This window comes from Ferribacterium limneticum, from assembly GCF_020510625.1.
In the GTDB taxonomy this organism is placed as follows: Bacteria; Pseudomonadota; Gammaproteobacteria; order Burkholderiales; family Rhodocyclaceae; genus Azonexus; species Azonexus limneticus_A.
The window spans coordinates 1863751-1974246 of the sequence record NZ_CP075191.1; the positions used below are offsets into that span (position 1 = coordinate 1863751).

Here is a 110496-nt window from a genome sequence, read left to right on the forward strand (position 1 = left end):
AAGTCTGTGGAGCAATTCTGAAGGCGTCCTGAACACTGAAATTACTCGGGGAGCGCTCAATGGGGTCGACCTTGGTGAGGCGGCACGGCGCAATGGGGTCTCTGACGTTCGTGCCGGGGCGACCAAATTTGATCGACTGCGCTCAACGATAACGATTAACCCAAGGCAGGTCATCGGCCGGGACGTTCGTATGGATGCCGGAATGGTGACAGCTTTGGGACAGTTCGTTTCCAGTCGTGATGGACAAGTCGAAGGCAGTATGGCCGTTACTCTGCAAACTTCGGTCTCCAGCGTGCATGCGCCGGTTCGCGTTTTCGGTACCTTGCCAGATCTGAGCGCAACTACCCGAAAATAAAAAAGGGCGGAACCTGAGTGCCGCCCTTTAGGCCAATCGATTTTGAGTCGATCAGGCCTTGGTTACAGCGGCAATCGCCTTCGCCACGTAATCCAGATTCTTGGTGTTCAGCGCAGCCAGGCAGATACGACCGGTTGATACGGCATAAATACCGAACTCTTCACGCATGCGTTCGACCTGTGCAGCCGTCAGGCCGGTGTAGGAGAACATGCCGCGCTGCTGGGCAACGAACGAGAAGTCCTGGGCCACACCTTGAGCCTTGATGGCATCGACCAGGCCAGTGCGCATGGCACGGATGCGGTCACGCATGCCGGACAACTCGGTTTCCCACATCTGACGCAATTCAGCAGAGGCCAGTACGCCAGCAACCAGAGCACCGCCATGGGTCGGCGGGTTGGAGTAGTTGGTGCGGATGACGCGCTTGACCTGTGACATGACGCGAGCGGACTCTTCCTTGCCTGCCGTGACGATGGACAGGGCGCCAACGCGCTCGCCATACAGCGAGAAGTTCTTGGAGAACGAGCTGGAAGCAAAGAATTGTAGGCCGGAAGCCGAGAAGGCACGAACTGCTACCGCGTCAGCATCGATGCCATCGGCAAAACCCTGGTAGGCCATGTCGAGGAAGGGGACGAGACCGCGTTCCTGACAGATGGCAACAACTTCGCCCCACTGTGCATCCGACAGGTCGGCGCCTGTCGGGTTGTGGCAGCAGGCGTGCAGAATGATGACCGAGCCAGCATCCAGTCCCTTCAGGCAGGCCTTCATGCCCTCGAAGTTGACGCCACGCGTGGCGGCATCGTAGTACGGATAGTTTTCGACCACGAAGCCGGCAGATTCAAACAGGGCGCGATGGTTTTCCCAGGATGGGTCGCTGATATAGACCTTGGCGTTCGGGTTCAGTCGCTTCAGGTAATCGGCACCAATTTTCAGGGCACCCGTGCCGCCAAGGGCCTGGGCGGTAATAACCTGGCCATTGGCGATCAGGGCGGAGTCTTTGCCGAGCAGCAGATTCTGGACGGCAGAGTTGTAGGCCGGGTTGCCTTCGATCGGCTGATAGCCGCGTGGCAGCGCTGCCTTGACGCGGACGTCCTCGGCAGCCTTGACGGCAGCCAGCAGCGGAATCTTGCCGTTGTCGTCGAAATACACGCCGACACCAAGATTCACCTTGGTAGTGCGCGCATCAGCATTGAAAGCTTCATTCAGACCCAGGATAGGATCGCGCGGGGCCATTTCCACCGCAGCGAAGATCGAAGAGGACATAGAGACTCCGTGGAATAATACGAATAATGTTCGCGCAGCCAACCGGCTACGCGACGAGAAACCGAAGAATTTTAACATGAGCGAAACCAACACCGGCACGCCCGTCGTCACCTTCGAGGGTAGCCCATACCGATTGCATCAACCCTTTCCGCCGGCTGGCGACCAGCCCGAGGCGATTCGACAACTCGTCGAGGGGCTAGGTGATGGTTTGTCATTTCAGACGCTGCTTGGCGTTACCGGCTCGGGCAAGACTTATACGATGGCCAACGTAATTGCCCGTACCGGTCGTCCGGCCTTGGTGCTGGCCCCGAACAAGACACTGGCGGCGCAGTTGTACTCAGAGTTCAAGGAATTCTTTCCAGAGAATTCCGTCGAGTACTTCGTGTCCTATTACGACTACTACCAGCCGGAAGCCTACGTCCCATCTCGCGACCTGTTCATTGAGAAAGATAGCTCGATCAATGATCACATCGAGCAGATGCGCTTGTCTGCGACGAAAAGCCTGATCGAGCGACGGGATGTGGTGATCGTCGCCACTGTTTCCTGTATCTACGGTATCGGCGATCGTGACGAATATCACAACATGATCCTGACCATGCGTGTCGGAGACAAACTGGATCAGCGCGCCATCGTCAAGCGCCTGACCGACATGCAGTACGAGCGCAACGAGATGGATTTTCACCGAGGAACCTTTCGGGTGCGTGGGGACGTCATCGACGTTTTTCCGGCCGAACATGCCGAGCACGCCATTCGGATTTCTTTGTTCGACGATGAGCTTGAAGGCCTGCAGTTCTTTGACCCGTTGACCGGTCACCTGCTGCATAAGGCGTTGCGCTTTACCGTTTTTCCGGCTTCGCACTACGTTACGCCACGCGCCACGGTACTTCGCGCCATTGATGCGATCAAGGATGAGTTGCGCGAACGGATTGATTTTTTCACGCGCAACAACAAATTGGTCGAAGCTCAGCGGATCGAGCAGCGCACCCGCTTTGACCTCGAAATGCTCGATCAGATCGGCTTCTGTAAAGGCATCGAAAATTACTCGCGGCATTTCTCGGGTCGCAAAGCAGGGGAGTCACCGCCCACACTGATCGATTATTTGCCGCCAGATGCGTTGATGTTCATCGATGAGTCGCACGTTTCCATCGGCCAGGTCGGTGGCATGTACAAAGGCGATCGCTCGCGTAAGGAAAACCTGGTCGACTACGGTTTTAGATTACCGTCGGCCTTGGATAATCGACCGCTGCAATTCAACGAGTTCGAGGCGCATATGCGCCAGACAATCTTCGTTTCGGCGACGCCTTCCGATTATGAACAACAGCACGCCGGCCAGGTTGTCGAGCAAGTGGCCAGGCCCACCGGGCTGATTGATCCGGAGGTCATCGTGCGTCCGGCCTCAACCCAGGTGGACGATTTGCTGGCCGAGATCGGCAAGCGGATCGCTGTTGGTGAGCGCGTTTTGGTTACGACGCTGACCAAGCGCATGTCCGAAGATTTGACCGATTTCCTGGCGGATAACGGCATCAAGGTGCGCTACCTGCATTCGGACATCGATACGGTTGAGCGTGTCGAAATCATCCGCGACCTTCGCCTCGGCGAGTTTGATGTGCTGGTTGGTATCAACCTGCTGCGCGAAGGATTGGATATCCCGGAGGTTTCGCTGGTGGCAATTCTTGACGCAGACAAAGAGGGGTTTCTGCGTTCCGAGCGTTCCCTGATCCAGACAATCGGCCGCGCGGCGCGCCATATCCATGGCACGGCTATCCTCTATGCTGATACAGTTACGCAATCCATGCAGCGTGCCATTGCCGAAACCGGCAGGCGCCGAGAGAAGCAAATTGCTTTCAATCTGGAGCACGGTATTACGCCGCGCGGGGTGTCCAAGAAGATCAAGGACATCATCGACGGTGTTTATGATGCCGAATCGGCCCATACGGAGCTGAAGGCGGCGCAGCAGCAAGCGGCTTACGAGGCCATGGATGAGAAGGCGGTGGCCAGGGAAATCAAGCGTCTCGAAAAATTGATGATGGAGTGCGCTAAAAACCTGGAATTCGAAAAAGCGGCGGCGGCCCGCGACGATCTGTTCCGGCTCAGGGAACGAGTATTCGGCGCGGCTCAGCACGACCTCGACGGAGATGGGACAAAATGAATTATCGCGTGCTACTCGTCTGCATGGGCAATATCTGTCGCTCCCCTACGGCGGAGGGGGTTCTTCGTTATTTCATTAAAATCAATAATCTCGGCGATAAAGTTGAAGTGGATTCTGCTGGAACGCATGGCTATCATGTGGGCGAGGCACCAGACTCTAGAACCCAACGAGCAGCTTCGGCTCGCGGCTACAATCTGTCGCAACTTCGGGCACGCAAGGTGGCACGCCAGGATCTGGATTACTTCGATTTGGTGCTGGCCATGGATAAAAGTAATCTCGATAACCTGCAACGCATGGCAACACCAGAGCAGCAGAAGCGTCTCGGATTGTTCATGGATTATGCGAAAAATTTTGACGATGACGAGGTGCCTGACCCTTACTACGGCCTAGGTCACGGATTCGATCTCGTGCTTGATATGGTCGAAGACGCATCGCGCGGCCTGATTGAAGAGATCAAGCAAAAACTGGGACGAAGTTGACCCATTCATGAAAACAAAAAGGGGCACCCTCGGGTGCCCCTTTTTGTTGGTTGCTCCAGCCTTTATTTGGCGGTTTCAACCATGACCAGCGATTCGCTTTCGGCCTGATCGACCGCAGGTTTTGCCTTGCGTGGGCGACCCAGCTTGGCCGGTGCTTCGGCTTGAGCCACAGCGACTGTGGCGGAAGTCGTCTGAACCATGACCAAGCCGCTTTCAGCCAGTGTTGCTTCAAGATTCACTGGTTCTGCTGCGACCGGGGTTGGTGCTTCAAGCTTCGGGCTTTCCTGAACCTCGACCGCAGGCGTTTCAGTGATTTCAACTGGAGCAGCTTCGATAACTTCTGCAGCCTGAACCGGTTCAGCAATGGCCGCTATGGCAACCTGCTCGATAGCCGGTGGTGCAACTTCTACGGCGACCACTGCAGGTTCGGCCGCGGGAATCACAACCACAACCGGTTCTTGGTTGGCTGGCTCAACAGCTAACTCGGTTGTCGCTGGTAGCGCCTCGGTAACCGGTGTGGCGTCAGCCTCGTTGCGACGCTCGCCACGACCACGGCCGCCACGACGACCGCGGCGACGATTGCCTTGCTCTTCGTTGCCCTGTGCATCAGGCGCATCGTTGCCAAGCAGCGGAGCAACAGCGGCATCTGTGATCGCTGATTGCTGGACCAACTTGTTTTCAACAGCTTCCGGTTGCTGGCGTTCGCCACGTTCCTTACGTTCGCCACGCGGACGGCGTTCCTTGCGTTCGCCATTCGGTGCCGGTGTTCCGTCCTGCGGAGCCTTGTCGGCTACATTGCGGTCCTTGCGCTCAGGACGTTCCTTGCGTTCGCCGCGCTCTTCGTCACGACGATTGCCGTTGCGGCCGCCACGACGGCCATCACGACGGCCATCACCGCGAGCTTCGCGCGGCTTCTTGGCCGGCTCCGGAGTTGCGACTGGCTCGACTGGCTTCGGAGAGGAACGGAACCACGAGAAAATCTTCGAGAACAAGCCACCTTCTGGCTGAACAGGGGCGGCAACGGGTGCTTCTGCCTTTTCCGGCATGATCGGTGCGGGCTGGTCAGGAGAAATGCCTTTGATCGCAGCTTCCTGGCGTGGCTTGGCGGCCTCGGCCTGGGTTGCCTGCTTGATGGCTTCCTCAATCGGCATGTCGACCATCTTGTAGGAGGGCTCACGAAGATCATCCTGGTTCAGATCGTCGTGGCGCAGGCGGGTGATGGTGTGTGCCGGCGTTTCGAGGTGAACGTTCGGGATCAGCAGGATGGTGACCTTGTGGCGCAGCTCAATAGCCTGGATATCCGGGCGCTTTTCGTTGAGCAGGAAGGTGGCAACATCAACCGGAACCTGAACATGCACGGCACCCGTGTTTTCCTTCATCGCTTCCTCTTCGAGAATGCGCAGGATGTGCAGTGCAGCTGATTCGGCAGAGCGGATGTGGCCAGTGCCAGTACAGCGCGGGCAGGGGATGTAGCTGGTTTCGGCAAGCGCCGGGCGCAGACGCTGACGGGATAGTTCCATCAGGCCAAAGCGGCTGATTTTGCCCATCTGAACACGGGCGCGGTCGAAACGGAGCGCATCGCGCAGACGGTTTTCGACTTCGCGCTGGTTCTTCTGATTTTCCATGTCGATAAAGTCGATCACGATCAGGCCGCCCAGGTCGCGCAAACGCAACTGACGGGCCAATTCTTCAGCGGCTTCCTGGTTCGTCTTGAACGCGGTTTCTTCGATATCGGAACCCTTGGTGGCGCGACCGGAGTTAACGTCGACGGCGACCAGCGCTTCAGTGTGATCGATAACGATAGCGCCACCGGACGGCAGATTGACCTGGCGAGCGAAGGCAGTTTCGATCTGATGTTCGATCTGGAAGCGCGAGAACAGCGGCACATCATCGCGGTAACGCTTGACGCGATTGATATTGCCCGGCATGACTGTGCCCATGAAGGCGCGGGCCTGCTCATAGACTTCGTCGGTGTCGATCAGGATTTCGCCGATATCCGGCTGGAAATAGTCACGGATGGCCCGGATAACCAGGCTGCCTTCCAGATAAATCAGGAAAGCACCACTCTGTTGCTGGGCGGCGCCGTCAATGGCGGTCCACAGCTGCAGCAGGTAATTCAAGTCCCACTGCAGTTCTTCGGCCTGACGGCCAATGGCTGCAGTGCGGGCAATCAGGCTCATGCCGTTGGGCACTTCCAGCTGATCCATGACATCGCGCAGCTCTGCACGTTCGTCACCGTCAACGCGACGGGATACACCACCACCACGCGGGTTGTTCGGCATCAAAACGAGATAGCGGCCTGCCAGAGAAACGTAGGTGGTCAGGGCTGCGCCCTTGTTGCCACGTTCATCCTTGTCGACCTGGACGATCAGTTCCTGACCTTCCTTCAGCGCATCCTGAATTCGGGCGCGACCAGCTTCTGTGCCCGGCTGGAAGAAGGCGCGGGAAACTTCCTTGAAGGGAAGGAAACCGTGGCGGTCAGCACCGTAATCGACGAAGCAGGCTTCGAGCGACGGTTCGATGCGGGTAATGACACCCTTGTAGATGTTACTTTTTCGTTGTTCCTTGGCGGCGGACTCAATGTCGAGATCAATCAGTTTCTGACCATCGACAATGGCGACACGGAGTTCTTCCGCCTGTGTCGCATTGAATAGCATGCGTTTCATTATTTTCGGGCTCCAGCGCACAGCAGCACGCTGCAACGAAACGCCCTTACAGGCAGCGACAGTTTCAGTTATCGGGTTGCGTCATAAATGGTGGGCAAAGGCGATGGTGAATGTGCTGATCAACAAACGGTTGCGTGCTTTTTATTGAAATGCGCAACCTGAAAATTCCTGCAACGGGCAATCCGTGCGTGCTTACAGTGGGCTTATCCATTAACATCACTACTTTTGGTGAGTGAACTTAACCAGTCGTTTCACGTTGGTCTGGCCTGTGCAATTGGCATAGGTGAGACTTCGGAACCTGCCGTATGGCGGTCGCGCATTGAGCGCGAGGGCAAACGGTCTGACGGTTCGGCATCTCTTGCAAACCGAGACGTAAAACGTGGGCAGTATATTAGAAAATGAATGGTGCAGGTAACAATTCAGTGACCCATGTCGAGGTCGGCGAAGAAGAGCTGGGCCAGCGCCTCGATAACTTCCTGATCCGGCGCTGCAAGGGTGTTCCGAAAAGCCATATTTACCGGATTTTGCGGAGCGGAGAAGTCCGCGTGAACAGCAAGCGGGTTGATGCAACGTATCGGCTTTGTGTTGGCGACAACATCCGCATTCCCCCGATCCGTATTGCCGAACGACCACAGAACGAAGTTGATGAGGCTGCCAAGAAGCGGGTTGATCTGCCGATCATCTACGAAGACGAAGCCATGCTGGTTATCAATAAGCCGGAAGGTGTTGCTGTGCACGGTGGTAGCGGAGTCAGCTTTGGGGTGATTGAGGCTTTGCGCCGGCAGCGCCCAATGGCCAAGTTTCTTGAGTTGGCGCACCGCCTCGATCGTGAGACCTCCGGTGTTCTTCTTGTCGGCAAGAAACGTCTGGCACTGACCGCGCTGCACGACATGTTCCGAGAGCATGGTGCCGGCGCAGATAAGCGCTATCTGGTGTTGGTTAAGGGGCGCTGGATGAACAGTACCCAGCATGTGAAATTACCTTTGCACAAATACCTTACTGAGGGTGGCGAACGGCGTGTTTCAGTTGATCCGCAAGGTAAGGCTTCGCACACGGTATTCCGACTTCTGGCGCGCTGGTCTGAGGTAAGCCTGCTGGAAGCGCAATTGAAGACGGGGCGTACTCATCAGATACGTGTTCATCTGGCACACCTTGGTTTTCCTATTCTTGGCGACGAGAAATACGGAGATTTTGCGCTGAACAAGGTGCTCAAGCGCGACGGACTAAAGCGCATGGCGCTGCACGCTTGGCGCATGGCTTTCCGACACCCTCTGACAGCGGCGGAACTGGAGTGTGTTGCGCCGTTGCCAGATGGGCTGGGAAGCTACATTGCTGGACTCGACGCACAAAAGCACCGGGAATTCACTGCTGAAAATCTTGAATCGATACTTGCTAGCCGATGAAATACGAACTGATTGTTTTTGACTGGGACGGAACCCTTCTTGATTCCGCCGGAGCCATTGTTCAGGCCATCCAGGCTGCCTGTCGCGACCTTGACCTGGCGGTGCCGGACGATAACCGGGCTCGACATGTCATCGGCCTCGGGCTTGTGGATGCGCTGCGTCATGCCGTGCCCGAATTGATGCCAGATCGCTATCAGGCGATGGTTGATCGTTACCGTTACCACTACCTTGCAGGCGACCACCGGTTGACTTTGTTCAGTGGTGTTCCGCAGATGCTGGAGCGCTTGCATGCGGCTGGACATATTTTGGCAGTTGCAACAGGCAAGAGCCGGGCAGGGCTGGAGCGCGCCCTGGATCATTCCGGCCTTAGGCCGTTGTTTCAGGCGTCTCGTTGTGCCGACGAATGTCATTCAAAACCGCATCCACAAATGCTGGCAGAGTTGACGGCGGAATTTGGCATTGCAAATGAATCAACTGTCATGATTGGTGATACTTCGCACGATCTGCTGATGGCCAGCAATGCCGGTGTTGATAGTTTGGCGGTGACTTACGGCGCACATGCTCATGACCATCTAACGGAATATAAACCGGTTGCCTGCCTGCACAGCGTAGGGGAGCTCGATCTGTGGCTCAGAGATTTCGCCTGATTTGTTCGGCGGAGGCCGTTGTCGAGGCGGGTAGGGGTTTTCGTTTTCTCGTGGTGCGCTACGGTCGTGAGGTTTCGGCCTTCGTGGTTCGCTTTCAAGGGCAGGTTTATGGCTATTTGAACGAATGCGCTCATGTTCCTGCCGAGCTCGACTGGCTGCCCGGCGAATTCTTTGATGATTCCAAGCTATACTTGATTTGCTCGATTCATGGCGCGCTTTATGCTCCAGAAACGGGCAGGTGTCTCGGCGGTCGCTGTTCGGGTAAGGGGCTAAAGCCAGTGATGATGCATGAGATTGATGGGCAGATTTTTTTAGAACAAGACGACAATTATGGATAACCCCCAACCGCCTAATAACGACTCCGCATGGGAGCGAAAAACTCTGGAGAAGCTTGTTTTTGCTGCGCTTGATGAGCAGCGAACTCGGCGCCGCTGGGGGATTGCTTTCAAGGCGCTTGGTTTTGTCTATCTACTTGTCGTGTTGATCGCTGTTGTTGACTGGGGAACTGGTGCTGAACATCAGGAGCGCCACACTGCCTTGGTAAATCTGAATGGTGTCATCGAGGCCAAGGGTGAAGCTAACGCCGAGAATTTGATCGCTGCCTTGAATGGCGCCTTTGAAGAAAAAAATGCCGTTGGCGTCATTTTGCGTATTAACAGCCCAGGGGGGAGCCCGGTTCAAGCCGGTATCATCAACGACGAAATTCGTCGTCTGCGCGGGAAATACCCTGACAAGCCGCTCTATGCCGTAGTCGAGGATATGTGTGCTTCAGGCGGCTATTACGTTGCTGCAGCGGCGGACAATATTTACGTGAATAAAGCCAGCATCGTTGGCTCAATTGGGGTGCTGATGGATGGTTTCGGGTTCACTGGTACGATGGATAAAGCCGGTGTCGAACGCCGCTTGCTGACGGCTGGTGAAAACAAGGGTTTTCTCGATCCTTTCTCGCCTCAGGCTCCCCAGCACAAGGCGCATGCCCAGCTTCTGCTCGATGATATTCACCGGCAATTTATTGATGTAGTGAAGGCTGGACGCGGCAAGCGCCTCAAGGAAACGCCAGAAATGTTTTCTGGGCTGATGTGGACAGGAGTTCAGAGCGTGCAGCTTGGGCTGGCCGATGACTACGGCAGTGTTGACTCGGTGGCGCGTGATGTCATCAAGGCAGAGAAGGTCCTTGATTACTCAGTCAAGGACAATATTGCCGAACGCTTTGCCAAGCGCCTTGGGGCGAGCACCTTCGCGGGTTTCTGGAAGGGTTTCTCGGAAAGTGCTCTTGGGGTGCGCTTGTACTGAAATCTAGGCCAGTAGTAAAAAAACTGTAGGACGCCGCTCGATTTCGGGCGGCGTTTGCTTTTTCCACTGCTGAATTGTGCGAGTCAGCACAAATTCTCCGGGTAGCGACAAGTCGGTTGCTACCGTCAGGCGCGTGCCAGGCTGGCAGGCTTGGAGGATGGTGTCGAACATGGTGCGATTTCGGTAAGGCGTCTCAATGAATATCTGTGTTTGAACGCGCTTTCGCGATTCGCTTTCCAAATCGCGCAACGTCTTTGAGCGCTCGATTTCCTTGGCAGGAAGGTAGCCCTGAAAGGCGAAGCGCTGACCATTGAGTCCTGATGCCATGAGTGCCAAAAGTAGCGAAGATGGGCCAATGAGTGGCACGACACGAATATTTTCTTTCTGTGCCAGCGCGACCAGGTCGGCTCCCGGGTCGGCAACTGCAGGGCAGCCGGCCTCAGAGAGCAGACCAATGTCGTGCCCGGCGCGTAATGGTGAAAGCAGGTGGTCAAGCGTATCGGCGCGTGTGTGCTCATTCAGCTCTGCCATTTGTAGTTCTTGCAGAGGCTTATCGGTACCGACTGCTTTAAGAAAGGCGCGCGCCGTCTTGGCTTGTTCGACAACAAAGTGGCTCAATGGTCGTACGGTTGCCAGTACGTTGGGGGGCAGGGAGTCCTGAGGTGCTGTCGGACCAAGCGGCACCGGAATCAAGTAAAGGGTGCCGGTCATCAAAGTACCACCACGCCTTGCTTGCGCAGCATGTCGCACAAGGCAATTAGTGGTAGGCCGACCAGTGCATTCGGGTCATCGCCTCGCATGCTGCTCATTAACGCGATGCCCAAACCCTCTGATTTGGCCGACCCGGCACAGTTATATGCAGGTTCCCGGCGCAGGTAGTTTTCGATTTCCTCGCTATTCAGCTCACGAAAAGTGACTAGTGTCGGAATTCCGCGGACCTCAAACTCTCCCGTTCTGGCATTTAACAGGCATAAACCAGTAAAAAAATTGACGGTTTTTCCTGATAAAGCATGAAGTTGCTCGACGGCACGCTCGTGACTTCCAGGTTTTCCATAAACTTTGCCGTCAACCGTGGCAACTTGATCGCTACCGATGATGATGGCTTCGGGGTGGGTTTGAGCAACAGCCCTGGCTTTTGCTTCTGAAAGCCGCAATGCCATAGCCTCGGGGGCTTCGTTGGTAAGAGGACTTTCGTTGGTTTGGGGGTTGGCAACTTCAAAGGCCAGGCCGAGTCGGCCCAGCAGTTCCCGGCGGTAAGGGGAGGTTGAGGCGAGGATCAGTTTTGGTGGCATGAAAGACTCGTTACAACAAAGCGTTGCGTTGACTACTTGAAGCGGCACTTTGTTTTTGACTTGGAAAGCCAAAAATAATATCATCCGTCGTTTAAGTCGCAACAGCTCAAGATTGAAAAGAATTTCGGACGCATTCGCATTTGCCAGAGATGGCCGTGTTCTCAAAGGAACGCTGGCTGTCGCTGACCTTGAACGCCTGCATGATCTGCTGACTGAGGTCTCGGGTGAGGTTGCTTTCCTTGTCAGGGGGTATCAAGGCGAACGTGGCGAGTTCATGCTGCATCTGGAGGTCTCGGGGGTTCTCCCGTTGGCTTGTCAGCGTTGCCTGAACGCCGTTTCTTTTGATCTTGATGTCGATAGTCTGCTGGAACTTGTTCCCGAAGGCGCCGAGTTATCGCAAGATGAACTGGAAGACGACACCCGAGATTTTCTGCCGTTGGTGAGCGAGCTGGATGTGGCTGAGTTTGTCGAGGACGAGATCCTCCTGGCTCTGCCGGTGGCGCCGCGGCATGAAGAATGTGGCTTGCCTGGTGCGGCAGATGCTGGCGATCGGATCAATCCGTTTGCGGCGCTGTCCGGACTTAAAGGCAAACCGAACTGATTTTTTTTGGAGTATCAACATGGCCGTTCAACAAAACAAAAAGTCCCCTTCCAAGCGTGGCATGCACCGCGCTCATGACTTCCTGACCAATCCGCCGCTGGCTGTCGAATCGACCACCGGTGAAGCTCATCTGCGTCACCATATCTCTCCGACCGGTTTCTATCGCGGCAAGAAGGTTCTCAAGAGCAAGGGCGAGTAATCGTTCATTAGAAGGCAGGCCGCTCGCCATGAGCTGCCTGCCTTTTCTTTTGCTATATGACAACCCGCATTGCCATTGATTGCATGGGGGGTGACCACGGTCCGTCAGTGACGGTCCCGGCGGCCATTCAATTTCTTGCGGAGCATCCGTCAGCTAATCTCGTCCTGGTCGGCCAGGAGGAGGTTTTGCGCCCGTTGCTCGGCAATCATGCGAACGATCCTCGCATCCGCCTTGTCCACGCCTCCGAAATTGTTGGCATGGATGAGTCGCCAGCACTCGCCTTGCGTAACAAGAAGGATTCGTCCATGCGGGTGGCCATCAACCAGGTCAAGACAGGTGACGCAGATGCTTGTGTCTCGGCCGGTAATACTGGTGCGTTGATGGCAATCTCCCGCTTTGTCCTGAAAATGCTTCCTGGCATCGACCGGCCGGCAATTTGTGCTCCGCTGCCCACTGTCAATGGCCATACGCACATGCTGGATCTTGGTGCTAATGTCGATTGCGGTCCGGGGCATCTGCTCCAGTTTGGAATCATGGGAGCCATGCTGGTTGCCGCCATGGAGCACAAGGATCAGCCGACTGTCGGTATCCTTAATATTGGTGAAGAAGAAATCAAGGGTAACGAGGTGGTCAAGGCTGCGGCCGAGTTGCTGCGTGCCTCCGATCTCAACTTCATCGGCAATGTCGAGGGTGACGGCATCTATAAAGGCGGCGCTGATGTCATCGTTTGTGATGGTTTTGTCGGAAATGTTGCCCTGAAGACTTCCGAAGGCTTGGCTCAGATGCTTGCCTCTTCGCTACGCAGCGAATTCAAGCGCAACTGGCTGACCAAGCTGGCGGCCTTGATTGCCATCTCGGTACTCAATAATTTCAAAAAGCGTTTTGACCACCGCCGTTACAATGGCGCGATTCTTCTCGGACTCAAGGGCATTTCGGTCAAGAGCCATGGCTCGGCCGATATTCTGGCTTTCGGGAATGCCATTTCGCGTGCCTATGACGCGGCGGAAAACCGGGTTGTCGAGCGCATTTCCAGTCGAATAGCAGCGATGATTCCTGTCGCCGTGGAGAACGTCTGAATGTATGCACGCCTGAGTGGCACCGGTAGTTACCTGCCGGGCAATCCTGTCAGTAACAGTGAGTTGGCGGCGCGTGGCATCGATACTAACGACGAGTGGATCGTCAGTCGTACCGGTATCCGCAGTCGCCATCTCGCGCAAGTTGGAACCACTTCAAGCGAACTTGGCTTGATAGCCGCGCAAAAGGCGCTGGAAATGGCTGGCGTGGCTGCTGTCGATCTTGATTTGATCATCGTCGCCACTTCGACACCCGATTTTATCTTCCCGAGCACCGCCTGTCTTATCCAAGGCAAACTCGGTAACAAGGGGGCGGCCGCCTTTGATGTGCAGGCAGTCTGCGCCGGTTTTACTTACGCTCTAGGCATTGCCGAAAAATTCATTTGCTCCGGCAGTCACAAAAAAGCCTTGGTCATCGGCGCCGAGGTGTTTTCGCGCATCCTCGACTGGAGCGATCGCGGAACGTGCGTCCTGTTTGGTGATGGGGCTGGAGCTGTGGTGCTTGAGGCTTCCGATAAACCTGGCATTCTCGCTACTGCCATGCATGCCGACGGTAGTCAGAACACTATTCTGAATGTGCCGGGGCAGATTTGTGGTGGTCAAGTGACTGGTGACCCATTCCTGCGTATGGATGGCCAGGCCGTTTTCAAGTTTGCCGTGCGTGTGCTGGCTGATATTGCTGAGGAGGTATGTCTGGCCGCCGACATTCAAACCAGTGATGTTGATTGGCTGATCCCCCATCAGGCAAATATTCGAATTATCGAAGCGACTGGTAAGAAGCTGGGCGTTGATCGCGACAAGGTGATCGTTACCGTTGACCGCCATGGCAATACTTCCGCAGCCTCGGTGCCACTGGCGCTTGATGAAGCGGTACGTGATGGGCGTATCCAGCGAGGCCAGAAAGTGCTGCTGGAAGGCGTTGGCGGCGGTTTTACTTGGGGCGCTGCCCTGCTTGAATTCTGAACGAGGGGGCAAAAATGTCTTTTGCATTCGTATTTCCCGGTCAAGGCTCCCAAAGCGTTGGCATGATGGCAGCTTACGGCGACGCTGCTGTAGTCCGTGCCACGTTTGATGAAGCCTCTGCTGCACTGGGTGATGATCTTTGGGCAATGGTAGCCAATGGCCCGGCGGAGTTGCTGACCCAAACGGTTAACACGCAGCCTGTAATGTTGACGGCAGGTATCGCTGTTTGGCGACTGTGGCAAGAGAAAGGCGGCAAGAAGCCGGCTGTTCTCGCTGGCCACAGTCTCGGCGAGTACTCGGCACTTGTCGCGGCCGGTGTGCTCGGCCTGAAGGACGCTGTTCCTCTGGTTCGCCTGCGTGCCGCCGCCATGCAGGAAGCTGTTCCGGTTGGAACCGGCGCCATGGCTGCTGTACTTGGACTGGATAATGCTGGAATTGCCGCTGCTTGTGCTGAAGCAGCGCAGGGCGAAGTGGTTGAGCCGGTTAATTTCAATGCCAACGGTCAAACTGTTATCGCCGGTCACAAGGGTGCTGTCGAGCGCGCCATGGAGGCTTGCAAAGCCCGTGGTGCCAAGATGGCCAAGGCCCTTCCAGTTTCCGCACCGTTCCATTCGTCTTTGATTCGGCCTGCAGCTGAAAAGCTGGCTGCTCGGCTGGCCGAGTTGTCGCTGAATGCTCCGCTAATTCCGGTTATCAACAATGTTGATGTTTCAATCGAAAATGATCCGGGGCGCATCAAGGATGCCTTGATTCGTCAGGCCTACAATCCTGTACGTTGGGTCGAGACCATTCAGGTAATGGCTTCGCTGGGTGTTTTCACGGTTCTTGAATGTGGCCCTGGCAAGGTGCTGGCCGGCCTGACCAAGCGTTGCGCTGACGGTGTCGTCGGTGTGGCGCTGGCTGATGCGGCCTCCATTGAAGCTAATCTGGGTCTGGAGTGATCATGCTGACCGATAAAATTGCGCTGGTGACCGGTGCGACCCGGGGTATTGGGCGGGCTATTGCACTGGAGCTTGGCAAGCAGGGCGCAACCGTAATTGGTACCGCAACCAGTGAAGAAGGTGCAGAAAAAATCTCCGCCTATCTTTTGGCGGCTGGCGTCAAGGGCAAGGGAATTGCACTGAATGTCTGCGACGTAGCGCAGACGGATGCTGCCTTAACCAATATTGCCAAGGAATTCGGTGCTGTAACCATTTTGGTTAATAACGCGGGTATCACTCGTGACAATCTCACCATGCGCATGGGTGACGATGAGTGGGACGCCGTTATTGATACCAACCTGAAGGCGGTGTTCCGACTTTCTCGTGGTGTTATGCGCGGCATGATGAAGGCGCGTTTTGGCCGTATCGTCAACATTTCGTCCGTAGTTGGCTATTCCGGTAATGCTGGCCAAGCTAACTACTGCGCGGCCAAGGCAGGTGTCGCCGGCCTCAGTCGTTCGTTGGCTCGTGAATTGGGGAGCCGCAATATCACCGTCAATTGTGTTGCGCCTGGTTTTATTGCCACGGACATGACGCATGCCTTGACCGAAGAGCAGAAGGCCGCCATGCTGGCGTCCATTCCGCTGGCTCGTGCCGGCACGCCGGAGGATATTGCCGGTGCCGTCGGGTTTCTGGTTTCTCCCGCCGCCTCGTATGTCACGGGTACTACCGTGCATGTGAATGGTGGCATGTTTATGGATTGATTCCGCTAAGGCTTGGCTTTTGGTAGAATCGTAACGTTTTTTTTCGTACCCCTGAGGGGAAGGAGTTTTTCTAATGGATAACATCGTAGAGCGCGTCAAGAAGATCGTCGCCGAACAACTGGGCGTGAACGAAGCGGACATCAAGAATGAGTCCTCCTTTGTGGATGATCTGGGCGCTGACTCCCTGGATACCGTCGAGCTGGTCATGGCTCTGGAAGAGGAATTCGAATGCGAGATTCCTGACGACCAGGCTGAGAAGATCACTACAGTCCAGCAGGCTGTCGATTACATCCTCGCCGGCAAGAAGTAAGCTAATTCCGGTTTGAACCAGGCAAGGCCGGCCTCAAGGGCCGGCCTTGCTACATTTGCTTTCGGAGCGCATCTTGGCACGTCGCAGAGTCGTAATTACTGGCTTGGGTCTGATTTCCCCGGTCGGCAACAGCGTAGAGGAAGGCTGGCAGAACATCATCGCCGGCCGTTCTGGCATCGCTCCCGTTACCCGATTCGATACTTCCACTTTCCCGGTTCAGTTTGCCGGCGAAGTAAAGAATTTTGATATTACTCAGTACATTTCCGCCAAGGATGCCCGCCGCATGGATAGATTTATCCATTACGGTCTGGCTGCAGGTATGCAGGCCGTGCGTGATGCCGGTCTGGATAAGGAAGGTGCTGCTGATCCAGAGCGCGTCGGTGTCGCCATTGGTTCTGGCATCGGCGGTCTGCCGCTGATTGAAGAAACCAAGGACGAGTACCTCGCTGGCGGTGTGCGCAAGGTTTCGCCGTTCTTTGTGCCTGGTTCGATCATCAACATGATCTCCGGCAACCTGTCGATTGAGTATGGTTTCAAGGGACCGAACCTGGCCATCGTCACAGCGTGTACGACGGGTACCCATTCGATCGGCGAAGCCGCACGCATCATTGAATACGGCGATGCCGACGTGATGGTGGCTGGTGGCGCTGAATCAACGGTCTCTCCGCTGGGCATGGGGGGCTTCAGTGCCGCTCGCGCGCTGTCCACTCGCAACGATGACCCGACGACGGCCAGTCGTCCATGGGACAAAGATCGTGATGGCTTCGTCCTGGGCGAAGGCGCCGGTGTTCTGGTTCTCGAAGAGTACGAGCATGCTAAGGCACGTGGTGCAAAGATTTATGCTGAAGTGGCTGGCTATGGCCGGAGCGCTGATGCCTACCACATCACTGCCCCGAACATGGATGGCCCGCGTCGCTCCATGGTCAATGCGCTGAAGAATGCTGGTATTGCGCCTTCTGACGTGCAATACGTCAATGCGCATGGTACCTCGACCCCGCTTGGCGACAAGAACGAGTCGGATGCCATCAAGGCTGCCTTCGGTGATGCTGCCTACAAGATCGTCGTCAATTCAACCAAGTCGATGACTGGTCACCTGCTGGGTGGTGCCGGTGGCGTTGAGTCCTTGTTTACGGTTCTGGCGATCCATCACCAGATATCCCCGCCGACTATCAACATCTTCAACCAGGATCCGGAATGTGACCTGGACTACTGTGCCAACAAGGCACGGCCGATGAAGATCGATGTGGCGCTGAAGAACAACTTCGGCTTCGGCGGCACTAACGGCTCGCTGGTATTCAAGCGCATTTAAGCAGCGCTTCCGTAAGGAATTGAACGGTGCAGTTTCCGATGATCATCGGACTGCACCGTTCTCGCTTTCTGGATGGCGCATTGATCGTTACGACTTTGCTCTTGATTGGAATGACGGTGCTGCTCCCGTATTCTGCGATCATCCGCTTGGCGACCACTTTGCTCATCGTGATTGCCAGCTACTATTCCTGGCGGAAATTGATGCCGACGCTTTCTGCTATTCGGCTTGAACGTTCCGGCCAGATCCTTGTTTCAGAAGCAGGAAACGCAGATTTTCTCGAGGTTGAATTGGCGCCTCATGCAACAGTACATCCGTGGCTGACTGTTGTTCGGCTCCGGGTACCGAACGGCAAAAGGCACACGCTTATTGTGGTGGTCGATAGCGTGGAGGCTGATGATTTCAGGCGCCTGCGAGTGTTTTTCCGTTGGCAGGCGAAATTCAGTTCGGCGGCCGCCGACGCTTGAGGATCGTATTCTTTGGTTTGTCAGCCATGTCAGGAAAATCTCGGGAAAAGTGCAGCCCCCGACTTTCTTTGCGCAACATGGCACAGCGAACGATCAAGTCTGCCGTGACAACAAGGTTCCGCAACTCGATAAGGTCGTGGCTAACCCGGAAATTGGCATAAAACTCGTCGATTTCTCGCATCAACAGTCCGATGCGATGCTTGGCACGTTTTAGTCGTTTGGTCGTCCGGACGATGCCGACGTAATCCCACATGAAGCGACGAAGCTCATCCCAATTGTGGGAAATGACCACTTCTTCATCGGCATCTGTGACCCGGCTTTCATCCCAGAGTGGCAGCTTGGGAGTTTCGTCGATTTTTCTGGTCAATATGTCGCTGACTGCAGCTTCGGCAAATACCAAGCATTCAAGCAACGAGTTGGAGGCGAGGCGATTCGCACCATGCAGCCCGGTACATGAGGCTTCTCCGGCAACGTAAAGTCCGGATACATCGGTGCGCCCATGCAGGTCGCTGACAATGCCGCCACAGGTGTAATGGGCGGCCGGAACGACCGGAATGGCTTCCTGGGTGATATCAATCCCAAGCTCCAGGCAGCGAGCGTAAATATTCGGGAAATGACCGCGAATGAAATCTTCATCCTTGTGCGAAATATCGAGGAAAACACAGTCAAGGCCGCGTTTCTTCATTTCGAAGTCGATGGCGCGAGCGACGATGTCACGCGGTGCGAGTTCTGCACGGTCATCATGCTCAGGCATGAAGCGGGTTCCGTCCGGCAAGCGGAGCAGGCCACCTTCGCCGCGTACCGCTTCGGATATCAGGAATGATTTCGCCTGGGGGTGATAGAGACAGGTCGGGTGAAACTGGATGAATTCCATATTCGACACCCGGCAACCGGCACGATAAGCCATGGCGATGCCATCACCGGTAGAGGTGTCAGGGTTGGTCGTGTAGAGATAGACCTTGCCGGCGCCGCCCGTGGCGATGAGGGTGTTTTGGGCGCCAATCGTGACGACTTCACCGTCACGATTGTTCAGGACATAGGCGCCATAGCAACGCTTATCGCTTTTGCCCAGTTTCTCGCTAGTGATCAGGTCGATCGCGATGTGATCTTCCAGAATGGTGATGTTGGGGTTGGCACGGACTTTCTTGGTTAAGGTGTCCTGAACGGCGAGGCCAGTTGCATCGGCCACATGGATGACACGGCGAGCGCTGTGACCACCTTCCCGGGTAAGGTGATAGCCGGAGGTGTCCTTAGTGAAGGGAACGCCTTGCTCGATCAGCCACTCGATGACCCTGCGCCCGTTTTCGACAACATGGCGGGTCGATTTTTCATCGTTCAGCCAGGCACCAGCAACCAGCGTGTCCTGAATATGCGCTTCAATGGAGTCCTGGCTGTCCAGTACGGCTGCAATGCCGCCCTGAGCCCACCCGGATGCAGAGTCTTCAAGACTGCGCTTGCTGACAAGCGCCACGCGACAATGGGGGGCAAGTCTCAATGCGGCAGACTGGCCGGCAAGACCGCTACCGATGATCAGGACATCAAATTTCTGCACGGCTGTTCTCTATTAGTAATAGTTTTCAGCGGAATATAGCATGCAGAAAACCATTCATCTCGTTACAGACAGTCACAAATTAAGGATAACTACCTATCTTCATCGCGAAAATGGCTGCGCTATACTCCGCTAAATAAAATACTAATCATTATCCTCAGGGAAAACGAGAGCAATGAGTGAGCGCGAAATCGATCAGGTGTTGGTCGAACGGGCCCAAGGCGGAGATCAGCACGCCTTCGACCTGTTGGTGAGCAAATACCAGCGTAAGCTGGGGCGCTTGCTGTCACGCTTCATCCGTGACCCTGCGGAAGTCGAAGATGTCTCACAGGAGGCCTTTATCAAGGCTTACCGCGCCCTGCCATCCTTTCGTGGTGAGAGTGCTTTTTATACTTGGCTTTATCGTATTGGCATCAATACGGCTAAAAATTATCTGGTTTCCCAAGGGCGACGTGCGCCAACCAGTACCGAGTTTGACTCTGAAGAAGCGGAAACCTTTGAAGATGCTACTCAACTACGGGATATCAACACCCCGGAAAGCCTTCTTCTGTCGAAGCAGATTGGTGAAACGGTAAATGCAGCCATGGACTCCTTGCCTGAAGAGCTACGTACGGCGATCGTGCTGCGCGAACTGGAAGGCCTCTCCTATGATGAAATCGCCGGCATCATGAACTGTCCGATCGGAACGGTGCGATCCCGTATTTTTCGCGCCAGAGAAGCGGTGGCGGCAAAGTTGCGACCGTTACTGGATATCGCTCCCGATAAGCGTTGGTAAGCATGGATAATGAACAGACCACGATCCAGGCAGTAGTCCGTGCGCAAGAAGGAACGAATGCACTCGTCGAAGTTGAGCATGGCGGCTGTGGGCGATGTCACGAACAGGGTGGTTGTGGTGGTCAGCAACTGACCCAGATGTTTTGTGCAGGGCCAAAAACCTATCAGGTAGATAACAAGATTGGCGCTGTTATTGGCGATCGCGTCACGATCGCTATCGCTGCTGGCAGTGTTCGCCATACGGCTAATCTTGCATATGGAATTCCGTTGATTGCCTGCATCGGTGGCGCGGTTGTCGGTTCTTCGTTCGCCGGTGATGGTGGCGCCGTGTTCGGCGCTGTTAGCGCCTTGATTTTGGCTTTTTTGTACGTCCGCTCTCACGCCCAACGCAAGTCTGGAAATTTCGCCGAGCGCCCTCATATAATTTCCCGTTCCTGATCAAATCCGGAGGTTGTATTGTCCATGAAACGCTTTGTGGCTTTGTGTTCCCTTTGGTTTTTGTGTTCTTTGTCGTTTGCCCAGACGCGCGGCTTGCCTGATTTCTCCGATTTGGCTGAAAAGCAAGGGCTGGCGGTCGTCAATATCAGTACGACGCAGGTTGTCCGTGGGCAGGCGCAAATGATGCCGTTTCCGTTTGATGAAAACGATCCTGCCTTCGAGTTTTTCAAGCGCTTCATCCCACGCAACCCGGGTGGCGCCATGCCGCGAGACTTCGAAAACAAGTCGCTCGGCTCCGGGTTCATTGTCAGTGGCGATGGCTATATTCTGACCAACGCCCATGTCGTCGACGGGGCTGATGAGGTTACGGTTCGTCTGACTGACAAGCGTGAATTCAAAGCCAGGATCATCGGGGCGGATAAACGAACCGATGTTGCCTTGATAAAGATCGATGCGTCAGGTCTACCTGTGGTCAAGTTGGGTGACCCGGCCCAACTTAGAGTGGGTGAATGGGTGGTGGCCATTGGCTCACCGTTCGGATTCGACAACTCTGTGACCGCCGGCATTGTCTCAGCCAAAGGGCGCTCCCTGCCGCAAGAGAATTATGTGCCCTTCATTCAGACGGATGTGGCGATCAACCCGGGTAATTCTGGCGGCCCGCTGTTCAATATGCGCGGCGAAGTGGTAGGTATCAATTCACAGATTTACAGTCGTAGTGGCGGGTATATGGGCGTTTCCTTCGCCATTCCGATTGATGTGGCAATGGATATCCAGAACCAGTTGCGTGCTTCCGGCAAGGTCAGTCGTGGTCGCCTTGGCGTGGTAATTCAGGAGGTCAGCAAGGAACTCGCAGACTCTCTGGGCCTTGCCAAGCCGATCGGTGCGGTGGTGAATGCTGTCGAAAAGGGTGGGCCTGCAGAAAAGGCTGGCATTGAGGCAGGTGATGTCATCCTGAAATTTGACGGCAAGACGATCAACAATTCGGCCGATTTGCCGCGCATGGTGGGTGCAACCAGGCCGGGAGGGCGTTCGGTGGTTCAGGTCTGGCGCAAAGGCGCAACCCGGGATATCAACGTTACCGTGGGTGAGGTTCCTGACGAAAAGCAGGCGAGCGCTAAAGTGCAGCGCGGGAAACCGACTGAACAGGCAGCCAACCGCCTTGGCCTAGTCGTCAGTGAGCTAACTGCGGAGCAAAAACGTGAGCTGAAAATGGGTTCTGGCCTGTTGATCGAAGACGTTCGGGGGCAGGGGCTTCGTTCGGATTTGCGTGCTGGCGACATCGTCATTGCGCTGATCGCCAAAGGTGCGACCACTGAGGTCAAGACAGTCGAGCAGTTCAATAAATTACTATCCCTGTTCGAAAAAGGCAGCAATGTCACCTTGCTCGTTCGCCGTGGGGAAATGCAGACTTTCATCACCATAAAAGGTTTGAATGGTGGTTGAACTGACCCTGATGAGCCGCGGCTACTGTCATCTCTGTCATGACATGGAGGTGGCCTTGGCGCCGCTGGCTGATGAGTTCGGTGCGACGGTGACCGTTCTTGATGTTGACGCTGATCCGGTGCTCGAAGCCAGGTATGACGAACTGGTGCCTGTTTTGTTGCATGGCGAGACAGAGTTGTGCCATTACTTTCTTGACGAAGCCAAAGTCCGTGAATATTTGGCTGGAATCCGCTAAAATTCAGGGTCTTCTGAAAAGGGAAGGGCGCCGGACAGCGCCCTTTTTTACTGGTACCAATGGATCACATTAGAAACTTCTCGATCATCGCGCACATCGACCACGGCAAATCGACGCTGGCCGATCGCATCATCCACCTCTGTGGCGGCTTGTCCGATCGCGAGATGGAGGCGCAGGTACTCGATTCGATGGATATCGAACGCGAGCGCGGCATCACGATCAAGGCACAGACCGCTGCGCTGAGTTACAAGGCGCGCGATGGCAAGGTCTACAACCTGAACCTGATCGATACGCCGGGACACGTCGACTTCTCTTATGAAGTCTCTCGTTCGCTATCGGCTTGCGAAGGCGCTCTGCTGGTGGTGGATGCCTCGCAGGGCGTTGAGGCACAGACGGTGGCCAATTGCTATACGGCGCTCGAACTGGATGTTGAAGTCGTTCCTGTTCTGAACAAGATCGACCTGCCGTCGGCCGATCCGGAAAATGCCCGCCAGGAAATCGAGGATGTGATCGGGATCGACGCTTCCGAGGCTGTATTGGCTTCAGCCAAGACAGGTCTCGGCGTCGAGGATATTCTCGAGGCAGTTGTCGCGCGCATTCCGCCCCCCAAGGGAAATCCGGACGCGCCACTCAAGGCGCTGATTATCGACTCCTGGTTCGACAACTACGTCGGTGTCGTCATGTTGGTGCGTGTCGTCGACGGGGTCATCAAGCCTAAAGATAAACTGCTTTTCATGGCGACCGAAGCAGAGCAGCTATGCGAGCAGGTTGGCGTCTTTGCGCCAAAGTCCGAGAAGCGCGACATGCTGCGTGCCGGTGAGGTCGGTTTCGTCATTTCCGGCATCAAGGAACTGAAGGCAGCCAAAGTCGGCGACACGATCACCACGATGGACCGCAAGGCGACCGAAGCTCTGCCTGGTTTCAAGGAAATCAAGCCGCAGGTGTTTGCCGGTTTGTATCCCGTTGAATCCAATCAGTACGATTCGTTGCGTGAGTCGCTGGAAAAACTCAAACTGAACGATGCCTCGCTGCAATACGAACCAGAGGTTTCTCAGGCGCTTGGCTTTGGCTTCCGCTGCGGCTTCCTTGGCCTGTTGCACATGGAAATTGTGCAGGAACGTCTGGAGCGTGAATTCGATCAGGATTTGATCACCACTGCACCCACCGTTGTGTATCAGGTCGTTATGCGTGATGGATCAATCGTTGAGGTGGAAAATCCGGCCAAATTGCCGGATGTCACCAAAATGGAAGAGGTGCGCGAGCCGATTATCACGGCCACTATCTTCGTGCCGCAGGATTATCTGGGTAATGTCATCACCCTTTGTAACCAGAAGCGTGGCAATCAGGTCGACATGCATTACCACGGCCGCCAGGTAAAGCTGGTCTATGAAATGCCGATGGCCGAAGTGGTGATGGATTTCTTCGACAAGCTGAAGTCCTGCTCCAAGGGTTACGCCTCTCTCGACTACGATTTCAAGGAATATCGTGCAGCGGATGTTGTGAAGCTGGATATCCTGATCAACAGCGAAAAGGTTGATGCCCTGTCATTGATCGTGCACCGAGCTAATGCGCAGTATCGCGGTCGCGAACTGGCGAGCAAGATGCGCGAACTGATTCCCCGCCAGATGTACGACGTGGCAATTCAGGCGGCGATCGGCTCGCACATCATCTCCCGTGAGAACGTCAAGGCGATGCGCAAGGACGTGCTGGCCAAGTGCTACGGTGGCGACATCTCCCGCAAGAAGAAACTGCTGGAAAAGCAGAAGGCCGGCAAGAAACGGATGAAACAGGTCGGCAGCGTCGAAATTCCGCAGGAGGCCTTTCTGGCAGTGCTGCGCGTCGATAATTGAGAATAGCGATGAACTTTGCCCTGATTCTTTTCGTGCTGCTGGTTCTTACCGGTGCCTTGTATGCAGTCGATGTCCTGAAATTCCGGAAATTTCGTGCCAAAGATGCCAAGGAGCCTTTGTGGGTGGAGTGGGGCGCCAGCTTCTTTCCGGTTATTTTGATCGTCTTTGTTCTACGCTCCTTTCTGTTTGAGCCATTCAAGATTCCATCCGGCTCGATGATACCGACGCTGCTGGTTGGCGATTTCATTCTGGTTAACAAGTTCACCTACGGCATCCGCTTGCCGGTAATCAACAAGAAGATTATTGAGATCAACTCGCCCCAGCGCGGCGATGTCATGGTTTTTCGTTATCCCGAAGATCCGTCGCTGGATTACATCAAGCGTGTCGTTGGTTTGCCCGGAGACACCGTCGCTTATCAGAACAAGAAACTGACCATCAATGGGCAGGCGGTTCCGACCCAGAAGATCGGCGACTACCTCCACCCGGAGCGCCTGTATTACTCCGAGCAGTTCATGGAGAAACTTGGCGAAGTTGAGCACCTGGCCCTGAACGACACCGATGCTCCGGCCTTCGTTCCCGATGCCGCACGCTTCCCGCACCGGGAAAATTGCACTTACAATGCCTCGGGTGTGATTTGCAAGGTGCCGCCCGGTCACTATTTCATGATGGGGGACAATCGGGATAACAGCCGGGATAGTCGGGCCTGGGGGTTTGTTCCCGAGCAGAATATCGTCGGCAAAGCATTCTTTGTCTGGTTGAATTTCAGTGATTTGAGCCGGATTGGCTCATTCCGGTAAGGGGAAACTGATGAAAAATCAACGTGGTGTTGCGCTATCCGGGCTCCTGTTCTGGAGCGTTGTACTGGTTCTGGTCTCTGTGCTTGGTATGAAAGTAGCACCGACCTACATTGAGTACACCAAAATCCTGAAGGATGCCAAAGCTACTGTTGCCAAAGTTGGTCCGGACTCAACGGTGGCGGATGTTCGATCAACTTTCGACAAGTTTGCTGATATTGACCAGCTGGATTTCAAGGCCAGTCAATTGGATATTTCCAAAGATGGCGGCAAGATCGTTATTGAATTTGCTTATGAAAAGCGTATCCCCCTCTTCTGGAACGTCAGCCTGCTGATCGACTATAAAGGGTCGACTGCTGGATCATAAGGCATGACTGCGCAGTCGATTGCCAGGAAACTCGGGCATCAATTTTCGGATCAATCGCTGTTTCGGACCGCATTGACCCATCGCAGCTTCGGCACGCCGAACAATGAGCGGCTGGAGTTTCTCGGCGATGGCGTCCTGGATTTTGTCATTGCCGCCTCTCTGTTTCACCGCTTTCCAGATTTGCCGGAAGGCGACCTTTCCCGTTTGCGGGCGAATCTGGTTCGCCAGGAAACACTGCACCGGCTGGCCTCTGATCTGAATATCGGCGAATTCCTGCGTCTTGGCGAAGGGGAACTAAAGAGCGGTGGCGCGCAACGCCCCTCTATCCTTGCCGATGCACTGGAAGCGATGTTTGGCGCCATTTATCTCGATGCCGGTTTTGCCGCCGTGCAGACCGTCATTGAAAAGCTCTATACGCCGCTGCTAGATGAACTTAAGCCCGGCCAGTTTCAGAAAGATGCCAAGACGCGCTTGCAGGAATGGCTGCAGGGACGAAAGAAAGCATTGCCCAGATATCAGTTGCTGGAAGCGACAGGGGCGGCCCATGAACAACGCTTCGAAGTGGCCTGTGAAATTGAACATCCCGCTGTGCGCACGGTAGGCCATGGCTCAAGCCGGCGTATCGCCGAACAGGTTGCGGCCGAAAAGGCCTTGAAAGAACTCCACGCATGAAAAAGATCCGTTCCGGTTATATCGCCATCGTCGGTCGTCCGAATGTTGGCAAGTCGACCCTGCTCAACCGTCTGGTCGGCGAAAAAATCAGTATTGTCTCGCGCAAGGCGCAGACGACCCGGCACCGGATTACTGGCATCCTGACCAAGGATGATGCCCAGTTTGTCTTTGTCGATACGCCTGGGTTCCAGACCAAGTTTTCCAATGCGCTGAACCGTGCAATGAATCGTGGCGTCACACAGACCCTGAATGACGTCGATGTTGTGCTGTTTCTGATCGAAGCAGGGCGTTATGACGCCAAGGACAAGGCTGTTGTCCGATTGTTGCCGAAGGACAGGCCGGTGATTCTGGTGGTCAACAAGACCGATCAGATCAAGGATCGCAGTTCCTTGTTCCCCTTCCTGGCAGAGGTTGCGGCTGACCATGATTACGCTGCTGTTGTGCCAATCAGCGCCGCCAAGGGTAAACAGACTGACGAATTGCTGGCCGAGGCAAGAAAGCATCTGCCCAACGAAGGCTTGATGTTCCCGGAAGACGAACTAACCGACAAAAGCGAGCGTTTCCTGGCTTCGGAATACATCCGCGAAAAGGTTTTTCGCCTGCTTGGTGACGAACTGCCCTACGCCACCGCCGTGGAGATCGAGAAGTTCGAGGTTGAAGGTGACCTGCGCCGGATTTTTGCCGCGATCGTGGTTGACCGCGAGGGCCATAAAGCTATCGTCATCGGCAAGGGCGGTGAATCATTGAAGCGCATTGCCAGCGAGGCACGCCAGGACATGGAGCGCCTGTTTGATGGCAAGGTCTATCTCGAAATCTGGGTCAAGGTGAAGTCTGGCTGGAACGATGACGAGCGCCTGCTGAAGAGTCTCGGTTACGAATGAACCTGCGCAGCAAAGTCGACGGCCAGCCGGCTTACGTTCTGCATAGTTATCCCTTTCGGGAAACCAGTCTCATCGTCGAAGTGTTTTCCCGCGATTTCGGGCGTATGGCCCTGCTGGCCCGCGGAGCCCGGCGGCCACGTTCGGCAATCCGCGGCCTGTTGATGGCGTTTCAGCCGCTCGAGATTGGCTGGGCCGGCAAAGGCGAAGTGCTGACCTTGATGAAAGCCGAGTGGCAGGGAGGCTTGCCCTTGCTGGCCGGCGAAGCCCTGTTTTGTGGTTACTACCTTAACGAACTGTTGATGCACCTGCTGCCGCGTGAAGACGCGCATGAGCAGCTGTTTGCCGGCTACGCCAAAATGTTGGCACTTCTGGCTGCCGATCCCAGCGGGAAGGTCCGTGAAGCAGACCTGCGCTGCTTCGAAAAAGCCCTGCTGCAGGAACTGGGCTATGGCCTGACGCTGGCTCACGATAGCGATGCCAGGGCCATCGATCCGGAAGCGTTTTACACCTACCGTATGGAGCATGGGCCTGTGCGGCTAGAGCACGCGGAAGCTGCGGCTCAGGTTTTTAGCGGCAAGACCTTGCTCGATCTGGCGGCGGAAGATTTCTCCGACGTGCGTAGCCGCCATGAGGCCAAGGCCTTGATGCGCACACTGATGGCCTATTATCTGGCGGGCAAGGAACTCGAAACACGCAAGATATTCAGGGATTTGCAGGAGTTGTAAGAAGCCCATTGTCCCTTTGTAAGCTGCTGAAGGTGTAACAGCCTCAGGTAGTTGCTTAAGGTATTTCTGAGCTCAGGCCCTTGATCCAATCACGTTGCGCCTCACGGCGGCGCTTGTCGCCCAGACGTTCGATGATCCGGGCACAAACCTCCTCAAACGGCAGCATGCCGCTGGGCAGGATTTCGTCGCAGCGCAGGATGTGCAAGCCGATTGGCGAGGCAAGCACGGCGCTGATCTCGCCCTCGTTCAGGGCGAAGGCAGCGGGTTCAAGTTCGGCGTAGAGCTGCTTGCGCTTGACGACGCCCAGCTGGCCGCCTTCCATGGCGGTCGGGCATTGCGAATAGCGGAGTGCCGCCTCGGCGAATTTGTCTGCATTTTTCAGCGTCGAGCGGAGCGATTCGAGCTTGGCCTCTGCTTTGGCTTTTTCCTGCGCATTGTTGAAGGTAATCAGAATGTGGCGCAGGTGACGGGCTTCGGGTCGATCGAAGGCTTCCGGGTGCAGGCGGTAGTAGATTTCGGCATCGACGGCGCTGACCGGCGGGCTGCTTGAAGCAACCTTTTCGAGCACTGCCTCGATGCGCAGGTCGCGTTCGACGGCCTGCTCCAGTCCTGCTTCGTCTAGATCGCTGCGTTCCATGTCCTGCATGAATTCATCGCTGGAGGCATAACGCGTGCGAATTTCATCGAGCCGGTTCTTCACGGTCGCGGGCGGAACGAAGACATTGGCGGCCATGGCGCTGGCGAGGATGCGCTGCTCGATGCTGTCCTGCTTGCGGGCGATGTCGTCGAGGCGGTCGCGCTCCGGTTCGCTCAGCGTCTCCGGGCCTTTCTTGAAGAGTTCCCAGGACAGTTTCAGTTCAAGATAACCGTGTTGCATGCTTTCATTCCCTGGTTGCAACCGGTTCCAGCAGGGCTTCAGGAATCTGCAGGACGCGGCCCGGCAGGCGGTCGAAATGGATGTGGTAGGCGACGCCAGCCGCGGCATCGCGAATCACCTTGATGACTTCGCCGACGGAGCCCGGTTCGACCAGCACATTTCCGCCAACCGACAGGCCCTTGGCCGCCACTACTTTTTCGCGGAATTCGAAACGTGACGGCGTCCACGGATCGTCGGCGCCGATCAGCTCTTCTTCGCGGCAGCCGACGATCTTGCCTTCTTCAAGGAAGTTCACCGAGTAGATGATCTGATCCTGCAGAAAGGTGCCGACATCGACGACGTAGCCGATACTGCCGCGGCGCACCAGAAAGTCGCCCGGATCGAGGCCGGGGTAGGTGCCGTCGTTGCGGACATTCCGGGTGAGACGCACGGCCTCACCGTACTCCCACTTGGCGTTCATCATTCGCGGAAAACCTTGTCGAGGGATACGAAGGAACTCATACCACCATCCGGCTTGGAAACCGTCTGGAAGACAGCAAAGACCTTTTCGGTCAGCGAGTTGGAGGTGACGAAATCCTGATAGGCGCGTTCCAGCCACAGGCGGTAGATGCCGCGCTGCTGTCCTTCTTCGGGCGGCAGGTTGGGCGCCTGCTTGGCCAGATAGTCATGGAAACGCTGCAGGATGTGCAGGCGGTTCACATGGACGACGGCGGGGTCGTAGGGGACTTCGAAATAGTCCAGAAAATCTTCGGCCGAGACCAGGTCTTCCATGGCTTCAGCAAGGCTCAGAGTGTCTTCCATGATTGCCTCCTCAGGCTGCGACAAGGTTAAATGATGCGTCTTCAGTCGTCGTTTCTTCGCTCTGGAATTCATCGACGACTTCGAGAAGTTTGGCTGCGCCGAGATGATCGCGGCTATCCAGTGCGGCCAGTTTGGTCAGGCGGTCACGCGATTCGGCGATGCGGCCGAGGCGGAGCAGGACAACGCTCTCGGCCTTGAGGGCCAGCAGATAGAAGCGAAGCAGGCCGAATGAAGTGGCGGCGGCCGAGCCGAGCTGGGCTTCGTCGATCTGGCGCCAATCGTTGGGAATGCCGAGATGGCGTGCCGAGATGCGTTTGGCGTGGTCGGCAACGATCAGCACATCGTCAAGCCGGTGCTGATAGAAGTAGTAGCGGTACAGGCTGACCAGCACGGTCAGGTGCTCCGGAGCCAGCAGGTTGGCACGCAGCAGCGACAGCTCTGCGGTCGGATCGCCGTAATCCTCGGCCGCCTGGGCGATCAGCCGCTCGGCCTCGGGGGGCAGTGCGTCCTCGAAGTAGAGCTTGCAGTCGGAGAAGTCGAGCAGATCCATGGTGTCGTTCAGTCCAGTGTTCAGTGCATCGCCTCGTGCTCGCAGCACAAGTCGCCGGCGGTGCAGGTACGGCACTCGCCACTGTGGTCGGGAGGAGGCGGTTCATGGCGGATTTCAGCCAGTTCCTTCTCCAGGGTTTCAATGCGTTCGATCAGGCAGGCGATGGACTTGGCCACCGGATCGGGCATCAGGTTATGGTCCAGGCTGATGCCATTTTCAGGGCGTGCCGTGCCGACCCGGGTGTCGACGATCCGGCCGGGTACGCCGACGACCGTCCGGTCGGCTGGCACGTCCTTGACGACCACGGAATTGGCGCCAACGCGGACGCGTTCGCCAATATGAATCGGGCCGAGAATCTTGGCGCCAGCGCCGACGACCACACCGTCGGCCAGCGTCGGGTGGCGCTTGCCCTTGTTCCACGAGGTGCCGCCGAGGGTGACACCGTGGTAGAGCGTCACATCGTCGCCGACTTCAGCCGTCTCGCCGATCACCACACAGGCGCCGTGATCGATGAAGAAGCGGTGGCCGATGGTGGCACCGGGGTGGATGTCCACGTTGGTCAGCGTCCGGCTGAGGAAAGACAGGAAGCGGGCCGGAAAGCGCCAGCCGTTCTGCCACAGGCGGTGGGACAATCGGTGGGCGAGGATGGCATGGACGCCGGGGTAGGTGGTCAGCACCTCCAGCGTCGAGCGGGCGGCCGGGTCGCGCTGGAAGACGCAGGCCAGGTCTTCCTTGAGGGTTGCCCAGAGGCCGGGTGCTGCCATCGTGCTTGCGGTCATGGTCATCGCTTCAGACATGGAGGTGGCTCCGGGCGGAAGCCAGAAGGTCGCGCAGGTCGGACACTTCCGGCGGGTGCTTGTGCTCGGCGACGAAATTGCGGACGCGCGGCAGCATGGCCTGGGCTTCGGCCTCGCCGAGTTCGAAACCGAGGCCGGCATAGACGACCTGCACGGCGCGCGAACCGGAATGCTTGCCGAGCACGATGCGGTGCGCCTGGCCGACTTCCTGTGGGTCGAAGCCCTGGTAGTTGTCGGGGTGCTTCAACAGGCCATCGACGTGGATGCCGGCTTCGTGGGTGAAGGCGCCGGCGCCGACGACGCTCTTCTGCCAGGGGATGGCGCGGCCCGAGGCGCTGGCCACGGTGGCCGACAGCGACGGGAAGCCCTTCAGGCTGACGCCGGTTTCGATGGCGTGCAGCTTGGTCAGGCCGAGCACGACTTCTTCGAGCGGGGCGTTGCCGGCTCGCTCGCCGAGGCCGTTGACCGTGGTGTTGACGTGTGTCGCGCCGGCCTTGCAGGCGGCCAGCGTGTTGGCGGTGGCCAGGCCCATGTCGTCATGGGCGTGCATCTCGATTTCGAGGCCGGTGTTGCGGCGCAGGGTCGAGATGCGGTCGAAGGTGCCAAACGGTTCGAGGATGCCCAGCGTGTCTGCGAAGCGCAGACGGCGGGCGCCGGCCCGTTCGGCTGTCTCGGCCAGGGCGCTGAGGAAATTCATGTCGGCGCGCGAGGCATCCTCGCAGCCGAGTCCGACTTCGAGGCCGAGACTCAACGCGGCGCCGATGAACTTGGGCAGCTCGCGCAGCAGCCAGGCGCGGTCCTGCTTCAGCTTGTAGGCGAGATGCTGGTCGGAGGCGGGCACCGAGATGTCGATCAGGTGGGCGCCGAGGCCGGCGCAGGCGGCGATGTCGGCCGGGTGCATGCGGCTCCACACCATCAGGCGTGGGGCGAGATTCAGACCGGCGACGGCACGGATCGAATCGCGTTCCTCGTCACCCATCGCCGGAATGCCGACTTCCAGCTCAGGCACGCCGATGGCGGCGAGCTGGCGGGCGATGTCCAGTTTTTCATCGAGCGAGAAAGCCACGCCAGCCGACTGCTCGCCATCGCGAAGCGTGGTGTCGTTGATCGTGACAAAGGCTGGGTTGGTCATGGCGTTCTCCTCGCAGTCTTCGTAGCAAGGGTGGTGCCAGTATTTAAGCTAATGAAAATAAAGGAGATTATTTTTCGCTGAGCGGGGCTTGTGGGCTCCTTGTCGCGATTGCGACAAGGAGCCGCCGCCGTTTATTCCGGGAGATCGGTGCTACTGTCGACGCATGATTCCAAATCCGCTTACGTCGCTTTCGGCTCTCCTGCCTGCTGCAGCCTCTCTGCATCGAATTACCGGAAGCGCCTTCGAGCCGGACTCTGGCCCAGCCATCAAACCGCCTGTTTGAATTGCCCCGGGTTTTAAGGAGGCTCCAACCTCTGAGAAGATGGAGCCATTAACAATTCAAACAAGTTTTCCCCTGAAGTTCGCGAGCGCGCTGTTCACATGGTGCAGGAACACCGCCATGAGTACCCATCGCACTGGGCAGCGATCGAGTCGATTTTCCGCCGGGTGTCTAGCCGCTTAACCCCTTGGACTCTGGCGCTTGCAATAAGCCTCAGAAGCGATAGGTGGCTCCCATAAAAATGCCGTGAATATCCAGATCGGCCTTGTGGACCAAGGTGCCGCCGGAGTTATTGGTGCTCGTGACTTCAGACTCTGTAGAAACGCTGCCAAACTTTGTGTAGAGATATTCGCCCCTGAGTGACCAATTTCTGTTCAGCGCGTATTCGCCACCAAAGCCGAGACTCGCGCCTGTCACCCAATCTGATTTCGATGCGTGGGAATAACCGCTAAAGGCATTGTCGGATAACGTGGAGTTCAACTGCAGCCGCGTGGCGGCAATACCTGCGGTGACATAGGTTAGCCAATTGTGCTGAGCCCATCCGAGCCGAAGACGCAATCCTGCCATCCAGTCAGCCGAGACCGCTTTTTTTCGGGTCATTTGCGCACTGGGCACTGTCTCGTAGGCCTCTGTCGTTACATATTCTTTGCTAAGGGAAAGGCTATTGGCGCTTCCCTCGATCCCGACGAGCACATTCCCGAACTGCTTGCCGTAGCCAACAAACAGACCGCCTGATACGCCCGATTGATCCAGTTGGTGCGTTCCGCTGCGGGCAATTTGCCTGGCATCGGTTGCGTCTAAGTACTTGGGTGTTCCGACCAACATACTCACATCCGAACGGCTATCTGTTGCGCCAATGAGGCCACCGGCATAGAAACCCGACCAGTCGACACCCGATGCCGTCTGAGCCTGGGCGCCGCTGCAAACTCCACCCGTCAGTGCAGCGAGTGCACAAAAAAGAATGCCCTTCACGTATAACTTCCCCCAATTAAAAGAATAGGAAACTCAGCAAACCAGCAAAGAGTATCCACGGACATTTCGTTTCATGTCAAACCGGAATTTGTCCCGGAAAATACTCACGCCCATGCAGAGTCATTGCCGGAAAGTTCCGGGCCGTGCGCTGGGATCAGGATTGGTTCCTGAGGTGACCGGTCCAGGTGGCCGAGGCCGCAATTGCCGTGCTCACGGCGGGGGGTATTCGGTGGAAACGCTACGCCCGACAGCAGGCAATGCCGAACCGTAACGCCCTTGTGCTGTGGCCGGACCTGCCTGTCACAAGGCATGGTCGAGGCGGCCAGGCTGGAGGGCTGACGGGAAATGGTGGCGCTGGCCGCCGGGACGTAGATTGTCGGGCTGGAACCGTCCTGCCTGCAGGCGTTGCGTGACGAGTTCTACAGTTTGCCGCTCGGCCCGGAAGTGGCGCAGGTGGGCAAGCAGGCTTTCCTGTTCGAGGAATTCCTGATGCGCGAGGCAAACAAGGGGTTGAAGCTGGATTTGAAACTGATTCCTGGCGGCAAGGTGGTGGTGCATGGCCATTGCCATCCCCACGGCTGGCTTTGCATAGCCAACTGCAGGAAGCCATCGGTGCTGTCGTCGGCCGAGGCAACGAGGTAATGCGTTCGGCCGACAAGGCGGGTGGCGAACAGCTTCTGATCGATGAAGTCGTTGATCATGACAAAGGCTGGGTTGGTCATGGCGTTCTCCTCGCTGTCTTATTAGCAAGGGTGGTGCCAGTGCATAAAGCCATGAAATCAAATGAAATTGTTTTGTTTTGAGGTGCTGTTGTTGGCTAAATGTAGCGATTCCGACAATTTCGTCGCCACTTTCAGCCACTTGCCTCCTGCTTCCGGATCGTGCTATCAGTGACCCATGATGATCCATCGAATATCCACCCCACTTTTCCCGTCAGCCCTTCAATGAACTCACGGGAATCCCGCCGTCTCCTGGCCAAGGAGCTTACCGCCGCGGCCGCTGCCTATCAGGCTGCAACCGTGATCCCTCACTGCACTGCGTGCTCAAACCCGTGTTGTCGACTCGATCCGCTCGTCCTCGAACTGGATTGGAAACAACTCAAGGGACTCTGGCGGCTCGAAGAGTCGCGCACTGCATTCGACAAGCGGCTTTCCTCGGGCAAAGGCCCGCAGGAAATCCGGGCGGGGAATGGGCTCTACTACGCCCATCGCAAAGTTTGCCCCGCCTACGATGCAGCGCAGGGCTCATGCCGGGTTTATGGTCAGGACCTCAAGCCCGAGGGATGCACCGATTTTCCGGTGTACGAAGATCAGGGTTGCATCATCGCTGATCTTCGCTGTGAAGCCGTTGATCTCGACGCGCTGGTGGCCTGGGTTGCACGTTCCGTCGGGCCGGAATATCGCGTCATTCCCTCTGCCGACGAAGAGTTTCCCTTCCTGGTTACGCTATCGGTGAAGCGGGTAGCCAGTGCTGCGACGGTTGGCAAGCGGCCACGATTTTCAAAGTAGTCTGTGAGCCGCCTGATCGTTTTTTCGTCATAGCCCTCAAACCGAATACGGCCGATGCAGCCAGCCGCGCACGATGTCTACGTCGCGCTGGGGCAGGTAGGCGAAGCCGGCCAGGGAGTCTTCGACGACGGTCTGGGCGACCCAGTGCGGTACGGCCTTGGTGGTCAGCATGTGGAAATACCAGGCCATGGGGTAGCCGGTTTCGCGGTCGAAATGGCTGAGTGCTTCGTTCAGTTTCAGGCCGCTGGTGCCGGCGCTGGCATCGAATTCAGGGGCTTCGCCGGCCAGCGTGGCGATCGGCTGGGCGCGGAAGACCGGTTGGTGGTAGCGGTCGAGGTGTTCGCGGGTGGCGATGACCCAGTGGTTGAAATAGGCGCTGGTGTTGCTGGCGCTGCTTTTCGTCCAGTCATCGATCATGCGGTGAATGGCGGCCGGCTCGGGCTTTTGCGCCAGCATGCGCTTGAGGAAGGCGCCGATGTGCTGGACGCGGCAGAATTTGTAGAAGGGCAGGCCGACAGGCACGGGCTGTTCAGCGCCGCCGCGCGGATCGACCAGTTCTTCGAGGGTGGTCGGGTCATTGGCGAAGAGCTGGTGGACGCGCATTTCCTGCAGGTCTTCGATTTCCAGCTGCAGGAAGCCATCGGTGCTGTCGTCGGCCGAGGCGACGAGGTAATGCGTCTGGCCGACCAGGCGGGTGGCGAAGAGCTTCTGGTCGATGAAGTCGTCGGTGAGCCGGCCAAAATCGCCATCGCGCTCATCGAGGGCGTTTTCGACCCAGCTTTCGAGGTTGTCGGAAACGCGCTGGCCGTTGCTGTCGAGAACGCCGCCGAGGCGATACCAGCCGCCCCGACTCATGGCATGGCGGAATTTCCAGTCGGGCAGGGCGGCACCGAGCGCCTTGACCAGGGCGCCGGGGCCACTGCTGACCGGAACCTTGGCACAGGTTTCGACGATGGCGGGGGCGAGCGATTTGCAGTATTCCGTCCAGGCCAGTGTTTCTTTCATCGTGCTTTCCTCGTTCTCAGGCGGTGTTTTTTTCGGACAGGCGGGCCAAAGCTGCGTCGCGGACTTCTACTTCGGGATCATTGGTCAGTGGCGGCAGAAATTCGAGTGGTGCATTGCCGACTGCCGCCAGACGCACCCACCATTCCTCATCCTGGAGCAGGGCGACGGCGAGGCCGGGCAGGGCGCGCTCGGCGACGATGGCGCGAACTTCCGGTTCCGGATCGTTAGCCAGCATGTGCAGGGCAAAGGCCGGCAGGCGGGAGGCGACCACCTTGCGGACCTCGCGTTCAGGATCCTTGTTCAGCTTGGCGAGCTGGCCGTGCGGCAGGCGACGGGCAACCGTGGCGCGAATCAGGTAGTCGGGGTCGTTGATCAGCTGGATCAACTGGGCTTCAGGCAGGCGCGCGGCTACGGAGAGGCGGACTTCGCGATCCTGGTCGTGGATCATCGAGATCAGTTGATCGACCGGCAGGCGCATGGCCACTACCCGGCGCACGACTTCGTCGGGATCGGATTTGAGCGGGAAGATGGTGTCGATTGCCGCATAGCGGGTGGCAATGGCCCGCCGCTCCCAGAAGATGTCGCCGAGATAGTTTTGCGCCAGCTCGGGATTTGCCCGCAGAAAGCGGTCGATCTGCCGGCCGCTGTGGGCGCGGATGCAGGCGTCACCTGGCGTGCAGCGGCGGCTGTTCAGGTAGTCCGGAAAGTAGCTGCAGCCGGAACACAATCCCAGTCGGCCAATGCCGGCATCGGCAAGGGTTTTTTCACTCGTCATCGACCTTGGCGGCAATGAGAATGCCGGTCGCTGTTTCTGCGTCGTTGGTCAGTGCCAGGCAATGGCCGGTGGCCCCGGAGATCAGGAAGAGATCGTAGCCCTCGACACTGAAAGCAGGGTTGTAAAGGGGAGAGACGTCGTCTTCGCTGCATTCGGTGAAGTGCAGGTCGGGAAAACGTTGGCGCAGCGAGGCGGCGCGGCCGTCAAGCAGGGTGGCTTCACCTACCCGGGCGAGGATGGTGGGGGTGATCATGCCGATTCCTCGGATTCCAGTTCTTCTTCGAAACGGGCCAGCGAGGCGGATGGCACACCCATGATCTGGGCCAGCCAGGGGGGCGGGCTGGCCAGACGGCCCTGCAGTTCCACCAGCACTTCGCGGGCCTTGCCGCCTTCGGGCTTCTTGACCGGATGGACGCCGGCACGGACCACCTTGGCGGCCGCGGGGCCACCGATGGACTGGACGTAGACAATCTGGCAATCGTTGATCAGTGCCGATCGGGCGGCGTTCTTGTCCTCGGCGGTATCGGCCTCGATGGTAGTGCGTACGGCGACCAGCTTGATGGCGCTGGTGCTGACCTGATAAACCAGGAAGCGCTCGCAGGAGCCAAAGTGGCCGTCGAGGGTCTCGCCGCGATTGGCGGCGAAAGCAACGCGCAGCGAGCCGGGCATGTCGCCTTCGGTGTAGGCATCTACCGCCGGGAAATCGTTGTTCTCCACACCCTGGCCCCAGAGCAGGCGAATCGCTTCCTTGAGGGCTTCGGCTTCGACGCCGACATGGCAGCCCTGTTCGGCGAAATCGCCGGCCAGGATGACGCGCAGGTCTTCAACCGTCAGCGTGCCGAGTTTGGCTTCGGTGAGCGGTGATTCGAGCTTTTCAACGAGTGCGCCAACCAGGGCTCTGACATCGAGACCATTCAGGGCGCGAGCGGCAAGGGCGATGCGCAACGCTGCTTCGCGAGAGGCGATGGGGGTGTCGGACATGATGGGCTCCTGGGAAAGTCTTCAGTGGAACGCCAGGTTTCCCGGGCGTTCGGCTCAAGACTCAATCAATTAATTTTGTTGCCGGTCGGCCGAGGCGAAGTCGACAAAGCCACGGCTGGCTGGCAACAAAATCAGGCCGGGCTGATACAGCCGGACGGGCAGACGTCGACACACAACGGAGAGTCGTTGTGGCCGTCGCATTCCGTGCAGGTGGCAGCGTCGATCTTGAAGAAGATCTTGCCGGAACTGATCGATTTGGTCGGGCAGACAGGTTTGCAATCGCCACAGGCGGTGCACATGTCGGGGTCGATTTTCATTGCCATGGTTTTAGCTCCTAGTAATTAGTAGTTAGTTGCTAGCCACCTGAGCTGGCGATGGGTTTCGCCTTTGCTCGTAGCTAGTGGCCAGCGACTAGCGACTGCTTCACTCAGTCTTCGGCAGCGCCGAGGCGCTTGGCACGTAGCGAAACGGGCAGGCGGGGCGGCTTGGCGATGGGGTCGATGTAGTAAGTCCCACCGTTGTCCAGCTTCAGTTCGCCACCCCATTTTTCTGCGGTGTCGAATTCGATGGACTCGATGGACGCTTCCAGATCGCGCTTCGGGAGGTAGAACACCAGCCCGCCCTTGTCGCCTTGCTGGATCATGATGTTGGCCATGTAACTGCTCCTTTGACTCCCTCCATTCAAGGGTAGGCCTAGGGTTCCCTTCCTCCCCCTTCAAGGGGGAGGCTAGGAGGGGGATGGGTTTCATGATGCATTCCGAAAACCCATCCCCACCCCGGCCCTCCCCTTGAAGGGGAGGGAGTTTTTTTACCGCACCAGGTCGAAGTTGTAGTCGGTGGTGCCCATGCCGATCGTTTCCTTGTCGAGTTGCTCAAGGACAGCGTTGGTCAGCTGGGTCACTACAGACATCATCCCTTCGTAGCCCATGGTCGTGGCGCGGTGCATGTGGTGGCGGTCGAAGATCGGGAAGCCGAGGCGGATCAGCGGTACTTCGAACTCTTCACCCAGGTGGCGGGTGTCGCGCTGGATGTACTTGCCGTAGGAGTTGCCGATCAGGAAGTCAGGCTTGTCCGTGAAGCACAGGCTGCGCATGTGCCACAGGTCGTTGCCGGCGTAGACCTTGCCCAGCGTACCGAACGGGCTGGAAGCGAGGAGCTTTTCCATGACCTTGGCCCAACGCTTGTTGCCGTTGTGAGCCAGGATGTGGGTCGGCTCGGCACCAACTTCCAGCAGGATCTTGACGACGCCCATCACGAAGTCCGGGTCACCATACACGGCGAACTTCTTACCGTGCAGCCAGGCGTGGCTGTCTGAGACCAGGTCCATGCAGCGGCCACGTTCCAGTTCAAGGGAGGCCGGAATCGGCTTGCCGGTCAGTTCGGAGACCTTCATCAGGAACTCGTCGGTCCATTCCACGCCCATCGGGATGTTCAGCTTGGGAACTTCATGGTTCCAGGTGTTCTCGATGAACTTCTTGGACTTCTCCAGCTGGGTCGGTTGGAGCAGGACGGTGGTGATGCCGTTCGGCGCATCCTTGACTTCATCCATCGTCGTGCCGCCGGAGTACATGCGGAATTCGCCGTCAGCCGGGGTGTCGAAAACTTCGGAAGGATCGGACAGGTAGGTGAAGTCGACATCCATCTCACCCAGCATGCGCTTGATGACACGGTAGTTGCCGAGGTAGGTCTCGAAGCCCGGCACGATGTTGATCTTGCCGTTCGAACCGATCTTCTTGCCGTCCATGAAGTTCAGCGTGAAGGAGCGGATGATGCCTTCGAGCATGTTGTCCCAGCCGGTGGTGTGCGAACCGACGAAGGACGGGGTGTGGGCGAAGGGGACCGGGTAATCCTGGGGGATGTGGCCGTCCTTCTTGGAGTTGTTGATGAAGGCATTCAAGTCGTCACCAATAACTTCCGCCATGCAGGTGGTCGAAACAGCGATTATGTCCGGCTTGTAGATCGCCTTGGCGTTGGCCAGGCCGTCGTGCATGTTCTTCTGCCCGCCGAACACGGCGGCATCTTCCGTCATCGAGTCGGAAACGCAGGAGCACGGTTCCTTGAAGTGACGGTTGAAGTAGGTGCGGAAGTAGGCGACGCAGCCTTGCGAACCATGCACGTAGGGCAGGGTCTTGTGGAAGCCGGAGGCGCAGAGGACGGCGCCGAGCGGCTGGCAGGCCTTGGCCGGATCGACGGTCAGGGCTTCGCGCTTGAAGTTGAGGTCCTGATATTCCTTGGTCGTCGTCCAGACGAAGGTTTCCCAGACCTTTTCCGGGCCGTGGCCTTCTTCGAAGAGTTCGCGTTTTTCAGCGAGGTTCTTCTTGTAGTCGTCGTCGCGGAACAGCGGGTAACAGGGCTTGATGTTGTCTGCGGTTTGCATTGCTATCTCCTTGCCGGTACCACTCATCTGTGGCGACCGGAGTAGGTTCAACAGAATTTCCTAGCCCCCCGTCATTCCCGCGGAGGCGGGAATCCAGATCGCCCTGGATTCCCGGTCAAGCCGGGAATGACGGGGGCGTGGTTCAGGCAGCCTTCTTGACTTCTTCAGCAGCAACCTTCTTCCACGGGGGCGTCAGGTTCTTGAAGGTCGGGTTGGACAGGGCGATATCCATGTCACGGGCGAAGATCGCGAAACCGTCGTAACCGTGGTACGGGCCCGAGTAATCCCAGGAGTGCATCTGGCGCAGCGGAATGCCCATCTTCTGGAAGATGTACTTTTCCTTGATGCCGGAGCCGACCATGTCGGGCTTCAGGCGCTTGACGAACTCTTCCAGTTCGAAACCGGTCACGTCGTCGTAGAGCAGGGTGGCATCACCCATTTCTTTGATCGTGCGATCGTAGTCGTCGTTGTGGCCGAATTCGTAGCCGGTGCCGATGACTTCCATGCCGAGGTCTTCGTAGGCGCCGATAACGTGACGCGGACGCAGGCCGCCGACGTAGAGCATGACCTTCTTGCCCTGCAGACGCGGTTTGTACTTGGCGATGATCTCGTCCATCATCGGCTGGTAGCGGGCGATGACGGCTTCGGTCTTGGCCTTGACGGTGTCGTCGAAGAAGGCAGCAATCTTGCGGCAGGATTCGATGATCTTGGTCGGGCCGAAGAAGTTGTATTCCAGGTAAGGAATGCCGTACTTCTCTTCCATGTGACGGGAGATGTAGTTCATCGAACGGTAGCAGTGCAGCAGGTTCAGCTTGACCTTCGGCGTGTTCATCATTTCAGCGATGGTGCCGTCGCCGGACCACTGAGCCACGACGCGCAGGCCCATCTCTTCAAGAAGAATACGGGTTGCCCAGGCATCGCCACCGATGTTGTAGTCACCGATGATGGCGACGTCGTAGGGGGTCGATTCGAAAGCAGCACCGTCGCGCTTGTCGAGAACCCAGTCACGGATCGCGTCATTGGCGATGTGGTGGCCGAGGGACTGGGAAACACCGCGGAAGCCTTCGCAGCGAACCGGAACAACCGGCTTGCCGATAGCTGCAGCGCCCTTCTTGGAAACGGACTCGATGTCGTCACCGATCAGGCCGATCGGGCACTCGGACTGGACCGAGATACCCTTGTGCAGCGGGAAGAGCAGTTCGACTTCGTCGATCAGCTTGGCGAGCTTCTTGTCGCCGCCGAAGACGATGTCCTTCTCCTGGAAATCGGAGGTGAAATTCATCGTGCCGAAGGTATCGACACCGGTGGTGCCGACGTAGTAGTTACGGCGACCGGCGCGGGAGTACTGACCGCAGCCGACAGGGCCGTGCGAGATGTGGATCATGTCCTTGATCGGACCCCAAACCACACCCTTGGAGCCAGCGTAGGCACAACCACGAATGGTCATGACGCCCGGCAGGGACTTGCGGTTGGAAGTGATGCACTTCTTGGATTGTTCAACAGTTTGATCGTTGACCGCCAGATGCTTGGCGCGGTCCTTCTGGGCTTTTTCCGGATAAACCTCAAGCACCTCGGCAATGAGGGCTTCGGTTTCTTCGCGAGACAGAGTCGTCATGTTTTCCTCCTGACGCCGCCACCAATCTGTGGCCGACGTGCTGGTTGAAAGTGGCGGGAGCCTGAGCCCCCGCCGGAGCTTGCGGGGTCTTGCTTAGGCAGCCAGATCGGCGGCGGTCTTGCCGACGATGGACTCGTCTTCGGCTTCCATGATGCCGAATTCCATCAGCAGGTCTTCCAGCTCTTCCATCTCGATCGGGGTCGGGATGACGAAGTTGGTGTTGTTGACGATCTTGTTGGCGAGCTGGCGATATTCGTCGGCCTGCTTGTGTTTCGGATCGTACTCAACCATGGTCATGCGGCGGATTTCGGCGTGCTGAACAGCGTTGTCACGCGGCACGAAGTGGATCATCGTGGTGCCGAGGCGACCAGCCAGGGCCATGATCAATTCGTCTTCGCGGTCGGTGTTGCGGCTGTTGCAGATCAGGCCGGCCAGACGGACACCGCCGGAATTCGCATATTTGACGATGCCCTTGGCAATGTTGTTGGCGGCGTACATGGCCATCATTTCGCCGGAACAGACGATGTAGATTTCCTGCGCCTTGTTCTCGCGGATCGGCATGGCGAAGCCACCGCAGACCACGTCACCCAGAACGTCGTAGAACACGAAGTCGAGGTCTTCATCGTAAGCGCCTTCTTCTTCAAGGAAGTTGATGGCGGTGATAACGCCGCGGCCGGCACAGCCAACACCGGGTTCCGGGCCACCGGATTCAACGCACTTGATGCCGCCGAAACCGACGGAAAGGACGTCTTCCAGTTCGAGATCTTCCACCGAGCCGGCTTCAGCAGCCAGGTGCATTACGGTGGTCTGAGCCTTGCTATGCAGGATCAGGCGGGTTGAGTCGGCTTTCGGGTCGCAGCCAACGATCATAACTTTCTTGCCGGATTCAGCGAGTGCCGCCACCAGATTCTGGGTGGTGGTGGACTTGCCGATACCGCCTTTGCCGTAGATGGCGCATTGACGGAGTTTTGCCATGGTGTAATCTCCTTAGTCTGTCAGTCGATTTGCGAAGGAATCTTTGAGAGTCGCGTCTCTCCTTCTGCATGTAGCGTGCCAGGTCGACTGGCAGGCCATAATCGATTGATTATTCAATGAAAATAGAAAACGAGCCGGTGGTTGTTGGAGCGAGTACATCCGACAATGTCCCTACGCTTTGTAGGGGTGACGACAAAGCGTCGAGTCCAGGCGAGACAAAACCCCATTCAGGAGACGACAGTCTCCTATCTGAATCATTGCGAGGCAGCCACGGGCTTCAGGCCGAGGCAACTCACAATGCGACGCTGCCACGCGAGGCCCGTCTGCCGATCAATCGCTGCAATCTGCCAGCCGTTGTGCTCGGCAGCCTGACCTTCCAGCACTACCCGGCGGAACTGCTGCTCGACGGTGTCGCCGAGCTGCACCGCAACCTGTTTCAGCGGCTGGAAGCGGCGGCGCCGGAAGCGCGGGGCGACGTCTTTCGCGACTACCTGACCGTGCATTTCCGGCTGGGGCGCCCGGAGGACATGGGCTTCAGCGGCGACAAGAAAGGCCGCGCCAAGGCCAATTACATCAAGATGATCCGCGGCTGGAGTTTCGATGCCGATAGCCGCGAAGGCGCCGTACTCAAGGGCTGGGTGGAGTCACGCTTTGGCCTGACGCCGCGCTACCATGGCCAGCCGCTACGCGACCCATCCGGTCATGCCTACCGGCGCTATCAGGAAATGCGGGCGCAGGGGCTGTACGGCACCAACGCCATCGAGGCCCAGCTTGATCTGGTCTACACCTTCTGTCAGTTCGAGCTGGCGCGCCGCCATCATGGCGCCCGACATGTCACGCTCTATCGCGGGGTCAATCGACTGGCCGATCACGAAGTGCTGGAAAGCCAGGGCAAGGGGCAACACGTGGTACTGCTCAACAATCTCAATTCTTTCACCTGCAGCCGCGAGCGCGCCTGCGAGTTCGGCGACTACATTCTCGCGGCCGAGATTCCCCTGACCAAGATTTTCTTTCATTGCGGCCTCCTGCCGGGCATCTTGCAGGGAGAGGATGAATTTCTGGTCATCGGCGGGGTCGTCGATGTGACTTTGTCGACAATCTGACGTATTGCTTGTTCTATGACTTAAGTCCTATCCATCGGATGGGCCGCAAGGTATGCTCTGCCGCTTCTTGTTTGCAGCCCCAAGCCCCGATGAAAATACTGCTGGTGGACGATTCGCGTGCAATTGCCATGGTGACTTGCGCGCGCCTGGAATCATTTGGGCACGAGGTCAAGCACGCGATCAATGGCCAATTGGCCATCGATCTCTTCCAGAGCGAGCCCTTTGACCTGATCCTGATGGATATCGAGATGCCGGGCATGAACGGTTTTGAGACGACCACCCGGATTCGCGCCCTGGAAGGCCAGGAGCCCTGGGCCTGGACGCCGATCATTTTCGTGACGGCGACCGATACCGATTCCAATCTGGTCACAGCCATCGAGGCCGGCGGTGACGATTTCATTGCCAAGACGGTGCCGGAAAACGTCTTGCAGGCCAAGATGAAGGCCATGGCACGGATCGCTGCGCTGCGCGCACGCCTCTCGCTGGCCAACAACAAACTGCAGGATCAGGCCAATCGTGATGGGCTGACCGGCTTGCTGAATCGACGTGCCATGGATATGCAGGTCGACCGTTTGTGGGAACAGGCCGTTGCGGCGGGCAAACCGTTCAGCCTGCTGATGGTGGATATCGATAATTTCAAGAAGTACAACGACCATTACGGTCATCTGGCTGGTGACGAGTGCCTGCGCGCGGTCGCCGTCTGTCTTGGCCAGTGCATCCAGCAGGTGAACGATGACCTGACGGCGCCGGGCGCTTTTGTCGCCCGTTACGGTGGTGAAGAGTTTTCGGTGATCATTCCCGATGCGCCGCCCGGCGTGCATGCCGGCGTGGCGGCGAGTCTCGTCGAGGCGGTTGCCGCCCTGGCCATTCCGCACGAAAAGAATGGTGACTATGGGGTGGTGACCATTTCGCTGGGTGCTGCCTGCCTTGATCCGGCGGTCGGCCAGATCAAGGTGCTTTTCCGTCAGGCTGACGAGTTGCTCTACAAGGCCAAAGGCGTCGGGCGCAACCGGGCCGAGGTGGCTTGAACCGCCACTTTTCCCTGTAGGAAAGCCGACAAAGACGGCTGGCCAGCGGCTGAAGAAGGCCGTGGCTGCGTGATTCGCTAACGGGCGTGGAATTTGCTGTGAGAGGGCGTACCCCTTTCAGAGCAAACAAAATGACCCCAGAACTGCGCGAAAAACTGCTGGCCGGCCTCAAGGACGGTAGCATCATTCCCTACCTTGGCCCCGGCGTACTGGCCGATGTGAAAAATGCGGCGACCGGTGCGCCGATTCCGGCCGACAGCGATTCGCTGATCTACGCGATGAACGACGGCAAGCCGATGGCGGCCAAGCTGATGTACGAATTCCCGCGCGCCGCGATGAATGTCGAACTCAAGCGCGGCCGCAGCGCCGTCACCAAGTTCCTCAACCGTACCTACGGCGAAACCGCCTGGACGCGCGGCGCCGTGCATGACTGGCTGAAGGCGATTGCGCCGCACTACGTCATCGACATCAACCGCGACACCCAGTTGCAGGATTCCTACGCTGACGTCCCGCACAACCTGATCGTCGGCATCGCCCGCCTCGGCGGCACCGATTTTCGCTACAAGCTCTATTTCCGGGATGGCGTCGCCTACCAGAAGACCGAGGTGATCAATCCGGCCCTGCCCATCCTCTACAAGCCGATGGGCACGCCGAAGCCGGAAGCCAATTACATTGCCTCCGATGCCGACTACGTCGATTTCATCACCGAGCTGATGGGCGGCTTTTCGATCCCGCCCGAGGTCAAGGAACTGCGCAAGGGCAAGCAATACCTGCTGATGGGCCTGCGCCTGAACCGCGACACCGAGCGCATGGTGATGTCCGACATCATCTACGCCGCCGCCGAGCCGGCCGGCTGGGTGCTGATCCAGAACCCGACCGACAAGGAACGCCGCTTCTGCAAGAAACAGAAGCTGGAACTGATCGAAGCAGATGTCTTCGATCTGATCGGCGCCGCGATTGCCGCCTGAGGAAACGCTGAAAAATTCGTCATCCCCTGCGTAGGCGGGGATCCAGTTCATCGACCTTTCTGGATTCCCGCCTACGCGGGAATGACATTTATTGAATAAATCAGTGCCTCCCTACTAATTCATTCAATCCACCAAGGAAGCACCATGTCGCTTGATCGTTACGAATCCCTTTTCTTCAATGCCAATTTCAAGGAAGCCGCCAGTGCTGGCGGGCTCGTCGCCTATCGCGGCGAGTTGATCCTGCAGGAAGGCGAAGTGGCCGACGCCAATGGCCGCCGCAAGCCGCCGACGGAGGTGCTCAAGCAGGCTGTCCTGCTCGGTGATGTGGCCGGGCTGAAGCTGATTTCCGGCTCGCTCGACGAATTGCAGCAGTTCCCGTTCGTCCTCGAAAAGTTCGGTGCGGAATTCAACGCCGGGACGATTGCCGTCTTCTTCACGGTCAATATTCCGACTGCCTTCTCGACCATTGCCAACGGTGCGACGGTCGCTTTCATTCCGCTGGTTCAGGGCATGGTCTGGAATGAACTGGCCGATCTGGTCGCGCTCGACAAGGGCGATTTCAAGGGCCTGAGCGCCGCCGACAAGGTGGCCACGGTCTATAACGCGCTTAAATCCTACAAGTTCAAGTCGGCCACCATGAGCCTCGACGATGCGATGAAGACGACCAACAACGCCAAGCGCGAAACGCACGGGGCGATTTGATGGTTTGGGATGAAACCCGTCATGCGCTGGGGGTGCCGGAAATGGATGGCACCCACCGGGAATTCGTCGAGTTGGTTTATGCCTTGCTCGTGGCGTCCGACGAGGAATTCCCGGCGCTTTTCGTCCGCCTGCACGAACACACCCGCCAGCATTTCGAGCATGAAGGCAAGCTGATGAAGGCCTGCCGTTTCCCGGCCATCGGCGAACACAACAGCGAGCACCTGCGGGTTCTGGGCGAACTGGCCCATTTTTCCCGCGGCGTGGCCGCCGGCCGGCTGGGCATGGCCCGCAATTACGTCAGGGCCTTGCCCGAGTGGTTTGCCACCCATCTCGCCACCATGGATTCGGCGCTGGCGGGGTGCCTGAAGAAGGGGTGAGGGCGGTGGTTCCGGATGCGCGGATGGGCGAAGGCGAACAACGGCGCGCCGTGGCTGTCTATGAGAGCGACGGGAAGGTCGGCATTGCCGATCTCCCGGTCACCGCCTGCCGTTGAACTCTCTGCCAGAAAGCCCCCGAATCGTGCCGGATACCCCGCAAGACATCGTTCGCGCCTACCACGCCCGAACCAAACACCGCTTTGACGCCTACGCCGAAGGCCCCGGCCAGCTGGACTGGGACGCCCAGCCAGCCCCCTTTCGCCACTACCCCGGGGCGCCGGCGCTTGAACTGCCGCTGACGGCTGACCGTTACGAGCGCCGCTACGCTCAACTGCCGACCCCGCCTGAAATTCCGATCACCCCCGACCTGAACAGCCTCGGTGCGCTGCTCGAACTTTCCTTCGGCATCTCTGCCTGGAAGAGCTGGGGGCCGAACCGCTGGGCGCTGCGCTGCAATCCGTCTTCCGGCAATCTGCATCCGGTTGAAGCCTATGTGCTGAGCGCCGGGCTGCCGGGCGTTGGCGACGGGCTGCATCACTACGACCCAGAAGGTCACGTCCTCGAAGGCCTTGCCCAGCCTGGCCCGGTGGCGGGGGAGGCCTGGCTGGCCGTTGGCCTGTCGAGCATCATGTGGCGCGAAGCGTGGAAATACGGCGAACGCGCCTTTCGCTACTGCCAGCTCGATGTTGGTCACGCCATCGGCGCACTGGCCTACGCCGCCGCGCTGCTCGGCTGGGAAGTCGTGCCCCTCGCCATGGCTAGCAAAACCTTGGGCCACAGCCTCGGGTTGGACAGGCCGGACGATTTTCCGCCGTCGCGCTACGCCTTTACCGAAACGGAAGAGCCGGAAATCCTGCTCGCCATCCGTGCCCCCGGCCTGGGCATGCCGCCTTCTGCGGAATCGCTGGCCGAATGGCTGAACGCCGCTGACTGGCAAGGCAAACCCAGCCGCATCGATCCATCGCCCGGCTACCGCTGGTCGGCCATCGATCAGGTTGCGGCTGCCAGTCGTGATGAGCGCAATGCCAACACGGACACCATTGGCTTTTCTCCATTGCCGCCACTACCCCCGCACCCGAATCCGCTCGGGGCTGCCCAAATCATTCGCCAGCGCCGCAGCGGCCAGCGTTTCGACCCGCGCTACAGCTTGTCCAAACCCGCCTTCTACCGGATGCTCGACGCTGTGCTGCCCCGGCCGCAAAGCCCGTGGCTGGCGCAGCAGGCGCCACCCCGCATTCACCTGCTGCTTTTCGTGCTGCGCGTCGAAGGTCTGGTCAGCGGCCTTTATCTGCTGCCGCGCTCGCCGGCGACGGCCACGGCCTTGCCGGCTGCGCTGGTCCCAGCCGACCAGCGCTTTGCCGCTCGTCGTCAAGTTGCTGATTTCGATCCCGAGTGCCCGGCCTACCTTGGCCTGATCCAGCTGGCCGAAATGGGCCTGCAGGAAATGCAACGCCTGGCCCGCTCGCTGTCCTGCCATCAGGATATCGCCTCGACCAGCGCCTTTTCGCTCGGCATGCTCGGCGAATTCCCGGCGGCCACCGCCGATGGCCACGGCTATCGCGAACTATTGCGCGAAGCCGGGCTGGTCGGGCAGGTGCTTTATCTCGAAGCCGAAGCAGCCGGCGTGCGCGGCACCGGTATTGGTTGCTTTTTCGACGACCCGGTGCATCAAATGGCCGGACTGAGCGGCCAGCACTACCAGAGCGTCTATCACTTCACGGTCGGCACGCCGATTACCGATGAACGCATCGAAACCGGCCCGCCTTACCCCCAACGCCAAAAGTAAAAGCCGTGAGCCCCCAACTCTGCCTTCAGCGCACTCGATCTCGCCGCCTCGCTCGACTGCCTGAAGCGGCTGCGACAGCCCAAACCCGAGCGCTAGTCGGAATTATGCCGAGCCGGTCGATCCGCTGTGGAGGCCTGGCCGTGCAGCCTTGCTGCATTAATCCTGGCTACGACGGGTAAAATGGCGCCTTTTTCCTTGGCACCGGCATCCGCATGAACACCGAAATCAATTACAAAAACAACCCGCTCCATGGTGTTAGTTTGAAAACCCTGGTCACTGAAATCGTTAACCACTACGGTTACGAGTTGCTGTTCGCCTATCTGAATATCCAGTGTTTCAAGAACAATCCGAGCATTGATGCCAGCGTGAAATTCCTCAAGAAGACGGATTGGGCGCGCGAGAAGGTTGAAGGCTTTTATTTGTACCGGTTCAAGAACCTGCCGCGCGCTTCGGACGAGCAGTTTGAACTGCCGCCGCGCGACCGCATCGTGCCGCCGGATCAGACGCCGGGAGAGCCCGCCGAATTAAGTCTGGAAGATGCAGAAAGATTGCGCGAAAAGCGCGCCAAAAAAGCGGCCCTGCATGACTCGGGAAAAATCCGTCCATCCAGTTCCGGCAGAAGGTCGTCGAATTTTTCGAATACCCCGGCGCCCAGCGATTCGGACCCTTGGGCAAAGTGGAAAAAGTAAATCGAATTTCCGGCTCATCTATTTTCCTGCCGTTGATTTGATCGACGACAGGGCAGTGGCGAGAACGCTGGCCTGATGAAATTGCGACGATTGCGTGGGCCACGCAGCCCCCTGGTTTGCCAACGGGATTAAAATCTTCGGTATGCCGTTTGCCCAAGAACAACGCCCGTTTCCAGGAAAGAGATAAGCATGGCTCACCCACTCGCCGGCCAGCCGGCCCCGCTTGACAGCCTGACCGACATTTCCGCGCTGCTTGCCGCCTACCAGCAGCAGCCTGACATCAACCAACCCGGCCAGCGTGTCGCCTTCGGCACCAGTGGCCACCGGGGATGCGCCTTCAACGGTAGTTTCAACGAAGCGCACATTCTCGCCATCGCCCAAGCGGTGGCCGAATACCGCCTGCAGGCCGGAATTCGCGGCCCGCTCTTCCTTGGCATGGACACCCATGCGCTGTCCGCCCCGGCCCAGCAAAACGTCATTGAAGTGCTGGCCGCCAATGGCGTGCTGATCCATCTGCAGGAAAACCAGGGCTATACCCCGACGCCGGTGATTTCGCGCGCCATCCTGGTCCATAACGCCCAGCCGGCAGTCGAACGCGCCGACGGCATCGTCATCACGCCCTCGCACAATCCGCCGCAGGATGGCGGCATCAAGTACAACCCGCCGCATGGCGGCCCGGCCGATACCGATGTCACCGGCTGGATCGAGCAACGCGCCAATGCGCTGATGGCCGATGGCAACCGGGGCGTCAAACGCCTGCCGTATGGGCAGGCCCTCGCTGCGGCAACGACCCGGGCGGTCGACCTGATGACGCCTTACATTGCCGAACTGGGCTGTGTCATCGACATGCAGGCCATTCGCCAGGCCAAGTTGAGGATAGGCGTCGATCCGATGGGCGGTGCTGCCGTGGCTTACTGGAAGCCGATTGCCGAGCATTACGGGCTGGATATCACGGTGGTTAATCCGGCGGTCGATCCGACTTTCGGATTCATGACCCTCGACCACGACGGCAAGATCCGCATGGATTGCTCCAGCCCCCATGCCATGGCCAGCCTGGTCGCCCTGAAGGATAAATTCGACATCGCCTGGGGCAACGACGCCGATGTGGACCGCCACGGCATCGTCACGCCCTCGCTTGGTCTGATGAACCCGAATCATTACCTGGCAGTGGCGATCGATTACCTGCTCGGTCATCGCCCGCAGTGGCCGCACAGTTCGGCCGTCGGCAAGACGCTGGTGTCGAGCGGCCTGATCGACCGTGTGGTCAAGGGGCTGGATCGCACGCTGCTCGAAGTGCCGGTCGGTTTCAAGTGGTTCTCGGCCGGCCTGCTCGATGGCAGCATCTGCTTTGGCGGCGAGGAGAGCGCCGGCGCCAGCTTCCTGCGCCGCGATGGGGCGGTATGGACGACGGACAAGGATGGCATCATCCTCGGCCTGCTCGCCGCCGAGATCACCGCGGTGACTGGCCGCGATCCCGGATCGCACTATCTGGATCTGGCCTCTCGCTATGGCACGCCGTACTACCTGCGCATCGACGCTGCAGCGACCCCGCCCCAGAAAGCCGCCTTCAAGCAACTGACCGGCGACCGCGTCAGCGCCGCAACGCTGGCCGGTGAGCCGATTACCGCCCGGCTGACCCGAGCGGCCGGCAACAATGCGGCCATCGGCGGCCTGAAGGTGACGACGGAAAACGGCTGGTTTGCCGCCCGCCCATCAGGCACCGAGGATATCTACAAAATCTACGCCGAAAGCTTCAAAAGTGAGGCGCACCTGCATCAACTGGTGGCCGAGGCAGGCGCCATCGTGACGGCTGCGCTGGCAGCCTGAAACGGGCAGGGGCTGACTGATCCGGGGTAATGCGGTTCAGTGAGTCGTCATTCGCGGCGGCCTCGACACACCCGGGACTCCGCTTCGCGGCGGGCGAGGCGGGAATCCAAGCATTGACTGAGTTCCCGTCTACGCGGGAACGACAAATCTTGGAATGTTTTTACTGACAGAACCGTACCGACTAACCCGGGGTGCTTTCAGGTGGAATAGATTGTTATTCTGCTATTTTGTGAAATCCAGCAATGGATTAAGTTTGACCAAGTTAGCCTGAACGATGGTAAGTAAGGCTGTCACAAAGGCAAGAACCGCGATCAGCCATTGAATTCGAATACCTTGTTTGTGTTTCCGTTCCTGCTCTGAGCGCTCTTCGACAAGACTCAATGCATAGCCTGTTAGGCGGTAATCACCATTTGTTTTTTCGAGCTCGCCTGTATCCACAAGCGAATCTAAATAGAGTTCTAGACGGCTACGGACTGACTCTCCGTTAGGATGGGTGATCCAGCGGATTGTATGCATATCAGTCATTAGATTGAGGGAGTCGAATGCGGACTTACCTTCAGCGGCTTGCTCAATCATGAACGTGAGAAGCTCAAGACGTTGCCCAAGAACAATGCGTCGACGGTTATAAAGGAACGTCCCGGCGTGTTCAAGACTGCGCTGCAAATGAATTAATACATAGGGGATTCGGAGATAGTAGCCACGCGCATAGTCGTTGAGACTATCGAAGTAGATGGTACTCGGGCCGTAGTAGTGCTTAATTTTGAACTGTTCATTCTCAAATTGGCTGATAGGGTGACGGGCCTCGCCAGTGTGTGAATCGCCATTCCAAGTTGAACATATAAGGTCATTTCCGTCACGCCGTTCCACAATAAGCCATGGCTCTTCATTACGCATGAACCGAATAATCTTTTCGTCTACAAATTCGACGCCTGCACCTATGCGAACGACTCCGTGCCTGGGGAATGGTTTTTTCAGTACTGAATCGATTAATCTAATTTTTAGGGCGAGAGAAAGTTCCATAAGGCATCAGAGTTCTTGGCCGGCCAGTTTGGGCAGCACAAAATAATAGTCATGCACCGATTATGCACATGTAATTCATTGATCAACACGCAGGTTGCTCCATTTGCATTCGCCCTGCAACTCCAAAATTCGGATGCGTGAGAATGGCCCAGAACGTCTGCTATTGAAAGAGATATTGAATGGCCGCTCCTGTCCGAATCCTGCCTGGATCGCAGCCAGCAGCTCACATCGAACCGCTCGCTTGGCTGGCAGCCGATTCGTTCAAGGCCAGCAGGGCGGCGGCCTGCTGGGTGCACTGGGCAGAAATGTTCTCGTCGAGGGCTTTCAGCCAGCGTCGCGGAATGCTCACCGTGCCGTAGCGGGCACCGGCCAGCATGCCGGCGATGGCGCCGGTGGTGTCGGCATCACCGCCACGATTGACGATGTCGAGCAGGCAATCCTCGAAAGTTTCGGTGGCGAAGAAGGATTGCAGCACGGCCTGCATGGTATCGACGACGAAACCGCTCGGGTTGTCACGGCGTTTCTTGTCGTAGGCAAAGACCGGGTAGTCGCTGACCAGCTTGAAGGCCCGCTCGTGTTCGACCTCGATGGGGTCGCGACCGGCCAGAAAGTCCTGCACCATGAAGGCCAGCGTTTCGCAGGCGGCATCGGACAGTGCGTTGTGATGGGTAACGTGGGCCTGGGCGCGGCAGGCACTGACGGTCAGTTCCGGTGGCTTGCCTTGGCAGGCCAGGGCGACTGGCAGGATGCGCATGGCGGCGCCGTTGCCGGCATCGTGTTCGGAGGCGGCTGCTTCCGGATTGCCGGTCTTGCGGAAGGAAATCAGGTTGCGGCGGACGGTGTTGCCGATGTCGACCGGCTTGGCGCGCATCCAGGCATCGAAGGCTTCGGCCGCTGCCTTGGCGATGACCCCGCCACTGGCCAGGATGGATTCGCCGAGGGCCAGCGACATGGTCGTGTCGTCGGTGACCTGGCCGGCCTTCAGGCGCAACCAGCCACCGCCGGTAATCTCGGTATGGATGCCGACCTGATGGTGGATTTCATTGGGCGTCAGGAATTCGACAGTGGCACCCAGCGCATCGCCAATCGCCAGGCCAAGATAGGCCGCTTCAGCTTTGTCCTGCAGCGGCGAAATCCATGGCGGGGGGGCGGCGCGCCGACGTACCGGCGCGGTCTTGGCGATCAGTTCTCCGGTCCAAAACATTTGGCGTATTCCTTGCAGACCCCACAGGATGGGGCGGGGCAGACGTAAATGCCTTCACGCGAGCAGAACTGACGGTAGAGGAATTTCTTCCACTTCATGTCGCCGGTGTTGGCACGGGCAAGTTCGGGAAAATTGACCCACATCAGCTTGCTGAGCTCTTCGCGACTGGCGAGGCCGAGGTCTTGCCAGAGATGGTCGCGGCCGACACAGGCGGTGGCAACGACGTTGGCCATCAGCAATTCGCTGGGCGATTTGCGGGCGCGGTGGTCGAGCAGCAGCTTTTGCAGATCGTCCCATTCGGGAATTGATTCGATTTCCCGGGCGGTCGGTGTTGCTTCGCTGCCCGGAAAGTAGGCCTCGCGCAGATAGCGGTAGGCCGCCGGGCCGAGGCCAAGGTGCGGCGGCAGGCAGCCGCTGCCACTGGCCTGGCCGGCAATCAGGCTGGCCAGCAGGGGACGGTTCGGATCGAGCGCCGCCGAGCCGACCGCTGGCGCAGCCAGCAGTTCGGCCAGCAGCAATGGCCGCAGGGGCAGACGATCCGGACCGTTCATGGCATGTGCCTTGTTTGCTCGGGCTTATTTGCTGGGATATTCGACCAGGATGTCTTCGTCACGGACGATCATCTGGCAGGCGAGGCGCCACTGGGTCGGCGGGATGTCGTCGACGTACATCTGGTCGATCTGGGCCTTGGTGATGTGGCCAAGTTCGAGCAGGGCAGCGACTTCACGGACATTCAGCGGGCCGCCCATCGGGGCGCGCTTGCCGTCGACGGAAGAGACCTTGACCAGACAGGTGCCGCAGTTGCCTTCCTGGCAGCCGAAGTCGATCGGGATGTGATGTTCCTTGGCCAGCGCCAGGATGGTCTGGGTGTGGCTGCCGGCGACGGCGTAGACCGTCTTGTCCTTGTGCAGCGGGCTGGTGAAAGTGATGAGGGCCATTTTTTAAGTTCTCCTGGAGAGCGGGTTGATTTAAGTTTCTCGATTGGGGTTGGGTGATTGCTTTTAATCTTGTTCGGTACATTTGCCGTCATTCCCGCGTAGGCGGGAATCCAGTCGTTTACCTCTGGATTCCCGGTCAAGCCGGGAATGACGGTGGTGGGGCGTTCAGGCGGGCTTCACCACAATCTCGCCGCCGATGATCTGGGCCTGGCAAGCCAGCCGGTGGCCGCGCGGGGCCATGTTGTCCTTGAGTACCTGGTCTTCCAGGATGCTCGGCGGGGCGAGGAATTCGCCGCCCGAGATGACCTTGGTCAGACAGGTGCAGCATTCGCCTTCGCGGCAGCCATAAGTGATGCCGGCGCCGACTTTTTCGGAAACTTCGATCAGCCGGGTGCCGGCCGGTACGGTGACCGAGACGCCGATATCCTGAAATGTGACTTTGGCTTTTGGCATTGTTTTTTCCCCCTGGTTATTGTGCGAGAGCCGCCATGTCGATCTCGCGGTGTTCGACCCGGCCGGTCAGGTGACGGGCCAGTTGTTCGCCGAGATCCCGGCAGGCTTCGAGTTCGCCAGCGTCCGGTACCAGCTTGATGCGCAAGCCTTCGACCGGAACGCGCAGCTTCAGGCCGCGCAGGCGGTCCTCGATCAGGCGTACCGCTTCGCCGCTCCAGCCATACGAGCCGAAGGCGGCACCCAGCTTGCCCTTGATGTTGACGGTGGTCAGCGACGACAGCAGATCCCAGATCGGCTTGACCGCATCGGCGTTGATGGTCGGGCTGCCGAAGGCGAGGCCGTCGGCCTCCTCGACCAGATCGGTAAAGATGTCGGCCTCGCCACCTTCGAGGTCGTACAGCGAGACGCGGACGCCACCCAGCGATTCGGCACCGGCCGCCAGCGCTTCGGCCATGCGCCGGGTGTTGCCGTAGGCGGAGAGGTAGAAGACGACCAGCGTCTTTTCGCTGCGCGCTTCGTTGAACAGGCGCGGCGTGGCCAGTTCGCGGTAGCGATGCACGTAATCGCGCGGCTTGTGGCGCAGCACCGGGCCGTGGGCCGGGGCGATCAGCTGGATGTCCAGCGGTTCGATCAGGGCGATGGCGTCGAGCACATACTCGCGGAAGGGCCGCATGATGTGGGCGTAGTAGTACTCGAACGAGAAGCGGAAATCGCCGACCGTGTCGTTGAACAGCCGGTTGTCGCAGAAGTGGCAGCCGAAGATATCGCCGGTGAACAGCAGGCCGTCTTCGACCAGATAGGTGCATTGCGTGTCCGGCCAGTGCAGGTAAGGCGTGTGGAGGAAACGCAGGGTGCGGCCGCCGAGATCGACGGTGTCGTCGGTGGTGACCGGGATGTATTCGGGCGGCTTCTCGCCGCTCGGCTTCAACAGCGCCTTGAGCATCATCTGGGCGCGGCTGGACAGGTAGACCTTGGCCTGCGGGGCGCGCTTGAGCAGCTCGGGCAGGGCGCCGCTGTGGTCCGGCTCGAGATGGTTGAGGACGATGGTGGTGATTTCGTCGTAACGGGCGACCGTTTCGAGTCGACGGAAGAAATCGTCGGCGAAGTTTTCCTTCACCGTGTCGATGATCGCCACGCCGTTCTCGCCGCGCACGACATACGAGTTGTAGCTCGTGCCGTTGGCGGTTTTCAGGATGATGTCGAAACTCCGCAGATGCGGGTCGAGGGCGCCCACCCAGTGGACGCCCGGAGCAATTTCTACGGCGCTGTCAGTGATTGCCGCAGCTGCCATGGCTGGCTTCTTTCTCCCCTCGCCCGCAAGCGGGAGAGGGGCTGGGGGAGAGGGCGTCACCATGCACGCAGGCTTCGATATTGTCTTCCGGCAGTTCGACGTTGTTCAGGCCAATCCAGGCGTCGACTGTCGGTATGTCGAAACCGACCACGCGCTCCTCGCCGATTTCCATCAGCGGACGACGGATCAGCAAGGGGTTGTCGAGCAGCAGGTGCAGGGCATCCTCGAAACCGAGATTTTCCGGCACGATTTCGCCCGACTTGATGTCCGGGGCGGCGCGGTTGAACCAGTCGGTGACTGGCAATTTGCCGAGGAAGGCGAGCAGCCGGTCGGCTGTCCACGGTTCGGTCTTCAGGCTCTTGGCCTGGACGGTGTGGCCGGCGGCAGCGAGCAGGGCCTTCTGGCGAAGGTTGCCTTTGCAGCCGGGTTTTTCGTAGAAGGTGATGGTGGCCATGGGGTCAGGTTTTGGTTGATTGCTGTGGGGTTGGTTTTCGCGGCTGGTGCGCGTGGGGATTTTTTCGAGCGTTGTTTTCCGCCTTGAGGGCGGGCGTACTTTCTTTTGCTTCGCCAAAAGAAAGTAGCCAAAGAAAAGGCGACCCCATGGTCGGCGCCCCTGCGGGGTTTCTTCCGCTACTCGGCAGGCCGGGCGGTTCGCATGAACTCGCCTGCGGCTCAAACAATGCGAACCGACTGCCCCCGGCCCGCCTGCGTTGCTCAGCGCCTCTCAAGGGGGGCCGAAAAGCGTCACGGGGGGAAGCGCTGTCCGAAAGACCAAACGCGACGAGTGGCCAAGAAGCAGTAGCACTGGTCGAATCCGGATGGTTTTCCTGGCCCCTTGAGAGGTGCCGAGCAACGCAGGCGTTGGCGGAAAAAGGGCGAGGACTGTTTGAGGGGCAAAGCCCCGAGTTCCGCAGCCCCCGCCAACGACGAGTAGCACAGGGAACCGGCTCAGCCGGCACCGAACCCGGGGTCGCCTTTTCTTTGCTTACTTTCTTTTGGCGAAGCAAAAGAAAGTGAGACGCCCTAAAGGCGGAAAACAACGGTTGAAGCCGCCACCCAGCGTGAGTAGAGAAAACCACCCTCACGCCGCCTCCCGCCACAATCCAAACTCCTTCAACTTCTCAATCGGAATCCCGGTCAGTGACCCCGGCGGGTTCAAGAACTCGCCCAGTTCATCAACGATGGCCATTTCGATCGGGCAGATCGCCGCACACTGCGGCACGCCGTGGTCGCCCAGGCATTCCGTGCATTTGCCGTCGTCGATCAGGAAGTGCGGCGTGTCTTGGTAGATCGCGTCGTTCGGGCAGACATCGACGCAGGCCCAGCAGTTCACACAGGATTGGGTAATCTGGAGGGCCATGATCAGGCTGCCTTTCTGCCGTCGGCTGAAGCGAGCAACTTGCCGGTTGCCGCGATTTCCTTGTACACCGCCATCACGGCTTCCTCGATCGGCTCCATGGCATGTTCGCCATTCGGCGCGATGCCGGCGGCTTCCAGCTTGCCCCACGGCTCGTAGCCGATCTTGGAGCAGAGCACCACTTCGCAGCCTTCGAGAATCCGGATATTGCGGTCGAGCAGGGATTCCGTCGCGCCTTCGCCGACCACATCGCCATCACCGCAGGAATCCATGCCGCCGCAGTACAGCTCGGTCTTGCGGTGGCTGATGAAGCGGACGCCTTCCGGCGAGGCTTCGTAGATCAGGAATTCCTTGGCGTGGCCGAAGTGCTCGGCGACGACACCGTTCTTGCCGGCCACCGCCATCAGCACCGGGCGCGAACCTTCCGGGATGCCCTCGTGCTTCGGCTTGACGATGCCGCGCTTGGCGTCGAGCTTCTCGAGAATCTCGTCATGCACCACCTTGCGGCGGACCATGGCGGCTTCGTAATCGACATCCATGACGTCGATCTTGTCGAGCGTGAACTCGTCGCCGCGATCCTCGCCCAGGAGGCCGACCGCATCGGCGCGGCACTGGCGGCAGTGGCGCATCATCGCCATGTCGCCGGCGCAGGCATCCTGCAGGTCCTGCAGCATTTCCGGGGTCGGTTCCGGCTGCTCCATGATGCCGTAGTAGGTGCCGTGCTCAGGCTCGGCGATCAGCGGCATGACGTTGTGCAGGAAGGCGCCCTTGGCCTTGACGATCTTCGAGACTTCCTTGAGATGCTCGTCATTGACGCCGGGGATCAGCACCGAGTTGACCTTCACCAGGATGCCCCGGTCGGTCAGCATCTGCAGACCCTTCTGCTGCTGCTCGATCAGGATCTTCGCGCCTTCGATGCCGAAGATGCGCTTGTTCTCCCAGTAGATCCACGGATAGATCTTGGCGCCCACTTCCGGATCGACACAGTTGATGGTGATCGTCACGTGGTCGATGTTGTGTTTGGCGATTTCGTCGACGTATTGCGGCAGGCTGAGGCCGTTGGTCGACACGCACAGCTTGATGTCCGGGGCGCGCGCGGAGAGCTGTTCGAAAGTTTCAAAGGTGCGGCCCGGGTTGGCCAGGGGGTCTCCGGGTCCGGCGATGCCGAGTACGGTCATCTGCGGGATTTCGGCGGCGACGGCGAGTACCTTCTTGATCGCCTGATCCGGCGTCAGCAGCTCGGAAACGACGCCCGGGCGGGATTCGTTGGAGCAGTCGTACTTGCGGTTGCAGTAGTTGCACTGAATGTTGCAGGCCGGGGCGACGGCCACATGCATGCGGGCGAAGTAGTGGTGCGCTTCTTCCGAATAGCAGGGGTGGTCCTGGACCTTGGCGCGGATGTGGTCAGGTAGATGGCCCAAAGCGTCCGGCGCAGTGCCGCAGCCGCTGGAGGAACAGCCGCCGCCTTCTGCTGCCGGCGCGGTGTTGCTGATGACTGGAAGTTCCACGATGAAGGCTCCTCGAATGCTGTGCGGAGCCTATTCAGCAATCGGTGTGCCAGTCATTGAAACCCATATAAAACAGGTGCTTATGAATCCGGTTTCAGCGGCCTGTCGGTTGTCTTGTCGGATATGTGACAGGGCTTGCGCCAATCGCTTTGTTGCAACGCCGGTTTGGCGCCTGGCCGTTGCCAAGCGGCCGTCGCGCTGCAAGCGGCACTGGTCGAGCCGGTGCGCTGAGGCGGGGCGTTCAGTATCGCGAAAAGAGATCGCGAATCCGGCACAGGCTGGTCGTGATGTCGAAGCGAGGGTCGAGCAGGGCTTCGCCGGCCAGCAGGCGGGTGATGGCGATGGCCGGGTCGGTTTCGCCGGTCAGCAGCACTTCGGTGCCGCGTTTCTTCATGTGGCGGATAAAACCGTCGCCAGCGCTGGCGGCGACGATGATATCAACGCCGTCGAGCGGATGTGGCGCGTCATCCGCAAACACGTGGAGCACCTGTTCCTTCTCCAGATCCACCCTGCGCGGCGCTGGAAGTAGCCGATTTGCGCGGTGACTGGAGAGATCGTAGAGCAGCCACTGCCGGGTTTGCCCGGCGTGACTGCTGACGGTGGCGAAATCCTTGGTGGCGATGGCGATTTTCATGGGGTGGAGCCGAAAGATTTGATCATGGGGTAGGTGGGTATTCAGTCGGCCATGCGGGTAAGCGCCGAGCCAGTCACGGCGAGAAGGCGGGTGGCAATTCAGGCATCAAAATGCAGCGCAAGGCTGGCCAGCAGCTTGGGTAGCGGCAGGTTTTCCTCGCTCTCCACAATGCCCGGCACCGGGTGCGGAAATTCATAGAAGATGCCGTAGGTGCCGGCCCGTTGGCCGTGCAGGTAGACGTGGGCCCGCAGCGAGGCAATTTCAGCGTGGCGCAGGGTGACGATGTGCGGGTCATCGCCCCGGTCAGGTTCGATGTCGCAGGCCTGGGCGATGTGTTCGTCGAGCGAGACCAGCACGCGGCGTATTTCGCGGGATTTGGGCGCGGCCCAAGGGTTGGCGTTCATGGCAGTAGCTCCGGTTTGATCTGGGCAAGCCAGGTATCGATGCGTTCCTCGGTCAGGACCGGCTGCAGATGCTGGTCGAGGGCCAGGCCGAAAAACTCGTCACCATCGAGCGCCTTCGAGGCCTTGAATTCGTAACCCACGCTTGGCCAGCGCCCAATCATGCGGGCGCCGGCGTCTTCGAAGGCATCGTGGAGCAGGCCGATGGCATCGACAAATTCGTCGGGATATTTCTTCTGGTCGCCGAGGCCGAAAATGGCAATGGTCTTGCCGCTCAGATCGGTATCGGCCAGTTGCGGCAGAAATTCCTCCCAGCTCGGCTGGTTGAGGCCGACCGACTGACCGGGCAGTTCGCCGTCGCCGAGTGTCGGGCTGCCGACGATCAGTGCATCGTAGGCGAGAAAGTCGGCCAGCGTGACCCGGCCGATATTGACCGGTGCGTCGGCAGCATCGCCCAGCTTCTTGGCGATCTGCTTGGCAATCAGCCGGGTGCGCCCTGTGTCGGTGCCGAAGAAAATGCCGATTCTGGCCATGACTGTTCCTTATGCGCTGACCGGTTCTTCCTGCGTCAATTCTTCCGGCAGGCAGCCGACCGGATTGCCGAGGTTGCCATCCGGGCCGTTCTCGAATTGCACCAGATAGATCTCCTGGGTTTCGTCCATTTCGGCCACGCCAAAATGAACCACCACGCCGCGCGTGCCGGCCGCGGCGATCAGGCCTTCTTCCTCGGTTATGCCGGGCATGCCGCCATCGTTCAGGATGTCTTCGGCGGCGAAGACCATGTCGCCCACTTCGTACTGGATTCTTTCCATGATTTCAGGCCCAGACATCGGCCGGCGCCAGCAGGCGCGCTACCGGTTGATCGAACATCAGGTGCTCGTCGATGATGGTGCCGACGTCTTCCGGCTTGACGTTGGTGTACATGACGCCTTCCGGATACACCAGAACGCTTGGCCCGAGATGGCAGGGGCCGAGGCAGCCGGTATTGGTCAGCGCGAAGCCGGACGCCCACAGGTTGCGGGCGGTGAATTCATCCGAAAACGCCTGCCAGGTCTGGCCGCAGCCTTTTTCCTGGCAGGAGCCGCGCGGGTGGCCATTGGGGCGCCCCTGGACGCAGACGAGAACGTGTTTCTTGGGTTTGGGCATGGGAATCTCCTGGGTGATGGTTTTGCTATTGCAAGTCGAGTGCCAGGTTTAAGTTGAATTAAGTTAAATCACCCCCGGCAAAGCCGGGGGCCTATCAGTTGAGCGCCTCAAAGGCGCTGAAAACCTGGAGCCGCCCGAGACGGCTACACGCCTAATTTCATTTGGTCATAACGTTCATCTTCGTCCTCCTGATTACGGATGTACGCCCTGACTATCTCTTCATCGAGCCCGACCGTTGAGACGAAGTAACCTCGTGCCCAAAACACCTCGCCCGTGAAATTCCTGCTTCGCCCACCGAAGTGCCGCGCTATCGCTATGGCACTCTTACCCTTGATGTAACCCACCACATGCGACACGGCAATCTTGGGCGGAATGCTGATGCACATATGCACGTGATCTCCCATCAGGTGTCCTTCTACTATTTGCGACTCTTTCTGCTTGGCTAATTCCCGGAAAATCTCTCCCAAGTGCTGCCGCAACGCCCCAAAAATTCGCTTCTTCCGTTTCTTCGGGATAAACACTACGTGGTACTTACAGTCCCACCGACTATGGCTCAGGCTCTGATAATCTTGCATCGTGTATCTCCTTCTCTTGGTCGAGATAGAAGACTCACAACGACCGACGTATAGGTCAAACCTTGGTGAGTCCCCCGGCAAAGCCGGGGGATTACCTCAATGATTCAGGGGGTTGTGTTTTTTGGCTTTGTTGGGTTTGCGACAAGTTTGGGGTTTGGGGCGGCTTTCAGCGTTGTTTTCCGCCGCTCAACGGCGGAAAACAGCGCTTGATACCTTCTGGTATCAGAACTGCTTAACCTCAATATTCAATGTCTGAATCCGGTAAGCAATCTGCCGCGGCGTCATCCCCAGAATGCGCGCCGCCTTGGCCTGCACCCAGCCAGCCTGTTCCAGCGCCGCAATAACGCGTTCCTTTTCTGAAAGGTTCGGATCATCGATGTCGATTTCCGGGCTCGAGACAGAAGCCGTACTCAAGGCTGCCGGGACGGTACGCAGCGGCCGTGGGCTGGTCCGCTCGCGGGCACTGGAGAAGCGGATCAGATCGACATCGATGTGGCCATCGTCGGACAGCACTGCGGCGCGTTCCAGGCAGTTTTCCAGCTCACGCACATTGCCTGGCCATTCATGGCTGGCCAGTCGGCGATTGGCCATGTCGGTCAGGGTCAGCTTGCGCTTCTGGTCGTTGCCGATCTTGCCGAGCAGGTGGCGGGCGATTTCCGGGATGTCCTCGATCCGTTCGCGCAACGGCGGCAGGAAGAGGGGCATGACGTTGAGGCGGTAGAACAAGTCCTCGCGGAAGTCGCCCATTTCGACGGCGGTTTCGAGATCGCGGTGCGTGGCGGCGATGATGCGGACATCGACCTTGATCGTCTTGCTGCCGCCGACCCGCTCGAATTCGCCTTCCTGCAGGATGCGCAGCATCTTGGCCTGGAAGGCTGGTGAGACTTCGCCGATTTCGTCGAGGAACAGCGTGCCGCCGTGGGCCTGCTCGAAGCGACCCTTGCGTGACTCGACGGCACCGGTGAAGGCGCCGCGCTCGTGGCCGAAGAGTTCCGATTCGAGCAGATTTTCCGGCAGCGCGGCGCAGTTGAGCTTGACCAGCGCATTGCGGGCGCGCGGCGAGTTGTAGTGGATGGCGTTGGCGATCAGTTCCTTGCCAGTGCCGGTTTCGCCGCGGATCAGCACCGTGGTGTTCCATTTGGCGACCATGCGGGCCTGATCGAAAACGCGGCGCATGACGGCCGAGCGGCCGACCATGCTGTCGAAGCCGAATTGATGGCGAACAGTGCGGCGGAGCAGGTCGCGCTCTTCAAGCAGCGAGGATTTTTCCTGGGCGACGCTCATCGACAAACTCAGGCTCTGGCCGATCAGGTTGGCGACCATCTCGACGAACTGGGCGCGCTCTTCCAGCAGGCCGTCTTCCGGCGCTTCCGGCTGGACGGCGAGGACGCCCTTGAGATCGCCGCCGACCTTGATCGGCACGGCGATGAAGGGCAGGTCGGGCTGATAGACGCCGTGGCGGTTGAGGAAATGCGGTTCGTCGGCGCCACGCGCCAGCTTGATGGTGCGCGGTTTTTCCAGCACCAGCCCGATGATGCCTTCGCCCGGGCCGTACTGGTTGTCGTCGAGGATGGGGCCTTCCGGCGTGTAGATGGTGCGGATGCTCAGCTTGCCGCTCTCCGGATCGACGACGCTGATCAGGCCGCGGGTCAGCCCGGCCTCGTCGTGCAGCACGCGCAGGACATCGCGCAGTGTTTCGTTGAAGTCTAGGGATCGGCTCAGCACCCGGCTGACCGCGTAGAGCGCTGCCAGCAACTGGATGTTGAGCTCGTGCGTTCGGCAGAAGCCGCCACCGGGCGGGCATTCGTCGCTAAGCGGGTGGAGGGTGTGTTCGTGCATGCTGTTCTCGTTGTTTTTCTTAGATCGGGTCGCCGTCGACGCGGAATTCGACGATGGCGGCACAACCGCCGCTTGGGCTTTCGTCGAGATCGATGATGCCGCCGTGGTCAGCCACCACCTGCTGGGCGCGCGACAGGCCGGTGCCAATGTGCTTGCCGCTGCCGCCCTTGGCCGTGAAGAAGGGCTCGAAGGCCTTGTAGCGCCAGTCCTGCGGGATGCCGGGGCCGCTGTCGAGCACGGAAACGACGATGCAGTCGCCGTTCAGTTCGCTGGTCAGCGACAGTTCGCGGCGCTTCCAGCCCTTGATGTTCATTGCCTCGATGGCATTGTCGACCAGCGCCTTGAACAGCATGCGCAGTTGCAAGGGGCGGCCAAGGATGGCGGGCAGGGTTGACGCAGGTTGCCAGTCCACGACGATGCCGGCGGCGAGCAGGCGGGGCGTGCTGACTTCGAGCACGTCACGCAGGATTTCATTCATGTTCACGCTGACGACGATCTCCTGCGGGCTTTGCGGGATGACCTGGCGCAGCGCCTCCATGTGCTCGCGGCTGCCCGACAGCGCCTGTTGCAGCATGGCGGCGCTGGCCGGGTCGCGGCGCTGGAGTACCGAAATGGCAGAAGACATCACGTTCATCGGCTCTTCCAGTCGGAAGATGGTGGCCGACAGGCCTTCACGGATGGCCGCCGTACGTTCTTCCTCGGCCAGCACGGCCTGCAGGGCCGAGGCACGGGCGCGTTCCTGCTCGTCGCGCAGGTTGGTGATGTCGGCGATGACCAGCAGCAGGCCGGGCTGGCCGGCGGCGCAGAAATAACTGTCGGCGCAGTCGCTGTGCATGCCGATCACCGATGATGTCATCGAAAGCCAGCGGGCCCGGCCGGCAGCCCGGTCGATGCGGGCTTCGCGGTTGCTGACCACCAGTTGCTGCGGGCTGATCGGAAGGATCTCCCGCCAGCCTGGGATCAGACCATCAAGGACGGTATGGGCCGGCTCCTTGACGCGCAGGTCGGTAACCAGCTTTTTGTACTCCTGGTTGTCGAGGATGACGCGGCCGTTCGGATCGAGCAGGGCGAAGGCAATCGGCGCGGCGTCGACCACCGATTCGATCAGGTGCTTTTGATTGGCAACGAGGCGCTCCAGCCGATGCAACTCGGTGATGTCGCGGTGCATGCCGAGAAAATGTGAGGTCTTCCCGGCAGCATCAACGACGGGGGAAATACTCAGTTCGGCCAGATAGAGCTCGCCATCCTTGCGCCGGTTGAGCAGTTTGCCCGACCACGGTTTCTGAGCCGCAAGATCGCTCCACAGCGCTTTGTACAGCTCGGGCGGCGTCGTGTGGTTGGAAAGCGTCGACTCGTTCAGGCCAACGATTTCCTCCTTGCTGTAGCCGGTGACACGGGTAAAGGCGTCGTTGGCAAACAGGATATTGGCCTTGGCATCGGTAATCGAGATGGCAAGATCGGCCTGATCGACGGCCTGACGATAGACCTCCGGCGGAAGCATCTGCTCGATAAAGGGTGTCTGGGCACGCGTGACAGCCGACATGACTATGCTCCTGAGTAATTCGTTAGGTGTAGCCAAACTAGTTCGATATAACTATGTCTAGCAGTTTCCGTGCCTTTACACGAATGGCGTGGCTTGCGGCTGTCGGTGTCGGGTTTTCGGCAGAAATCCGACGATTTCCTGTTGCATTTGCGACATTTGATTCTTTCGAAAATGCACTGTTTTTGGGCGTTCGCCATGGCAAGCCGCCTCGGCATGGAGTTTCGGGGTCTTTGGGCTAATTGGCACGGCTTGTGCAATGAAGACGGCGAAACAACCCGAGCCCGACTGCCATGAGTGAATTTCTCCTGCTGCTGCTTTCCACCGCGCTGGTCAACAACGTGGTGCTGATCAAGTTCCTTGGCCTGTGCCCTGTCATGGGCGTGTCGAAGAGCGTGGATAGCGCCCTGGGCATGGGCCTGGCAACGACCTTCGTCATTACCCTGGCGGCAGGCGCTTCGTGGATGCTCGATAACTGGCTGCTGCAGCCGCTCGGGCTGGGCTACCTGCGCATCCTGACCTTCATCCTGGTTATCGCGGCGGTGGTTCAATTCACCGAGATGTTCATCAAGAAATCCAGCCCCGGTCTCTACCAGTCGCTCGGCATCTACCTGCCGCTGATCACCACCAACTGCGCCGTGCTTGGTGTCGCGCTGCTCAACGTCGAGCAGAAGTTCAGCCTGTTCAAGAGTCTCCTCTACGGCTTCGGTTCGGCGCTCGGCTTCACCATCGTGCTGCTGATCTTTGCCGGCCTGCGTGAGCGGATTGCTCTGGCTCGGGTCCCCGGCGCCTTTTCGGGCGCGCCGATTTCGTTCATCACCATCAGCCTGCTGGCCCTGGCCTTCATGGGCTTTTCCGGCCTCAACGTCTAGGAAGCGTTTGCAAAATGACCCTGCCTGCGTTCTGCCTCCTTGCCGTACTACCTGTACTGTCTGCGTCGGCAGGCCTTGGCCGGGCCGCTGCGCTTCATTTTCCAAACGCTTCCCCGGAGGAATGAAATGATCGCCGCCATCCTCAGCCTGACCCTGCTCGGTGCCGCGCTCGGCATCATCCTTGGTGTCGCCAACAAATTCCTGCAGGTTGAAGGCAATCCGCTGGTTGATGAGCTGATCGCCATGATGCCCGGCTCGAATTGCGGGCAGTGTGGATTCCCCGGCTGTTCCGGTGCGGCGGGCGCGATTGCCGACGGTAGCGCGGCGCCGACCTGCTGCCCGCCGGGCGGCAAATCGCTGGCTGTCGCCATCGCTGCCAAGCTTGGCCTGACGGTTGATCTCTCGGCGATGTCCGACGATGGTCCGAAGATCGCCGTGGTTGCCGAAGAGCTGTGCATCGGCTGCTGCCGCTGCAGCAAGGTGTGCCCGACCGACGCCATCATCGGCGCCGCCAAGCAGGTACATAACGTCTTCCGCGAAGCCTGCACCGGCTGTTCGAGCTGCATCGAGAAATGTCCGACCGAGGCGCTGGTGATGAAGCCGGTGCCGGTCACCCTGCAACACTGGGTGATGCCCAAACCCCTCGCTGCGTGAGATAGACATGGGATTCATGAACCTCTTCAAGCACTTCCTCGGCAACGACTGGGGGGTGCATCCGGACGACCACAAGCGGCCGGCCGCCGACCAGGCGGTGCGCGTCATGCCGGTCCCGGCCCGGCTCTACCTGCCGCTGCAGCAGCACCTCGGCGGCCCGGCCCGGCCGGCCGTGCTGGTCGGACAGAAGGTCAAGAAGGGCGAGTTGATCGCCGAGGCGCAGGGCATGGTTTCGGCTCCCATCCACGCACCGACTTCCGGCACGATTGCCGCCGTCACCGAAATCACCGCGCCGCATCCTTCCGGCCTGAGCTTGCCGGCGATCATCCTTGACGCCGATGGCGCTGACGAGTGGATCGATCTGCACGGCTGCGATGATCCGTTTGCCCTCGACCCGGCCGAGATTGGCCAACGGGTGGCGGCTGCCGGCGTGGTCGGCTTGGGCGGCGCGGCTTTTCCTTCAGCGGTCAAACTGACCGGCGCCCTGCGTGCCGAGGTGACCACGCTGGTCATGAACGGTGGCGAGTGCGAACCCTATCTTTCCTGCGACGACCGCCTGATGCGCGACGCCGCCGCCGGCATCGTCGACGGCATCCGTATCATGCTTCACGCCACCGGCGCCAAGGTGGCGCTGGTCGGCATAGAGGACAACAAGCCGGAAGCCATCGCCGCCATGCAAGCCGCGGCAACCGGCTTCGACAGCGTGCAGATTCGCCCGGTGCCGGCGCGTTATCCGATGGGTTCGGAGAAACAGCTGATTCAGGTGCTGACCGGGCGCGAGGTGCCGGCTGACGGCCGCGCTTTCGATATCGGCGTCGTCGTCCATAACGTCGGCACGGCGCTTGCGGTACGTTCGGCAATTCGCGCAGGCAAGCCACTGATTTCGCGGCTGCTCACGGTCAACGGCAATTGCATGGCACATCCGGGAAACATCGAGGTTCGCGTCGGCACGCTGGCCGAAGAGGTCATTGCCTTTGCCGGTGGCCTGAAAGGTGACGGCATCGGTCTGGCTCGCCGCGTCATGGGCGGCCCGATGATGGGCATGCAGATTCCGCACTGGCGAGTGCCGGTGGTCAAGGGCACCAGCGGCATCCTGGCTTTCGACACGGTAGTGGTGGCGGAGCAGGAGCCGAATCCGTGCATCCGCTGTGGCTCCTGCGTCAAGGCCTGCCCGATGGGCCTGCTGCCGCTGGAAATGAGTTCGCGCATTCGTAACGAGGCTTACGGCGAAGCGATCGATCTCGGGTTGAAGGACTGCATCGCTTGCGGCTGCTGTGCCTACGTCTGCCCGTCGAAGATTCCGCTCGTCCAGTATTTTGTCCATGCCAAGGGCGAACTGGCTTCGCAGGATCGGGCCAAGCTGCGGGGGGATGCGACGAAGAAGCTCGCCTTGCAGCGGCAGGAAAGGCTGGAGCGCGAGGCGCGGGAGAAGGCGGAGGCCAATGCCAGGCGCAAGGCGGAGCGGGAGGCGGCTGCGGCGGCCAAGGCGGCTTCGGTCAATTCCTCTGCCTCGGCCGGGGAGGTAGTATGAGGGTAGGGGGCTTTCCTGATGCGTTGTTTTCCGCCTTGCGGGCGGGCGTACTTTCTTTTGCTTCGCCAAAAGAAAGTAGCCAAAGAAAAGGCGACCCCGAGGGCGGCGCCGGCGTTGCCGGTTCCTTGCGCTACTCGGCAGGCCGGGCGCCTTGCCTGAACTCGCCTGCGGCTCAGACAAGGCAAGCCGAAACCCCCCGGCCCGCCTGCGTTGCTCAGCGCCTTCCACGGGGACCCGAAAAGCGTCCGGGCTCGACCGTTTTTCCGCAAAAAGCCGGTTTCCACGACCATAGAAACAACGGCTGGCCGTACGGTCAACCGGGAAAAGCGGCCAAAAATCAAATTCTCCGGCGGCGCACGCACGCCCAATCCCCGTCACTCCCGCGCAGGCAGGAGTCCAGACGCCTGCTGGATTCCCGCCTGCGCGGGAATGGCGGCACCCAAGCTCAAACCTGGCTCGTTTCACCGGGCCCCTTGAGAGGTGCCGAGCAACGCAGGGGCTGGCGGAAAAAGGGCGAGGACTGTCTGAGGGCGCAGCCCGAGTTCCGCAGCCCCCGCCAGTCCCGAGTAGCGCAGGGAACCGGCGCAGCCGGCACCGACCCGGGGTCGCCTTCTTTTTGCTTACTTTTTCTTGGCGAAGCAAGAAAAAGTGAGACGCCCCGCAAGGGCGGAACCCCAAGCCAATCGAAGCCGCCAGCAAGGCTGAACACAACGGTTGATGTGAGCATGCTGCCGCGTCAGGCGGGAGTGAAACACCCAAAAGGAGCCCCCCTATGACCCCGGCCACCCTGACCGCCCAGCCGGTCGCCTCTCCCCATGCCCATGGCGGCAACTCCGTCACCCGCACCATGTTCCGCGTCCAGATGGCGCTGGTGCCCGCCACGCTCTACGGCTTCTGGCTGTTCGGCTGGCCGTCCTTCTTCCTCTGGCTGCTGACCATCCTCTCCTGTCTCGGCTTCGAAGCGCTGTCGCTCAAGATGATGGGCGTCACGCGCATCAAGCGCACGCTGCTCGACGGCTCGGCGCTGCTCACCGGCTGGCTGCTGGCGATGACCTTGCCGCCTTGGGCGCCGTGGTGGGTGGCGGTGGTCGGTGGCTTCATCGCCATCGTGATCGGCAAGCAGGTTTTCGGCGGGGTCGGGCAGAACGTCTTCAACCCGGCCATGGTCGCCCGCGTCGCGCTGCTCGTTTCTTTCCCGGTGCCGCTGACCATGTGGGTGTCGCCGCTGCCGCTGACTTCGCTGGCCGCGCCGGACTTCATCGACGGCCTGCGCATTTTCCTGACCAGCCTGCCGCAGCCCGATGCGATGGCCAGTGCCTCGCTGCTCGGCCATACCAAGACCGAGCTGTCGCGTGGCATCGACCTGTTCCATTCGCTGGCCGGCGAGCATGTGCCCGCGCTGTCGTGGATCGGCGCACGCTCCGGCAGTTTCGGTGAATCGGCTTCGCTGCTCATCCTGGCCGGCGGGCTGTACCTGATCGGCGTCGGCATCATCACCTGGCACGCCCCGCTGGCCGTGCTGGCCGGGCTGGCGATTCCTGCTGCCATTGGCCACAGCGTCGATCCGACCCATTACCTGAGCGTTTCGGCCCACCTGCTATCCGGTGCTGCAATGCTCGGCGCCTTCTTCATCGCCACCGACTATGTGACTTCGCCGAACACGGCGACGGGTCAGATCGTCTTCGGGCTCGGCATCGGTTTCATGACCTGGGTGATCCGGACCTGGGGCGGCTACCCCGAGGGAATGGCCTTCGCGGTGTTGCTCATGAACGCGCTGACGCCGGTTATCGATCGCTTCATCAAGCCGCGCATTCTGGGGCGCGATCGCAAGGGCAAGCCGCTCGATATTCCGGAAGGGAAGGAGGCCTGAGATGAATCTCGAAGCCATCCGCGAAAAAATCGCTTACCAGCCATTGCTGCTTGGCATCTTTGCCTTGCTCGCCAGTGGTGCGCTGGCCTGGGCATCAAGCGCCACCGGGGAAGCCATCGCTGCCGCCGAAGCCAAGGATCTGCGTGACTCGCTGTCGGAAGTGTTGCCCCAAGGCATGGCCGACAACGATTTCCTGACTGACACGGTCGACCTGAAAAAAGGCGAAAAAACGATAACGATCTACCGCGCCCGGCAGGGCGGGGTGGTCAAGGCGGCGCTGTTCAAGGTCGCCGAGCGCGGTTACGCCGGCGACATCCAGGTGCTCATGGCGGTCGATACCGACGGCAAGACGCTCGGTGTGCGGGTGTTGAAGCACGCCGAAACCCCCGGCCTCGGCGACAAGATCGAGGTCAAGAAGGACAAGTGGATCAAGGATTTCGACGGCAAGTCGCTGGGCGATCCGAACCCGGAAAAATGGGGCGTCAAGAAGGATAGCGGCGTCTTCGATCAGTTTGCCGGGGCGACTATCACGCCGCGCGCCGTGGTCAAGGCGGTCAAGGGTGGGCTGGAGTTCTTCGCCGCCCATAAGTCGGAAATTACAGGCTAGGAGCGGATCATGAGCGAGTTTTACGGCAAATTGATGAAAGATGGCCTGTGGGAAAACAATGTCGTTTTCTCGCAGATGCTGGCGCTGTGCCCGACCATGGCGGTCACAACTAGCGGTACCAATGGCCTCGGCATGGGGCTGGCGACGACGGCGGTGCTGGTCGTCTCCAACATTCTCGTGTCGATGATCCGGCACACGGTCAGTTCGCAGGTGCGGATTCCGGTTTTTGTCGTCCTGATTGCGACGCTGGTGACGGTGGTCGACATGGCGATGAACGCCTGGCTACATGAGTTGTACAAGGTGCTTGGCCTGTTCATTGCGCTGATCGTCGTTAATTGCGCCATTCTCGGCCGGGCTGAGGCCTTTGCCGTCAAGAACGGCGTCGTCGCCTCGGCGGTCGATGGCCTGGCCATGGGCCTGGGTTTCACCGGGGCGCTGACCTTCATCGGCCTGATCCGCGAGTTTCTCGGCTCTGGTACGCTGTTCGCGCAGGCCTCCAACCTGCTCGGGCCATCCTTCGCTTTTCTTGAAATGAAGCTGCCGGGTTACGGCGGCGCCTTGCTGATGATCCTGCCGCCGGGCGGCTTTGCAATCCTCGGCTTTTTGCTGGCCGGCAAACGGGTGATGGAACAACGGATGGCTGACAAGGCCGCGGCAGCGGGCGAGGGCGCTCCGGCGGCGGCCTAAGGGAACACAGGGAGAAAATCATGCAGATCGGCGTTGCCTATTCCGAACCGGGCCAGCAAATCTGGCTCAATATCGAGGTTCCCGACGAATCGACCGTAGCTGACGGCATCGAGCGTTCGGGCATTCTCAAGCAATTCCCGCATATCGACCTGACGGCCCAGAAAGTTGGTGTCTTCGGCCGCCTGGTCAAGCTCGACGCCGCCCTGAAGCCGGGCGACCGGGTGGAAATCTACCGGGGCATCATCGCCGATCCGGAAACCGTGCCGCGCAAGGACATGGCCGACGATTGACACCCTACGGGAAAGTCCGAACTTGAAAACCCGACCCTGGCGGTCGACAATGTCGTCGTTTGCCGGTCGGGGTGTAGCCTGAAGGACGTTTTTTCGGGTTGCCTTGCAGCACCAATAACCAGAATTTCAACATCCACGAGAACAGCCATGCACCGTTTATTACCCGCACTTCTGTTGCTACCCGCCTCCGTTTTTGCGGCCGATGCCCTGCCTAGCGTCGGTGGTATTCCCATTGATTTCATCCTGTTCGGCCTGACCCTGCTCGGCGTCGCGCTTTTCCACCATGCCACCCTTTACGTCGCACTGACCGGCCTGTTCACGATCAGCCTGTACAAGATCGTGTTCACGGGTTTCAAGACCGGTGCCGGCGTTGCCGGGTTCATGGGGCTCCTCGGTCATGAGTGGGTCACGGTGGCCAACCTGTTCTGCTTGCTCACTGGCTTTGCGCTGCTTGCCCGCCATTTCGAGAAGAGCCATGTGCCGGTGATCCTGCCCAAGTATCTGCCGGAGGACTGGAAGGGCGCCTTCGTCATGCTGGTCATGGTTTTCGTGATTTCCAGCTTCCTCGATAACATCGCCGCCGCCCTGATCGGTGGTGCCATGGCCCACCAGCTGTTCAAGGGCAAGGTTCATATCGGTTACCTGGCCGCCATCGTCGCTGCCTCCAATGCTGGCGGTTCGGGCTCGGTGGTTGGCGATACGACAACCACCATGATGTGGATCGACGGCATCAGCCCGGTTCAGGTTTTCGATGCCTACGTCGCGGCCGGTGTGGCGCTGCTCATCATCGGCTACTTTGGCGCCAAGCAGCAGCACGCTTACTCGCCGATCATCAAGCATGCCCACGCCCACACTAAGATTGATTGGGGCCGCATTTTCATCGTTGCCACCATGCTGGTTTTTGCCGTGGCGACCAATGTCACCATCAACATAAAATTCCCGGAGTTGGCCGAACACTTCCCGTTCATCGGCGTTGCCGTCTGGGTGGCGATCATCCTGACCATCCCGGTGCGTCGCCACGACTGGGAACTGATGCCGGAAACCATCAAGGGTTCGATCTTCCTGCTTTCGCTGGTACTTTGTGCTTCGATGATGCCGGTCGAGGCGCTGCCGCCGGCTTCGTGGCAATCGGCCTTCACGCTGGGCTTTGTTTCCGCCGTCTTCGACAATATTCCGCTCACCGCGCTGGCGCTGCGTCAGGGCGGCTTTGACTGGGGCTTCCTGGCCTACGCCGTCGGCTTCGGCGGTTCGATGCTGTGGTTCGGCTCGTCAGCCGGCGTCGCGCTGTCCAACATGTATCCGGAGGCCAAGTCGGCCGTCCAGTGGATCAAGCACGGCTGGCACGTTGCCGTCGCCTACGTCGTTGGCTTCATGGTCATGCTCGCCGTGCTCGGCTGGCATCCCGATACCGGCCACAAGAAAGTGGCAGCGCCGGTCGTCGTCGAAGCGCCTGCGCCAGCTCCGGCGCAGTAGTCCGATTCTTGAAAACGACTGAAAATGAATCAAGGCGGCTTCGGCCGCCTTTTTTCATGTCGGTTTTGCGACAAATCCGGCCCCGTTCTAGCGCACCATTCCAGTGCAAAAATACAATACTAACTATATGATAAAAAAAGAAATATTGGTCATATAATGCGCCTCCTCGATAGACTGAACAGGTATCAATTCATGACACAAGACATTTCCGGAAACGCCCTGGCCAGCATTGGCGCCACGCATGGCTACTGTTTTGACGGCGATTCCGTCCAGATCAATGCCGAACTGAACTTTGCCGACGCCGCGCTGGGCGCTGCTTCGCATTGGGCGCTGCAATTGTGGAGCAGTGCCTCGGCTTTCCCGGCCGGCCAGCTGGCTGGCGTCAAGGTTGCCGAGCTGACCGTTTATCCGGCAGCCGGTTATCAGAGCATCGCGGCAACCGTCGCCGCCATGCCGCCGGCTGGTTCCGATGAACAGAACATGGCGCTGGCCCTCGTTTTCTGGGGTGAGAACGGCCAGCCGACAGTGGCCGACCTGGCGATCTATCCGGTTGCCGAGAGCTTCGTCCAGCCGCGCCTGTCCGGCAGCGTGACCTGTGCCCTGGCCGATGGCTTTGCCACGATCAAGCTCGATGCCATTGAAAACCCGCGCGCCGATGACAACCTGAGCGGCACCCTGGCCCTCGAACTGTGGGCGCTCGACGCACCCTACGCCGGCGGCAGCTGGCAGGGCATCCCGGTGGCCAGCGTCATTCTCGGCGTGTTGGGTGGTGGCCAGCAGCTGGCCGATTGCGATTTCGTCGTGCCGGCTGCTGCCCCTGAAGGCCCGGGCGTGCTGACCCTGATGCTGCGCGAATGGGGCCCACTCGGCTACGTGACGCGCGATTACTGCAACCTGTCGCTGGAAGCGCCTGCGAAGGCCAAGCCCAAGGCAGCAGCCAAAAAGGCCGCTGCCAAGAAAGAGGCTCCAAAGGAAAAATCCAAGGCCAAAGCTGAAGCCAAAGCCGAGCCGAAGGCAGTCGCCAAGGAGAGCAAGGTGCCGGCCAAGGCTGCGGTCGCCAAGGGCATTTCCGTCAATACCGCCAACGAAACTGCATTGCTTGCCGTCAAAGGCCTGAGCGCCACGCTGGTTAAAGCCATCATCGCCGGTCGCCCCTATGCGTCGCTCGACGATCTGGGTAGCGTCAAGGGCATCGGCCCCAAGCTGCTGGCCAAGCTGCGCGACGAACTCGCGCTGTAAGCTGACTTGAATTGCTTGCCTCAGCCGGTGACGGTTGGGGCAAGCTCGTTTCAGTCGTTCTCGGCCTTGACGCAGATAACCGGCTTTGTCGCCAGATGCAGCACCTTGCGCGTCACCGAACCCAAGGCCAGCGCAGCCAGACCGCCCAAGCCGCGGGTACCCATGACGATGCTGTCGCAGCCCAGTTCTTCGGCCAGCGCGACGACGATTTCGGCAATGTCGCCCTGTCGGACGTAGGTCTTGTGGGCAATGCCAGCCTCGTTCAAGGCGTTGAGGACAGGCTTGAGAACGATGTGGGCGCGGGCCGTCAGATGCCCCCGGATCGCTTCTTCTTCCATGCCATGGGTTTGCCAGGCGACAGGTGCCGGTTCAACGTTGACGACATGCACGTCAAGCGGACCGTGCAGTTTGGCAAACTCGATCACGTAGAGCGCAGCGGCGAAGGCGTGTTTCGAGCCGTCGACAGGAAGTAGTACGGAACGCATTTGAATCTCCTTTTGCCGGGTTGTGGGTGATTCGATGTTCTCTCTCTTCAACTGTAGAGGGTGTTGGTGCATTTCGGTAGCGCCATCGCCAAAGCCGTCGTGTTTTTCCCGGCTTGTCGCAAAGGCGACAATTTTCCCGGCTTTTAATCCATACAAAACAACGAATTAAAGGTGGCACCCGTCTTGCTAAATGCTCTCCATACATCTGGAGAACAGCATGAAAGCCAGCGAAATTCAGGCCTTGCTCGACGAGCCGGCCTGTACCCATAACACCAAGGAAAAGTCCGGCTGCGCCAAGCCCAAGCCGGGCGCCACCGCGGGCGGCTGTTCCTTCGACGGTGCGCAGATTGCGCTGCTGCCGATTGCTGACGTCGCCCACATCGTGCATGGCCCGATTGCCTGTGCCGGTTCCTCCTGGGACAACCGCGGCACGCGCTCGTCCGGCGTGACCCTGTACAAGATCGGCATGACCACCGACCTGTCGGAAACCGACGTGGTCATGGGGCGCGGCGAGAAGCGCCTGTTTCATGCCATCAAGCAGGCCATCGACAGTTACTCGCCAAAAGCGGTTTTCATCTACAACACCTGCGTCACCGCGCTGATCGGCGATGACGTCGGCGCCGTCTGCAAGGCGGCCACCGAACGCTGGGGAACGCCGGTCGTGCCGGTTGATGCGGCCGGTTTCTACGGCACCAAGAACCTCGGCAACCGACTGGCCGGCGAAGCGATGTTCAAGCACGTCATCGGCACGGCCGAACCGGCTCCCGTTGCGCCGCGCGCCGACGGCCTGCCGACCTACGACGTCAATCTGATCGGCGAATACAACATTGCCGGCGAGTTCTGGCATGTCGCGCCGCTGTTCGACGAACTCGGCCTGCGCATTTTGTGCACGCTGTCCGGCGACTCGCGCTTCCATGAAGTGCAGACCATGCATCGCGCCAAGGTCAACATGGTGGTTTGTGCCAAGGCGCTGCTCAACGTCGCTCGCAAGATGGAAGGCAGCTTCGGCATTCCCTTCTTCGAGGGCAGCTTCTACGGCGTGGCGGACGTTTCCAACGCCCTGCGCGATTTTGCCCGGCTGATCGGCGACCCGGATCTGACGGCGCGCACCGAGGTGGTCATCGCCCGCGAGGAAGCCAAGGCCCACGCCGCGCTCGAACCCTGGCGCGCCCGCCTCAAGGACAAGCGCGTCCTGCTCTACACCGGCGGCGTCAAGTCGTGGTCCATCGTCTCGGCCCTGCAGGATCTGGGCATGAAGGTGGTGGCGACCGGTACCAAGAAATCGACTGAAGAAGACAAGGCGCGCATCCGCGAACTGATGGGCGAAGACACCAAAATGATCGACGACGGCAGCCCGAAGGCGCTGTTGTCGACCTATCACGAGTACAAGGCCGACATCCTGATCGCCGGCGGGCGCAATCTCTACACGGCGCTCAAGGCACGGATTCCCTTCCTCGACATCAACCAGGAACGCGAATTCGGTTACGCCGGTTACGCCGGCATGAGCGAACTGGCCCGCCAGTTGGCGCTGTCGATGGAAAGCCCGGTGTGGGCTGCCGTACGCAAGCCGGCACCGTGGGCCAAGCAGAACTGCCCGGGCACTGTTTTAGTGGCTTGATGTTCAGCCGCAAGGGCTGATCGTCGCGATCTGCAACCGGCCAGGGCAGGGCGGGTTGCTGTTCGCCTTTTGGGCGAAAGATCGCCATCAACCGGCATTGCATTCCCGAGATGAATCGCACGCCGTCCGTTCGGAATTCCGAACGGGCTTGCCTGGCAATATCCGGAAATCCGTTCGCCGGACTCCAGCGCACTCCATAAAAGCCCAAACAATCAATCCCATACGATAGCCAATGCGCTGGCACGCGCTGTGCAATAAGAAGCGGTAAGCGCACCGCAGCAAGCGCGGTGTTGCCGAGATCGTGCTCGAACGGCAACTGATGAGCCCGGAGGGGCTGATCAAGCCGCAAATGATTCCGGCCCACGCCGCATGAACGACAGATCTGCATTCAATGCACATAACAAGGAAAACATCATGAAAATGAACCGACTGACGACCATGATCGGGATTGCCCTGGTACTCGGCGTCATCGTTGGCTATGCGTGCAACACGCTGGCCGGCAGCCCGGCCGAAGCCAAGGAAATCGCCTCCTACTTCGGCATCCTGACCGACATCTTCCTGCGCCTGATCAAGATGATCATCGCGCCGCTCATCTTCGCGACGCTGGTCGCCGGCCTGGCCGGTATGGGCGACTCGAAGACGGTCGGCCGGATTGGTGCCAAGGCCCTCGGCTGGTTCATCTGCGCCTCGTTCTGCTCGCTGTTGATCGGCCTGCTTTTTTCCAACCTGCTGCATCCCGGTCAGGCGCTCAACGTGCCGCTGCCCGAGACCGCTAGCGGTCTCAATCTGAAGACCAGCGCACTTAACCTCAAGGATTTCATCACCCACGTCTTCCCGAAGAACATCTTCGAAGCCATGGCGACCAACGAAATCCTGCAGATCCTCGTTTTTGCGCTCTTCTTCGGGCTGGCGCTTGGGCATCTGCACAACCAGACCGCCCGTAGCCTGGTCAGCACCATGGATGAAATCGTCCATGTCATGCTCAAGGTCACCGACTACGTGATGCGCTTTGCCCCGTTCGGCGTCTTTGGTGCCGTCGCCTCCGCCATCACGCTGCAGGGCCTGGGCATGCTGCTCGTTTTCGGCAAGTTCATGTTCGCCTTCTACATCGCGCTGGCGGCACTGTGGGCACTGCTCATCGCGGCCGGCTACTTCGTGCTTGGCAAGGATGTCTTCCGCCTGCTCAAGCTGGTGCGCGGCCCGATGCTGGTCGGTTTCTCCACGGCCAGCAGCGAATCGGTCTATCCGAAACTGATGGAACAGCTGGAAAAATTCGGCATCAAGTCGCGGGTTACCGGCTTTGTCTTGCCGCTTGGCTATTCCTTCAACCTCGACGGTTCGATGATGTACACCACCTTCCTGGCGCTGTTTATCGCCCAGGCCTACGACATTCCGATGAGCATCGGCGCCCAGATCACCATGCTGCTGGTCCTGATGGTGTCGAGCAAGGGCATTGCCGGCGTGCCGCGCGCCTCGCTGGTTGTCGTCGCTGCCGTCCTGCCCATGTTCAACCTGCCGGAAGCCGGCCTGCTGCTGGTTCTTGGCATCGACCACTTCCTCGACATGGGCCGTACCGTGACCAATGTGCTCGGCAATGCCATCGCCACCGCTGTTGTCGCCAAGTGGGAAAACGCCATCGATCCGGTCGATGAAACCCTGGCCGACGCCGACGAAACGCTACCGGTCCCGGATGACGGAATCGTCGCGGTCTCCGCCGTCTAATCGCCTGCTTTCCTTGCAATTCGGCATACCCCTCTTGCCGAATTTTTTAAGACCCGGTACCTCTGGTGCCGGGTCATTTTTTCTCAGAACATGACTATCGACTGGTTCATCCTCGCGCCTGCCGCTTTTTTCGCCGGCATGGTTGACGCAGCGGTTGGCGGTGGCGGCCTGATCCAGATTCCGGCGCTGCTCTCAACTTTCCCGCAAACCGCCATCCCGACGCTGTTTGGCACCAACAAGCTGTCGAGCATTGCTGGCACCGGTGCTTCGCTGTGGCGCTACGCCCGCGCCGTGCGCATCCCCTGGCGCCTGGTACTGCCAGCGACTGCCGCCGCACTCGTTGGCGCCTGGCTGGGTGCCGCCCTTGTCGCCTGGATGCCGCGCGAGGCGATGCGGCCACTGGTCGTCATCATGATGCTGGCCGTCGCCATCTACACCTTTCTGCGCAAGAACCTCGGCCAGGAAGAGACGCACGAACCGCGTCCCGGCGACACCTGGCGCGGGGCCTTGTTTGGCCTGGTCATCGGCCTCTACGACGGCTTCTTCGGTCCCGGCACCGGCAGTTTCCTGATCTTCGGCTTCGTCCGCGTGTTCGGCATGGACTTTGTCCGCGCCTCGGCCAGTGCCAAGGTGATCAATTTCGCCACCAACCTTTCGGCCATCGCCTTCTTTGCCAGCCACGGCCCCATCCTGTGGACCATCGGCCTGATCATGGCCGTGTGTAATCTGGCTGGCGCCCAGCTCGGCACGCATCTCGCGCTGAAACACGGGGCCGGTTTCATCCGCCAGGCTTTCCTTGGCGTTGTCGCCATCCTGATCGTCAAACAACTGATCGAAATCCTCTAACATAGGCCACCGACAGCCACCTACCATGCCTAGCCACCGCAGCCTGCGCCACCTGCCGATATTGATGCTGCTCCTCACCTTGATGGTGTTGAGCGGCTTTGCCGCGCACCGCATCGCCCAGCAACTCGGTTTGGCCGACCTGCAGGCCACCGGCCTGCACCGGCTCGACCTGTATACCGCCAGCCTGGAGCGGGAAATCGGCAAATATGCCTTCCTGCCCGGCACGCTTGGCCTCGAACACGACGTGCTGGCGCTGCTGGGGGAGACGGCAGACAGCAAGCTGGCGCCACGGGTGAACGCCTATCTGGAGCAGCTTAACGAACGAGCCGGCACACTAGCGATCTACGTCATCGACACGCGCGGCCACGTCGTCGCCTCCAGCAACTGGCGCCGCGCCGACAGCTTCGTCGGTGAGGATCTCTCTTTCCGTCCTTATTTCCGTGAGGCGATGGACAGCGGCAGCGGTCGTTTCTTCGGCATCGGCACGACACGGGGCGAACCCGGCTACTACCTTGCCTCGACGCTGACCGACGATAGCCGGACGCTCGGCGTCGCGGTCATCAAGGTCAGCCTGGAGCAACTCGAAAAATCGTGGAGTACTGTCGAGGCGCCGGCCATGGTCAGCGACGAGAACGGCGTCGTCATCCTTGGTTCGGTTGCCGACTGGAAATTCACCACCTTGCGTCCGCTCGACGAAGCGACGCGGCGCGCCTTCGACCAGACGCAGCAGTACAACCGGCGGGCCCTGACATCGCTCGATCTCAAGGAAATTGCGGCACTCGATCATGGCGCCCGGCTGGTCAGCATTGCCAAAAAAGGGCCGGAGATGGTTTCGGTCTATCCGGTTGCCGGGCGCTTTTTGGCTCAGTCCCGCCCACTGCCTGGCACCCCCTGGACGCTGACGGTCCTCTCGCATCTCGAACAGGTTGACGAAATTGCGCAAAGCCGGGCGATGCTCGCCCTGGTCGGTGCGGCCTTCCTGTTCATGCTCGGCCTGAACCTCAACGAGCGGCGCCGCCACCTGAAGGACCGTCTGGCCGCCCGCGAGGCGCTGCAAAAGGCGCATGACGAACTGGAGCGCAAGGTCGATGAACGTACCGCCGACCTGTCGGCGGCCAACCAGCTGCTGCACGATGAAGTCGCCGAACGTATCCGTGCCGAGCGGACCTTGCGCGCCGCCCAGGATGAACTGGTGCAGGCCGGCAAGCTGGCGGTGATCGGCCAGCTGTCGACCGGTATCGCGCACGAATTGAATCAGCCGCTGGCCGCACTCCGGACGCTGTCCGGCAATAGTGTTCGCTTTCTCGAACGGGGTGATCTGGTCACGACAAAGGCCAATCTTGAGCGCATCGCCCAACTGGTTGATCGCATGGGTGGCATCACCGGCCAATTGCGGGCTTTCGCCCGTAAATCGAGCGGCCAGTTGCAGCCGGTTGCGCTTTGCCGCGCACTTGATAACGCACTGGCCTTGCTCGAACAGCGCCTGCGCCAGGCCAAGGCCGAGGTTGTCCGCCATTGCCCGCTGCCCGAGCCGTGGGCGCTGTGCGACGCAAACCGGCTGGAGCAGGTCCTGATCAACCTGATCGGCAATGCGCTCGACGCGATGGACGGCCAGCCGACACCGCGCCTGGAACTCGACTGTGCGGCCATTGACGGGCAGGCCAGGCTGACGGTTCGCGATCACGGTCCAGGGCTGGCCGAAGAAGCCCTGAGCCACTTGTTCGAACCATTTTTCACGACCAAGGCGGCCGGTGTCGGCCTCGGTCTTGGGCTGACCATCTCGGCCGGCATCGTCCGCGATTTTGGCGGCACCCTGAGTGGCGCCAACCACCCGGATGGCGGTGCCATCTTCACCTTGCACATCCCGCTCCTCGACGAGGCCGAACACCATGACTGATGCCCTGAAAGTACTGATCATCGAGGATGATCCCGACGTTGCACTGGGCTGCGAACAGGCGCTGCAACTCGAAGGCTTCGCCACCGAATGCGTGGGCAGCGCGGAGCAGGCGAGGCGCCGGCTGGGCCGTGATTTCCGCGGCATCATCGTCAGCGACATCCGCTTGCCGAAAATGGATGGCATGGCCTTCCTGCGCGAGACGCTGGCCCTCGACCCCGAATTGCCAGTGGTGCTGATCACCGGCCATGGCGATGTGACGATGGCGGTCCAGGCCATGAAGGATGGCGCCTACGATTTCATCCAGAAGCCCTTTTCGCCGGAATATCTGGTCGAGGTGGTGCGGCGGGCACTGGAAAAGCGCCGGCTGGTGCTGGAGGTGCGCGACCTGCGCTGCCAACTGGAACAGCGCGACCAGCTCGAAGGCAAGCTGATCGGCCGGGCACCGGGGATGCAGAAGCTGCGCCAGATGCTGGTCGGCCTGGCCAGCAGTGCCGCCGACGTGCTGATCCACGGCGAAACAGGTACCGGCAAGGAACTGGTGGCGCGCTGTCTGCATGAAGCCAGTGCGCGGCGGAGTGGCAATTTCGTCGCCATCAATTGCGGCGGGCTGCCCGAAAACTTGTTCGAAAGTGAAATTTTTGGCCACGAAGCCGGGGCCTATACCGGGGCCGGCAAGCGGCGGATCGGCAAGATCGAGTACGCCAGCGGTGGCACGCTGTTTCTGGACGAGATCGAAAGCATGCCGGTTGCCATGCAGATCAAGCTGCTGCGCGTCCTGCAGGAACGGACGCTGGAGCGCCTGGGCTCGAATACCAGCATCCCGATCGACTGTCGCGTCATTGCCGCCACCAAGACCGACCTGCTGGAACTGGCCGGCCGAGGCGGTTTCCGCAACGACCTGTATTACCGGCTCAGCGTTGCGACGCTTAACCTGCCGCCGCTGCGTGAGCGGCGCGAGGATATTCCGCTGCTCTTCGAACATTTCGTGCTCCAGGCGGCAGCACGCCACCAGCGTCCGGTGCCGGAAACAACGGCTGGCCAGATCCGGCAACTGGTTGCCTACGCCTGGCCGGGCAACGTCCGTGAGCTGCGAAATGTTGCCGATCGCTGCGTACTCGGCATCGAAAGCGGCTCCCCCCCTTTCGGGCAGCCGGCCACCGATGGCCCGACTCCGCTGTCCGAAACCGTCGAAGCCTTCGAACGCGCCTTGATCGCCGATGCGCTACGCCGCCACGGCAGCCTGGGGCGTACCGCCGAAGCGCTGGCGGTCGCCAAGACAACGCTGCATGACAAGATAAAAAAGTACGGGCTGGATGAGGGCAATTAGAAGCCCGTAGCAATCATTGAATTACGCTGAGCCAATGTTTGAACAGAAGACCGCAGCGGCACCGGGCTCATATCGAGTCGGTGCCGTCTGGTAAAAGAACCCGCGGCCGTTACAAGGTGATCGACAAGGTCTTGTCGCTGCCAGTAAAACGCTTTGCACCCACTGCTTTGATTGGTTGATAGACGCCTGAGCCGCGAACGAAAATCTCGAGCCCGTTCATGTCCCAGTTGTCGCCGGATATGCCGCCGCCGAAGGTGGTGCTGACCACGAGCTTGCGCAACTGGTCCCTGCGGACGGGGCGCTGCAGAACAACCTGGGCAAACTCGGTTGAGTTCGGTACCCAGTGTGCACCCAGATTGATGTTTTGATAGCTTTGCTGGGTGCCGTCAGCCAGCGTGACGACCAGATTGACGTTGTCGTTGCCGCCGCGCAGATCGTCACCACCCGTGGAAAAAGCCAGTACCAGTTCGTGAACCAATCCGTCATTCGGGTAATTGGCGCTGGGTAGCGATGGCGGTTGGCGAACGTGGTAGTTCTTGTCTACGAAGTAGGTCCGATACTGGATATCGAGGTTGTCCTTTGGGCAAAAGACTTGCCGCGCCCGATTTGCGATAAAGGTGCGCAGGATGCCGGCTTTGTTCGGATCGTAGGCGTAGATCTCGAAGTCCTCAACGTAAGCCCCCAAATCACCCTTGTAACGCCCCAGTTTGTAACCGGTGGCGATGACCTGATGGCCAAGATCGCCCAAGCTCTTGAAGCAAAGCACACAGGGCTTGCCTTGGTCGATATAGGCTCGCATCTCACTGATCCGACCGGCGGAAATGCCCCAGTTGAAGAACTCGGTATTCCTGGCGCCGAAGGGGTTGAAAATGACCTCGGCCCATTTGTCCAGATTGCAGGTGATTGAATCGACCTGACGGTTGTACAGATACTGGCGCAGTACCGTCCGGCTGGCCGGGCGATAGGGCTGGTCAGGCACCGGCATGCTCGAGTAATAGTAGTCCAGCGCGGCATAGCACATGCCACCACAAAGCGCGTCGGTTTGAATGTTGAGCTCCGGAATGACGTCGTTCTTGAAGCCATCGTTCTGGAATTTGAAACCGTTGGTGTCCGGCGCGAACATTTTGAGTTTGAGGGGGATTTCCTCGAAGGTTTCCCAGCTGGCCGGCTTGTCGCGATTGGCAATCAGGGCGAGCTTGCCGGCGTTTTCGGCACAGATGAATTTGCCATTGGCGAGCGATCGGTAAGCAAACTTGCCGGTACCCATCGCAATTTTCTCGAAGGTCTCCCATTGGCCCACCGCATCCCGGTTGGCGATCAAGGGGAGGGTGCCAGCGTTTTCTGCACAGACAAATTTCTTGTTGGCCATCGCCCGCAAGGCGACTCGGTTATTGCCCAGATCGACAGTGTCGAAAGTCTCCCATTCGGCTGCTGCGTCACGGTTCGCGATCAATGGTTTAGCACCGGCATTTTCGGCACAGACAAACTTGTTGTTCGCCATAGATTTAAGTGTGATCAACATGTTTTTCTCCCTGAATGGTTGAAAGGTGGCCTGCCGCTTGTAGCCGCAGGCAGGCCTGAAGTCATGTTCAATGCAATTTAAATATAGAAGACAAATGTCATTTTTTGTTGACGGGTATCAATCAGGCATTAATGATTTTTGACCAATCCAGGCTTGCCGTCTTGAGCCTGGCGGGAGCTAGCCTATTTGTTATCGCTTTGTAGGGTTTCCTACACGCTTATTTTTCAATAACCCATTGTTTTTTTATTGAATAGTCGCTTGGCGCGTTCCTTGCTGAGATGTGTTTAATCTCAACGGGGCAATGTCCAAATGGCTGAAATCATCCATTCCAAGAAAGCGCTGGCGGTTAATCCGCTCAAGGTGAGCCAGCCGATTGGCGCTTCGCTGGCTTTTCTCGGCCTGGCGAAGAGTTTGCCGCTGATGCATGGTTCGCAGGGCTGCACGGCTTTTGGCAAGGTCTTCTTCGTGCGCCATTTCCGCGAGCCGATTCCGCTGCAGACGACGGCGATGGATCAGGTGTCGAGCATCATGGGTGCCGACGACAACGTGATCGAGGCGCTACGCACGCTGTCCGACAAGAGCAAGCCGGACATCATCGGGCTGGTTACTACCGGCCTGTCGGAAACGCAGGGGACGGACATTCGTCGTTGCCTGCGCGATTTCCGCAGCAAGTTTCCTGAATTTGCCCATGTCGCCGTGGTGCCGGTGAGTACCCCGGATTACGTTGGGTGCCTGGAAAGCGGCTATGCCCTGGCTATTGAATCGCTGATCGAAACGCTGGTGCCGGAAAGCCAGAGCGTCGGCAAGCGGCCGAAGCAGGTCAATGTGCTGGCTTCGGCCATGCTGACGCCGGGCGATATCGAGGCGATCAAGGAGTGGGTTGAAGCCTTCGGCCTGCGCCCCATCGTCGTGCCGGATATCGGCGATTCGCTGGATGGCCATTTGGTCGAAGCTGAAACCTCTTCGCTGACCCTGGGTGGTACGCCGCGCTCCGAGATCGAGATCATGGGCGAGTCGACTGCCACACTGGTGGTCGGCCCCTCGCTGCACAAGGCGGCCAATATTCTCAAGGCGCGCACCGGTGTTCCGGACTACCGCTTTGAAGGCCTGATGGGCCTCGATGATTGCGATGCCTTTACCCAGGCGCTGGCCGAGATTTCGGGCAAGCCGGTACCGGAGCGGATCGAGCGGCATCGTGCCCAGTTGCAGGATGCGATGGTCGACAGCCATTTCATGATTGGCTTCGCCCGCGTCGCGCTGGCTGCCGATCCGGATTTGCTCGGCATGCAGGCGCGTTTCCTGACCGGCATGGGCGCCGAGGTGGTCAGCGCGGTCAGCCCGCACAAGCACGAAAGCCTGGCCGGCCTGCCGATTGCCAAAGTCATCATCGGTGATCTGGAGGACATGGAGAAGGAGGCGAGGGCGACCGGTGCGCAATTCATCATCGCCAATTCCCACGCCGCCGAAACGGCGCAAAGACTTGGCCTGCCGCTGATGCGCGCCGGCTTCCCGCAGTACGACCACGTGGGCGGTTATGCCCGCACCTGGGTGGGCTACCGCGGTACGCGGCAAGCCCTGTTCGATCTCGCCAACCTGATGCTGGGACAACACCATGAACTCGAACCCTATCGATCAATCTACTGGGCCGACGACCGCGATGGCGCCGGCAAGCCCTATGTCATCTCGTCGTCTGCAGTTGGTCTGGTCCATTAAGAAGGAGCCGGAAGCCGTGATCAAGGTCGCCTTCGCCTCCACTGACCGTTCGCGCGTCAATCAGCACTTTGGCGCCGCCGAGGGCTTCGCTGTTTATGAGATCACCCCGGAGAACGCAACGCTGGTCGGTGTGGCCGAATTCGGCGAAGAGGCGATGGATGGCAACGAGGACAAGCTCGGTGCCAAGGTCGATTTCCTCGAAGGCTGCGCCGCGGTTTATGTCATGGCGATTGGGGCTTCGGCAATCAAGAAGCTGCTGGCCAAGGGCATACAGCCGATCCGTGTCGATGAGGTCGATGCCATCGACGACCTGCTGCTCGAAATCTCCAAGGCGATGACCGAAGGCGGTGTCGCCTGGATAGATCGCGCTCTTGCGGCACAGGCCAAGGCCAAGTCCGAAGACCGCTTCGCCAGCATGGAAGAAGAGGGGTGGGAAGGATGAGCGCCGGCATGATCGAACATCGCGGCATCATCCAGCGTGTTGAAGATGGCAAGGCCATCGTCGCCATGGAAACTGCCGGTTGCAGTTCCTGCGGCCAAGGCAGCAGTTGCGGCATCGGCAAGATGGCCAGCGGCCGCCCGGCCACGCTGCTTACCCTGCCGGTCAGCGGCGACCTCAAGGCCGGCGACTTCGTGCTGATCGGCTTGCCGGAAAGCAAGCTGACGTTTTCTGCCTTGCTTGGCTATCTCTTCCCCGCTTTTGCCATGATTTTTGGTGCCTGGCTTGGTGCTGCCCTGGATGGTAGCGACGGTGCCACTGCCCTCGGTGCCATCGCCGGTTTTCTCGCTGCGCTGAGCATCGCGCGTGTCGTCATCGGCCTGGTTCCCGGCCTGATGCCTGCCCCCCAACTGATTCCGATTTCCAAGCAATCCCCCGCGTTCCCCAAGGAGTATCACCATGACTGAAGCCATTGCCCTCGATCCCATCTTTGAAACCGATTTCGTCAAGGAGATGGCCCGCCAGATGCGCGCCCTCGACACCTACGGCACCTATCAGGGCTGGACGGTCGAAAAGATTCTCGACCCGTACATCCTGACCAAGGAACGCAAGGCCGAAATCCCGTTGATCGGCGACCCGGACGACGAGACCATTTCCCGCGTCAAGGCCTTCTACAACGCCATCGCCGTGCTGATCGAAAAGGAATGCAAGCTGCTCGCCGTGCCGCTGGTGCACCTGACGCACGAAGGCTTCGGCCGCGCGTTGATCACCGTCGGCAAGCTGGTTGCCGTCGATCGCACCCTGCGTGACGTGCATCGCTTCGGCTTCGCCAACCTGTCCAAGATGAAGGACGAAGCCGACAAGATCCTCTCCATCGCCATCGAGCGCATTGGCGAGCATCCGGCCGTCGCCGGCCTGTAATTCCCGGAGGCCTTATGTCCGACGAAGAAATCGCCGCCCTCGACAAGGAAGTGAAGAAGTTGAAGCGCATCGCTTCCGAGTGGGCCTCCCAGATGCACGACCTCGTGGAAGACCGCCTGCCGGCGGCCTACCAGGAGATTCCCGGCATCGCCCAATCCACCTACGACGCCTGCCAGGCCTGGGCCGAGGCCAGCAAGCGCCTCGCCGCAGCCCAGAAAGGACAACCCGCATGATTACCGGACTCACCAAGGGCGGCACCGAATGGACGCCGCAATTCGCCACCGAACTCGACCAGTCCAAGTGCATCGGCTGTGGCCGTTGCTACAAGGTCTGCCCGCGCAATGTGCTCGATCTGGTCGAGCGTGAGCTGGACGACGACAACGATGACGAAGACGACAACATGATGGTCATGTCGCTGGCCAACCCGGCGGACTGCATCGGTTGTGGCTCCTGTGGGCGGGTCTGCCCGAAGGACTGCTACACCTACGCTCCGGCCTGAGCCGGTTCCTTGTCATTCCCGCGAAAGCGGGAATCCAGAGATGCCAAGACAGCCTGACATGACAGCACACCCACCTGATCCTGATTTCGGCGAGGCCGTGTGCACCGCCTTGCGCAGCCAGGTGGAAAAACTCGGCCTGTCGATCGGCGATGAGCCGGTTTGGGCCGAGGCCACGTTCGAGGAAGCGACCGACCCCTTTTCGCAGGAGGTCAGTGTCGTTGCCTACTGGCGCGGCAAGGCGCGCTTCGGCAAGGCGACTTTCTTTCCGGATGGCCGCATCTTTGCCGAATACCAAGTGCTGCTGCCGCATCCGGAAAAGGCTGATAGCTACATCGACTCGGTACAGATCTGGGGCAACCCTCAAAAGTTGAGTGGTGAAGCCGTGATCGCCGAGTACATGAAGTAGGCGATGACTGCGCTGCCCCGGCTGATTCTGATTCACAAGCAGGCGACCAGCGGTCGTGTCCGCTTCCTTTGCTTGAGTTCCGGCGTCGTCGCCTTCAAGCCGCTGCCGCCGCTGTCAGCGCTACGCGACGAAGATTATTCGCCGACCCTCCAGTTCCACCCGACAGCAGCCGTCCGCGAGGCGGAGATTCATCTCGGGCTGGCTGAAGGGGCCATCGAACCGGTGGCTGATTTCCAGGCCTGGGTCGATACGCCGGAAGGTGACGTGCCGGTGCTGCTGGCTGCCTTTGCCGGGATTGATCCGCCGTTTTCGGCGGCGGAGCGGACCAACAGCCGATTCATCGCGATTACCGAATCGCGCCAGCTGACCGAGGTCGAACGTAACCTGCTGCGTCGGGCTTACGAACACGTTCTTGGTTGATTGTCGCAAAAGCGACAAGACGTTGCGCTGCAATAATCCAATTAATTCAGTTGCTTAAGTTGATTCTCCGGCATGGCACAGGCCTTGCAATGAATAGCCCATCACCTCTGGGAGAATCGCCATGATCAATCTGACCCCCGCTGCCGTTAAGGCTGTTCAACGTTTTATCCGCGGTTCCGAAACACCGGTTATCGGTTTGCGCCTGACCATCTCGGGTGGCGGCTGCTCCGGCCTGCAATACGGCATGAAGCTCGAAAACGAGAAGGCTGACGACGACTGGGAAATGGAAGTCGATGGCGTCAAGCTGCTGGTCGATGCCATGACCTTCCCGATGATCGACAACGTCACCGTCGATTTCGTCGACACCCTGACTCACACCGGTTTCAAGTTCGACAATCCCAACGCCAGCGCCCAGTGTTCCTGCGGCTCTTCGTTCTCGGTCTAAGGAGCACACAGCATGTGGGAATACTCTGACAAGGTTCGCGAGCACTTCTTCAATCCGCGCAACTCCGGCCCGCTGGAAGAAGCGAACGGCATCGGCGATGTCGGTTCCATCCAGTGTGGCGACGCGCTGCGCCTGATGCTCAAGGTTGAGCCGGAAACTGAAATCATCCTCGACGCCCATTTCCAGACCTTTGGCTGCGGTTCGGCCATTGCCTCGTCGTCGGCACTGACCGAAATGGTCAAGGGCATGACGCTGGATCAGGCACTGGAAGTCTCCAACCAGAATATCGCTGATTACCTCGACGGCCTGCCGCCGGAAAAGATGCACTGCTCGGTCATGGGCCGCGAAGCCCTGCAGGCCGCCATCGCCAACTACCGTGGCGAAGAGTGGTCCGACGACCACGAAGAAGGCGCCCTGATCTGCAAATGCTTCGCCATCGATGCCGTGATGATCGAGGACGTGGTCAAGGCCAACAACCTCAATACGGTCGAGGAAGTGACCTTCTACACCAAGGCTGGCGGCGGTTGCGCGGCTTGCCACGAAGGCATCGAGGAAATTCTGGCCAAGGTCATGGCTGAACGCGCCGGCCCTGGCGAAGTCTCGCCGCCGCCGGCTTGCCCGGCCACCCCGGAAGCACCGAAGCCGCCGAGCAAGAAGCTGTCGATCGTCGAGAAGATCAAGAAGATCGAGGAAGTGCTGGAGTCGGTTCGCCCGATGCTGCAGCGCGACCATGGCGATGTCGAGCTGGCCGACGTCCAGGGCAAGAAGATCTACGTGCACCTGAAGGGCGCCTGCTCCGGTTGCATGATGGAAGCGGCCACACTAGGCGGTATCCAGCAGAAGATGATCGAAACGCTGGGCGAACTGGTGCAGGTGCTGCCGTCGTCGCACATGCCCGTAGAGGCCTGATGATTTTCTCCTCCCCCTTCAAGGGGGAGGCCGGGAGGGGGATGGGTTTCCCCTTCCGGACCCATCCCCACCCCAACCGGGGGGGGCTGGCTTTGCAGAGCCAGCCCGTTCCGGCGGGGCAGAGCGATGCTCTGCCAAACCCCGCCTCCACCCCCTTGAAGGGGAGGGGGTAAAACAGAGGACTGCGCCATGAAACCGATCTATCTCGACAATAACGCCACGACGCGGGTCGATCCCGCCGTGGTCGAAACCATGCTCCCCTTCTTCACGGAGCATTTCGGCAACGCCTCGTCGATTCACGCCTTCGGCAGTGAAGTCGGCAAGGCGCTGAAGATGGCGCGCAACCAGGTGCAGGCGCTGCTCGGCGCCGAGCACGACTCGGAAATCATCTTCACCTCCTGCGGCACCGAGTCCGACTCCACCGCCATCCTCTCCGCGCTCAAGGCGCAGCCGGACCGCAACACAGTGATCACCACCAACGTCGAGCATCCGGCCATCCTGACCCTGTGCGAGTGGCTGGAGAAGGAAGGCTACATCGTCCATAAGCTGAAGGTGGACAAGAAGGGCCGCATCGACATTGACGAGTACAAGTCCCTGTTGAACGACCGCGTCGCCGTGGTTTCAGTCATGTGGGCCAACAACGAGACGGGCACCATCTTCCCGGTGGTCGAGATGGCCGAACTGGCTGCGGCCAAGGGCATCATGTTTCACACCGATGCCGTGCAGGCCGTCGGCAAAATCCCTATCGACCTGAAGAGCACCAAGATCGACATGCTCTCGCTGTCGGGTCACAAGCTGCATGCCCCCAAGGGAATCGGCGTGCTCTACCTGCGTCGTGGCTGCCGTTTCCGTCCGCTGCTCCGTGGCGGTCACCAGGAACGTGGTCGCCGCGCCGGCACCGAGAACTCGGCGTCCATCGTCGGCCTCGGCATGGCCTGCGAACTGGCGATGAACAAAATGGAGGTGGAGAACACTGAAGTCCGCCGCCTGCGCGACAAGCTGGAAAGTGGCCTGCTTAGCCAGATTACCCACTGCTTCCCGACCGGCGACGTTTCCAACCGCCTGCCCAACACCAGCAACATCGCGTTCGAATACATCGAGGGCGAGGCCATCCTGCTGCTGTTGAACAAGCTCGGTATCGCTGCCAGTTCCGGTTCGGCCTGTACCTCGGGCTCGCTCGAACCTTCGCATGTGATGCGGGCCATGGGCATTCCCTACACCGCAGCACACGGCACGATCCGCTTCTCGCTCTCGGTCTACAACACCGAAGCCGAAGTTGATCGCGTCATCGAAGCCGTCCCGCCGATCATCGCCCAACTGCGTAAACTTTCGCCGTACTGGACTGACAAGGGCCCGGCCGCCAATCCCGAAGCCGCCTTCGCCCCGACATACGCCTGACGGCAACCGTCTCTCTCTGCAGCAACCTCGGTTCGCCCCGGAAGCAATTCCGGGGCACTTTTTTGTCTGGATAATCCACTTCCCTTCGCCATTCCCTCATTCGGCCGCAATCAGTTGGCTTGCCAACTATGCAAAGTTAGAATTGAGGGCCTTGCTAAAGAGTGCATCAGCCATGATTGAACTAGGCGTCAATATTGACCACATCGCCACTATCCGCCAGGCCCGCCGGACTTACGAGCCGGATCCCGTCTGGGGCGCCGTCGAAGCCCATCTGGGCGGTGCGGACGGTATCACGGTACATCTGCGGGAAGACCGGCGGCATATTCAGGATGCCGACGTACGCCGCCTGCGCGAAACCACGCAGATCAAGCTCAACCTTGAAATGGCGGCCACCGACGAAATGGTCGGCATCGCCTGTGACCTCAAGCCGGAAATGGCCATGCTGGTGCCCGAGGGGCGCCACGAGGTAACGACTGAAGGCGGTCTCGATATTCTGGCCCAGGAAGCTCGCCTGAAAGACGTCATTTCCCGCCTTGCCGACGCGGGCATCATGACCAGCGTCTTCATCGATGCCGAACTGGCACAGATCGAAGCGGCGGCGCGAATTGGCGCCAGCGTCTGTGAAATCCACACCGGACCTTATGCCCACGCCTTCTACGATAAAGGGCGTGATGCCGAAGCGCCGGCTGTGCTCGCAGAAATCGACAAGATTCGCAGGGCCGGGCAAGCCATTCGCCACCTCGGCATGCGCTTCAACGCCGGCCATGCGCTGAATTACAACAATGTCCAGCCGATCGCTCGCCTGTCCGGCATCCGCGAACTGCATATCGGTCACGCCATTGTCAGCCGTGCCGTCTTCGTCGGACTGCGCGAAGCAGTTCGCGAAATGAAGGTGCTGATGCGCGAAGCAGCGGTTCGCGGGGAATGATCTACGGCATAGGCACAGATATCGTTGCCGTTGCCCGCTTGCGGGGCATGTGGGAACGGCATGGCGACAGGGCGCTCGACAAGTTGCTCGCGCCACAGGAAATGGCTGATTTTGCCAAGGCCGCCGACAAGGGCCGCTTTCTCGCCAAACGTTTTGCCGCCAAGGAGGCCTTCAGCAAGGCCTTGGGGACCGGGGTACGCCCGCCCGCAAACTTGACTGCCATCGCCGTCGCTCATGACGAGTTGGGTAAGCCGGTATTCGATTTTCAGGGAGAACTGGAAAGTTTGCTCAAAAAGCAAAACCTGAAAAGCCATCTTTCAATCAGCGACGAAGCCGAATATGCCGTCGCCTATGTGATTCTGGAGCAAGCATGATGCATTTGCCGCTCGGCCCGCTGATGATCGACATCGCCGGCACCGAACTGAGCCCCCTCGACTGCGAACGACTTTGCCATCCGCTGGTCGGGGGCATCATTCTCTTCTCCCGGAACTACGCCAACCCCGAGCAATTGTCCACATTGTGTTCGGCAATCCACGCCTTGCGCTCGCCGGCACTGCTGATCGCCGTCGATCACGAAGGGGGCAGGGTACAGCGTTTTCGCGATGGCTTTACCCGTCTGCCACCAATGGCGGCCTTGGGAAAGCTGTGGAATGGCGATCCACAAGCCGCGCTGCTATCTGCCCGCCAGGTTGGCTATGTGCTGGCGTCCGAACTGCGGGCCCGCGGTGTCGATTACTCCTTCACGCCGGTCCTCGATCTTGATTACGGCCCGTCACGCGTCATCGGCGACCGTGCTTTCCATCGTCAGCCGGAAGCGGTGATCGCACTGGCTGCTGCGCTCGGTGATGGTTTGCGCCAGGCTGGCATGAGCAGTTGCGGTAAGCATTTCCCGGGGCACGGCTATGTCATCCCTGATTCACATGTCGAGTTGCCGGTCGATGATCGGGCCTTCGAAGCGATGCAGGAAGACATTGCCCCTTACCGGCATCTACCGCTGGATGGTGTGATGGCTGCCCATGTTATTTATAACTGCATGGACTGCAATACTGCTGTATTTTCAAATAAATGGATAAGTTATTTGAGAAACGACATTAAGTTTGACGGGGTGGTTTTTACCGACGATTTGTCGATGGCTGGCGCCGGCGTGGTCGGCGACATGTTGTCTCGGGTCGAAACTGCTTACGCTGCGGGCTGCGACATGCTGCTCGTTTGCAACGCACCGGATGTCGTCGGCGATGTACTGGAAAACTGGAAGCCAGAAGTCGATTCGCTACGCGGCAAACGGGTCGAGGCACTGATTCCTCAGGCGCCTGCTTTGAGTTGGGAGGCGCTGCAAACAGACCCCGCCTACCAGGCCGCCCAAAAGGCCATCGCGAAATTGATGGCCTGAAATGCATTCGGGCAGCCTGAGCTGCCCGAATCTTGCACTACCGAAAACCAGCGGATTACTTGACGCGGTTCTTGTATTCGTCGGTGCGGGTGTCGATTTCGATCTTGTCGCCGATGCTGACGAAGGCCGGAACCGGCAGTTCGAAGCCAGTCGCCAGCTTGGCCGGCTTCATGACCTTGCCCGAAGTGTCGCCCTTGACGGCCGGCTCGGTATAAACCACTTCGCGCACGACACTGTTCGGCAGTTCAACGGAAATTGCCTTGCCGTTGTAGAAAACGACTTCGCAAGCCAGGCCATCTTCCAGATACTTCAGGGCGTCGGTCATGTTTTCGGCTTCGACTTCGAACTGCTCGTAGTCGGCATCCATGAAAACGTACATCGGATCGGCGAAGTAGGAGTAGGTCACTTCCTTCTTGTCGAGCACGACCACTTCGAACTTGTCATCTGCCTTATAAACGGCTTCGGAAGCGGCGCCGGTCAACAGATTCTTGAGCTTCATTTTGACCACGGCTGCGTTGCGGCCAGACTTGTTGTACTCACTCTTCTGAACGACGAGCGGGTCGGCACCAACCATGATGACGTTGCCGGAGCGGAGTTCCATTGCGGTTTTCATACGGTATTCTCTAAGGTCGGAAAAGATAAACGTTAAATTATACCTTGGTGGTACAGAATTTGACGAGAGCTGATGCCAAGTCAGGCAGCAAGGCTTGGGTGTCGGCCCAATGGCTGTTGTGCCGGGCAATATCGGCATAATTGGCCATGAAATTCAGCCATGCCGACTCAACGTTGCCCCCGGTATTCCAGGCCACGAACATCTCGCGGACCACAATCTCCAGCTTTTTGTCCATGCCGTGACAATAGCGTTCAAGGAATGCATCGAGTTTGACCAGATGCGCATCCTCATCCTGAAAGTAGATCTGCCAGATGAAAGGCTTGCCAGCCCATTGGGCACGGACGAATGAATCCTCACCGCGGACAAAATTGACATCACAACGCCACAAAAGTCGATCGTAATCGTCCATCGGCATGAAGGGGATCGGCCGGATTGAGGCATTTCCACATTGCCACGGCCCATCTCCGCCCAGGTAATTGCTGACCGCGGCCAACGGTTTGCCAGGAGGAACATGGCAGATAACCGGATTGGGCATTTTTCCCAGAGCATCAATCAACCCGCCGACCGGCGCCGTGTCATAGCAGAAAAGGCTGATTTCAAATGCTTCGCTGCCCCCGCTTTGAAAAGTGCTTCGATCGCGCTCGCCAAGCAGATGCTTTTCCCGAAGCAATCCGCCGCTAGATCCAGAAAACCCCGGAAAAAAGAAATACTTGGTCAAGGGCAACGACGGGTGAGGTGAGGCCATGCCGTGACAGTCGCCGGCCCACGATTCGGCAGTCAGGTATTCCAGATTGATCCAGCAGGGCTTTGGATCGACATTGGCCATCGCTGCGAGATAGGCGTCCGGTAGATCGCAGGCAAAGGCTTCAATGACGACTTCGGCTGGCCGGTCAAACAGGATATTTTCGTGCCAGTGACGAATTTCGACACCGTTGCACCATTGCCCATCCACGTTGGCATCCACAGGCGGGCACAAAGGCTGCAGACTGGCCGGATCATCCACCCACAATCGCACCCGACGCCCATGCTCGGCCGCCAATTGTCTGGCCAGTCGCCAGCAAACGCCGATGTCGCCGTAGTTGTCGATAACCCGGCAAAAGATGTCCCAATGAAGCTGCATGGCCGACATGCTACCATCCGCGCCATGCCCAGATTTCAAGACCCCACCGACTGCACCGCCTGTTCACGGCTGGCCGAACACCTCTCAAACATTCGTCAACGTGACCCGGACTGGCATGCCTTGCCAGTGCCGGCCTTCGGTTCTCTGGATGCAGAATTGCTCGTCGTCGGGCTTGGTCCCGGCGAAAAGGGGGCCAATCGAACCGGCCGTCCATTTACTGGCGACGTGGCCGGCGAGTTGCTCTACCCGGCGCTAAATCGCTTCGGCTTTGCCAGCAGTCCTGAACCGCTCGGTTCCGACAACTGGGCGAATCCGGCGATGCAGCTGAGTAACTGCCGCATTACCAACGCCGTGCGCTGCCTGCCACCAGCCAACAAACCGACGACGGCAGAAATTCGCCAATGCAATGCGCACCTGAAAGCTGAATTGGCCGCCATGCCGAAGCTGAAAGTGATTGTCGTCCTCGGTGCCATTGCCCATCAGGCGCTGCTTTGGACCTACGGACTCAAGGCAAAAGACCTACCGTTCGGTCACCATGTCACCCACAAGCTGCCGGATGGCCGAACGCTGGTTACAAGCTACCATTGCAGCGGCTACAACTGGCGCACCGGACGACTCACCCGAGAGAGCTTTGAAGCCGTCTTTGCCGGGGTCCAGGCACAACTCGCGTAAGTCATGAGTTTTGACGCCAAGGCCTTTCTGGCCACGCTGACCGAATTGCCCGGTGTTTATCGCATGCTGGATTCGAATGGCAGCGTGCTCTACGTCGGCAAAGCCAAGAATCTCAAGAAAAGGGTTTCGTCCTACTTTCGGGAAAATCTCTCCAGCCCGCGCATTGCGCACATGGTCAGCCAGATTGCCGCGATCGAGACCACCGCAACCCGTACCGAAGCCGAAGCGCTGCTCCTTGAAAACAACCTGATCAAGTCGCTGGCGCCGCGTTACAACATCCTGTTTCGCGACGACAAATCCTATCCCTACATCGTCCTGAGCAAGGGCAAGTTTCCCCGATTGGGTTTCTTTCGCGGCAATCCGGACCGCAAGGCGGATTACTTCGGTCCCTATCCATCATCCTGGGCGGTACGCGACAGCATCCATCTGCTACAAAAGATGTTCCGCCTCCGCACCTGTGAAGACACGGTTTTTTCAAACCGTTCGCGCCCTTGTCTTCTGTACCAGATCAAGCGTTGCAGTGGTCCGTGCGTTGGATTCATAGCGGCAGATGACTACGCGGCGGACATCCAGTTGGCGGCGATGTTTCTCCTCGGCAAGCAGCAGGAAGTAACCCGCCGCCTGACCAAATCGATGGAAGAAGCTTCTTCCAAGCTGGCTTTTGAGCAGGCCGCCGTGTTTCGCGACCAGATACAGTCTTTGCATCAGGTTCAGGAAAAGCAGTTCGTTTCCAGCAGCAAGGGCGAGGATGTGGACATCCTCGTGGCGATCAGGGAAGCAGGGCAGTTGTGCGTCAATCTGGCCATGGTCCGTGGCGGCAGGCATCTCGGCGACCGGCCATTTTTCCCTACCAATGCGGGGGATTCCGAAGCATCGGATGCCTGCGCTGCCTTTATCCGTCAGCATTACGCCGTCCATCCCGCACCGGCGCGCATCCTTTCGTCCCCATTACCTTCCGAAGAAGACACGGGAGAAACCGAGGTCACTCTCGCCGAACTGGCTGGCCGTCCAGTGCCGGTACAGGAAGGAAGGGGCGCGACGCATAAGGCCTGGATCGAAATGGCGATGCAAAACGCCCGCCTGGCCATCCTGGCAAGAAATCAGGCGACCGCCCAACAGGAACAGCGACTGGCTGCCTTGCAGGAAGCTTTGCAGCTTCCCGAGTCGATATCGCGGATTGAGTGTTTCGACATCAGCCACACGATGGGCGAGGCGACCGTTGCCTCCTGCGTTGTCTATGAAGGCAACCGCATGAAGAAAAGCGATTACCGCCGTTTCAACATCCGCGACATTCAGGCAGGGGATGATTATGCCGCCATGCGTCAGGCGGTCAGCCGCCGCTACGACAGCATCGCGGGCGGGGAGGGGGCAGCACCCGACCTGATTCTCATTGATGGTGGCAAAGGGCAGGTCAGCTCGGCTTTCAGTGCGCTCGCCGACCTTGGATTGACCCACTTGCCGATGATCGGCGTTGCCAAGGGCGAAGAACGCAAGCCAGGGCTGGAAACACTCATTTTCCCGGAGGGGCGGGAGCCGTTACAATTGCCGCCGCAACATCCGGCGCTACATTTGATTCAGGAAATCCGCGACGAAGCCCATCGTTTTGCCATCACCGGCCACCGTGCCCAGCGCGGCAAAGCGAGAAAGACCTCGACGCTGGAGAGCCTGCCAGGCATAGGGCCGGCTCGTAGAAAGGCACTTGTCGCGCGTTTTGGTGGCCTGCCTGGCGTACTCGCAGCAAGCACTGACCAGCTGGCCGAAGTTCCCGGAATCAGTCGGGAAATGGCCGAGAAGATATATTCCGCATTACACTGAACCATGCCTTTCAACCTTCCCATCCTCCTGACATGGCTCCGCATCGTGGCGATACCGCTGCTGATTGCCATTTATTACCTGCCATCAGGCTGGGCGACGCCGCATGAACGCGACCTCGCAGCAACGCTGATTTTCGTGGCTGCCGCCCTGACTGACTGGGCAGACGGCTATCTGGCACGCAAGCTCAACCAGACCTCGGCCTTTGGGGCGTTCCTGGATCCCGTGGCGGACAAGCTGATGGTTGCCGCTGCATTAATCGTCCTGGTCCAGTTGGGAAGAACCGACGCCATCATCGCCACGATCATCATCGGCCGAGAAATTACCATTTCCGCATTACGCGAATGGATGGCGAAGATTGGCGCTGCAAAAAGTGTCGCTGTTTCAATGCTCGGCAAGGTCAAAACAGCCGCTCAAATGCTCGCACTGCCGATGCTGCTTTACTACGCCCCGGTATCTGGCATCGACATGAAATTGCTGGGCAACTGGCTGATCTGGATCGCTGCCTTGTTGACCTTGTGGTCAATGGGCTATTACCTGCGTATGGCATGGCCAGAGATCCTCAAGCGGAGCGCAGAAAAGTAGGGCCGCAATGTTGACATTTTCCTTGTGTAGCCTATAATGCGCGCTCTGTTTGACGCGGCAGTAGCTCAGTTGGTAGAGCGCAACCTTGCCAAGGTTGAGGTCGAGAGTTCGAGACTCTTCTGCCGCTCCAAGATTTTTGAAGAAACCGCTGGTTTTTTCTGAAGTAAAAGCAGTAATGCATAGCTTGTAGGCGGGGCGCGGTAGCAAAGCGGTTATGCACCGGATTGCAAATCCGTGTAGGTCGGTTCGACTCCGGCCCGCGCCTCCAGAATACGCGGCAGTAGCTCAGTTGGTAGAGCGCAACCTTGCCAAGGTTGAGGTCGAGAGTTCGAGACTCTTCTGCCGCTCCAAAATTCAAAAAGGGAAAGCGCCGTCGCTTTCCCTTTTTTCATATCGGGATGCCGATATAATCGACAACCCAGCCTGGGTGGTGAAATTGGTAGACACAAGAGACTTAAAATCTCTCGCTCTTTGAGTGTACGGGTTCGATTCCCGTCCCAGGCACCAAGATTGAACACATGATCATCTACGACCTCTGCTGCGATAACGATCACAAATTTGAAGGCTGGTTTCGTAGCGCAAATGACTTCGATGATCAAATTGAACGCCATCTGGTTTGCTGCCCCCAGTGCGATAGTCATAAAGTTCACCGTATTCCCTCGGCAGTAGCGATTTCCTCCAATGCGAGCGAGGAGAAAAGCGCCAATGCGAAACCTGCCAATTTGGGCAAGAGTACCGCCTTGATGCCTGTCGGCACACAAGCCATGGCGCTTTACCGGCAATTGGTACAAACGATTGTCAGCAATAGCGAAGATGTCGGAAATGCTTTCGCGGAAGAAGCCCGGAAGATTCATTACAACGAGGCACCAGAACGTCCGATTCGCGGGCAGGCCTCACCGGATGAGTGCGATGCGTTACGTGACGAAGGAATCCAAGTATTGCATCTTCCGGCTGTGAAGGAAGAGGATCTGAACTGATCCTTTTTTGTTGCAGATATTAGTTTACATAATACAAATTATGCGTTTTTCGATGGCATTAAAAAAAGCGCCCGCAGCGCCTACGAGGGCGGCGTACTCCGCTTCATTGTTCGTGCCTTCTCCGATCTCCTCGAATATCTCGATTCGCTCGCCAGCCGGACCTTTGAGAAGGCCGCCAATGCCTCGAATGCCGGGATTGGCGTGTTTGGTTGCTCCGTCGAACCAAGCGTACCAAGTGGTGGTGTTCATGCGTGAATCTCCTGTGATGCCTCGCATGGTACCTAAAGCGGTATCGCCTCTCTGGCTTTTGGTATGAATCAGCCTTCTCGTGATTCAGTTTATCTTGCTCGGATTCGTTCAATGCACACCCGACAGCCGGAGCGCTCTGGCCCGCAGGTACACGCGCCAAATCCCGATCTTTGGCGCATAGAAGTTTCCGGGGAATCAAGATTGCCGCCCGCCAAGCGCCCAATCCGTGCCCGGCAGAGTCGCCGCTCGCACAACGGGTAGCGCAGACCGCTGACTACGTCGCAAAGTTGTAGTAGCCTTGCGACCCCTTTCGACGTCGAACCTGGCCATGATCATGACGCGTGAATTGCAACGCGCCACTTTCAACCGCTCTGCCCTCGTCCGCGTCCTGTCCGACACCCTCCCGGAAGTCCCTGGTCCGAAATATGATTTCGGCGAACGGCTCGGGCAGTGGTTGGACTTTTCGGATGCGCTGACGCTGTTTTCGGTCCTCAACACCGAGGCCGGTAGCGGCACGTCCGTACCTCCAGCCAAGAGCGACCTGCCGGCACAATTGGCGCGCATCCGCCGCAACCTCAGCGAATCCATCCACAACGACGGCGTTTTCAGTGCCGGACCAGCCCGCATACCGTTCCCGATTCCGCTGCCCAACGCCACGGCCGAAAGCGCGGCCGAATTTTCGCCCTACCACCGCTACTACCTTGCCCACCAGCGCGACATGAGCGCCGCCATCACAGCCCTGCGTGCCAATGCCCGCAAGGCGCTGGTCGGTCAATCGGCGGCCGGCAAACAACTGGCCGACCTTGACGCCGCCTTCGAAAAATTTCTGTTCACCCGCGAACGCAACCTGCTGTCGAACATCCCGATCATGCTCGGCAAGCGCTTTGACCAGCGTTACGCCGAACACCGCGCCGCCCTCGCCGGCCACACTACCGACGACCCGACCACCTGGACGCAGCCGGGCAGCTGGCTCGAAGCCTTCTGCCACGATGCCCAGACTGCGTTGCTCGCCGAGCTGGAACTGCGCCTCAAGCCGGTTGCCGGCCTGATATCGGCCCTCGGCAGCGCCGCAGAACACAAGGAACAAAAGTCCCAATGAACCGCAATCTCAGTCTCTTCGCCTTCATCCTCGGCCTGTTCGCCGTCGTCTGGGTGGCCATCGGTTACATCGGCGGCCATACACTGGCCTTCTCCGTCTCCTGCATCATCGCCGTGGTCTATGTCGCCGGCGCCCTTGAAATGCGCCGCTTCCACGCCAACAGTGCGGCGCTGGCCAAGGCACTCGGCAACATCCCGGACGACATTGGCCATCTCGGCGAATGGCTGCAACAGGTGCCGGCTGCGCTGCAAAATGCCGTCCGCCTGCGCATCGAAGGCGAGCGCGTCGCCCTGCCCGGCCCGGGCATCACGCCCTACCTCGTCGGCCTGCTCGTTTTGCTCGGCATGCTCGGCACCTTCCTCGGCATGGTCGTTACGCTGAACGGCGCCGTGCTGGCGCTGGAAAGCACGACCGACCTGCAGACCATCCGCTCGGCACTGGCGGCGCCGGTCAAGGGCTTGGGCGTCGCCTTTGGTACCTCGGTTGCCGGTGTTGCCACCTCGGCCATGCTCGGCCTCATTTCGGCGCTGTGCCGACGCGACCGCCTGCAAGTCGGCCAACTACTCGACAGCAAGATCGCCAGCGTGCTGCGCGACTTCTCGCTGACCTACCAGCGCCAGGAAACCTTCAAGGCCTTGCAGGCCCAAGCCCAGGCTCTGCCCGAACTGTTTGGCAAGCTCGACGCCATGATGAACCAGATGGCCGAGCACCACCGCCAACTCGGCGAACAGCTGCTGGCTAGCCAGCAAGGCTTCCATGCCGAAGCCAAGGGCCTGTACACCGATCTGGCCCAGTCCGTCGACCAGTCGCTCAAGGCCAGTCTGCGGGATAGCGCGACCGTGGCCGCCGAGACCATCCAGCCCGTCGTCACCGCCACCATGGCCAGCATCGCCGGCGAAACGCGCGGCCTGCATGACAAGCTGTTCGGCACCGTCGAAACCCAGCTGGCCGGTATCGCCGGCCAATTCGCACAGACTGTAACCACCGTCAGCGATACCTGGACGCAGGCCCTGACCCGCCACGAACAGGCCACCGACACCCAGCACCAGCAGCTGCAAACCGCCCTCACCGCCTACGCCGAGACCTTCGACCAGCGCGCCACGACGCTGCTCGCCTCGGTCGAAAACACCCAAACCAGGCTGCAGGCCGACGCGGCGCAACAGCATACCGCGCTGGCCGAAACCACCGCAGCCAGCCAGCAGCAACTCGCCGCCACGCTGGCCAGCCAGTTCGACGGCGTCACCGCCCGCCTCGATCAGGCCGTCAGCCAGGTGGCCGATACCTGGCAAGCTGCGTTGGGCCAGCACACCAGCACCAGCGACGCGCTGAGCCAGAAACTGGATACGACGCTAAGCACTTTTGCCGACACCTTCGGCCAACGCTCGCAGACCTTGCTCGATTCGGTGGCCGGTACGCATGCCGCGCTGAAGGGTGAACTGGCCGCCAGCCACGCCGCCTTCGCCCAGACCACGCAGGCCCAGCAGGCGGCGATCAGCGAGCAGGTGGCCAGCCAGCTCGACGGCATCGTCCAGCGTTTCGACGGCGCCGTGCAAACGGTGTCCGAAACCTGGACCGGCGCGCTGGCCAAGCACGAACAGGCCAGCGACCGCCTCACGCAAGCGCTGGAACAAACGCAAACCAGCCTCGCCGACACCTTCGCCCAGCGCACCGCCGCCCTGCTCGCCGACATGCGTACCACCCAGGCCGACTGGCAACGCGATTGGGCAGCCGGCGAACAGACCCGTCAGGCAAGCTTCACCGACGCCCTGACCGCCATGGCAGGCAAGCTTGAAACGCAATGGCAGCAACACGGCGTTTCCACCCTGGCGCAGCAGGAAAAGATCACGCAGACGCTCGGCGACACGGCCCGCGACCTCGTCGCCGCCCATCAGCGCCAGGCCGAAACGACCATCGCAGAAGTCACCCGCCTCATGCAGACCGCCGCCGAGGCGCCTAAGGCGGCGGCCGAAGTCATCGGCCAGCTGCGCCACGAACTGTCGGCCAGCATGGCGCGCGACAACAGCCTGCTCGAAGAACGCAGCCGCATCATGGAAACTCTGGGCGCCCTGCTCGACGCCATCAACCACGCCTCGACCGAGCAGCGCAGCGCCATCGACGCGCTCGTCGCCTCGTCGGCCGATCTGCTCGAACGCGCCGGCAGCCAGTTCGCCGCCAAGGTCGAGAGCGAAGCCGGCAAGCTGGTCGACATCGGCACCAGCATCACCGGCGGCGCCCTCGAAGTGGCCAGCTTAGGCGAGGCTTTCGGCGCCGCGGTCAAGCTCTTCGCCGACTCCAACGACAAGATGATGGCCGCCCTGCAACGCATCGAAGGCGGCCTGACCAAGTCGCTGACCCGCAGCGACGAGCAACTCGCCTACTACGTCGCCCAGGCGCGCGAAATCATCGACCTCAGCATCATGTCGCAGAAGAAGATGGTCGACGATCTGCAGCGCGTCGCCGCTAGCGAGGCATAACGATGGAAGACATCGACGCCAGCGTCGACCACGGCACGCCCGTCTGGGCCGTTTTCGGCGACCTGATGGCCGGCCTGCTCGGCGCCTTCGTGCTGATTTTGGTCGGCGTGCTCGGCGTGCAGCTCGAACTGGTCACCAGCCTGGAAGCCGAAATCCACAAACGCCAGCAGGAAGAACAGCGCCGCGAAGCGCTCGAAAAGGCGCTGGCCGGCCCGCTCGCCTCGGGTCGCGTCACGCTCAACAACGGCAAGATCGGCATCAGCGGCAACGTGCTGTTCGCGCTCAATTCCGACCAGTTGCAGCCGGAAGGCAAGCAACTGCTCAAGAGCCTGTCGCAGCCCATCGCCGCCTACCTCGGCGCCAGCGAACAGATGCTCATGGTCAGCGGCTTCACCGACGACATGCCCGTGCGCGGCAGCAACAGCCGCTTCGCCGACAACTGGGAACTCTCGGCCCAGCGCGCCCTGACCGTGACGCGCACGCTGATCGAGGACGGCGTGCCCTCGTCGTCCATCTTCGCCGCCGCTTTCGGTTCGCAGCAACCGGTGGCTGATAACGCCGACACCGACGGCCGCGCCCGCAACCGCCGCGTCGAAATGGCGCCGGTGCCCAAGTCCAGCACCAACGGCAAGGAAAAAAATGGCTGAAACGGGCGATATGGGGGATATCCCGGCCCAGCTCGACGCCCTGCGCGCCAGCGGCGCCGCCGACCGTGATCCCGTCCGCTTTGCCTTCCTCGAAGCCCTGGCCCGCCGCGCTGGCGCGCAACCGGAAGCCATCCGTCAGTCGCTCAACGCCAAAATCAGTGCGGCCGCCAGCAAACTCGCCAGCCGCCCGGCCCCGGCGCCGAGCGAAATTGCGCCGACAAGCTCCGCCAGCCCGCTCGCCGAGTTGCTCACCTACATCAGCCAGCAAACCCACGGTCAGCCGGAAGCTGCGCCGCCCGCCAATGAGGCTTCCGGCTCCTCAGAGGACTTCCCGCGAAGTGCGGTCAACCGGGATTTCCGGCCAAACTCGAAAACGCCATCAGCGGGCCGCAGCCCGCAGGCGCCGGAACTCAAGTCCGTCACCTATTTCCGCGATGAGTGGTCCAAGCTCAGTACCGAGCAACAGCTTACCCAAACCCTGGCCCAGGCCCCGGATAACGCCGGCCCCATGAACTCCCAGCATCTCGTCCTGCGCAGCCTGGAACGCATGCGCGACATCGCGCCGGACTACTTGCAGGGGTTCATGTCCTACATCGACACACTGATCTGGCTGGAGCACGCCGACCCGACAAAGTTGACGGTCGGTCGTTCATCCGCTGGCGAGGGCGAGAAAAAGACACGAACGGCAAAGCGCAGGACGCCGAATCGTTGATCCAACCTCGACTTACCGGCCGGACTGAATAGCCTCTCGTGATTGTCAGTCAGCCAGAAAATTCGAGTCTCGATGGGGGTAAACACGAAAAAGCCAAGCTTTCGAGCTTGGCTTTTTTATCAAGGCGACCCCAGTGACCAGAAAGCCCCCCTGCAGCCAATGATTGACTAAAGGGGGTTCTTTTAAGGTATCAGGCCAGATCGAAGCGGTCAGCGTTCATGACCTTCGTCCAGGCGGCGACGAAATCCTGCACAAACTTCTCCTTGTTGTCATCCTGCGCATAGACCTCGGCATAGGCACGCAGCACCGAGTTCGAGCCAAACACCAGATCGACGCGACTTGCCGTCCACTTGGTCACCCCCGTCTTGCGGTCGACGATCGCGTAACTGTTGCGGCCGGTCGGCTTCCAGGTGTAGGCCATGTCAGTCAGGTTGACGAAGAAGTCGTTGGTCAGCGCACCGACGCGTTCGGTGAATACGCCATGCTGGCTGCCACCGTAATTGGTGCCCAGAACGCGCATGCCACCGACCAGAACGGTCATCTCGCTGGCGGTCAGGCGCATCAACTGGGCGCGATCGAGCAGCATTTCCTCCGCTGTCACGACGTAATTCGCCTTCTGCCAGTTACGGAAACCGTCAGCCAAGGGTTCGAGTACCTCGAACGATTCGACGTCGGTCATTGCCTGCGTTGCATCGCCGCGGCCCGGCGCGAAGAAGGGCACCGCTACCTCGACACCAGCTGCCTTGGCGGCCTGTTCGATGCCGACATTACCGGCCAGCACGATCACGTCAGCCACGCTGGCACCGGTTTCGGCGGCAATCTTTTCGTACGCGGCAAGCACCTTGGCCAGACGAGCCGGCTCGTTGCCCTCCCAGTCCTTTTGTGGGGCAAGGCGAATGCGTGCGCCGTTGGCACCGCCGCGCTTGTCCGAACCGCGGAAGGTGCGGGCGCTGTCCCAGGCCGTGGACACCATGTCGCTGATGCTCAGGCCACTGGCGGCAATCTTCGCCTTCACGGCAGCGACATCGTAGTCCTGGCGGCCGGTCGGCACCGGGTCTTGCCAGATCAGGTCTTCCTGCGGGACGTCCGGGCCGACGTAGCGAGCCTTCGGGCCCATATCCCGGTGGGTCAGCTTGAACCAGGCGCGGGCGAACACTTCGGAGAAATAGGCCGGATCCTTGTGGAAGCGTTCGGCGATCTTGCGGTATTCCGGATCGAAGCGCATCGCCATGTCGGCGTCGGTCATGATCGGCTTGCAACGGATCGAGGAATCCTCGACGTCAACCGGCATGTCCTCTTCCTTGATATTGACCGGCTCCCACTGCCAGGCGCCGGCCGGCGACTTCTGCAGCCACCAGTCGTAGCCGAGCAACAGATCGAAGTAGCCGTTGTCCCACTGGGTGGGATGGGTAGTCCAGGCGCCTTCGATGCCGCTGGTCACGGTATCGCGGCCAACACCTCGGCTGGCATGGTTGTTCCAGCCAAGACCCTGCTCTTCCAGATCAGCCGCTTCGGGAGCGGGGCCAAGATTGGCGGCACTGCCGTTGCCGTGGGCCTTGCCGACCGTATGGCCGCCGGCGGTCAAGGCGACGGTTTCCTCATCGTTCATCGCCATGCGGGCAAAAGTCACCCGCACGTCACGGGCCGTCTTGAGCGGGTCGGGCTTGCCATCCACGCCTTCGGGATTGACGTAGATCAGGCCCATCATGACCGCGGCGAGCGGGTTTTCCAGGTCGCGTTCGCCGGAATAGCGGCTGTTGGCACCGCCGCTGGGCGCCAGCCATTCCTTCTCGGAACCCCAGTAGATGTCCTTTTCCGGATGCCAGATGTCTTCGCGACCAAAGGCAAAACCGAAAGTCTTCAAACCCATCGATTCGTAAGCCATGTTGCCGGCGAGGATGATCAAATCGGCCCAGCTGATCTTGTTGCCATATTTTTTCTTGATCGGCCACAGCAGGCGACGCGCCTTGTCGAGGTTGGCGTTATCGGGCCATGAATTGAGCGGGGCGAAACGCTGGTTACCGGTACCGGCCCCACCCCGCCCATCGGCGATGCGATAGGTGCCGGCGGAGTGCCAGGCCATGCGGATCATCAGGCCGCCATAATGGCCCCAGTCAGCCGGCCACCATGCCTGGCTGTCGGTCATCAGGGCCTTGAGGTCGGTCTTCAATGCCTCGACGTCGAGTTTCTTCAACTCGTCGCGATAGTTGAAGGCCCCACCCATCGGGTTGGTCTTGCTGTCGTGCTGGTGCAGGATGTCCAGGTTAAGTGCCTTGGGCCACCAGGCCATGGTTTGCATGCTGGACGACGTGGCGCCGCCGTGCATAACCGGACATTGGCCAGAAGAACTCATTGTTTTGTTGTCCATTTTCCAAATCTCCCGAGTGAGTGACGTTAATAGAAGCTGACGATTGGATATTAGTTAAGCCGGATACCAACTGCTAATTGGTTAGCTGTATCTCGCTGATAGGCCCTTACTATTCAAGGGTTGTTGCTTGCCTCACGCGCCGTATGGGCAGGCGTCTCGGAAGTAAAAACAGTTCGCCGCTTCAGTTGACGAAACATTGTCATATTATTTGCCGTATTGCCACGCCGCAGAACTTGATGGCAAGAGCGAATCGGCTGATATCAAGGCCGCTGAATAACCAGGCAGCAAGGGCAAATAGCAGCACAGAAACCAGCCAAATTCTGTTGGCAGGCTTAAAATCCAGCCTCGCACCAATGTTTGCAGAATATTTACATATTCATCACTTCAAGATGCCCAGCAACGATCAAAACGGAACACCGCCACCCGCTACCCAGCCTGCCACCGACTTGATGTCGGTGGCGTCGCTTGGGGCGAGCGAGCATTGCATCCGCTCCCTCTACCGCTCGATACCGGCAATGATCCATTCCATTGACGCGAGCGGCAGTATCGTCGACGTCAGCGACCTTTGGCTGACCACCTTGGGTTACAGCCACGACGAAGTGATCGGGCGCAAATCCCTGGAATTCCTGAGCGATGAGTCACGCCGCCATGCGACCGAAGTGGTCTTGCCCGAGTTTTTCCGCACCGGGGCCTGCCGTGACATTCCCTATCAGGTGATGACCAAAGACGGGCGAATGCTGGATGTGTTGCTATCGGCCACTTGCGAGCGGTCGGCGACCGGGGAAATCACCCGGAGTCTCGCCATCATGCAGGACGTCACCGAGAGCAACCGCCTCAAGCGCGAGATGGCCGCGGCGAAGAACTATTCCGAGAGCCTGATCCGCAACGCCAATGTGATGGTTGTCGAGCTTGATCCGGCGGGAAACCTGAAACAACTCAACCCGGCGGCAGAAAAGCTTACCGGCTACGCCCTGGCGGAGATCAAGGGCCGCAACTGGTTTGAAATCATTGCCCCGCGAGCCCGCTATCCGGAAGCCTGGGCGGAGTTCGAACGTCTGTTGACCGCAAAGACAAGCTCCGAATTTGAAAATCCCATACTGACGCACGGCGGCAACGAACGCCATATTTCATGGCGAAACAGCCCGCTGATCGAAGACGGAAAAGTCATCGGCGTGCTCAGCCTCGGCATCGACATTACCGAGCAAAAGGCCATTGAGCACAGACTGGCCCTGAACGAAGCATCGCTGAGAGAAGCCCAGAGTGTGGCCCATATCGGGAGTTGGGTACTTGACCACGCATCGGGTGAAATTATCTGGTCCGACGAGGTCTTCGCGATTCTCGACATTGATCGCGACCGCGTTGGCGTTTCAAAGGATGCTTTTCTCCGCCTCATCCACCCCGAGGACCAGGCCGATGTGAAACGCGCCTACAAGCGTTCGATCGACAACCGTCGCCCGTATGACATCAAACACCGACTGCTGATGCCCGATGGGGTGATCAAGTATGTGCATCAGCGCTCGGCCACCTCTTTCAACGACCAGGGCATTCCCCAGCGGACCCTGGGAACAATTCAGGACATCACCTCGAACGTCTTGCAGGCGATGTCGATCGCCGAGAGCGAGGAGCGATTCCGCACCATTGCGGACTACACCTACGACTGGGAATACTGGCAAGGACCACAGCGCGAAATTCTCTATATCAGTCCATCGTGCAAACGGGTCACCGGCTACACGCAGGGGGCATTCATCTCCGACCCCGGGCTGCTGGAAAGAATCGTTCATCCGGATGATCGCCATCTCTTTGCCGCGCACCTCGAAGACACCCTGAAGCATCCGGAATGCCAGGTGACTTTCCGTATCGTCCGCGAGGATGGCGAGGTCCGCTGGATCGCGCATGGCTGCCGCGCAGTGGTCTCCAGCCATGGGGAACAGCGCGGCCGGCGTGTCAGCAACCGCGACATCACCGACCTGAAGAATGCCGAACAACTGGCCCAGCAGCTTGCCCACTACGACACGCTGACGAAACTGCCCAATCGTCGCATGCTGATGAATCGCCTGCATCGCGGACTCGCCCAGGCCAAGCGCCACAAGCGGCCACTGGCCGTCATGTTCCTCGATCTTGATAATTTCAAGCTGATCAACGACAGCCTGGGTCACGATGTCGGCGATCGGCTGCTCGTTCAGATCGGCGACCGACTGACCGCCTGTGTGCGGACCGGGGACACCGTCTCACGCTCGGGCGGCGACGAATTCGTGATTGTGCTTCCTGAAATTGCGGCACCACAGAATGCGCTGGTGATCGCCAAAAAAATCATTGAAACCATCCGCGAACCGGTCCTGATCGGCCCTCACTCGCTTGAGGTAACGGTGAGCATTGGCATTGCAGTCCGCCAAGGTGAGTGCATTGATGATGAAGCAGAATTGATGAAAAAAGCCGATGTGGCGATGTATGCTGCCAAGCAGGCTGGTCGCAATAGCTATCGACTTTACGAAGGATCATGATCTTTCACTGCCGGGTGGATTCCAAACCACCAAACAGCAGATCGTCGTTGGCGTCCGACAGCCCCTTTTTGCTTTGATTGATTTGGCGAGCACCGATCTCGCTGCGAAGGTAAAGGATGATGCCGGAGAGACACATCATGCTTGATAATAAAACGATAGCTGACGCCGAAGCGGGAGCGCCTGGCGCGCTGCAAGCACTTCTCGATGCCATTCCGGCCAATGTGGCGCTGATTGATGCGTCCGGTTACGTGCTGATGGTCAACAAGGCCTGGGACAAATTTGCCACCATGAACAATGGCGGCCAGGCGTGCCGGGTTGGCGCCAATTACCTTGATGTTTGTGCCAAGCTGCCGCCAGAGGATGGCGCAGTATCCTGCGAAGCGAACACCCGTCTCCGGGAAATCCTGGCCGGCACGGAGGACGCTGCCACTTTCGTCTATCCATGCCATTCACCGAACAAGCAACGCTGGTTCCGCGCTCATTTCGCCCGCCTGCCGAAAGATGGAAAATTTTCGGCTGTGGTCATGCATTTCGACATCACCGAAAGCATGCTGGCCGAGCAGAAATTGTTCGAACTGGTTCATTTCGACAGCCTGACCGGTCTTCCCAACCGCGTTCTGTTCACCGACCGCCTCCATCAATCGGTGGCCCGGGCCAGTCGCTATGGCAGCAAAGCTGCAGTCCTCTTTGCCGACCTCGATCGACTGAAAAAGATCAACGACACGCTGGGGCACCAGGTGGGCGATGCACTGATCCAGCAAGTGGGCCAGCGTCTGTCTGACACCCTCAGGCGCAGCGACACCGTAGGCCGGCTGGGTAGCGATGAATTTGCCTTCATTCTGTCCGACGTCAAGGAAGCCGAGGAAGTCGCATCGGTCGTGCGCAAGCTGATGAATGCCTTGAGGGCCCCCTTCCTGATCAACGGTAGCGACGTCTTTACCTCGGCCAGCATCGGCATTGCAATTTACCCCGACGACGCCGAGGACCCCGACATTCTGCTCAGGCATGCCGACACCGCGATGTATCGGGCCAAGGAAGGCGGTCGGGACAAATTCGAGTATTTTGTCGCCGCCATGAACGAGCGTGCTCAGGAACGCCAGCAACTGGACGTCGACCTTCGGCATGCCCTGTCTCGTGGTGAATTCGTGCTGTTCTATCAGCCGAAAGTCAGTTGTCACAGCGGGGCGATTGTCGGTGCCGAGGCCTTGATTCGCTGGCGTCATCCCCAGCGAGGCCTGGTGTCGCCAGCCGAATTCATTCCCATCCTCGAAGAGCTCAACCTGATCGACGGTGTGGGCAGTTGGGTCATCGACGAGGCCTGTCGGCAAATCGGGGAGTGGCAGGCAACTGGTTTGGAGGTTCCTGCCATCTCGGTGAACCTGTCGGCGCAGCAACTGGACGACGAGCATTTGGTCAAGAAAGTGCGCGATGCCCTAGAGAGAAATGGCGTCCGTCCCGACCGATTCGAGCTCGAATTGACCGAGAGTCTCCTGATGCGCAACGTGGACCGCATCATTCCAACTCTGGCCGAGCTTCGGCAGCTTGGCGTCAAGCTGTCCGTTGACGACTTCGGAACGGGGTACTCCAGCCTTTCCTATCTCAAGCAATTCCCACTCGATGCCGTCAAGGTCGACCGCTCCTTCGTCCAGGACA

General features: G+C 59.3%; 121 protein-coding genes and 4 tRNA genes (2 of these 125 cut by a window edge). 79 read left to right on the top strand and 46 right to left on the bottom strand.

The annotated features are described in order from the left end of the window. On the top strand, positions 1-355 hold the 3' end of the coding sequence (locus KI617_RS08760; protein WP_226451615.1) for an AsmA family protein. The gene continues 1340 nt to the left of window position 1, outside the view; 355 of the gene's 1695 nt are visible here — the last part of the coding sequence; its start codon lies beyond the left edge, outside the window; its stop codon occupies positions 353-355. A gap of 51 nt (positions 356-406) precedes the next feature. On the opposite strand, the gene KI617_RS08765 is transcribed toward KI617_RS08760, so the two are convergent. Continuing rightward, a complete protein-coding gene (locus KI617_RS08765; RefSeq protein ID WP_226451616.1) occupies positions 407-1615 on the bottom strand; it encodes an amino acid aminotransferase in 1209 nt (402 codons plus the stop codon). A 76-nt stretch (positions 1616-1691) separates the two neighbouring features. On the opposite strand from KI617_RS08765, the gene uvrB reads away from it, so the two are divergent. Together uvrB and KI617_RS08775 are read left to right on the top strand one after the other, a co-directional pair. Further along, positions 1692-3764, top strand: coding sequence for an excinuclease ABC subunit UvrB (gene uvrB, locus KI617_RS08770; RefSeq protein WP_226451617.1), 2073 nt, complete (start codon positions 1692-1694; stop codon positions 3762-3764). Continuing rightward, entirely contained in the window at positions 3761-4243 is a 483-nt protein-coding gene (locus tag KI617_RS08775) for a low molecular weight protein-tyrosine-phosphatase (RefSeq protein ID WP_226451618.1), read from the top strand. Before uvrB ends, KI617_RS08775 begins: the two co-directional genes overlap by 4 nt. Before the next feature lie 62 nt (positions 4244-4305). On the opposite strand, the gene KI617_RS08780 is transcribed toward KI617_RS08775, so the two are convergent. Beyond that, complete coding sequence (locus KI617_RS08780; protein WP_226451619.1) at positions 4306-6909, bottom strand: Rne/Rng family ribonuclease; 2604 nt, start codon at positions 6907-6909, stop codon at positions 4306-4308. Between KI617_RS08780 and KI617_RS08785 the strand changes: the two genes are divergently transcribed. The 5 genes from KI617_RS08785 (at position 6899) to KI617_RS08805 (ending at position 10252) form a co-directional block, all read left to right on the top strand. After that, on the top strand, positions 6899-7057 hold the full coding sequence (locus tag KI617_RS08785) for a hypothetical protein (protein WP_226451620.1): 159 nt from the start codon (positions 6899-6901) through the stop codon (positions 7055-7057). The two genes, KI617_RS08780 and KI617_RS08785, sit on opposite strands and share 11 nt — an antisense overlap. Positions 7058-7307: 250 nt before the next feature. Next, positions 7308-8312 (top strand): RluA family pseudouridine synthase, encoded by a 1005-nt coding sequence (locus KI617_RS08790; protein ID WP_226451621.1) that lies wholly within the window; start codon positions 7308-7310, stop codon positions 8310-8312. Continuing rightward, positions 8309-8959 (top strand): HAD family hydrolase, encoded by a 651-nt coding sequence (locus KI617_RS08795; protein ID WP_226451622.1) that lies wholly within the window; start codon positions 8309-8311, stop codon positions 8957-8959. The genes KI617_RS08790 and KI617_RS08795 overlap by 4 nt, the downstream gene beginning before the upstream one ends. A gap of 50 nt (positions 8960-9009) precedes the next feature. Beyond that, a complete protein-coding gene (locus KI617_RS08800) occupies positions 9010-9297 on the top strand; it encodes a Rieske (2Fe-2S) protein (protein ID WP_226451623.1) in 288 nt (95 codons plus the stop codon). After that, entirely contained in the window at positions 9290-10252 is a 963-nt protein-coding gene (locus KI617_RS08805) for a S49 family peptidase (protein WP_226451624.1), read from the top strand. The genes KI617_RS08800 and KI617_RS08805 overlap by 8 nt, the downstream gene beginning before the upstream one ends. Positions 10253-10255: 3 nt before the next feature. Here KI617_RS08805 and KI617_RS08810 read toward each other — a convergent pair whose 3' ends face one another. After that, entirely contained in the window at positions 10256-10963 is a 708-nt protein-coding gene (locus tag KI617_RS08810; protein WP_226451625.1) for an SAM-dependent methyltransferase, read from the bottom strand. Then, entirely contained in the window at positions 10963-11544 is a 582-nt protein-coding gene (locus KI617_RS08815) for a Maf family nucleotide pyrophosphatase (RefSeq protein ID WP_226451626.1), read from the bottom strand. The genes KI617_RS08810 and KI617_RS08815 overlap by 1 nt, the downstream gene beginning before the upstream one ends. Before the next feature lie 55 nt (positions 11545-11599). Between KI617_RS08815 and KI617_RS08820 the strand changes: the two genes are divergently transcribed. From KI617_RS08820 to KI617_RS08860, 9 genes are all read left to right on the top strand, one after another. Then, a complete protein-coding gene (locus tag KI617_RS08820) occupies positions 11600-12145 on the top strand; it encodes a YceD family protein (RefSeq protein ID WP_226451627.1) in 546 nt (181 codons plus the stop codon). Between the two features lie 19 nt (positions 12146-12164). Further along, on the top strand, positions 12165-12344 hold the full coding sequence (rpmF, locus tag KI617_RS08825; RefSeq protein WP_226451628.1) for a 50S ribosomal protein L32: 180 nt from the start codon (positions 12165-12167) through the stop codon (positions 12342-12344). A 56-nt stretch (positions 12345-12400) separates the two neighbouring features. Next, positions 12401-13420, top strand: coding sequence for a phosphate acyltransferase PlsX (gene plsX / locus KI617_RS08830; RefSeq protein WP_226451629.1), 1020 nt, complete (start codon positions 12401-12403; stop codon positions 13418-13420). After that, positions 13421-14380: a beta-ketoacyl-ACP synthase III gene (locus tag KI617_RS08835; RefSeq protein WP_226451630.1), complete on the top strand. Its 960-nt coding sequence runs from the start codon at positions 13421-13423 to the stop codon at positions 14378-14380. Between the two features lie 14 nt (positions 14381-14394). After that, a complete protein-coding gene (gene fabD, locus KI617_RS08840) occupies positions 14395-15321 on the top strand; it encodes an ACP S-malonyltransferase (RefSeq protein WP_226451631.1) in 927 nt (308 codons plus the stop codon). A 2-nt stretch (positions 15322-15323) separates the two neighbouring features. Continuing rightward, positions 15324-16064: a 3-oxoacyl-ACP reductase FabG gene (gene fabG / locus KI617_RS08845; protein WP_226451632.1), complete on the top strand. Its 741-nt coding sequence runs from the start codon at positions 15324-15326 to the stop codon at positions 16062-16064. Between the two features lie 73 nt (positions 16065-16137). After that, entirely contained in the window at positions 16138-16374 is a 237-nt protein-coding gene (acpP, locus tag KI617_RS08850) for an acyl carrier protein (RefSeq protein WP_011287765.1), read from the top strand. 73 nt (positions 16375-16447) lie between these two features. Further along, complete coding sequence (fabF, locus tag KI617_RS08855) at positions 16448-17683, top strand: beta-ketoacyl-ACP synthase II (RefSeq protein WP_226451633.1); 1236 nt, start codon at positions 16448-16450, stop codon at positions 17681-17683. Between the two features lie 38 nt (positions 17684-17721). Next, positions 17722-18147, top strand: coding sequence for a protein YgfX (locus KI617_RS08860; RefSeq protein ID WP_226451634.1), 426 nt, complete (start codon positions 17722-17724; stop codon positions 18145-18147). On the opposite strand, the gene nadB is transcribed toward KI617_RS08860, so the two are convergent. After that, on the bottom strand, positions 18122-19699 hold the full coding sequence (nadB, locus tag KI617_RS08865) for an L-aspartate oxidase (RefSeq protein WP_226451635.1): 1578 nt from the start codon (positions 19697-19699) through the stop codon (positions 18122-18124). The two genes, KI617_RS08860 and nadB, sit on opposite strands and share 26 nt — an antisense overlap. A 172-nt stretch (positions 19700-19871) precedes the next feature. On the opposite strand from nadB, the gene rpoE reads away from it, so the two are divergent. Genes rpoE through recO form a run of 10 tightly spaced genes read left to right on the top strand, consistent with a single transcriptional unit; the run spans position 19872 to position 27875 of the window. Next, positions 19872-20471, top strand: coding sequence for an RNA polymerase sigma factor RpoE (gene rpoE / locus KI617_RS08870; RefSeq protein ID WP_226451636.1), 600 nt, complete (start codon positions 19872-19874; stop codon positions 20469-20471). Between the two features lie 2 nt (positions 20472-20473). Beyond that, entirely contained in the window at positions 20474-20908 is a 435-nt protein-coding gene (locus tag KI617_RS08875; protein WP_226451637.1) for a SoxR reducing system RseC family protein, read from the top strand. 24 nt (positions 20909-20932) lie between these two features. Next, complete coding sequence (locus KI617_RS08880; RefSeq protein ID WP_226451864.1) at positions 20933-22351, top strand: DegQ family serine endoprotease; 1419 nt, start codon at positions 20933-20935, stop codon at positions 22349-22351. Further along, complete coding sequence (locus tag KI617_RS08885) at positions 22341-22586, top strand: glutaredoxin family protein (protein WP_226451638.1); 246 nt, start codon at positions 22341-22343, stop codon at positions 22584-22586. Before KI617_RS08880 ends, KI617_RS08885 begins: the two co-directional genes overlap by 11 nt. A 59-nt stretch (positions 22587-22645) precedes the next feature. Further along, the gene (gene lepA / locus KI617_RS08890; RefSeq protein ID WP_226451639.1) at positions 22646-24436 is read left to right on the top strand and encodes a translation elongation factor 4; all 1791 of its coding nucleotides are present in this window, start codon (positions 22646-22648) and stop codon (positions 24434-24436) included. A gap of 8 nt (positions 24437-24444) precedes the next feature. Beyond that, a complete protein-coding gene (lepB, locus tag KI617_RS08895; protein ID WP_226451640.1) occupies positions 24445-25233 on the top strand; it encodes a signal peptidase I in 789 nt (262 codons plus the stop codon). Positions 25234-25243: 10 nt separating this feature from the next. Then, positions 25244-25597: a DUF4845 domain-containing protein gene (locus tag KI617_RS08900; protein WP_226451641.1), complete on the top strand. Its 354-nt coding sequence runs from the start codon at positions 25244-25246 to the stop codon at positions 25595-25597. A gap of 3 nt (positions 25598-25600) precedes the next feature. Beyond that, positions 25601-26269, top strand: a complete 669-nt coding sequence (gene rnc / locus KI617_RS08905) for a ribonuclease III (protein ID WP_226451642.1) — start codon at positions 25601-25603, stop codon at positions 26267-26269. Beyond that, positions 26266-27150 (top strand): GTPase Era, encoded by an 885-nt coding sequence (era, locus tag KI617_RS08910; RefSeq protein WP_226451643.1) that lies wholly within the window; start codon positions 26266-26268, stop codon positions 27148-27150. The genes rnc and era overlap by 4 nt, the downstream gene beginning before the upstream one ends. Continuing rightward, positions 27147-27875 (top strand): DNA repair protein RecO, encoded by a 729-nt coding sequence (gene recO, locus KI617_RS08915; protein ID WP_226451644.1) that lies wholly within the window; start codon positions 27147-27149, stop codon positions 27873-27875. The genes era and recO overlap by 4 nt, the downstream gene beginning before the upstream one ends. Positions 27876-27930: 55 nt before the next feature. Here the strand turns inward: recO and nifM are convergent, their stop codons facing one another. From nifM to KI617_RS08955, 8 genes are all read right to left on the bottom strand, one after another. Then, positions 27931-28752 (bottom strand): nitrogen fixation protein NifM, encoded by an 822-nt coding sequence (gene nifM / locus KI617_RS08920; protein ID WP_226451645.1) that lies wholly within the window; start codon positions 28750-28752, stop codon positions 27931-27933. 4 nt (positions 28753-28756) lie between these two features. Then, on the bottom strand, positions 28757-29215 hold the full coding sequence (locus KI617_RS08925; RefSeq protein WP_226451646.1) for a nitrogen fixation protein NifZ: 459 nt from the start codon (positions 29213-29215) through the stop codon (positions 28757-28759). Further along, the gene (gene nifW / locus KI617_RS08930) at positions 29212-29553 is read right to left on the bottom strand and encodes a nitrogenase-stabilizing/protective protein NifW (RefSeq protein WP_226451647.1); all 342 of its coding nucleotides are present in this window, start codon (positions 29551-29553) and stop codon (positions 29212-29214) included. The genes KI617_RS08925 and nifW overlap by 4 nt, the downstream gene beginning before the upstream one ends. A gap of 10 nt (positions 29554-29563) precedes the next feature. Next, positions 29564-30151 (bottom strand): hypothetical protein, encoded by a 588-nt coding sequence (locus KI617_RS08935; RefSeq protein WP_226451648.1) that lies wholly within the window; start codon positions 30149-30151, stop codon positions 29564-29566. After that, positions 30124-30900, bottom strand: coding sequence for a serine O-acetyltransferase (cysE, locus tag KI617_RS08940; protein WP_226451649.1), 777 nt, complete (start codon positions 30898-30900; stop codon positions 30124-30126). The genes KI617_RS08935 and cysE overlap by 28 nt, the downstream gene beginning before the upstream one ends. After that, the gene (nifV, locus tag KI617_RS08945; RefSeq protein WP_226451650.1) at positions 30893-32032 is read right to left on the bottom strand and encodes a homocitrate synthase; all 1140 of its coding nucleotides are present in this window, start codon (positions 32030-32032) and stop codon (positions 30893-30895) included. The genes cysE and nifV overlap by 8 nt, the downstream gene beginning before the upstream one ends. Before the next feature lie 493 nt (positions 32033-32525). After that, positions 32526-33284: an outer membrane protein gene (locus KI617_RS08950; protein WP_226451651.1), complete on the bottom strand. Its 759-nt coding sequence runs from the start codon at positions 33282-33284 to the stop codon at positions 32526-32528. Positions 33285-33703: 419 nt separating this feature from the next. After that, positions 33704-34006, bottom strand: coding sequence for a hypothetical protein (locus tag KI617_RS08955; protein WP_226451652.1), 303 nt, complete (start codon positions 34004-34006; stop codon positions 33704-33706). 222 nt (positions 34007-34228) lie between these two features. Between KI617_RS08955 and KI617_RS08960 the strand changes: the two genes are divergently transcribed. Further along, positions 34229-34792 carry a YkgJ family cysteine cluster protein gene (locus tag KI617_RS08960; protein ID WP_226451653.1) on the top strand — a complete coding sequence of 188 codons (564 nt, stop codon included), beginning with the start codon at positions 34229-34231 and terminating at the stop codon, positions 34790-34792. Positions 34793-34828: 36 nt separating this feature from the next. Here the strand turns inward: KI617_RS08960 and KI617_RS08965 are convergent, their stop codons facing one another. From KI617_RS08965 to nifH, 9 genes are all read right to left on the bottom strand, one after another. Then, positions 34829-35797, bottom strand: a complete 969-nt coding sequence (locus tag KI617_RS08965; RefSeq protein ID WP_226451654.1) for a hypothetical protein — start codon at positions 35795-35797, stop codon at positions 34829-34831. Between the two features lie 16 nt (positions 35798-35813). Then, entirely contained in the window at positions 35814-36572 is a 759-nt protein-coding gene (locus tag KI617_RS08970; protein WP_226451655.1) for a 4Fe4S-binding leucine-rich repeat protein, read from the bottom strand. Continuing rightward, entirely contained in the window at positions 36562-36825 is a 264-nt protein-coding gene (locus KI617_RS08975; RefSeq protein WP_226451656.1) for a DUF6129 family protein, read from the bottom strand. Before KI617_RS08975 ends, KI617_RS08970 begins: the two co-directional genes overlap by 11 nt. After that, a complete protein-coding gene (locus tag KI617_RS08980) occupies positions 36822-37553 on the bottom strand; it encodes a dinitrogenase iron-molybdenum cofactor biosynthesis protein (RefSeq protein ID WP_226451657.1) in 732 nt (243 codons plus the stop codon). The genes KI617_RS08975 and KI617_RS08980 overlap by 4 nt, the downstream gene beginning before the upstream one ends. 131 nt (positions 37554-37684) lie before the next feature. Further along, positions 37685-37876 (bottom strand): 4Fe-4S binding protein, encoded by a 192-nt coding sequence (locus KI617_RS08985; RefSeq protein WP_226404672.1) that lies wholly within the window; start codon positions 37874-37876, stop codon positions 37685-37687. Between the two features lie 104 nt (positions 37877-37980). After that, entirely contained in the window at positions 37981-38208 is a 228-nt protein-coding gene (nifT, locus tag KI617_RS08990) for a putative nitrogen fixation protein NifT (protein WP_226451658.1), read from the bottom strand. Between the two features lie 153 nt (positions 38209-38361). Further along, positions 38362-39930: a nitrogenase molybdenum-iron protein subunit beta gene (nifK, locus tag KI617_RS08995; RefSeq protein ID WP_226451659.1), complete on the bottom strand. Its 1569-nt coding sequence runs from the start codon at positions 39928-39930 to the stop codon at positions 38362-38364. A 142-nt stretch (positions 39931-40072) separates the two neighbouring features. Further along, entirely contained in the window at positions 40073-41545 is a 1473-nt protein-coding gene (nifD, locus tag KI617_RS09000) for a nitrogenase molybdenum-iron protein alpha chain (RefSeq protein WP_226451660.1), read from the bottom strand. 93 nt (positions 41546-41638) lie between these two features. Continuing rightward, entirely contained in the window at positions 41639-42520 is an 882-nt protein-coding gene (nifH, locus tag KI617_RS09005; RefSeq protein WP_226451661.1) for a nitrogenase iron protein, read from the bottom strand. Positions 42521-42777: 257 nt separating this feature from the next. Between nifH and KI617_RS09010 the strand changes: the two genes are divergently transcribed. The 9 genes from KI617_RS09010 to pgm all read left to right on the top strand — a co-directional run bounded on the left by KI617_RS09010 (position 42778) and on the right by pgm (position 51000). Beyond that, on the top strand, positions 42778-43623 hold the full coding sequence (locus KI617_RS09010; protein ID WP_226451662.1) for an NAD(+)--dinitrogen-reductase ADP-D-ribosyltransferase: 846 nt from the start codon (positions 42778-42780) through the stop codon (positions 43621-43623). An 89-nt stretch (positions 43624-43712) separates the two neighbouring features. After that, positions 43713-44651, top strand: coding sequence for a GGDEF domain-containing response regulator (locus KI617_RS09015; RefSeq protein WP_226451663.1), 939 nt, complete (start codon positions 43713-43715; stop codon positions 44649-44651). Positions 44652-44782: 131 nt separating this feature from the next. Beyond that, a complete protein-coding gene (locus KI617_RS09020) occupies positions 44783-45619 on the top strand; it encodes an SIR2 family protein (protein ID WP_226451664.1) in 837 nt (278 codons plus the stop codon). A gap of 144 nt (positions 45620-45763) precedes the next feature. After that, positions 45764-46321: a hypothetical protein gene (locus KI617_RS09025; RefSeq protein ID WP_226451665.1), complete on the top strand. Its 558-nt coding sequence runs from the start codon at positions 45764-45766 to the stop codon at positions 46319-46321. Then, positions 46321-46698: a bacteriohemerythrin gene (locus KI617_RS09030; protein WP_226451666.1), complete on the top strand. Its 378-nt coding sequence runs from the start codon at positions 46321-46323 to the stop codon at positions 46696-46698. The genes KI617_RS09025 and KI617_RS09030 overlap by 1 nt, the downstream gene beginning before the upstream one ends. Next, complete coding sequence (locus KI617_RS20340; RefSeq protein WP_264180961.1) at positions 46680-46814, top strand: hypothetical protein; 135 nt, start codon at positions 46680-46682, stop codon at positions 46812-46814. The genes KI617_RS09030 and KI617_RS20340 overlap by 19 nt, the downstream gene beginning before the upstream one ends. Positions 46815-46840: 26 nt before the next feature. Then, positions 46841-48484 carry a nitroreductase family protein gene (locus KI617_RS09035; RefSeq protein WP_226451667.1) on the top strand — a complete coding sequence of 548 codons (1644 nt, stop codon included), beginning with the start codon at positions 46841-46843 and terminating at the stop codon, positions 48482-48484. 212 nt (positions 48485-48696) lie between these two features. Continuing rightward, a complete protein-coding gene (locus tag KI617_RS09040; RefSeq protein ID WP_226451668.1) occupies positions 48697-49173 on the top strand; it encodes a VF530 family protein in 477 nt (158 codons plus the stop codon). 189 nt (positions 49174-49362) lie between these two features. Then, positions 49363-51000, top strand: coding sequence for a phosphoglucomutase (alpha-D-glucose-1,6-bisphosphate-dependent) (gene pgm / locus KI617_RS09045; protein WP_226451669.1), 1638 nt, complete (start codon positions 49363-49365; stop codon positions 50998-51000). Between the two features lie 222 nt (positions 51001-51222). Here pgm and KI617_RS09050 read toward each other — a convergent pair whose 3' ends face one another. The 17 genes from KI617_RS09050 to nifL all read right to left on the bottom strand — a co-directional run bounded on the left by KI617_RS09050 (position 51223) and on the right by nifL (position 64909). Beyond that, positions 51223-52020, bottom strand: a complete 798-nt coding sequence (locus tag KI617_RS09050) for a hypothetical protein (protein WP_226451670.1) — start codon at positions 52018-52020, stop codon at positions 51223-51225. 223 nt (positions 52021-52243) lie between these two features. Beyond that, positions 52244-53224, bottom strand: a complete 981-nt coding sequence (gene draG / locus KI617_RS09055; RefSeq protein WP_226451671.1) for an ADP-ribosyl-[dinitrogen reductase] hydrolase — start codon at positions 53222-53224, stop codon at positions 52244-52246. Then, positions 53203-53775: a nitrogen fixation protein NifQ gene (locus KI617_RS09060; RefSeq protein WP_226451672.1), complete on the bottom strand. Its 573-nt coding sequence runs from the start codon at positions 53773-53775 to the stop codon at positions 53203-53205. The genes draG and KI617_RS09060 overlap by 22 nt, the downstream gene beginning before the upstream one ends. Positions 53776-53799: 24 nt before the next feature. Further along, positions 53800-54162: a 2Fe-2S iron-sulfur cluster-binding protein gene (locus KI617_RS09065; protein ID WP_226451673.1), complete on the bottom strand. Its 363-nt coding sequence runs from the start codon at positions 54160-54162 to the stop codon at positions 53800-53802. Positions 54163-54327: 165 nt separating this feature from the next. Next, positions 54328-54615 carry a 2Fe-2S iron-sulfur cluster-binding protein gene (locus tag KI617_RS09070; RefSeq protein ID WP_226451674.1) on the bottom strand — a complete coding sequence of 96 codons (288 nt, stop codon included), beginning with the start codon at positions 54613-54615 and terminating at the stop codon, positions 54328-54330. 16 nt (positions 54616-54631) lie between these two features. After that, positions 54632-55906 carry an FprA family A-type flavoprotein gene (locus tag KI617_RS09075; protein WP_226451675.1) on the bottom strand — a complete coding sequence of 425 codons (1275 nt, stop codon included), beginning with the start codon at positions 55904-55906 and terminating at the stop codon, positions 54632-54634. Next, positions 55884-56360, bottom strand: a complete 477-nt coding sequence (locus KI617_RS09080) for a thioredoxin domain-containing protein (protein WP_226451676.1) — start codon at positions 56358-56360, stop codon at positions 55884-55886. Before KI617_RS09080 ends, KI617_RS09075 begins: the two co-directional genes overlap by 23 nt. 627 nt (positions 56361-56987) lie before the next feature. Next, positions 56988-57266: a 4Fe-4S binding protein gene (locus KI617_RS09085; protein ID WP_226451677.1), complete on the bottom strand. Its 279-nt coding sequence runs from the start codon at positions 57264-57266 to the stop codon at positions 56988-56990. A gap of 2 nt (positions 57267-57268) precedes the next feature. Continuing rightward, entirely contained in the window at positions 57269-58771 is a 1503-nt protein-coding gene (gene nifB / locus KI617_RS09090; protein ID WP_226451678.1) for a nitrogenase cofactor biosynthesis protein NifB, read from the bottom strand. A gap of 241 nt (positions 58772-59012) precedes the next feature. After that, entirely contained in the window at positions 59013-59405 is a 393-nt protein-coding gene (locus tag KI617_RS09095; RefSeq protein ID WP_226451679.1) for a NifB/NifX family molybdenum-iron cluster-binding protein, read from the bottom strand. A 98-nt stretch (positions 59406-59503) separates the two neighbouring features. Continuing rightward, the gene (locus KI617_RS09100) at positions 59504-59809 is read right to left on the bottom strand and encodes a hypothetical protein (protein ID WP_226451680.1); all 306 of its coding nucleotides are present in this window, start codon (positions 59807-59809) and stop codon (positions 59504-59506) included. Further along, the gene (locus KI617_RS09105) at positions 59806-60339 is read right to left on the bottom strand and encodes a flavodoxin (protein WP_226451681.1); all 534 of its coding nucleotides are present in this window, start codon (positions 60337-60339) and stop codon (positions 59806-59808) included. Before KI617_RS09105 ends, KI617_RS09100 begins: the two co-directional genes overlap by 4 nt. Positions 60340-60348: 9 nt before the next feature. Next, complete coding sequence (locus KI617_RS09110) at positions 60349-60618, bottom strand: nitrogen fixation protein NifZ (RefSeq protein WP_226451682.1); 270 nt, start codon at positions 60616-60618, stop codon at positions 60349-60351. A gap of 4 nt (positions 60619-60622) precedes the next feature. Further along, a complete protein-coding gene (locus KI617_RS09115; protein WP_226451683.1) occupies positions 60623-60952 on the bottom strand; it encodes a (2Fe-2S) ferredoxin domain-containing protein in 330 nt (109 codons plus the stop codon). 143 nt (positions 60953-61095) lie between these two features. Further along, the gene (gene tnpA / locus KI617_RS09120) at positions 61096-61527 is read right to left on the bottom strand and encodes an IS200/IS605 family transposase (protein WP_226451684.1); all 432 of its coding nucleotides are present in this window, start codon (positions 61525-61527) and stop codon (positions 61096-61098) included. A gap of 222 nt (positions 61528-61749) precedes the next feature. Further along, positions 61750-63366, bottom strand: coding sequence for a nif-specific transcriptional activator NifA (nifA, locus tag KI617_RS09125; RefSeq protein WP_226451685.1), 1617 nt, complete (start codon positions 63364-63366; stop codon positions 61750-61752). A gap of 19 nt (positions 63367-63385) precedes the next feature. Then, the gene (nifL, locus tag KI617_RS09130; protein WP_226451686.1) at positions 63386-64909 is read right to left on the bottom strand and encodes a nitrogen fixation negative regulator NifL; all 1524 of its coding nucleotides are present in this window, start codon (positions 64907-64909) and stop codon (positions 63386-63388) included. 290 nt (positions 64910-65199) lie between these two features. On the opposite strand from nifL, the gene rsxA reads away from it, so the two are divergent. The 9 genes from rsxA (at position 65200) to KI617_RS09175 (ending at position 74129) form a co-directional block, all read left to right on the top strand. Continuing rightward, complete coding sequence (gene rsxA, locus KI617_RS09135; protein ID WP_226451687.1) at positions 65200-65778, top strand: electron transport complex subunit RsxA; 579 nt, start codon at positions 65200-65202, stop codon at positions 65776-65778. A gap of 126 nt (positions 65779-65904) precedes the next feature. Continuing rightward, complete coding sequence (locus KI617_RS09140; RefSeq protein ID WP_226451688.1) at positions 65905-66432, top strand: RnfABCDGE type electron transport complex subunit B; 528 nt, start codon at positions 65905-65907, stop codon at positions 66430-66432. Positions 66433-66439: 7 nt separating this feature from the next. Next, the gene (rsxC, locus tag KI617_RS09145; RefSeq protein WP_226451689.1) at positions 66440-67963 is read left to right on the top strand and encodes an electron transport complex subunit RsxC; all 1524 of its coding nucleotides are present in this window, start codon (positions 66440-66442) and stop codon (positions 67961-67963) included. Between the two features lie 772 nt (positions 67964-68735). Continuing rightward, entirely contained in the window at positions 68736-69833 is a 1098-nt protein-coding gene (locus tag KI617_RS09150; RefSeq protein WP_226451690.1) for an RnfABCDGE type electron transport complex subunit D, read from the top strand. Position 69834: 1 nt separating this feature from the next. Continuing rightward, a complete protein-coding gene (rsxG, locus tag KI617_RS09155) occupies positions 69835-70440 on the top strand; it encodes an electron transport complex subunit RsxG (RefSeq protein ID WP_226451691.1) in 606 nt (201 codons plus the stop codon). Positions 70441-70449: 9 nt separating this feature from the next. Continuing rightward, positions 70450-71127 carry an electron transport complex subunit E gene (locus KI617_RS09160; protein WP_226451692.1) on the top strand — a complete coding sequence of 226 codons (678 nt, stop codon included), beginning with the start codon at positions 70450-70452 and terminating at the stop codon, positions 71125-71127. A gap of 20 nt (positions 71128-71147) precedes the next feature. After that, positions 71148-71417 carry an RnfH family protein gene (locus tag KI617_RS09165; RefSeq protein ID WP_226451693.1) on the top strand — a complete coding sequence of 90 codons (270 nt, stop codon included), beginning with the start codon at positions 71148-71150 and terminating at the stop codon, positions 71415-71417. A 147-nt stretch (positions 71418-71564) separates the two neighbouring features. After that, a complete protein-coding gene (locus KI617_RS09170; RefSeq protein ID WP_226451694.1) occupies positions 71565-72890 on the top strand; it encodes a citrate transporter in 1326 nt (441 codons plus the stop codon). A gap of 192 nt (positions 72891-73082) precedes the next feature. Beyond that, positions 73083-74129 (top strand): ComEA family DNA-binding protein, encoded by a 1047-nt coding sequence (locus tag KI617_RS09175; RefSeq protein WP_226451695.1) that lies wholly within the window; start codon positions 73083-73085, stop codon positions 74127-74129. A 50-nt stretch (positions 74130-74179) separates the two neighbouring features. On the opposite strand, the gene KI617_RS09180 is transcribed toward KI617_RS09175, so the two are convergent. Then, positions 74180-74614 (bottom strand): universal stress protein, encoded by a 435-nt coding sequence (locus KI617_RS09180; protein ID WP_226451696.1) that lies wholly within the window; start codon positions 74612-74614, stop codon positions 74180-74182. A gap of 217 nt (positions 74615-74831) precedes the next feature. Here KI617_RS09180 and nifE point away from each other — a divergent pair, with 217 nt between their 5' ends. The 5 genes from nifE to KI617_RS09205 all read left to right on the top strand — a co-directional run bounded on the left by nifE (position 74832) and on the right by KI617_RS09205 (position 82024). Further along, positions 74832-76232, top strand: coding sequence for a nitrogenase iron-molybdenum cofactor biosynthesis protein NifE (nifE, locus tag KI617_RS09185; RefSeq protein WP_226451697.1), 1401 nt, complete (start codon positions 74832-74834; stop codon positions 76230-76232). A gap of 414 nt (positions 76233-76646) precedes the next feature. Continuing rightward, positions 76647-77954 carry a dicarboxylate/amino acid:cation symporter gene (locus tag KI617_RS09190; RefSeq protein WP_226451698.1) on the top strand — a complete coding sequence of 436 codons (1308 nt, stop codon included), beginning with the start codon at positions 76647-76649 and terminating at the stop codon, positions 77952-77954. 90 nt (positions 77955-78044) lie between these two features. Continuing rightward, entirely contained in the window at positions 78045-78800 is a 756-nt protein-coding gene (locus tag KI617_RS09195; protein ID WP_226451699.1) for a sulfite exporter TauE/SafE family protein, read from the top strand. 25 nt (positions 78801-78825) lie between these two features. After that, entirely contained in the window at positions 78826-80697 is a 1872-nt protein-coding gene (locus KI617_RS09200) for a sensor histidine kinase (RefSeq protein ID WP_226451700.1), read from the top strand. After that, entirely contained in the window at positions 80690-82024 is a 1335-nt protein-coding gene (locus KI617_RS09205) for a sigma-54-dependent transcriptional regulator (RefSeq protein ID WP_226451701.1), read from the top strand. The genes KI617_RS09200 and KI617_RS09205 overlap by 8 nt, the downstream gene beginning before the upstream one ends. A gap of 109 nt (positions 82025-82133) precedes the next feature. On the opposite strand, the gene KI617_RS09210 is transcribed toward KI617_RS09205, so the two are convergent. Next, positions 82134-83546, bottom strand: coding sequence for a fascin domain-containing protein (locus KI617_RS09210; RefSeq protein ID WP_226451702.1), 1413 nt, complete (start codon positions 83544-83546; stop codon positions 82134-82136). 309 nt (positions 83547-83855) lie between these two features. Between KI617_RS09210 and nifN the strand changes: the two genes are divergently transcribed. The 14 genes from nifN to nagZ all read left to right on the top strand — a co-directional run bounded on the left by nifN (position 83856) and on the right by nagZ (position 93014). Continuing rightward, the gene (gene nifN, locus KI617_RS09215) at positions 83856-85259 is read left to right on the top strand and encodes a nitrogenase iron-molybdenum cofactor biosynthesis protein NifN (RefSeq protein WP_226451703.1); all 1404 of its coding nucleotides are present in this window, start codon (positions 83856-83858) and stop codon (positions 85257-85259) included. Further along, positions 85222-85701 carry a NifB/NifX family molybdenum-iron cluster-binding protein gene (locus tag KI617_RS09220; RefSeq protein ID WP_226451704.1) on the top strand — a complete coding sequence of 160 codons (480 nt, stop codon included), beginning with the start codon at positions 85222-85224 and terminating at the stop codon, positions 85699-85701. The genes nifN and KI617_RS09220 overlap by 38 nt, the downstream gene beginning before the upstream one ends. An 8-nt stretch (positions 85702-85709) precedes the next feature. Then, entirely contained in the window at positions 85710-86165 is a 456-nt protein-coding gene (locus KI617_RS09225; RefSeq protein ID WP_226451705.1) for a SoxR reducing system RseC family protein, read from the top strand. Next, on the top strand, positions 86158-86619 hold the full coding sequence (locus KI617_RS09230; RefSeq protein WP_226451706.1) for a NifX-associated nitrogen fixation protein: 462 nt from the start codon (positions 86158-86160) through the stop codon (positions 86617-86619). Before KI617_RS09225 ends, KI617_RS09230 begins: the two co-directional genes overlap by 8 nt. A gap of 14 nt (positions 86620-86633) precedes the next feature. Beyond that, positions 86634-86852: a CCE_0567 family metalloprotein gene (locus KI617_RS09235; RefSeq protein WP_226451707.1), complete on the top strand. Its 219-nt coding sequence runs from the start codon at positions 86634-86636 to the stop codon at positions 86850-86852. Continuing rightward, positions 86849-87118, top strand: coding sequence for a ferredoxin III, nif-specific (gene fdxB, locus KI617_RS09240; protein ID WP_226451708.1), 270 nt, complete (start codon positions 86849-86851; stop codon positions 87116-87118). Before KI617_RS09235 ends, fdxB begins: the two co-directional genes overlap by 4 nt. Before the next feature lie 58 nt (positions 87119-87176). Beyond that, on the top strand, positions 87177-87524 hold the full coding sequence (locus KI617_RS09245; protein ID WP_226451709.1) for a hypothetical protein: 348 nt from the start codon (positions 87177-87179) through the stop codon (positions 87522-87524). 3 nt (positions 87525-87527) lie between these two features. Further along, positions 87528-87944: a hypothetical protein gene (locus KI617_RS09250; RefSeq protein ID WP_226451710.1), complete on the top strand. Its 417-nt coding sequence runs from the start codon at positions 87528-87530 to the stop codon at positions 87942-87944. A gap of 121 nt (positions 87945-88065) precedes the next feature. Further along, on the top strand, positions 88066-88389 hold the full coding sequence (locus tag KI617_RS09255) for a HesB/IscA family protein (RefSeq protein ID WP_226451711.1): 324 nt from the start codon (positions 88066-88068) through the stop codon (positions 88387-88389). 12 nt (positions 88390-88401) lie between these two features. Then, positions 88402-89298, top strand: coding sequence for a Fe-S cluster assembly protein NifU (nifU, locus tag KI617_RS09260; RefSeq protein WP_226451712.1), 897 nt, complete (start codon positions 88402-88404; stop codon positions 89296-89298). Positions 89299-89487: 189 nt separating this feature from the next. Beyond that, the gene (nifS, locus tag KI617_RS09265; protein WP_226451713.1) at positions 89488-90696 is read left to right on the top strand and encodes a cysteine desulfurase NifS; all 1209 of its coding nucleotides are present in this window, start codon (positions 89488-89490) and stop codon (positions 90694-90696) included. A 172-nt stretch (positions 90697-90868) separates the two neighbouring features. Then, positions 90869-91624 (top strand): pyridoxine 5'-phosphate synthase, encoded by a 756-nt coding sequence (locus tag KI617_RS09270; RefSeq protein ID WP_226451714.1) that lies wholly within the window; start codon positions 90869-90871, stop codon positions 91622-91624. Continuing rightward, entirely contained in the window at positions 91621-91998 is a 378-nt protein-coding gene (gene acpS, locus KI617_RS09275; RefSeq protein WP_226451715.1) for a holo-ACP synthase, read from the top strand. Before KI617_RS09270 ends, acpS begins: the two co-directional genes overlap by 4 nt. Continuing rightward, positions 91995-93014, top strand: a complete 1020-nt coding sequence (gene nagZ / locus KI617_RS09280; protein WP_226451716.1) for a beta-N-acetylhexosaminidase — start codon at positions 91995-91997, stop codon at positions 93012-93014. The genes acpS and nagZ overlap by 4 nt, the downstream gene beginning before the upstream one ends. A gap of 55 nt (positions 93015-93069) precedes the next feature. Here nagZ and efp read toward each other — a convergent pair whose 3' ends face one another. Both efp and earP read right to left on the bottom strand, forming a co-directional pair. Next, positions 93070-93627 (bottom strand): elongation factor P, encoded by a 558-nt coding sequence (gene efp, locus KI617_RS09285; protein ID WP_011287782.1) that lies wholly within the window; start codon positions 93625-93627, stop codon positions 93070-93072. Between the two features lie 37 nt (positions 93628-93664). Further along, the gene (gene earP, locus KI617_RS09290) at positions 93665-94756 is read right to left on the bottom strand and encodes an elongation factor P maturation arginine rhamnosyltransferase EarP (protein ID WP_226451717.1); all 1092 of its coding nucleotides are present in this window, start codon (positions 94754-94756) and stop codon (positions 93665-93667) included. 15 nt (positions 94757-94771) lie between these two features. Here earP and KI617_RS09295 point away from each other — a divergent pair, with 15 nt between their 5' ends. From KI617_RS09295 to KI617_RS09330, 8 genes are all read left to right on the top strand, one after another. Beyond that, entirely contained in the window at positions 94772-95419 is a 648-nt protein-coding gene (locus tag KI617_RS09295; RefSeq protein ID WP_226451718.1) for a uracil-DNA glycosylase, read from the top strand. A 3-nt stretch (positions 95420-95422) separates the two neighbouring features. Continuing rightward, complete coding sequence (gene uvrC / locus KI617_RS09300) at positions 95423-97234, top strand: excinuclease ABC subunit UvrC (protein WP_226451719.1); 1812 nt, start codon at positions 95423-95425, stop codon at positions 97232-97234. Positions 97235-97237: 3 nt separating this feature from the next. Next, positions 97238-97816, top strand: coding sequence for a CDP-diacylglycerol--glycerol-3-phosphate 3-phosphatidyltransferase (pgsA, locus tag KI617_RS09305; protein ID WP_226451720.1), 579 nt, complete (start codon positions 97238-97240; stop codon positions 97814-97816). 54 nt (positions 97817-97870) lie between these two features. Further along, a tRNA-Gly gene (locus tag KI617_RS09310) sits at positions 97871-97946 on the top strand. A gap of 64 nt (positions 97947-98010) precedes the next feature. Then, a tRNA-Cys gene (locus KI617_RS09315) sits at positions 98011-98084 on the top strand. A 6-nt stretch (positions 98085-98090) separates the two neighbouring features. Then, a tRNA-Gly gene (locus tag KI617_RS09320) sits at positions 98091-98166 on the top strand. Between the two features lie 71 nt (positions 98167-98237). Continuing rightward, positions 98238-98323 (top strand) — tRNA-Leu (locus tag KI617_RS09325). Between the two features lie 11 nt (positions 98324-98334). Continuing rightward, positions 98335-98793 (top strand): DUF1178 family protein, encoded by a 459-nt coding sequence (locus KI617_RS09330; RefSeq protein WP_226451721.1) that lies wholly within the window; start codon positions 98335-98337, stop codon positions 98791-98793. Positions 98794-98817: 24 nt separating this feature from the next. Here the strand turns inward: KI617_RS09330 and KI617_RS09335 are convergent, their stop codons facing one another. Continuing rightward, complete coding sequence (locus KI617_RS09335) at positions 98818-99042, bottom strand: ribonuclease H family protein (RefSeq protein ID WP_226451722.1); 225 nt, start codon at positions 99040-99042, stop codon at positions 98818-98820. Between the two features lie 328 nt (positions 99043-99370). Here KI617_RS09335 and KI617_RS09340 point away from each other — a divergent pair, with 328 nt between their 5' ends. The 4 genes from KI617_RS09340 to KI617_RS09355 are packed head-to-tail and all read left to right on the top strand — an operon-like array spanning position 99371 to position 103974. Then, complete coding sequence (locus tag KI617_RS09340; protein WP_226451723.1) at positions 99371-100141, top strand: DUF3348 domain-containing protein; 771 nt, start codon at positions 99371-99373, stop codon at positions 100139-100141. Further along, on the top strand, positions 100138-102615 hold the full coding sequence (locus KI617_RS09345) for a DUF802 domain-containing protein (RefSeq protein ID WP_226451724.1): 2478 nt from the start codon (positions 100138-100140) through the stop codon (positions 102613-102615). Before KI617_RS09340 ends, KI617_RS09345 begins: the two co-directional genes overlap by 4 nt. A gap of 2 nt (positions 102616-102617) precedes the next feature. After that, on the top strand, positions 102618-103262 hold the full coding sequence (locus KI617_RS09350) for an OmpA family protein (RefSeq protein WP_226451725.1): 645 nt from the start codon (positions 102618-102620) through the stop codon (positions 103260-103262). Continuing rightward, positions 103255-103974 carry a DUF2894 domain-containing protein gene (locus tag KI617_RS09355; RefSeq protein ID WP_226451726.1) on the top strand — a complete coding sequence of 240 codons (720 nt, stop codon included), beginning with the start codon at positions 103255-103257 and terminating at the stop codon, positions 103972-103974. The genes KI617_RS09350 and KI617_RS09355 overlap by 8 nt, the downstream gene beginning before the upstream one ends. Positions 103975-104164: 190 nt before the next feature. Here the strand turns inward: KI617_RS09355 and katG are convergent, their stop codons facing one another. Further along, a complete protein-coding gene (gene katG / locus KI617_RS09360; protein WP_226451727.1) occupies positions 104165-106342 on the bottom strand; it encodes a catalase/peroxidase HPI in 2178 nt (725 codons plus the stop codon). A gap of 143 nt (positions 106343-106485) precedes the next feature. Here katG and KI617_RS09365 point away from each other — a divergent pair, with 143 nt between their 5' ends. Continuing rightward, entirely contained in the window at positions 106486-108843 is a 2358-nt protein-coding gene (locus KI617_RS09365; RefSeq protein WP_226451728.1) for a sensor domain-containing protein, read from the top strand. Between the two features lie 4 nt (positions 108844-108847). Here KI617_RS09365 and KI617_RS20345 read toward each other — a convergent pair whose 3' ends face one another. Then, complete coding sequence (locus KI617_RS20345) at positions 108848-108982, bottom strand: hypothetical protein (protein WP_264180964.1); 135 nt, start codon at positions 108980-108982, stop codon at positions 108848-108850. On the opposite strand from KI617_RS20345, the gene KI617_RS09370 reads away from it, so the two are divergent. After that, positions 108981-110496 carry the 5' portion of an EAL domain-containing protein gene (locus KI617_RS09370; protein WP_226451729.1) on the top strand. 1049 nt of this gene lie beyond the right edge of the window, so 1516 of the gene's 2565 nt are visible here — the first part of the coding sequence; its start codon is at positions 108981-108983; its stop codon lies off the right edge, out of view. The genes KI617_RS20345 and KI617_RS09370 overlap by 2 nt on opposite strands.

Excerpts from the sequence above, each read along its gene's own strand:
- lepB (WP_226451640.1), top strand. The coding sequence starts at position 24,445 with ATGAACTTTGCCCTGATTCTTTTCGTGCTGCTGGTTCTTACCGGTGCC.
- KI617_RS09210 (WP_226451702.1), bottom strand. The coding sequence starts at position 83,546 with ATGTTGATCACACTTAAATCTATGGCGAACAACAAGTTTGTCTGTGCC.
- era (WP_226451643.1), top strand. The coding sequence starts at position 26,266 with ATGAAAAAGATCCGTTCCGGTTATATCGCCATCGTCGGTCGTCCGAAT.
- rsxC (WP_226451689.1), top strand. The coding sequence starts at position 66,440 with ATGGGATTCATGAACCTCTTCAAGCACTTCCTCGGCAACGACTGGGGG.
- KI617_RS09365 (WP_226451728.1), top strand. The coding sequence starts at position 106,486 with ATGGGCAGGCGTCTCGGAAGTAAAAACAGTTCGCCGCTTCAGTTGACG.
- KI617_RS09335 (WP_226451722.1), bottom strand. The coding sequence starts at position 99,042 with ATGAACACCACCACTTGGTACGCTTGGTTCGACGGAGCAACCAAACAC.
- KI617_RS09105 (WP_226451681.1), bottom strand. The coding sequence starts at position 60,339 with ATGGCCAGAATCGGCATTTTCTTCGGCACCGACACAGGGCGCACCCGG.
- pgsA (WP_226451720.1), top strand. The coding sequence starts at position 97,238 with ATGCCTTTCAACCTTCCCATCCTCCTGACATGGCTCCGCATCGTGGCG.
- KI617_RS09095 (WP_226451679.1), bottom strand. The coding sequence starts at position 59,405 with ATGAAAATCGCCATCGCCACCAAGGATTTCGCCACCGTCAGCAGTCAC.
- KI617_RS08805 (WP_226451624.1), top strand. The coding sequence starts at position 9,290 with ATGGATAACCCCCAACCGCCTAATAACGACTCCGCATGGGAGCGAAAA.
- KI617_RS09295 (WP_226451718.1), top strand. The coding sequence starts at position 94,772 with ATGCCCAGATTTCAAGACCCCACCGACTGCACCGCCTGTTCACGGCTG.
- acpS (WP_226451715.1), top strand. The coding sequence starts at position 91,621 with ATGATCTACGGCATAGGCACAGATATCGTTGCCGTTGCCCGCTTGCGG.
- nifU (WP_226451712.1), top strand. The coding sequence starts at position 88,402 with ATGTGGGAATACTCTGACAAGGTTCGCGAGCACTTCTTCAATCCGCGC.
- KI617_RS09200 (WP_226451700.1), top strand. The coding sequence starts at position 78,826 with ATGCCTAGCCACCGCAGCCTGCGCCACCTGCCGATATTGATGCTGCTC.
- KI617_RS08975 (WP_226451656.1), bottom strand. The coding sequence starts at position 36,825 with ATGATCACCCCCACCATCCTCGCCCGGGTAGGTGAAGCCACCCTGCTT.
- recO (WP_226451644.1), top strand. The coding sequence starts at position 27,147 with ATGAACCTGCGCAGCAAAGTCGACGGCCAGCCGGCTTACGTTCTGCAT.
- KI617_RS09230 (WP_226451706.1), top strand. The coding sequence starts at position 86,158 with ATGACTGAAGCCATTGCCCTCGATCCCATCTTTGAAACCGATTTCGTC.
- KI617_RS08775 (WP_226451618.1), top strand. The coding sequence starts at position 3,761 with ATGAATTATCGCGTGCTACTCGTCTGCATGGGCAATATCTGTCGCTCC.
- KI617_RS09065 (WP_226451673.1), bottom strand. The coding sequence starts at position 54,162 with ATGGCCCTCATCACTTTCACCAGCCCGCTGCACAAGGACAAGACGGTC.
- rpmF (WP_226451628.1), top strand. The coding sequence starts at position 12,165 with ATGGCCGTTCAACAAAACAAAAAGTCCCCTTCCAAGCGTGGCATGCAC.
- KI617_RS09070 (WP_226451674.1), bottom strand. The coding sequence starts at position 54,615 with ATGCCAAAAGCCAAAGTCACATTTCAGGATATCGGCGTCTCGGTCACC.
- KI617_RS09100 (WP_226451680.1), bottom strand. The coding sequence starts at position 59,809 with ATGAACGCCAACCCTTGGGCCGCGCCCAAATCCCGCGAAATACGCCGC.
- pgm (WP_226451669.1), top strand. The coding sequence starts at position 49,363 with ATGGCTCACCCACTCGCCGGCCAGCCGGCCCCGCTTGACAGCCTGACC.
- KI617_RS08875 (WP_226451637.1), top strand. The coding sequence starts at position 20,474 with ATGGATAATGAACAGACCACGATCCAGGCAGTAGTCCGTGCGCAAGAA.
- KI617_RS09160 (WP_226451692.1), top strand. The coding sequence starts at position 70,450 with ATGAGCGAGTTTTACGGCAAATTGATGAAAGATGGCCTGTGGGAAAAC.
- KI617_RS09330 (WP_226451721.1), top strand. The coding sequence starts at position 98,335 with ATGATCATCTACGACCTCTGCTGCGATAACGATCACAAATTTGAAGGC.
- KI617_RS08810 (WP_226451625.1), bottom strand. The coding sequence starts at position 10,963 with ATGACCGGCACCCTTTACTTGATTCCGGTGCCGCTTGGTCCGACAGCA.
- KI617_RS08955 (WP_226451652.1), bottom strand. The coding sequence starts at position 34,006 with ATGACCAACCCAGCCTTTGTCATGATCAACGACTTCATCGATCAGAAG.
- KI617_RS09345 (WP_226451724.1), top strand. The coding sequence starts at position 100,138 with ATGAACCGCAATCTCAGTCTCTTCGCCTTCATCCTCGGCCTGTTCGCC.
- KI617_RS09205 (WP_226451701.1), top strand. The coding sequence starts at position 80,690 with ATGACTGATGCCCTGAAAGTACTGATCATCGAGGATGATCCCGACGTT.
- nifD (WP_226451660.1), bottom strand. The coding sequence starts at position 41,545 with ATGACGACTCTGTCTCGCGAAGAAACCGAAGCCCTCATTGCCGAGGTG.
- KI617_RS09150 (WP_226451690.1), top strand. The coding sequence starts at position 68,736 with ATGACCCCGGCCACCCTGACCGCCCAGCCGGTCGCCTCTCCCCATGCC.
- KI617_RS09245 (WP_226451709.1), top strand. The coding sequence starts at position 87,177 with ATGACAGCACACCCACCTGATCCTGATTTCGGCGAGGCCGTGTGCACC.
- KI617_RS08960 (WP_226451653.1), top strand. The coding sequence starts at position 34,229 with ATGAACTCACGGGAATCCCGCCGTCTCCTGGCCAAGGAGCTTACCGCC.
- KI617_RS20345 (WP_264180964.1), bottom strand. The coding sequence starts at position 108,982 with ATGATGTGTCTCTCCGGCATCATCCTTTACCTTCGCAGCGAGATCGGT.
- KI617_RS09250 (WP_226451710.1), top strand. The coding sequence starts at position 87,528 with ATGACTGCGCTGCCCCGGCTGATTCTGATTCACAAGCAGGCGACCAGC.
- KI617_RS09255 (WP_226451711.1), top strand. The coding sequence starts at position 88,066 with ATGATCAATCTGACCCCCGCTGCCGTTAAGGCTGTTCAACGTTTTATC.
- KI617_RS09190 (WP_226451698.1), top strand. The coding sequence starts at position 76,647 with ATGAAAATGAACCGACTGACGACCATGATCGGGATTGCCCTGGTACTC.
- nifE (WP_226451697.1), top strand. The coding sequence starts at position 74,832 with ATGAAAGCCAGCGAAATTCAGGCCTTGCTCGACGAGCCGGCCTGTACC.
- KI617_RS09140 (WP_226451688.1), top strand. The coding sequence starts at position 65,905 with ATGATCGCCGCCATCCTCAGCCTGACCCTGCTCGGTGCCGCGCTCGGC.
- KI617_RS08985 (WP_226404672.1), bottom strand. The coding sequence starts at position 37,876 with ATGGCAATGAAAATCGACCCCGACATGTGCACCGCCTGTGGCGATTGC.
- KI617_RS08925 (WP_226451646.1), bottom strand. The coding sequence starts at position 29,215 with ATGATGAACGCCAAGTGGGAGTACGGTGAGGCCGTGCGTCTCACCCGG.
- nifL (WP_226451686.1), bottom strand. The coding sequence starts at position 64,909 with ATGTCGGCTGTCACGCGTGCCCAGACACCCTTTATCGAGCAGATGCTT.
- KI617_RS08970 (WP_226451655.1), bottom strand. The coding sequence starts at position 36,572 with ATGACGAGTGAAAAAACCCTTGCCGATGCCGGCATTGGCCGACTGGGA.
- KI617_RS09340 (WP_226451723.1), top strand. The coding sequence starts at position 99,371 with ATGATCATGACGCGTGAATTGCAACGCGCCACTTTCAACCGCTCTGCC.
- rsxG (WP_226451691.1), top strand. The coding sequence starts at position 69,835 with ATGAATCTCGAAGCCATCCGCGAAAAAATCGCTTACCAGCCATTGCTG.
- lepA (WP_226451639.1), top strand. The coding sequence starts at position 22,646 with ATGGATCACATTAGAAACTTCTCGATCATCGCGCACATCGACCACGGC.
- KI617_RS09115 (WP_226451683.1), bottom strand. The coding sequence starts at position 60,952 with ATGCCCAAACCCAAGAAACACGTTCTCGTCTGCGTCCAGGGGCGCCCC.
- KI617_RS09180 (WP_226451696.1), bottom strand. The coding sequence starts at position 74,614 with ATGCGTTCCGTACTACTTCCTGTCGACGGCTCGAAACACGCCTTCGCC.
- nifM (WP_226451645.1), bottom strand. The coding sequence starts at position 28,752 with ATGCAACACGGTTATCTTGAACTGAAACTGTCCTGGGAACTCTTCAAG.
- KI617_RS08860 (WP_226451634.1), top strand. The coding sequence starts at position 17,722 with ATGATCATCGGACTGCACCGTTCTCGCTTTCTGGATGGCGCATTGATC.
- KI617_RS09175 (WP_226451695.1), top strand. The coding sequence starts at position 73,083 with ATGACACAAGACATTTCCGGAAACGCCCTGGCCAGCATTGGCGCCACG.
- nifA (WP_226451685.1), bottom strand. The coding sequence starts at position 63,366 with ATGCACGAACACACCCTCCACCCGCTTAGCGACGAATGCCCGCCCGGT.
- draG (WP_226451671.1), bottom strand. The coding sequence starts at position 53,224 with ATGTTTTGGACCGGAGAACTGATCGCCAAGACCGCGCCGGTACGTCGG.
- nifH (WP_226451661.1), bottom strand. The coding sequence starts at position 42,520 with ATGGCAAAACTCCGTCAATGCGCCATCTACGGCAAAGGCGGTATCGGC.
- KI617_RS08785 (WP_226451620.1), top strand. The coding sequence starts at position 6,899 with ATGCGTTTCATTATTTTCGGGCTCCAGCGCACAGCAGCACGCTGCAAC.
- KI617_RS09220 (WP_226451704.1), top strand. The coding sequence starts at position 85,222 with ATGTCATCTCGTCGTCTGCAGTTGGTCTGGTCCATTAAGAAGGAGCCG.
- KI617_RS09015 (WP_226451663.1), top strand. The coding sequence starts at position 43,713 with ATGAAAATACTGCTGGTGGACGATTCGCGTGCAATTGCCATGGTGACT.
- KI617_RS09355 (WP_226451726.1), top strand. The coding sequence starts at position 103,255 with ATGGCTGAAACGGGCGATATGGGGGATATCCCGGCCCAGCTCGACGCC.
- nifW (WP_226451647.1), bottom strand. The coding sequence starts at position 29,553 with ATGGAAGACACTCTGAGCCTTGCTGAAGCCATGGAAGACCTGGTCTCG.
- nifN (WP_226451703.1), top strand. The coding sequence starts at position 83,856 with ATGGCTGAAATCATCCATTCCAAGAAAGCGCTGGCGGTTAATCCGCTC.
- KI617_RS08980 (WP_226451657.1), bottom strand. The coding sequence starts at position 37,553 with ATGTCCGACACCCCCATCGCCTCTCGCGAAGCAGCGTTGCGCATCGCC.
- KI617_RS09050 (WP_226451670.1), bottom strand. The coding sequence starts at position 52,020 with ATGGAACTTTCTCTCGCCCTAAAAATTAGATTAATCGATTCAGTACTG.
- KI617_RS08815 (WP_226451626.1), bottom strand. The coding sequence starts at position 11,544 with ATGCCACCAAAACTGATCCTCGCCTCAACCTCCCCTTACCGCCGGGAA.
- KI617_RS08780 (WP_226451619.1), bottom strand. The coding sequence starts at position 6,909 with ATGAAACGCATGCTATTCAATGCGACACAGGCGGAAGAACTCCGTGTC.
- KI617_RS09080 (WP_226451676.1), bottom strand. The coding sequence starts at position 56,360 with ATGGCCACCATCACCTTCTACGAAAAACCCGGCTGCAAAGGCAACCTT.
- KI617_RS09270 (WP_226451714.1), top strand. The coding sequence starts at position 90,869 with ATGATTGAACTAGGCGTCAATATTGACCACATCGCCACTATCCGCCAG.
- cysE (WP_226451649.1), bottom strand. The coding sequence starts at position 30,900 with ATGTCTGAAGCGATGACCATGACCGCAAGCACGATGGCAGCACCCGGC.
- fabD (WP_226451631.1), top strand. The coding sequence starts at position 14,395 with ATGTCTTTTGCATTCGTATTTCCCGGTCAAGGCTCCCAAAGCGTTGGC.
- KI617_RS08885 (WP_226451638.1), top strand. The coding sequence starts at position 22,341 with ATGGTGGTTGAACTGACCCTGATGAGCCGCGGCTACTGTCATCTCTGT.
- rpoE (WP_226451636.1), top strand. The coding sequence starts at position 19,872 with ATGAGTGAGCGCGAAATCGATCAGGTGTTGGTCGAACGGGCCCAAGGC.
- KI617_RS09165 (WP_226451693.1), top strand. The coding sequence starts at position 71,148 with ATGCAGATCGGCGTTGCCTATTCCGAACCGGGCCAGCAAATCTGGCTC.
- KI617_RS09235 (WP_226451707.1), top strand. The coding sequence starts at position 86,634 with ATGTCCGACGAAGAAATCGCCGCCCTCGACAAGGAAGTGAAGAAGTTG.
- plsX (WP_226451629.1), top strand. The coding sequence starts at position 12,401 with ATGACAACCCGCATTGCCATTGATTGCATGGGGGGTGACCACGGTCCG.
- rnc (WP_226451642.1), top strand. The coding sequence starts at position 25,601 with ATGACTGCGCAGTCGATTGCCAGGAAACTCGGGCATCAATTTTCGGAT.
- efp (WP_011287782.1), bottom strand. The coding sequence starts at position 93,627 with ATGAAAACCGCAATGGAACTCCGCTCCGGCAACGTCATCATGGTTGGT.
- uvrC (WP_226451719.1), top strand. The coding sequence starts at position 95,423 with ATGAGTTTTGACGCCAAGGCCTTTCTGGCCACGCTGACCGAATTGCCC.
- KI617_RS09025 (WP_226451665.1), top strand. The coding sequence starts at position 45,764 with ATGTCGCTTGATCGTTACGAATCCCTTTTCTTCAATGCCAATTTCAAG.
- KI617_RS09225 (WP_226451705.1), top strand. The coding sequence starts at position 85,710 with ATGATCGAACATCGCGGCATCATCCAGCGTGTTGAAGATGGCAAGGCC.
- KI617_RS08795 (WP_226451622.1), top strand. The coding sequence starts at position 8,309 with ATGAAATACGAACTGATTGTTTTTGACTGGGACGGAACCCTTCTTGAT.
- KI617_RS09195 (WP_226451699.1), top strand. The coding sequence starts at position 78,045 with ATGACTATCGACTGGTTCATCCTCGCGCCTGCCGCTTTTTTCGCCGGC.
- KI617_RS09030 (WP_226451666.1), top strand. The coding sequence starts at position 46,321 with ATGGTTTGGGATGAAACCCGTCATGCGCTGGGGGTGCCGGAAATGGAT.
- acpP (WP_011287765.1), top strand. The coding sequence starts at position 16,138 with ATGGATAACATCGTAGAGCGCGTCAAGAAGATCGTCGCCGAACAACTG.
- KI617_RS09060 (WP_226451672.1), bottom strand. The coding sequence starts at position 53,775 with ATGAACGGTCCGGATCGTCTGCCCCTGCGGCCATTGCTGCTGGCCGAA.
- earP (WP_226451717.1), bottom strand. The coding sequence starts at position 94,756 with ATGTCGGCCATGCAGCTTCATTGGGACATCTTTTGCCGGGTTATCGAC.
- KI617_RS09170 (WP_226451694.1), top strand. The coding sequence starts at position 71,565 with ATGCACCGTTTATTACCCGCACTTCTGTTGCTACCCGCCTCCGTTTTT.
- fdxB (WP_226451708.1), top strand. The coding sequence starts at position 86,849 with ATGATTACCGGACTCACCAAGGGCGGCACCGAATGGACGCCGCAATTC.
- KI617_RS09020 (WP_226451664.1), top strand. The coding sequence starts at position 44,783 with ATGACCCCAGAACTGCGCGAAAAACTGCTGGCCGGCCTCAAGGACGGT.
- tnpA (WP_226451684.1), bottom strand. The coding sequence starts at position 61,527 with ATGCAAGATTATCAGAGCCTGAGCCATAGTCGGTGGGACTGTAAGTAC.
- KI617_RS09075 (WP_226451675.1), bottom strand. The coding sequence starts at position 55,906 with ATGGCAGCTGCGGCAATCACTGACAGCGCCGTAGAAATTGCTCCGGGC.
- KI617_RS08790 (WP_226451621.1), top strand. The coding sequence starts at position 7,308 with ATGAATGGTGCAGGTAACAATTCAGTGACCCATGTCGAGGTCGGCGAA.
- uvrB (WP_226451617.1), top strand. The coding sequence starts at position 1,692 with ATGAGCGAAACCAACACCGGCACGCCCGTCGTCACCTTCGAGGGTAGC.
- fabG (WP_226451632.1), top strand. The coding sequence starts at position 15,324 with ATGCTGACCGATAAAATTGCGCTGGTGACCGGTGCGACCCGGGGTATT.
- KI617_RS08835 (WP_226451630.1), top strand. The coding sequence starts at position 13,421 with ATGTATGCACGCCTGAGTGGCACCGGTAGTTACCTGCCGGGCAATCCT.
- KI617_RS08880 (WP_226451864.1), top strand. The coding sequence starts at position 20,933 with ATGAAACGCTTTGTGGCTTTGTGTTCCCTTTGGTTTTTGTGTTCTTTG.
- rsxA (WP_226451687.1), top strand. The coding sequence starts at position 65,200 with ATGAGTGAATTTCTCCTGCTGCTGCTTTCCACCGCGCTGGTCAACAAC.
- nifK (WP_226451659.1), bottom strand. The coding sequence starts at position 39,930 with ATGCAAACCGCAGACAACATCAAGCCCTGTTACCCGCTGTTCCGCGAC.
- nagZ (WP_226451716.1), top strand. The coding sequence starts at position 91,995 with ATGATGCATTTGCCGCTCGGCCCGCTGATGATCGACATCGCCGGCACC.
- nifS (WP_226451713.1), top strand. The coding sequence starts at position 89,488 with ATGAAACCGATCTATCTCGACAATAACGCCACGACGCGGGTCGATCCC.
- nifV (WP_226451650.1), bottom strand. The coding sequence starts at position 32,032 with ATGACCAACCCAGCCTTTGTCACGATCAACGACACCACGCTTCGCGAT.
- KI617_RS09085 (WP_226451677.1), bottom strand. The coding sequence starts at position 57,266 with ATGGCCCTCCAGATTACCCAATCCTGTGTGAACTGCTGGGCCTGCGTC.
- KI617_RS08765 (WP_226451616.1), bottom strand. The coding sequence starts at position 1,615 with ATGTCCTCTTCGATCTTCGCTGCGGTGGAAATGGCCCCGCGCGATCCT.
- katG (WP_226451727.1), bottom strand. The coding sequence starts at position 106,342 with ATGGACAACAAAACAATGAGTTCTTCTGGCCAATGTCCGGTTATGCAC.
- KI617_RS08965 (WP_226451654.1), bottom strand. The coding sequence starts at position 35,797 with ATGAAAGAAACACTGGCCTGGACGGAATACTGCAAATCGCTCGCCCCC.
- nifT (WP_226451658.1), bottom strand. The coding sequence starts at position 38,208 with ATGGCCAACATCATGATCCAGCAAGGCGACAAGGGCGGGCTGGTGTTC.
- KI617_RS09350 (WP_226451725.1), top strand. The coding sequence starts at position 102,618 with ATGGAAGACATCGACGCCAGCGTCGACCACGGCACGCCCGTCTGGGCC.
- KI617_RS09040 (WP_226451668.1), top strand. The coding sequence starts at position 48,697 with ATGAACACCGAAATCAATTACAAAAACAACCCGCTCCATGGTGTTAGT.
- KI617_RS08900 (WP_226451641.1), top strand. The coding sequence starts at position 25,244 with ATGAAAAATCAACGTGGTGTTGCGCTATCCGGGCTCCTGTTCTGGAGC.
- KI617_RS09110 (WP_226451682.1), bottom strand. The coding sequence starts at position 60,618 with ATGGAAAGAATCCAGTACGAAGTGGGCGACATGGTCTTCGCCGCCGAA.